Origin of the sequence: Streptomyces daghestanicus (assembly GCF_020521275.1) — a bacterium.
Classification (GTDB): Bacteria; Actinomycetota; Actinomycetes; order Streptomycetales; family Streptomycetaceae; genus Streptomyces; species Streptomyces griseoviridis.
In genome coordinates, this window is record NZ_BNDX01000011.1 from 170,154 (window position 1) to 285,076 (window position 114,923).

Consider the following 114,923-nt stretch of genomic DNA (forward strand, 5'->3'; position numbering starts at 1 on the left):
AGCAGGTGAGCGTGACCAACCCCCACACCCCCGAAGGGGGCCCAGAGAGGGCGTATCCGCAGGTCAGCTAACTAATAGGCTGGTGCCCGAGAGCAAGTTCAAGTCCCCCCTCGGACACCAGCGGAGACCCCAGTCGATCTGGGGCCTTTCTGTTTCTACGGGTGTGACGCGGCCGTCCCCCGCCCCAGCCGCGTCCCGTCACCCATGACGACCCTGCCGCGCGGTTCCGGTGTGCCGCGCCAGGCGAGGACACTCTTCGGCACCACGCACAGGCACAGGCAGGTACCTTCCTCCGCGCGCGGGTCCCCGCCGAACCTGGCGGCGAACGCCTCGGCCGCGGCCGCGGGCACGTCCTCGTCCGGAAAGCATTCCGCCTCACCCTGGAGGAGCACCCCGTCGAAGGTGTCCGGCAGCGCCAGGCGGACGCGCGGCTCCACGCGGACGTTCCGCGCGGTCGCGGAAGCGGCACCGGTGCACATCCACGCCGCCCGTCCGTCCCACCGGAACCACAGCGTCACCTGGTGCGGCCCGTGCCGGGATGCGCCGTCGACACCCACATGTCCTTCTCGGTGACGAGTATTTCCGGAGTGTCACGCCTGCGTTGTGCCGCCCGGCGCCGGACGGTCCCATCGGCCCGCATGGGGGCCGACCACCACCGGCAGCTGCACCGCGCGCATGAGGCGAAGGACCTGCGCGCGGCGGCCGAGGAACTCCCCGGCCTCCGACCCGGGACGGCCGGTCCCCGCATCGTGTTGACCATTCCCGGCGGGCAGTGGTGGAGTCGGCGCGTGGACAGCATCTCCGCCAACCGGCGGCTCTGGAACCGGATCAGCAGCGCCTACCAGCAGGAGCACGACCCGCAGATCGGCGCCGCGCCCCGGCTGTGGGGCATGTACTCCATCCCCGACGCGCACCTGCGCGCCCTGGGCGACGTCGCCGGCGAACGCGTCCTCGAACTCGGCTGCGGGGCGGGACAGTGGTCCAGGGCGCTCGCCGCCGAGGGCGCCGCCGTGGTCGGACTCGACCTGTCCGAGGCCCAGCTCGCCGCGGCGGCCGGCGCGATGGGAGCGGTCCGCTACCCGCTGGTTCAGGGCGCCGCCGAACACCTCCCCTTCGCCGACGGCAGCTTCGACCTGGTCTTCTGCGACTTCGGCGGGCTCAGCTGGGCGCCCCCGCACCTGGCCGTCCCGCAGGCCGCGCGCGTCCTCGGCCGGGGCGGGCGACTGGTGTTCAACGTCGCCAGCCCCTGGTTCGAAGCCTGCTACGACGAAGCCGCCGCCCGCGTGACCACGACGCTGCGGCAGGACTACTTCGGCCACCACACCATCGCCGAAGGCGACGGCGCGACCAGCTACCAGCTCACCTACGGCGACTGGGTGAGGGTCCTGCGCGGCGCGGGTCTCGTCATCGACGACCTCATCGAGCCGCGGCCCGGCCCCGGAACACCCAACGGCTACAACGAGACCGACCCGCCCGACTGGGCGCACCGCTGGCCGGCGGAGCTGCTCTGGGTGACCCACAAACCGTGAGCCCCGCCGCCCGAGTCGCGCGGGCGTCCCCTCGCCGGACACGACCCGGGAAAACAGAAACCCGCCCGGTCCGACGGGGGAACAGACCGGGCGGGAGCTCTCAACTCACCCTGCCGAGCTTACGGCAGGCGGCGGCGGCGCGGGTGCGCCGAGCGGCTTCCGTGGCGAAGTTGTCCGAATCACGATCTTCGAAGCCCGCCGCGCCACGGCTCGGGAAGGCGCCGCCGCGCCCATGGATCAGGGGTACGACACCACCGTGGACGGCACGGTCGAGGTCCCGGACGTCGGTGCCCCGGTGTCGTTGATGACGCGTTCGTACTGCCCGTTGCCGCCGAGGGAGACGACGAGGAGGCCGTGGAAGCGGACGCCGGGGCGGTTCGGGGCGGCGAAGCCGTGGTGCTGGATGATCGTCGGGTCCACGTTGTAGTAGCAGTAGCTGCCCAGTCCCCAGCCCTCGTGCTCGGTGACGGCGTCCCCGACCTTGTAGGCGGCGTACCCCTTGACCGAGCCGTTCTGGATCGCGGCCTGGTTGGGGGCGTCGTAGGCCTTCTCGTTCTGGAAGAAGATCGTCCGGCCGCGCTGGCCGTTCCACTGGACGTCGTACTTGTTGAAGTGCTCGACGAACAGGCCGGTGATCAGGACGTCGGAGCCGTTGACGATCAGCCCGTAGTCGGCGCGGTTGGTCTCCCAGCCGACGCCCTCGCCGTGGTCGGCGCGCCAGATCCAGGTGTGGTCGACGATGGTGTGCCGGCTGTTGATCACCATGCTGGTGGTGGCCTTGCCCGCGCCCGCGCCGCCGATGCGGACGAACACGTCCTGCACGGTGGTGGGGTTGGCGGAGTGGTCGCGGGAGGAGCCCTGCGGGCCGACCTCCAGCAGGACCGGGGAGTTGACCGGCCCGGCGTCGATCAGGAAGCCGGCCAGGCGCACGCCGTCGACGTCGGCGACCCGCAGCGCGGTGACGCCGTTGTCGGGGATGAGGGTGGCGTACCCGAGGCCGAGGACGACGGTATTGGCGCGGCCCACCTGGATCGGCCGGTCCAGGTGGTAGATGCCCGGCGTGAGCAGCAGGTGGAGGCCCTCGGAGAGCGCCTGGTTGAGGGTGGCCGCCGAGACGCCGGGCCGGGCCACGTAGAACTGGGTGAGCGGCAGTGACGTGCCGCGCGGGGTGCCGTTGCCCCAGGAGACCCCGCGGGCGTTGGTGCGCTTCTCCGGCAGGAACACCCGGTAGGCGCCGCCGCCGTCGACGTACAGGAAGGGCTTCTCGCGGGAGACGGGGGTGGTGGCGAGGGTGGTGTACGGCGGGTTCGGGAAGCTCTGCGCGGGGGCGCCCTCGACGCCGGAGAAGACCATGTTCCAGACCGCGTTCAGCCAGCCGCCGACCGCGCTGTCCCGCGTGTACCACTGCTGCTGGGAGTACGGGCCGACCTGGCCGTCGATGCGGCTGTCGGCGATGTAGCCGCCGCTCGCCCAGCCGTAGCCGGCCGGCGCGAGGTTGAGGCCGCCGCGGACGTGCATGCGGCGGAAGGGCGCGGCCTGTGACACGGCCCACCGGTTGGTGCCGTTCACCGGGACCAGGGCGAGGTTCTCCGCCGAACGCCAGAAGTTCTGCGTGGCGTTGCCGCCGAACCAGCCGGCGTCGACCGTCACGTCGCCGTTGATGGTGGTGTCGTCGGGGGAGAGGCCGAGACCGGAGATGGAGGTGTAGAAGCCGATCTGCGCGTTGAGGCCGTGGTACGTGCCCGGCTTGAAGAAGAGCTGGTAGCGGCCGGTGCCGAACTGGGCCGACTCCTGCTGCCGGAAGATCTCGTCCAGCCGGGCCTGGATGCCCGGGGTCGACGGGTCGAAGACGATGACGTTCGGACCGAGGTCGCCGCCGCCGGGCAGGGCCGCCCGGGGCCGGTTCCGGCGGGGCGCCGGCGCGGCGGAGGCGGGGCCCGGGAGCAGCGGCGCGGCGGCAGCGGCGGCGGCCACGGCACCGAGGACGGCTCGGCGGCCGGGCGCCCGGCCGGGGAGGGACGAGGACGAGGACGGGGTGGGGGAAGTCATGGGGCGGCTCTCCTGTCGGGGACGTTCCGGGACGAACGGCGGGGACCCGTGCGGAAAGCGAACGCCGGTGCCCGCGAGGGGAGTCGCGGGCACCGGTCGTCCGGGTCCGTTCAGGAAGTGAACGTGAGGGAACGGGGGAGCGCTCTCTCGGCGAGGAATGCTTCTGCCATCCGAACGCGGGCGTCAAGGGGTGGGACGGAGTTCGACGAGAGCCGCGCAAACCCTTGACGGACCCCTCTCCCAGGGTTTAACTCACGTCCTAAATTAAGTCGTGACCGACAGATCCCCGGCACGCTTCGAAGGGACACCAAGAGCCATGCGCAGCATCCGAGCCGCGGCCGCAGGCGCCGTCACCCTGTCTCTCGCCCTGGCCGCCTCGGCCTGCGGAGGCGGTTCCGCGACGGGCGGCGGGTCCGACGACTCGCCGAAGACCCTGACGTACTGGGCGTCCAACCAGGGCGCCAGCGTCGAGGCCGACAAGAAGGTCCTGAAGCCGGAGCTGGAGAAGTTCGAGAAGGAGACCGGCATCGAGGTGAAGCTGGAGGTCGTGCCCTGGTCCGACCTGCTCAACCGCATCCTCACCGCCGCCACCTCGGGCCAGGGCCCCGACGTCCTCAACATCGGCAACACCTGGAGCGCCTCGCTCCAGGCCACCGGCGCCCTGCTCCCCTGGGACACGAAGACCTTCGACGAGATCGGCGGCAAGGACCGCTTCGTCGACGCCGCGCTCGCCTCCACCGGCAAGCAGGGCGAGGACCCGGCCGCCGTGCCGCTGTACTCGATGGCGTACGCGCTGTACTACAACAAGCAGATGTTCGCCGACGCGGGCATAGCGAAGCCGCCGGCCACCTGGGACGAGCTGGTCGCGGCGGGCAGGAAGCTGGCCCAGGACGGCAAGGGGGCCCTGGGCGCGGAGGGCTCGAACCTCTCCGAGAACGTCCACCACGCCTATGTCTTCGCCCGCCAGCACGGCGTCGACTTCTTCACCGACGACGGCCGTCCGGACTTCACCGACGGGCACGCCGTCGCGGCGGTCAAGCAGTACGTCGATCTGATGGCGAAGGACAAGGTCATCGCGCCCGGCAACGCCGAGTACGCCCAGAACCAGTCCGTCAGCGACTTCGCCAAGGGCCGGAACGCGATGCTGCTCTGGCAGTCCGCCGCCGCCAACCTCACCTCCCAGGGCATGGATCCGGGGGCCTACGGCATCGCGCCCGTGCCCGTGCAGTCGGGCGCGCCCGGCCCCGGCACCCAGGTCAACTCCCTGGTCACCGGCATCAACATCGCCGTCTTCAAGAACACCGACAACCTCTCCGGCGCGAAGAAGTTCGTGAAGTTCATGACCGGCGACGAGGAGCAGAAGATCCTCAACAAGGCGTACAGCTCCATCCCGCCGGTCGAGGCGGCCCAGTCCGACCCTGCCTTCGCCACCCCGGACAACAAGGTCCTCAAGGAGACCCTCGCCAGGAGCGCGGTCGCGGTGCCGCAGGTGCCCGCCGAGTCCCAGTTCGAGACGGCGATCGGTACGGCGGTCAAGGAGCTGTTCGCCGACGCCGCCGCCGGACGCCCGGTCACCACGCAGTCCGTCAGGGCCGCGCTGGAGAAGGCCCAGACGCAGATGCCGGCGGCGTGAGCGCCATGGCCGCCACCGTTGCCCGCGCGACCGGCGGACGGGCCCCGCACGACGGCCCGCCCGCCGGTCCGGCGGCCGGCGCCGCCCGCCGCCCCGGCCGGGTCCGCCGCGTCGGACTGCCGTACCTCCTCCTGCTCCCCGCCCTGCTGCTCGAACTCCTCGTCCACCTGGTGCCGATGGTGATCGGCACGGTGATGAGCTTCAAGGAACTGACCCAGTTCTTCATCCGCGACTGGGGCGCCGCCCCCTGGTCCGGCCTGGACAACTACACGGTCGCCGTCGACTTCGACGGCCCGGTCGGCGCGGACCTCCTGCACTCCTTCCTGATCACCGTCGCCTTCACCGTGCTGTCGGTCGGGCTCTGCTGGGCCCTCGGCACGGCGGCGGCGATCTGCATGCAGGACACCTTCCGGGGCCGGGGCCTGCTGCGCGCCCTGTTCCTCGTGCCGTACGCGCTGCCGGTCTACGCGGCCGTCATCACCTGGGTGTTCATGTTCCAGCACGACAACGGCCTGGTGAACCACGTCCTGCACGACCAGCTCGGCCTCACCGACAAGCCCTCCTTCTGGCTGATCGGCGACAACGCGTTCGTCGCGCTGCTCACCGTCTCCGTGTGGAAAGGCTGGCCGTTCGCCTTCCTGATCGTCATGGCCGGCCTCCAGAACATCCCCCGGGAGCTGTACGAGGCCGCCGCCCTGGACGGCGCCGGCGTGTGGCAGCAGATCCGCCGGATCACCCTGCCGTCGCTGCGGCCGGTCAACCAGGTCCTCGTCCTCGTCCTGTTCCTGTGGACGTTCAACGACTTCAACACGCCGTACGTCCTCTTCGGCAAGAGCGCCCCCGCCTCCGCCGACCTCATCTCCGTCCACATCTACCAGGAGTCCTTCGCCACCTGGAACTTCGGCCGGGGCTCGGCGATGTCGGTCCTGCTGCTGCTCTTCCTGCTCGTCGTGACCGGCGTCTACCTGGCGGTCACCTCCCGCGGACGGAGGGTCCGTACCCGTGCCTAGCCCGCGTTCCCCGATGGCCGCGCCCCGCTCCTTCCAGTGGACCCGGCGGGTCTTCCTCACGCTCCTGACCGCCTTCGTCCTGCTGCCGGTCTACGTCATGGTCTCCAGCTCGCTGAAGCCGCTCGCCGACGTGACCAGCGGCTTCCACTGGCTGCCCAGCGGTCTGACCCTCCGCCCGTACATCGACATCTGGTCCACCGTCCCGCTCGCCAGGTACTTCGTGAACTCCCTGGTCGTCGCGGGTGCGGCGACCGTCTGCTCGGTGGCCATCGCGGTCTTCGCCGCGTACGCCGTCAGCCGGTACGACTTCCGCGGCAAGCGGGTCTTCACGGTCACCGTCCTGTCGACGCAGATGTTCCCCGGCATCCTCTTCCTCCTGCCCCTCTTCCTCCTCTACGTCAACATCGGCAACACCACCGGCATCGCCCTGTTCGGCTCCCGCGGCGGCCTGATCCTCACCTATCTCACCTTCTCCCTGCCCTTCTCCATCTGGATGCTGATCGGCTACTTCGACTCCGTGCCGCGCGACCTGGACGAGGCGGCGCTGGTCGACGGCTGCGGTCCGCTGCGTGCCCTGTTCCGGGTCGTGGTGCCGGCCGCGGTCCCGGGCATCGTCGCGGTCGCCGTCTACGCGTTCATGACCGCGTGGGGCGAAGTGCTGTTCGCGTCGGTGATGACCAACGACACCACCCGCACCCTCGCCGTCGGCCTCCAGGGCTACTCCACCCTCAACGACGTGTACTGGAACCAGATCATGGCCGCCTCGCTCGTGGTGAGCGTCCCCGTGGTCGCCGGCTTCCTGCTCCTCCAGCGCTATCTCGTCGCCGGACTGACGGCCGGAGCCGTCAAGTGACCCGGCCCCTCTCCACCGAAAGGACCCCCGTGACCATCGACCTCGCCGCCCTTCCCGACGACTTCCTGTGGGGCACGGCCACCTCGGCGTACCAGATCGAGGGAGCCGTCGCGGAGGACGGCCGCTCGCCGTCGATCTGGGACACCTTCGCGCACACCCCCGGCACGATCGACGGCGACGACCACGGCGACATCGCCTGCGACCACTACCACCGCTGGCGCGAGGACATCGCCCTGATGCGGCGCCTGGGCACCAACGCCTACCGGCTGTCGGTCGCCTGGCCCCGGGTCCTGCCCGGCGGCGACGGCCCGGTCAACGCGAAGGGGCTGGCCTTCTACGACGAGCTGGTCGACGCCCTCCTCGAAGCGGGCATCACCCCGTCCGTCACCCTCTACCACTGGGACCTCCCGCAGGTCCTCCAGGACCGGGGCGGCTGGCCCGAGCGCGCGACGGCCGAGCACTACGCGGCGTACGCGTCGGTGGTGGCGGAGCGGCTGGGCGACCGCGTCACCCACTGGGCCACCCTCAACGAGCCCCTCTGCTCGGCCTGGATCGGCCACCTGGAGGGCAAGATGGCCCCCGGCTGGACCGATCTGACGGCGGCCGTCCGCGCCTCCTACCATCTGCTGCTCGCCCACGGCCTCGGCATGCAGGCGGTCAAGGCCGCGTCGCCCGGCGCCCGGGTCGGCATAACCAACAACCTGTCCACGATCCACCCCGCCTCCGACCGCGAGGAGGACCTCGCCGCCGCCCGCCGCATGGACGGCCACACCAACCGCTGGTGGCTCGACCCGGTGCACGGCCGCGGCTTCCCCGCCGACATGCGCGAGCTGTACGGCGTCGACCTGCCCGAACGCGCCGGCGACCTGGAGGTGATCGGCGCGGAGCTGGACTGGCTCGGCCTGAACTACTACTTCCCGCAGACGGTCGCCGCCGACCCCGCCGCTCCCGCCCCGTACGTCCGCACCGTCCGCCGCGACGGCGTCCCGCGCACCGGCATGGACTGGGAGATCGACGCGAGCGGCATCGAGGACCTGCTGCTCCGCCTCACCCGCGACTACGGCGCCCGGCGCCTGTACGTCACGGAGAACGGCTCGGCCTTCCCCGACACGGTCCGCCCCGACGGCACGGTCGAGGACCCCGAGCGCACCGACTACCTGGTCTCCCACCTGGCCGCCTGCGCCGCCGCCGCCCGCAAGGGCGCCCCGCTGGCCGGCTACTTCGCCTGGTCCCTGCTGGACAACTTCGAGTGGGCCTACGGCTACGACAAGCGCTTCGGCCTGGTCCACGTGGACTACGAGACGCAGGTGCGCACCATCAAGGGCAGCGGCCGGCGGTACGCGGACATCATCGCGGAGCACGGACGGGGGAGGGGGCGGAAGGCCGCCTGACCGTGGCCCGGTGATCCGGGGGCCGGGGGCGCGGACACGGAAGTCCGCGCCCGGCGGTCTCCCGCAGCTCCCTCTATGTCAGGTGCACGTCAATTGCGTCATCCCGCACTCACCGAAGGAGATCCCGATGGCATCCCGCACTCTCCTGACCGCCCTGGCGGCCCTGACGCTGCTGGCCGCCGGCCCGGCGTTCACCCCGCCGGCCGCCGCGAACCCCGCGGTGGCGGCAGCCTGGGACACGGACCGCGCGGCCGCCGCCTACGCGGCCTCCCCGGCCGCCGTCACGGCGTCCGGCAGCGAGAACGCGGGCACCGCGCCCGGTCTCGCCTTCGACGGCGACGGCGGCACCCGCTGGTCCAGCGACTTCACCGACGGCGCGTGGCTGCGCGTCGACCTCGGCTCGGTCATCCGCGTCGACCGGGTCGTCCTGGACTGGGAGGCGGCCTACGGCAGGAGATACGTCCTGGAGGCGTCGGTGGACGGCACCGCCTGGACCCCGTTCTACACGGAGACCGACGGCACCGGCGGCTCGGTCACCGCGCACACCTACCCGCAGGAGGCGCGGGCCCGCTACGTCCGCCTGCGCGGCGTGGAGCGGGCCACCCCGTACGGCTACTCGCTCTGGTCCTTCAAGGTGTACGGCGGCGAACCGGCCCCCGCCACCGGCACCCGCGCCAACCTCGCCCTCCACCACCCCGCCTACTCCGACGTCTACCAGCACGCGGGCAACTCGCCCGCGTTCGTCACGGACGGCGGCCGGCCCGCCGACCTCAAGGCGGACGTCTCCCGCTGGTCCAGCGACTGGAACGCGGACCGCTGGGTCTCCGTCGACCTCGGCGCCACCTCGGTCATCGACACGGTGGAGCTGTACTGGGAGGCGGCGTACGCCGTCGACTACGAACTCCAGGTCTCCGACGACAACCGCACCTGGCGCACGGTGTACCGGCCCTCGGCCGCCGAGGTCGCCGCCCGCCGCGCCGACGTGAAGTCCCCGGCCGAGGCGACGGGCCGGCGCGACAGCGTCCGCCTGCCCACGCCGGCCACCGGCCGCTACGTCCGCATGCTCGGCAAGGAACGCCGCTCCTTCTACAACCCGGCCCCGGCGACGGCCCAGTTCGGCTACTCCCTCTACGAGTTCGAGGTCTGGGGCACCGGCGGTTCGGCGTCGGCCGCGTACCCGGCGCTCCCCGGCGACCAGGGCGGCACCTACCGGACCGCCTTCTTCGACGACTTCACCACGTCCGTCCTGGACCGCTCCAAGTGGCGGGTGGTGCGCACCGGCACGGAGATGGGCCCGGTCAACGGCGAGTCCCAGGCGTACGTCGACTCCACGGACACCGTCCGCCAGGAGAACGGCGCGCTGGTCCTGGCCGCCCGGTACTGCGACGACTGCACGCGGGCGGGCGGGGTGACGTACGACTTCACCTCCGGCCGCATCGACACCCACACCAAGTTCGACTTCACCTACGGCAGGGTCAGCGCGCGGATGCGGCTGCCCGTCGGTGACGGCTTCTGGCCCGCCTTCTGGCTGCTCGGCAGCAACGTGGACGACCCGGCCGTCTCCTGGCCCGCCTCGGGCGAGACCGACATCATGGAGAACATCGGCTACGGCGACTGGACCAGCAGCGCCCTGCACGGCCCGGGCTATTCGGCGGACGGCAACATCGGCGCCCGGCAGGTGTACCCGGCGGGCGGCCGGGCCGACCAGTGGCACACCTACGCGGTGGAGTGGACGCCCACGGGCATGCGCTTCTACGTCGACGACCGGCTGGTGCAGGAGACGACCCGGAACAAGCTGGAGTCGACCCGGGGCCAGTGGGTCTTCGGCCACGACCAGTACGTGATCCTCAACCTGGCGCTGGGCGGCGCCTACCCCGCCGGGTGGAACAAGGTCACCTCGCCCTACTGGGGGCTGCCGCAGTCGAGCGTGGACCGCGTCGCGGGCGGGGGAGTGCGGGCGGAGGTGGACTGGGTGCGGGTCGAGCAGAAGGGGTGAGGCGCCGGGCGCCGGGCGGGCTCAGGCGCGGTGGGCGGCGATCGCGGCCCGCACGAACGACCGCACCAGCGGGTCGGTCTCCCCGGCCCGCCACGTCACCACCACCCGGCTCGGCGCCATGTCGGTCAGCGGCACCACGGTGAGGCCCTCGCCGGGGTCGTGGCCCACGAGGGTCACGCCGACCGTGCCGTTCCACAGCACGGCCTGCCGGCACTCCTGGACCGCGCGCACCACCGGCCCCCGGCGCGGCCGGCCGCCGTGCCAGTACGACTGCCAGCGCGGATCGGTGCCGTCCGGGAACCGGAACCAGTCGCGTCCCGCCAGGTCGGCCAGTGTCAGCCCGGCGCGGCCGGCCAGCGGGTCGTCCGCGCGCAGCAGCGCCCCCACCGGGTCGGCCCGCACCTCGCGGACCTCCAGGCCCGTCCCGTCGAACGGCGCGCGGGTCAGGGCGGCGTCGACCGGCCCGGCCCGCAGTCCGCAGGTCGGGTCGGACAGGCCGGCCTCGCGGACCCGGACCTCGACGTGCGGGTGCCGGGCGCGGTAGGAGCGGGCCAGCCGCGCCGCGTCCGGGTCGCCGCTGTCGCCCAGGATGCCCACGGTGAGGACGGCACGTCCGGCCGCCGCGGTCATCCGGGTCCCGGCCCGGCCGGCCCGGTCGAGCAGGTCCCGCGCCTCGGCGAGCAGGATCACGCCGACCGGGGTGAGGGCGACCCCGGCGGACGACCGCTCGAAGAGCAGGGCACCGGCCTCGGTCTCCAGCCGCTTGATCGCCCGGCTCAGCGGCGGCTGGCTCATGCGCAGCCGCGCGGCGGCCCGGCCGAAGTGCAGTTCCTCGGCGACCGCCACGAAGTAGCGCAGCGTCCGCAGCTCCAGCTCCATGCTGCGACGATACCCGTGGGGTATGGGGGAGACGGAACAGGTCTTGGACGGCCGCGGGGTGCCGGCGGTGGGATGGGGGCATGACCTTCGCGTACTGGACCGTCGCCGGCCTGCTGGCCCTCTTCTACCTCTACAGCGGCGCGGTGAAGACGGTGTGGAGCCGGGAGCGGCTCCGGCCGATGATGGCCTGGGTGGACAGCATGCCGCTGCCGGCGGTCCGGGCCATCGGCGCCGTCGAGGTGCTGGGCGCCCTCGGCCTGCTCCTCCCGCCCCTGACCGGCATCGCTCCCGGACTCGCCGTCGCCGCCGCCCTCGGCTTCGTCCTGCTCCAGCTCGCCGCGACCGGGGTGCACCTGCGCATGGGGGACCGGCAGGTCGCCCTGAACGTGGTGCTGGTGGTGGCGGCCGGGGCGGTCGCCTGGCTGGCCTGAGCGGTCAGCTCTCCTTCCGGCCCACCCCGCCGTACATCCCGATCAGCGGAGCGTCGGGGCGCGGGGGCTCCTCCGGGCGCCAGTCGGTGACGCGGACCAGGCCCGGCTCGATCAGGGAGAAGTCGCCGAAGAGGTCCAGGACGCGGGCGTGCGGGCGGAGGTTCATCGTGGCGGACGCCTTGTCGTAGACGGCCGCCGCGTCCTCGCGGTGGTCCTCGTGGACGTCGCCCGTCGCGTGCGAGAGGACCAGGTACGAGCCGGCGGGGAGGGCGTCGCGGAGGGTGGCGAGGATGCCGTCCGGGTCCTCGGTGTCGGAGACGAAGTGGACGACGGCCACCAGCAGCAGCGCCAGCGGCTGGTCGAAGTCGATGAGCCGGCGCACCTCCGGGTGGTCGAGGATCGCCCGGGGATCGCGCAGGTCGGCGAGGACGACGGCGGTGTCGGGTTCGTCCAGCAGTGCCATGGAGTGGGTGCTGACGATCGGGTCGTTGTCGACGTAGACGACCCGGGTGTCCGGGGCGACGGCGCGGGCGATCTGGTGCACGTTGGGCTCGGTGGGCAGGCCCGTGCCGATGTCCAGGATCTGCCGGATGCCGCCCTCGGCGACCACGTGCTCGACGGCCCGCCGCATGAACCGCCGGTTGGCGAGGACGCCCTCGCGCACCTCCGGCGCCCGCCGCATGAACTCCTCGGCGGCGGCCTGGTCGACCTCGTAGTGGTCCTTCCCGCCGAGGAAGTAGTCGTACATCCGGGCCGGATGGGGCTTGCTGGTGTCGATCCGGTGGGCGGGGGAGTCGCTCCGGCCGTCGCTGCCGAGGGAGGTCATGGTGCCTGGCTCCGTCCTGAACTCGCGCGCCGCTGTCGCGCGTTGCCCGTGGGGCGTGAGTGTCGTGAGTGCATCTTGGCATGCTTCGGCGGGTCGTACGTCCCTGACCTCGGGGGGCGCCGCCGGGAAGGGCCGGGGTCGTACACCTCCTTCTGTACGGGCTCCCCGGGCGCCGCGCGCGTGTCCGGCTGCCGACCACGGCCGTTGTACTGCCCGAAGGTGTGCGGTCAGCGCGACAAGGGGGTCGTCCATGGCGAACAACGGCACGGTCGAGACGTCCGACAGTCTCAAGGCGTTCGGAGCGGCGCTGAAGGCGTTCCGGGAGCGGGCCGCGCTGACACAGGAGCAACTGGCCGTGCTGATCGACTACTCGGTCGCCACCGTCGCCTCCGTCGAGCAGGGCCGCCGGTTGCCGACGCCCCCGTTCATCGACCGGGTGGAGTCGGTGCTGGACGCGTTCGGCGTGCTGCGGGCGATGGCCCGGCACGTGGGCCGGGAACGGGGGCTGGCGGTCTGGTTCCGGGAGTGGGCGCAACTGGAGGAGACCGCCGTCACCCTGTGCACCTACGAGTGCCGGGTGGTGCCGGGGCTGCTCCAGACGGAGGAGTACACCCGCGCGGTCATGCTGAACGTGCCGCCACCGCCCAGCGAGGAGCAACTGGGGGAGCGGATCGCCGCGCGGCGCGCGCGGCAGGAACTGCTGCGGCGCACACCGCCGATCGCGTTCAGCTTCATCGTCGAGGAGGCGGTACTGCTGCGGCACGTCGGGGGTGAGGAGGTCACCCGCGCGCTGCTCGGCCATCTCCTCGCCTGCGCCGAACTGTGGAACGTCGAGTTGCAGGTGATGCCGTTGCGGCAGCCGTTCCACGCGGGGACCGATGGGCCTATGCGGCTGCTGGAGACTCCTGAACGGCACTGGGTCGGGTATGCGGAGGGCCAGAAGACCGGGCAGCTCATCACCGACCGGGAAGCGGTCAGTGTCATGCAGATGCGCTATGCGAAGATGCGCTCGCAGGCCCTGTCCCCTGCGGACTCGGCCGAGTTGTTGCGGCAGATGCGAGGAGCGCCATGAGCGAGCTGGACTGGTTCAAGAGCAGCTACAGCGGGTCCGAGGGTGATGACTGCGTGGAGGTCGCGCACACGTCCGGTGGTGTGTGGGTCCGCGACTCCAAGGAAGCGGACGGCCCCTGCCTCACGGTCGCCCCTGCCGCGTGGGGCGACTTCCTCGGCTTCGTGGGGGTCTGACCGGCCGCCCGGTCAGACCATCGGCGGGTTCAGGCGGGCGAAGCCTTCCTGGCGTTCGTACGGGAAGTACGGGTACGGCGCCGGGCGGTGGCTCGCCGCGTCGAGCCGGGCCGTCTGCTCCGGGGTGAGGGACCAGCCGACCGCGCCCAGGTTCTGGCGGAGCTGGCGCTCGTCGCGGGCGCCGATGATGACGGAGGAGACGGTCGGGCGGGCGAGCAGCCAGTTCAGGGCGATCTGCGCGACCGTACGGCCGGTCTCCCGGGCGGTCTCGTCCAGCGCATCGACGATGCCGTAGAGGTGTTCGTCGTCGACGGGCGGGCCGAAGTCGGCGGTGCGGTGCAGTCGGCTGTCGGGTGGCGGCGGGGTGCCCCGGCGGATCCTGCCGGTGAGGCGGCCCCAGCCGAGCGGGCTCCAGACGACGGCGCCGAGGCCCTGGTCGCGGGCGAGCGGCATCAGCTCCCACTCGTAGTCCCGGCCGAGCAGGGAGTAGTAGACCTGGTGGGCCGCGTAGCGCGGGAAGCCGTACCTCTCCGCCGTCCCGAGGGACTTCATCACCTGCCAGCCGGAGAAGTTGGAGACGCCGGTGTAGCGGACCTTGCCCGCCCGGACGAGGGCGTCGAGAGCGGAGAGGACCTCCTCGACCGGTGTGCCCGCGTCGAAGGCGTGCAACTGGAACAGGTCGATGTAGTCGGTGCCGAGCCGGCGCAGGGCGTCCTCCACGGCCGTGATCAGGCGGGCGCGCGAGGTGCCCGCGTCGCCGGGGCCGTCGCCCGTGGGCAGGCCGGCCTTGGTGGAGACGATCACCTCGTCCCGGCGGCCTTTGAGCGCCGCGCCCAGGACCTCTTCCGAGGCGCCGGCGGAGTAGACGTCGGCGGTGTCGAACATCGTGATCCCCGCGTCCAGGCAGATGCCGACCAGGCGGCGGGCCTCCTGGACGTCGGTGGTGCCCCAGGCACCGAAGAGCGGGCCGCTGCCGCCGAAGGTGCCGGTGCCGAAGCTCAGCGCGGGGACGAGGAGGCCGGACGCGCCCAGACGTCGGTGTTCCATGACGGATCCCTTCCAGGAATTGCCTCTTTAACGGGACTGTGGTTCCGTTAGCTGGTGAAGTGAAGGTAGCAGGATCTTCGACTTAAGGGAACTGGAGTACCGTTATGGCGGCTGATGGGGGCGAGCCCGGGACCGTGCGGCCCGGCGGGCGGACGGCTCGGGTGCGGGCGGCGGTGCTGCGGGCCGCCGAGGACGCCCTGATCGAGAAGGGGTTCGCGGGGCTCGACCTGGCCGACGTGGCGCGCCGCGCCGAGGCCGGCAAGACCACCGTCTACCGGCGGTGGGGCACGGTGGCGGGGCTGGTGGCCGACCTGCTCCAGGACATGGCCGAGCGGTCGGTCCCGCGCACGGAGACGGGTTCCCTGCGGGGGGACCTGGCCGCCAACGCGCGGCTGGTGCGGGAGACGCTGGCCGATCCCCGGCAGGGGGCGCTGTTCAAGGCGCTGATCGCCGCCGCCGCGGGGGAGGAGCGGACCGCCGCCGCCCTGCACCGCTTCTACGGCGCGCGGATCGCGGAGTGGGCGCCCGTCGTCGAGCGGGCCGTCGAGCGGGGGGAGGCGCCGGCGGGCACGGACGCGGCGGAGGTGATCCGGGCCGTCTCCGCCCCGCTCTACTACCGCTTCCTGGTCGGGGGCGGCCCGCTGGACGAGGAGCTGGCGACCCGCGCCGCCGAGGCGGCGGCGGTGGCGGCGAGAGCGGGGGTCTACGCGCCTGCCGACACCCCCTGATCAGGGCATACGGCATTGATGCATATGATGCGCAAGTGCGCGAACACGACTACAGCATCCGTCCGGCGACCCCGGCCGACCTCGACGCCGCCCGAGTCGTCATGCTCGACACCGTCTACCGCGACTTCGGCACCGGATACGTGCCCCGGTGGCACGGGGACATCATCGACCTGGCCGCGGCCTATCTGACGCCCGCGCGGCACACGCTCGTCGTCGCCGTGGACGGCACGGGGGAGGTGGTCGCTACCGGGGCGCTCGACAGCCGGGGACCCGCGCACCCGCCGAACCCCGCCCACGTCGCCGAGCGCTACCCGTCCGGCGTGACCGCGCAACTGCGGCGGGTCTACGTCCGGCCCGAGCACCGGCGGCGCGGGCTGGCGCGGCGGATCGTCGACGAACTGCTCGCCTTCGCCGCGGCCGACGGCGGGTACCGGGCCGTGTACCTGCACACCGACCCCGCCGTGACCGGCGCCGAGCCCTTCTGGCGGTCGCTCGCCAAGGTCGTGCACGACGAGCGGGAGGACACCGGGGGCGGGCAGAACGTCGTCCACTTCGACGTGCCCATGCCCTGACGTACGTCCCGCCGCCCTGACGTACAGGTGGAAACCATTTCCACGTAGGGTTGCCCCGGCACCGTCGCCGTCCGCCCCGACCCGTCCGCACCCGATCGAACCGAGGACCATGCGTTCCCACCGCCGCCTTCGGCTGCTCGCCCCCTTCCTGCTCGCCCCGCTGACAGCCGGCTGCTTCTCCACCGGCGGCGGCTCCGACTCCGCTTCCGGCGACGGGGACGGGTCCCGGCTGCGCGTCGCCCTCGCCTTCCCGCCCGCCGAGAACCTCTCGCCGTACGGCGCCGACGCCACCCTGCTCAGCCGGCTCGGCGTCACCGAGGGACTGACCTCGCTCGACGCCAACGGCAGCGCCGCGCCCGCGCTCGCCGCGTCCTGGCAGCGGAAGAACGACACCACGTGGACGTTCACGCTGCGGGAGGCCGCCTTCCAGGACGGCAGCGAGGTCACCGCGGACGCCGTCGCCGGCTCCCTCGCGCACGCCGTCGCCGCCGAACCCGCGCCCGCCGCCCTCTCCGGCGTCTCCCTCACCGCCAAGGCCGACGGCGACCACGCGGTCACCGTCACCACCGACGAGCCCGACCCCGTCCTCCCGCTGCGGCTGTCCAGCCCCTCCCTCGCCATCCTCTCCGCCAAGGCGTACAAGGGCGGCAAGGCGGACCCGGTCGGCACCGCCACCGGCCCGTTCGAGATCACCGAGGTCAACGGGACGACCTCCGCCGCCCTCGACCGCTTCGACGACTACTGGGGCGGGCGCGCCCAGGCGTCCGGCGTCGACGCCCGGTTCATAGCCGACGGCACCGCCCGCGCCAACGCCCTGCGCACCGGGGAACTGGACATCGCCGAGGCCGTCCCCGTCTCCCAGGCCGCGAGCCTCGACCAGGCGACCCGGCGCGACACCGCCACCACCCGCACCACCAGCCTCCTCCTCAACGCCTCCACCGGCCCCCTGAAGGACGCCGGACTGCGGGCCACCGCCCGCGCCGCCATCGACACCTCCGTCTTCGCCAAGGACGTCTACGAGGGTCACGGCGACGCCGGCGCCGGCATCTACGGACCCGCCGTCACCTGGGCCGAGGGCAAGCGCGAGAAGCCCGTGGGCCGCGCCGGCGCCGAGCAGGCGACCGGGCAGACCCTCACCCTCGCCACCTACGACAACCGGCCCGAACTGCCGGAGGTCGCCCAGGTGGTGAAGGAACAGCTGGAGAAGGCCGGGTTCACGGTGAAGCTCACCGTGCGCGAGTACTCGCGGCTGGAGAGCGACGCCCTGGACGGGACGTTCGACGCGTTCGTGCTCGCCCGCAACACCCTCCTCGACACCGGCGACCCCGTCTCGATCCTCGCCAGCGACTACACCTGCGACGGCGACTTCAACATCGCCCAGCTCTGCGACCGGGACGTCGACCGGGCGGTCGCCGCCGCCGGGCAGGTCACCGACACCGACGAGCGGCGCGACGCCGCCATGGCCGCCGAGGCCCGCGTCCTCGGCTCGGACGCGGTGGTGCCGCTCGTCCACCAGCGGATCATCACCGGCGTCGCCGACGGTGTGCGGGGTGTCGTCCTCGACCCCTACGAGCGCACCCTGGTCGGCACCGGAACGCGGCGCTGACCCGTGCGCCGGCAGGTGACGGCCGCCCTGTGGCGGGTGCTGCTCGCGGCCGGACTCGTGTGCGGGATCGGGCTGCTGCCCTGGCTCACCCGCACCGACCCGGCGCGGACCGTCCTCAAGGCACGGTCCGCCGACCGCGACCCCACCCCCGAGGTCCTCGACGCGATCCGCGCACAACTCGGCCTGGACGCCGGGCCGGCCCACCTGCTCGGCCGGTGGCTCGGCGGACTGGCGCGCGGCGACGCCGGGCAGTCCTGGATCTCGGGCACCGACGTGCTGCCCGGCGTCCTCCAGGCCCTCGGCGTCTCCCTGCTGCTGATGGCGGTCGCGCTGGCCGTCGCCGTCCTCACCGCCGCCGGCGTCTGCGCCCGCACCCTGCGCCTCGGCGCCCGCCGGCGGCTCGGCGGCCGGCGCTCGCGCGGCACGGCCTCCGCGATGCTCGCCGCGCTCCCCGAGTTCCTGCTCGCCGCCGTGCTCGCCACCGTCGTCGGCGTCCAGCTCGGCTGGCTGCCCGCGCTCGGCTGGTACGGGCCGCAGTACACCCTGCTGCCCGCCCTCGCCCTCGGCCTGCCCGCCGGGGCCGTCCTCGGCCGGCTCCTCGACGACCTGCTGCCCGGCGCCTTCGCCGAACCGTGGGCGCTGGCCGCCGCCGCCCGCGGCCTGCCCGGCCGGCGCATCGCCCGCCAGGCGGTACGCCGCTGCGTTCCCGCCCTGCTGCCCAACGTCGGACTGTTCGTGGTCGGCCTGACCGGCGGGGCCGTCGCCGTCGAGCAGATCTTCGACATCCCCGGCCTCGGCCGCGCCACCCTCCAGGCCGCCCTCGCCCAGGACCTGCCCGTCCTCCAGGCCGGCACCCTCGCCCTCGTCCTGCTCGCCGCCCTCGCCACCGGCGGCGCCCGGCTCGCCGCGCACCTGCTGGCCGGCCCCGCCCTGCGCGACGGCGCCCTGTCCACCCTGCACCGGCCCGCCCCGCCCGCCCGCGGCCTGCTCCCGCTGGGCCTCGCCGCCGTGCTGGCCGCCGTCGTCGCCTGCGGCCTGCCCCGCGACCCGCTCGCCGTCGAGACCGGCGCCCGGCTCGGCCCGCCCTCGCCCGCCCACCCCTTCGGCACCGACTCCCTCGGCCGGGACCTCCTCGCCCGGGTCGGCCACGGCGCCCTCGACACCCTGCTGCTCGCCCTCACCATCAGCGCCGCCGCGCTGATCGCCGGTGTCCTCCTCGGCCTCGTACCCCGGCTCTCCGGACCGCTCGCCGACACCGTCAACGCGGTCCCGCCGGTGCTGCTCGCCCTCCTCGTCACCGCCGTCGCCGGCAGCGGCACCACCACCCCCGCCGTCGCCGTGACCGCCGTCGCCTGGGCCCCGCTGGCCGCGCACACCACCGCCCTGCTCCGGCAGGAACGCGCCACCCTGCACGTCCTCGCCACCCGCGGCCTCGGCGCCAGCCGCTGGTACCTGCTCCGCCGCGAACTGCTGCCCGCCGTGCTGCCGCCCGTGCTCCGGCACGCCCTGATCCGGCTGCCCGGCGTCGCCCTCGCCCTCGCCTCGCTCGGCTTCCTCGGCCTCGGCGCCCAGCCGCCGTCCCCCGAGTGGGGCCTGCTGCTCGCCGAGAACCAGCCCTACGCCGAACGCGCCCCCTGGGCCGTCCTCGCCCCCGCGCTCGTCCTCGCCCTGCTCGGCGCGCTCGCCGTCACCGCCGCCGGCGGCGTCCGCCGCCCGCGCCGCCGCCGTCACCCGCGTACCCCGGCGGCCGCCCCCGTGGTGGAAGAGACTTCCAGGGAACCGGCGGAGGCCCGGTGACCGCGACACCCACCGGGGCCGCGGTCACCGCCCCCGGCCGCACCCGCCTCTCCCCGCTGCTGCGCCTGCTCGTCCTCACCCAGCTCGCCTTCAACGTCGGCTTCTACGCGGTGCTGCCCTTCCTCGCCGAGCACCTCGGGCAGGGCATCGGCATGGCGGGCTGGCTGGTCGGATTCGTACTGGGCCTGCGCACCTTCAGCCAGCAGGGGCTGTTCGTGGTCGGCGGGGCGCTGGCCGACCGGTACGGCATCCGGCCCGTGGTGCTCGCCGGATGCCTGCTGCGGATCGCCGGGTTCGCCTGGCTCGGGTACGCCGACGCCACCTGGTCGGTCGTCGGCGCCGTCCTGCTCATCGGGTTCGCCGCCGCGCTGTTCTCACCCGCCGTCGAGTCCGAGGTGGCCCGGCAGGCGGTGCTGTGGGAGGAGGCCGGCGGCGGCGACCGGACCAGGGTGCTGGCCCTGTTCACCGTCGCCGGGCAGGCGGGCGCCTTCGCCGGACCACTGCTGGGTGCGCTGCTGCTCGCCGTCGACTTCCGCACGGCGTGCCTCGCCGGCGCCGGGATCTTCGTCCTGGTCCTCGCCGGCCACGCCCGGCTGCTGCCGCAGCGCCTCCCCGGCCGGGCCCGCCTCCGCGTCAAGGGCGGCGTCCGGCCGCTGCTGCGCAACCGGCCCTTCCTCGCGCTGTGCTGCGCGTACGGTGCCTACCTGCTCGCCTACAACCAGTTCTACCTGGCGCTGCCCGCCGAGGTGGAGCGGGCGGCCGGCTCGCGGGCGCCGCTGGCCTGGCTGTTCGCCCTCTCCTCGCTGCTGGTCGTGACCGCCCAACTGCCCGTCACCCGCTGGTCGGGCCGGCGGCTCACCCCGCGCCGGTCCATGGCCGCCGGACTGGTCCTGGTCGCGGCCGGGTTCGCGGCGGTGGCGGCGGCCCGCCCGGCCGGCTGGACCGGCGTCCGCGGACTGCTGCCCGCCGCCGTCTTCGTCGTCCTGCTGACCCTCGGCCAGATGCTGGTCGCCCCCGTCGCCCGCGCCTGGGTTCCCGACCTCGCGGAGGACGGGCGGCTCGGCCTGTACACCGGCGCGCTCTCCTCCGTCTCCGGGCTCCTCGTGCTGCTCGGCAGCTCCCTCACCGGGTCGCTCCTGGACAGCGGGCTGCCGGCCGCCGTGCCGTGGCTGGTGCTGGCGGTGCTGCCGCTGACGGCGGCGGCCCTGCTGCCGGGGCGTCAGGGCGCCACCAGGTCGGGCACGACCGCCTGACCCAGCCGCCCGCGTCCGCGCCCCGCCGGTGCACGCACGCCACAGCCACCGCACGTCCCGGCCGACGGACCACACCAGCAGGGCCGGCGCCGACAGCACGGCCGCCTCGGCAGCAGGGTCGACGCCGACAGCACGGCCGCCTCGGCAGCAGGGCCGGCGCCGACAGCACGGCCGCGTCGGCCGGGAGCGGCAGGCAGACCGGTGGCCGCCGCCAGCAGCAGCACCCCTTGCAGCGCGGCCACCGCCGTTTGCAGCGCGGCCACCGCCGTGCGGGCCGTGCTCGGCGGCAGCGGCAGCGGCGCCGACCGCCACGGCGGGCGGGGGGCGGCGGCGGGCGAAGACGTAGCGCGTCGCGCCGATCAGCAGCACCCAGTGGCCTGCCGCCGGGACACGTACCCGCTCAGCACCAGGACGAGGAGGGCGTCCACCTCCATGCCGAAGCGGGTGCCCAGCGGTGTCGCCGTGCCGGTGCGCCGGGCGACCCGCCCGTCGACGCCGTCCGGGGGCAGGGCGACGGTGGTCAGGCCCGCCAGGAGCGGGACGGGGGCGCGGCGCGGAAGGAGCCGACGACCAGCGCCGTGACGGCGCCGGCCAGCAGGGTCCGGGCGAGGGTGACGCGGTCGGCCGGGCCGAACGGGGCGGCCGGGCCCGGCGCAGCGCCCGGGACAGCACCGCCCAGGTGCCGCCCGCGAGACCGAGCCCGGCCGGCCGGCCCGCCGGGCCCCGGCGGTGCGCCGTACCGAGCGGCACCAGCGGCAGCACCTGCGCGACCGCCCCGGCGGCGGCCTCGGCGACGTGCACCGGGCGGCACGGCACGGACGCGGCGCCGGCGTCCTCGCCGACCTGGGCGTCCGCTCGGGCGGCTGATGTCCCACAACCCGCGCGAGCACGAGGCGCTGGTCCGGCACGGCATCCGGGTCACCGAGCGGGTGCCGTTGCTGATACCGCCGGGCGAGGACGACATCGGCTACCTGCGCGCCGAACGCGAACGGCTCGACCACGACCTGCCCCGCCCGGACCGCCCGGCCGTGCCCGACGCCGTGCCGGTCAGCCGATGACCGCCGCGTGCACCAGCCGCTTGAGGTCCGGGAAGACCGTGTGCGACCCCTTCGGCCGGACCTGGGTGAGCAACTGCACGGTCAGCTCCCGGCCCGGGTCCACCCAGAACGTCGTCGTGGCCACCCCGTTCCAGCCGAACGTGCCGGGCCCCGAGGGCACCTGGGTACGGGACGGATCGGTCACCACGGACACCCCGAGCCCGAAGCCGACACCGTCGTTGCCGGGCACGTCGTGCGCCGGGCGGCTGCCGGCGGCACGCAGGTCGGCCCCGCCGGGCAGGTGGTTGCGGGTCATCAGGTCCACGGTGGCGGGGGCGAGCAGGCGGACGCCGTCGAGTTCGCCCCGGCGCCGCAGCAGCTCCGCGAACCGGTGCACGTCGTGCGCGGAGGCCACCAGGCCGCCGCTGCCCGACAGCAGCCTCGGCCGGCCCCGCAGCGGCAGCCCCGGTATCGGCGCGATGCCGCCGCCGTCCTGCTCGCCGTACAACTCGGCCAGCCGGGGCAGCTGTTCGTCGCTCACCTGGAAACCGGCGTCGGTCATGCCGAGCGGGCCGAAGATCCGCTCGGCGAAGAACGCGTCGAGCGGCCGGCCGCTCACCACCTCCACCAGCCGGCCGAGGACGTTGCTGGCGACGGAGTAGTTCCACTCGGTGCCCGGCTCGAACTGCAGCGGCAGGCTCGCGTACAGGTCGACCGTCGCGGCGAGGTCGTCGCCGGGCCGCACCGACGACTCCAGGCCCGCCGCGCGGTACAGCGCGTCGACCGGGTGCGCGTGGTAGAAGCCGAAGGTCAGACCGGCGGTGTGGGTCATCAGATGCCGGACCAGGACCGGGCCCCGGGCCGGGCGGGTGGTGATGTCGGGGGCCGTGCCGCCCGCGTACACCCGCGGCTCGGCGAAGGCGGGGAGGTACCGGGCCACCGGGTCGTCCAGCGACAGCAGGCCCTCCTCCACCAGCATCAGCGCGGCCACGGCGGTGACCGGCTTGGTCATGGAGTAGATCCGGAACAGGGTGTCCGCCTCGACCGGCAGACCGGCCGCGACGTCCCGGTGCCCGTACGTGGTGAGATGGGCGACGCGACCGCGCCGGGCGACGGCCACCAGGAACCCCGGGAGCCGCCCCTCGTCCACCTCCCGGGCGAAGTGCCGGTCGAGCCGGTCCAGCGCCTCGCCGTCCAGCCCGGCCTCGTCCGGTTCGGTCTCCTGCCGCAGCCGCACCATCGTTCGCCTCCGCCTCCTCCATCACGTGTCACCCGACCGGATCATAGAAAACCGGATCATGGAAAAGGGGAACAGGCCGGAGGACCCGCCCGTTCACCGGGACATGACCGATGACGCCACGCAGGACGCCCTGCTGAAGCTGCTCGCCGAAGGCCACGCCGGAGTGCTCGTCACCCTCAGACGCGACGGCCGGCCCCAGTTGTCCAACGTCAGTCACGCCTACTACCCCGCCGAGCGCGTCCTCCGCGTCTCGGTCACCGACGACCGGGCCAAGACCCGCAACCTGCGCCGCGACCCCCGGGCCTCCTACCACGTCACCACCGACGACCGCTGGGCCTACGCCGTCGCCGAGGGCACGGCCGACCTCTCCCCGGTCGCCGCCGACCCCCACGACGACACGGTCGAGGAACTCGTCCGCCTCTACCGCGACGTCCTCGGCGAACACCCCGACTGGGACGACTACCGCGCCGCCATGATCCGCGACCGCCGCCTGGTCGTCCGGCTGCGGGTGGAGCGGGTGTACGGGATCCCGCGCAAGGACTGACACACCGTCACGTCGACGCCGCGACGCCCACCCGGTGCCGGCCGGCGCCCACACGGACCGTCAGGCCCCGCCCGTACAGCTGACGCGGCGTCCCACCCGCCGCGAGCCACGCGTGCAGCGCCGAGGCGTACGCGGCCGGATCGGCGTCCGCGCCCGGACCGGCCGTCAGCCGCAGCGGCTCCCCGCCCCGGGGCCGTACGACACAGGTCCCCGGGGCGGTGACGCGGGCCGCGAGCGCGCAGCGCGGATGCCGGTCCAGGACCTCCGCCGTCCACCGCTCCGCCGCGCCCAGCCGGGGGTCGTCGTCGGCGCCGTAGCGGAACACCACGTCGGCCAGGTCGAGCCGGTCCGTCTCCCGGGTGTCCTCGTGCACGGCGAGATGCGCGTCCCCCGCCGCAGCATTTCTCGCCGTGTCCGGTGGCGTGCCCGCGTACCGGGTCACGGCCATCTCGCCCGAGCCGAGCAGCCGGGTCCGCACCAGCAGCGGCACGCGGGGCTCGCCCGGCTCGTACGGCGGCAGCGGCAGCGGTTCGAGCCGGGCGGGTGCCTCCGGCTCGCGCAGTCCGGCCAGACCGTAGAACAGACGGCGCAGCCGGGCCGCCGACTCGCCCGGTACGGAACTGGTGAACCGGGCCGGACCGGGCGCGGGCCGGAATCCGTCGAGCAGCGCCTCCACCTGCGGGCGCAGCGGGCGCCCGGGCACCAGCCGGGGCGCCTCGCGGACGAAGGCGCGCACCGGCGCGTCCGGCGCGAGACCGGCCGACGGAGCCGGGCCGAGCAGCACCGGAGTGCCGAGCGCGGCGGCGTAGTACGTCACCGATCCGTGGTCGCCGAGCACGGCGTCGGCGGCGATCAGCGCCTGCCGCCAGCCGGTCAGCGGGTCGATCAGCGCCAGCCCGGACCTCCGGGCACGGTCCAGCCAGGCCCGGATCTGGCCGGGGCCGTGCCCGTGCCAGACATTGGGATGCAGCACGGCCGCGAAGCGGTACTCGTCCAGCGGGAACTCGTCGGCCAGCCGGGGCAGCAGGGACGGCAGCACGTCGTCGCCGCCGTCACCGAACAGCGACTCCGGGTTCCAGGTGGAGGAGAGGACGATCAGCCGGCGGTCCCGGCCGGCGCCGAGGGCGCGACGGTAGCGGTCACGGTACGGGCGGGCCGCCAGCATCCGGTCCCAGCAGGGGTCCCCGGCGACGACCGCAGAGGGCGCCGCCTCGGGGCAGACGGCGCGCAGCCGCTCGTACTGTTCCGGATGGGAGAGCACGAGCGCGTCGGCCACCGGCCGCCCGCCCGCGTCGAGCAGCCACTCGGGGGACATCCCGAAGACGGGCGCGGGCGCCCCGCTCGCGGCACCCGGCGGCGCGAGCGTCTTGGAGTACCCGACGCCGTGCGACAGGACGGCCAGCCTTCCCCGTACGTCCCGCAGACGCCCGCCGAAGCTCGCCGACACCGCCAGGGAGACCGGGACCGACACCGCCTGCTCCCACGGCAGCACCGGTATGCCCAGGTCCGCCAGCAGCTCCGCCGTCCCCGCCCGGAACGCCGACGACCCCGGGCACGTCGCGAGGAGCTGGACGCGGAGGTCGTCGTGGAACAGGGGCAGGACGTCCAGCAGCCGGGTCGCGGCGGTGACGTTGTGGACGACGAGGAGCACCCTCGCGGTGCGGCCCCGCGTCGCCCACCGCGCCGCGTCGTCACCGATGGGCACCCGTATCCAGCCGTCGGCCCCCGACACGTCCGCTCGCCTCCCGATCGGGTCGGATCAGATCCGTCACATGATCGGGCAACGATAGTCAATGCCGGAGGCCGGGTTGTCAGGCCGTCACCCTTTCCTGGCGGGCCGGTTCCCCGGGGGTCCGTTCGCCGAGGTGTTCGGTGGGGACCTTGTGGGTCTCCCGGGCGGTCAGCGCGGCGATGACCGGCGGGACGCACAGCGCCGCCGTGAACAGGGCCACCGCCGACCAGTCGGCTCCGTCCGGGCCGGCGATCCGCGCCGCGAACGTCACCGCGAAACCGGCCACCGCGAACCCGATCTGCGTGCCGATCGCCACGCCGGACAGCCGGACCCGGGTCGTGAACATCTCGCCGTAGAAGGCGGGCCAGACACCGTTCGCGGCGCTGTAGACCACGCCGAAGCAGACGATGCCGAGGAGGAAGGTGAGGGCGTAGGAGCCGGTGGAGATCGCCCGCAGGTACAGGAACATCGTCACCGCGCTGCCCACCGCGCCGATCAGGTACACCGGCCGCCGGCCGATCCGGTCGGACAGCGTCGCCCAGAGCGGGATCGCGGCGAGCGCCACCACGTTGGCCAGGGCGCCCACCCACAGCATCGCCGTACGGGACATGCCCACCGAGTCGCTCGTGGCGTACGCCAGCGCCCAGACCGTGAAGATCGTGCTGACCGAGGCGATCAGCGCGCCCCCGATCACCCGCAGCACATCCGCCCAGTGCTCGCGCACCAGCACCACCAGCGGCAGCCTGACGACACCCTCGGAGGCGGCCTGCTGGGCGAAGGCCGGGGTCTCGTCGAGGTTGCGGCGGATGAACCAGCCGACCACCGCGACCGCCACGCTCAGCCAGAACGGGACCCGCCAGCCCCAGGAGAGCAACTGCTCCTCGGGCAGCGCCGCGACGGGGATGAACACCAGGGTGGCGAGGAGCTGCCCGCCCTGCGTGCCGCTGAGGGTGAAGCTGGTGAAGAAGCCCCGCCGTCCCGGCGGCGCGTGCTCCAGCGTCATGGAGTTGGCGCTGGCCTGCTCACCGGCGGCCGAGATCCCCTGGAGGACCCGGCAGAGCACCAGCAGCACCGGGGCGAGCGTGCCGACCTGGTCGCGGGTGGGCAGACAGCCGATCAGGAACGTCGACAGGCCCATCAGCAGCAGGGTGAAGACCATGATCTTCTTGCGGCCCAGGCGGTCCCCGACATGCCCGAGGAAGAACGCGCCGACCGGCCGGGCGGCATAGGCGACGCCGAAGGTGGCCAGCGACAGCAGGGTCGCCGTCGCCGGATCGGACTCGTCGAAGAAGATCTCCGGGAAGATCAGCGCGGCGGCGCTGCCGTAGATGAAGAAGTCGTAGTACTCCAGGGCGCTGCCGATCCACGCGGCGGTCGCGGCCTTCTTGGGCTGCCCCGGTGGGGCGTCGGAGGGGGGGGCGGGGACGGACACGTGCGGCTCCTTCGGCTTCATCGCCTAATTAACCCACTGGATAGTTACTAGGGGGTGGCTAGGGATGCTGCGCCCACGGGTCGCGGCTGTCAAGAGGTGTGTCGGTCGCCGGAACGGTCCGGGGAGCGCTCCGCCGTCAGATAGGCGATCACCATGTCGCCGAGCATCGCCCGGTAGTGGGCGCGCTGTCCCGGGTCGACCAGGTCGCGGCCGAACAGGGCGCCGAAGGTGTGCCGGTTGGCGACCCGGAAGAAGCAGAAGGAGCTGATCATCGCGTGCAGGTCGACCGCGTCCACGTCCGCCGTGAACAGGCCCGACTCCTGACCCGCCGTGAGGATGCGGCGGATCACGTCCAGCGCCGGCGAGCCGATCCTGCCGAGCTTCTCGGAGGCGGCGATGTGCTCGGCGTCGTGGATGTTCTCGATGCTGACCAGGCGGATGAAGTCGGGATGCTGCTCGTGGTGGTCGAAGGTGACCTCGGCCAGGCGCCGGATGGCGGCGACCGGGTCGAGATGGTCGACGTCCAGCTCCTGCTCGGCCTCCCGAATCACGCCGTACGCCCGCTCCAGGACGGCCGTGAACAGCTGCTCCTTGCCGCCGAAGTAGTAGTAGATCATCCGCTTGGTGGTGCGGGTGCGGGCGGCGATCTCGTCGACCCTGGCCCCGTCGTACCCGGCGCGCGCGAACTCCCGGGTGGCCACGTCGAGGATTTCGGCGCGGGTGCGGGCGGCGTCCCGGATGCGCCCGTTGGATCGTGCCGGTTCGTCGACGCTGGTCATCGGGTTCCTTCGGCAGAACGGCAGGTGCGCCGATTGTAGAAGGTCGGGTCTTCCCCTGCGCCGGGCCCTGCTGCTATGACTAACGTACCGGTTCGTACATTAGCGGAGGTCCCCCTGTGCCCAAGGACTCGTATCTCGTCGGCCTGATCGGTTCCGGCATCGGCCCGTCGCTCACCCCGGCCCTGCACGAACGCGAGGCCGACCGGCAGGGGCTGCGGTACCTGTACCGGCTGATCGACCTCGACGTCCTCGGCGCGGCGCCCGAGGCGGTGGGCGAGCTGCTGCGCGCCGCCCGCGACCTGGGCTTCGACGGGCTGAACATCACCCACCCGTGCAAACAGCTCGTCCTCGGCCACCTCGACGCGCTCGCCCCGGGTGCCGAGGCGCTCGGCGCGGTCAACACCGTCGTCTTCGAGGACGACGGCCGGGCGGTCGGCCACAACACCGACGCCACCGGCTTCGCCGCCTCCTTCGCCCGGGGCCTGCCCGACGCACCGCTGGAGCGGATCGTGCAGCTCGGCGCGGGCGGGGCGGGTGCCGCCGTCGCCCACGCCACCCTCACCCTGGGCGCCGGCCGGGTCACCGTCGTCGACGCGCTGCCCGAGCGGGCCGCCGCCCTCGCCGACGCCCTGACCCGGCACTTCGGCCCGGGCCGGGCCGCCCCCGCCGCCCCCGGCGACCTGCCGGGCCTGCTGGCCCGCGCCGACGGCATCGTGCACGCCACCCCCACCGGCATGGCCGCCCACCCGGGCCTGCCGCTGCCCGCCGCGCTGCTCCACCCCGGGCTGTGGGTCGCCGAGGTGGTCTACCGCCCGCTGGAGACCGAGCTGCTGCGCACCGCCCGCGCGCTGGGCTGCGCCACCCTCGACGGCGGCGGCATGGCCGTCTTCCAGGCCGTCGACGCGTTCCGCCTGTTCACCGGCCGGGAACCCGACGGCACGGCCATGCTCGCCGACTTCCACGAGCTGACCGGCGCCGTCACCGCGCCCCGCTGACCCGACCGGAAGAGGTACCGACGTGCGTACGTCCATCGCCACCGTCTCCCTCAGCGGCACCCTCACCGAGAAACTCACCGCCGCCGCCCGGGCCGGCTTCGACGGTGTGGAGATCTTCGAGAACGACCTGCTGGCGAGCCCGCTCACCCCGGAGGAGATCCGCGCCCGCTGCGCCGACCTCGGCCTGACCATCGACCTCTACCAGCCGATGCGGGACATCGAGGCGCTCCCCGAGGAGCGGTTCGCCGACGCCCTGCGGCGCGCCCGGCACAAGTTCGCGCTGATGCGCCGGCTCGGCGCCGACACCGTCCTGGTCTGCTCCAGCGTCGACCCGGACGCGATCGACGACGACGCCCTCGCCGCCGGACAGCTCGCCCGCCTCGCCTCCCTCGCCGCGGAGCACGGCATCCGCGTCGCCTACGAGGCGCTCGCCTGGGGCCGGCACATCAGCACCTACGACCACGCCTGGCGGGTCGTCGAGGCCGCCGGACACCCGGCCCTCGGCACCTGCCTGGACAGCTTCCACATCCTCTCCCGGGGCAGCGACCCCAAGGGAATCGAGGACATCCCCGGCGAGAAGATCTTCTTCCTCCAGCTCGCCGACGCGCCCCGGCTCGCCATGGACGTCCTCCAGTGGAGCCGCCATTACCGCTGCTTCCCCGGCCAGGGCGGTTTCGACATCGCCGGACTCGTCCGCCACGTCCTGCGCACCGGGTACGCCGGGCCGCTCTCCCTGGAAGTCTTCAACGACGTCTTCCGGCAGGCCGAGGCCGCGCCGACCGCCGTCGACGCCCAGCGCTCCCTGCGGCTGCTCCAGGAGGAGACCGGCACGGCCGCGCTCCCGGAGCCCGTCGTCCCCACCGGCGTCGCCTTCGCCGAGCTGGTCACCCCGGACGACCGGCCCGTCACCGCCCTGCTCGGCGCCCTCGGCTTCACCCGGGTCGCCCGCCACCGTGGCAAACCCGTCGACCTCTGGCAGCAGGGCGAGGCCCGCGTCCTGGTCAACACCGGGCCGGCCGAGCGCCGGGACGGCACCCGGCTCGCCGCCGTCGGTCTGACCAGCCCCGACCCGGCCGGTGCCGCCCGGCGCGCGGAGGCGCTGCTCGCCCCGGTGCTGCCGCGCCGCCGCGCTCCCGGGGACGCGGAACTGGAGGCGGTCGCCGCACCCGACGGCACGGAACTGTTCTTCTGCGCCGCGCCCGGCGGCGACGGCCCCGACTGGCGGGCCGACTTCGCGGCCGACACCCCCGCCCCCGAGGGCCCCGAGGCGTGCCGGATCGACCATCTCGCCCTGACCCAGCCCTGGCACCACTTCGACGAGGCGGTCCTCTTCCACCGCGGCGTCCTCGGTCTCAGCCCGCAGGCCGGCGTGGACGTCGCCGATCCCTACGGGCTGCTCCGCAGCCGCGCCGTCGCCGGCGAGGACGGCGGGGTCCGGATCGTCCTGAGCGTCGGCGCGGCCCCCACCGACGACACCGTGCACGCCCAGCACCTCGCCCTCGCCACCGACGACGTGGTAGCGGCGGCCCGCCGCTTCCGCGCGGCCGGCGGCCGGCTGCTGCCGATCCCCGCCAACTACTACGACGACCTCGCCGCCCGCTTCGATCTCCCCGACGGCGAACTGGAGACGTACCGGGAACTGGGCATCCTCTACGACCGCGACGCGCACGGCGCGTTCCGGCACTGCTACACGCTCACCGTCGGCCGGGTCTTCGTCGAACTCCTCCAGCGCGACGGCGGCTACCGCGGCTACGGCGCCCCGAACGCCCCCGTGCGGCTGGCCGCGCAGCACGCCGCCCGGGGACTCACGGGCGGCTGACCGACCGGGTCACGCCCGCGATCACCGTGGAGGCCAGGAGCCAGCCCATGAGGACGAGGGCGTACGAGAGCCACTGGTACGGGCCCTCGGGGGCGAACGCCGTCTCCTGGCCGAAGGAGATGATCGGCAGCAGCAGGTCGAGGGTGTAGAAGACCGGGCTGAAGTCCGGCGCCTCGCCGGGTTTGAGCGCCGGGGGAGGGGCCAGGGCGTAGACGACGGAGCCGGCCGCGAGCAGCGACAGCAGCCAGGCGCCGGCCCGCAGCGGACGGAAGCCGTAGCCCACGGCGGCGTCCTGGAGCCGGCCCCACACCCGGCCGTACCAGGGCAGCGTGCGGCGGTGCCGGCGCAGCTTGGCCAGCTGCACGCGCCGGGCCGCGTCGTCGTCGCCGTTGCGCCGGTAGGCGGCCGTCAACTGCTCGTAGGAGTACGGCACATAACCGTCGCCGTCGCGTTCCAGCATCTGCAGGCGGCGCTCGGCGGGGTGGTGCGGGACCAGCGCCCCGTAGGTGAGGTCGTTGAGGTACACCTCGTCCGGCACGAGGTCCGGGTCGAGGCTGAGGCTGTCGATCCGGGCCCGGCGCAGCCGCAGCGCGCCCTCGATCCGGCCGTCGCCGAACAGCCACAGCTCGCCGATGACACAGCTCGTGGCCCGTAGCGCGATGCCGCCGGGGCAGGACAGGCGGGCGTGGGTGAGTTCGAGGGTGCCGGGGACCCGGGCACCGCGGAAGTCCAGCGTCCCCCGGGCGTCCAGGCAGCCGGCCGTCACACTCGACCCGACGACGAGAGACTGCGCGTCCAGGGCGGTGCGGCCGGGCGCGTCGAGCACGGCGTCCTTCAGATGGACCGTGCCGGTGACCGAGGCGCCGGTCAGCCGGACCGGGCCGCGGGCACGCAGCCCCGGCGCCCACAGGTCGGCGCCCAGGGCGGCCTGGTTCAGCTGGAGCACCGGCCCCTCGGCGTCCGGCGCGTCGATCCGCGCGCCCTCCAGGTAGAGGCTCCCGGTGACCTCCGCCCCGGCCAGCCGGACCAGGCCGGTGAAGCGGGCCCGGGTCATGCGCAGCACGCCGTCGACGCGCACGGCGTGCGCGATCAGCCCCGGCAGCACCGACTCGCTCAGGTTGATCTCCCACAGCCGGGCGGCGTAGAGGCGGGGAACCTCTTCGAACCAGCAGTTCTTCAGCCGCACCGCCAGCTCGACCGTCGCGTACTGGAGGTGCAGGCCGCCGGTGATCCGGGCGCCGGAGAGGTCGAGGGACGGTATCTCGCCACTCGCGCGGGGGCCGTCCAGCAGCAGCGTGCGCAGCACCCGGGCCCGCACGGTCCGCTCCGGCCCCCAGGCGGCGCCGTCGGCGGGGTCGTCGTCGGGGCCGGTGCGGAAGTCGACGTAGTCGCCCCGGGCGAAGGCCCGCCATATCCGCGCCTCGGCCGGCGTCAGTTCGTCGATCTCCATCAGCGGGGACTCTGACGCGGCGGCCGGGGCCTGTCAACCAGGCCCCGGCCGCCGGGCGTTCACGGACGCGTGTTCCACTCCGCGACCACCGGGTGCCCGTGCTCGGTCGACAGGCGGCTCAGCGTGCCGGTGGCGAGCTGGAACAGCCGGCCCTCGGACGGGGGCAGCCCGAGCCGGCGGGCGGTCACCACCCGCAGGAAGTGGCCGTGCGCCACCAGCACCACGTCCCCGTCGGGCAGCGCGGCCTCGACCCGGGACAGCACCCGGTCGGCGCGCCGGCCGGCCTGCTCGGGCGACTCGCCGGGGCTCTCCGCACCGGGCGGCGCCCCGTCGGTCCACAGGTCCCAGCCGGGCCGTACCCGGTGGATGTCGACGCTGGTGACGCCCTCGTAGCCGCCGTAGTCCCATTCCCGCAGGTCGGCGTCGGGCACCGCGCCGACCAGTCCGGCCAGCTCGGCGGTGCGCACGGCCCGGCCGAGCGGGCTGGTGAGCACCAGTGCGAACGGCCGCCCGGACAGCAGCGGGGCCAGGGACTTGGCCTGCTCCTCACCGTGCGGGGTGAGGGGCAGGTCGGTGTGGCTGGTGTGCTGTCCGGACCGGCTCCACTCGGTCTCGCCATGGCGGACCAGCAGCAGATCTCCCACCGCGGACTACTTGGAGGACTCGACGGCGTGGCCGCCGAACTGGTTGCGCAGCGCGGCGATCATCTTCATCTGCGGGGAGTCGTCCTGCCGGGAGGAGAACCGGGCGAAGAGGGACGCGGTGATCGCGGGCAGCGGCACGGCGTTGTCGATGGCGGCCTCCACCGTCCAGCGGCCTTCGCCGGAGTCGGCGGCCCGGCCGCGGAGCTTCTCCAGGTGCGGGTCGTCGTCCAGGGCGTTGACGGCGAGGTCGAGCAGCCAGGAGCGGATGACGGTGCCCTCCTGCCAGGAGCGGAAGACCTCGCGGACGTTGTCGACGGAGTCGACCTTCTCCAGCAGCTCCCAGCCCTCGGCGTAGGCCTGCATCATGGCGTACTCGATGCCGTTGTGGACCATCTTCGCGAAGTGCCCGGCGCCGACCTTGCCGGCGTGGACGTAGCCGTAGGGGCCCTCCGGCTTGAGCGCGTCGAAGACCGGCTGGAGGCGGTCGACGTACTCCTTCTCGCCGCCGACCATCAGCGCGTAGCCGTTCTTCAGGCCCCAGACGCCGCCGGAGACACCGGCGTCGACGAAGCCGATGCCGCGCCTGGCGAGTTCCTCGGCGTGCTTCTCGTCGTCGGTCCAGCGGGAGTTGCCGCCGTCGACGACGATGTCGCGGGGCTGGAGGATGGAGGCGAGCTGGTCGATGACGGCCTGGGTGGGGCCGCCGGCGGGGACCATCACCCAGACCGCGCGCGGTCCTTCGAGGCGGTCCACGAGGCCGGCGAGGCTGTCGACGTCGGACAGTTCGGGGTTGGTGTCGTACCCGACGACGTCATGGCCGGCGTTGCGCAGACGCTCGCGCATGTTGCCGCCCATCTTGCCGAGACCGATGAGGCCGATCTGCATGTCAGTGCACTTCCTTCAGTTCGCGGTAGGCGGCCACCAGCGCGGCCGTGGAGGGGTCGAGGCCGGGGACGTCGGCGCCTTCGGTGAGGGCGGGTTCGACGCGCTTGGCGAGGACCTTGCCGAGTTCGACGCCCCACTGGTCGAAGGAGTCGATGTTCCAGATGGCGCCCTGGACGAAGACCTTGTGTTCGTAGAGGGCGATGAGCTGGCCGAGGACGGAGGGGGTCAGCTCGCGCGCGAGGATGGTCGTCGTGGGGTGGTTGCCCTGGAACGTCTTGTGCGCGACCAGGTCCTCGGGGACGCCTTCGGCGCGGACCTCGTCGGGGGTCTTGCCGAAGGCGAGGGCCTGGGTCTGGGCGAAGAAGTTGGCCATCAGCAGGTCGTGCTGGGCGGCCAGGCGGTCGTCCAGCCCGGCGACGGGGCGGGCGAAGCCGATGAAGTCCGCCGGGATCAGCTTCGTGCCCTGGTGGATGAGCTGGTAGTAGGCGTGCTGGCCGTTGGTGCCGGGGGTGCCCCACACGACCGGGCCGGTCTGCCACCGCACGGGCTGTCCGTCGCGGGTGACGGACTTGCCGTTGGACTCCATGTCGAGCTGCTGGAGATAGGCGGTGAACTTCGACAGGTAGTGGCTGTAGGGCAGGACGGCGTGGGACTGGGCGTCGTGGAAGTTGCCGTACCAGACGCCGAGCAGGCCCAGGATCAGCGGGGCGTTGGCCTCGGCGGGGGCGGTGCGGAAGTGGTCGTCGACGATGCGGAACCCGTCGAGCAGTTCGCGGAAGCGGTCCGGGCCGATGGCGATCATCAGGGACAGGCCGATCGCGGAGTCGAAGGAGTACCGGCCGCCGACCCAGTCCCAGAACCCGAACATGTTGGCCGTGTCGATGCCGAAGTCCGCGACCTTCTCCGCGTTGGTCGACAGGGCCACGAAGTGCCTGGCGACGGCCGCCTCGTCCTTCAGCGCGTCCAGCAGCCAGGCCCGCGCCGAGGTGGCGTTGGTGATCGTCTCGATCGTGGTGAACGTCTTGGAGGCGACGATGAACAGCGTCTCGGCCGGGTCCAGGTCCCGGACGGCCTCGTGCAGGTCGGCGCCGTCCACGTTCGACACGAAGCGGACGGTCAGCTCGCGGTCGGTGAACGCGCGCAGCGCCTCGTAGGCCATCGCGGGACCGAGGTCGGAACCGCCGATACCGATGTTGACGACGTTGCGGATGCGCCGGCCGGTGTGGCCGGTCCACTCCCCGGACCGCACCCGCCCGGCGAAGCCGGCCATCTTGTCCAGGACGGCGTGCACACCGGGCACGACGTTCTCACCGTCGACCTCGACGGCCGCGTCCGCCGGAGCGCGCAGCGCGGTGTGCAGCACCGCCCGGCCCTCGGTGACGTTGATCTTCTCCCCGCGGAACATCGCGTCCCGCAACTCGAAGACGTCCGTGGCGGCGGCCAGCTCCCGCAGCAGCGCCAGCGTCTCGTCGGTGATCAGGTGCTTGGAGTAGTCGATGCGCAGGTCGCCGACGCGTACGACATAGCGTTCCGCGCGCGCCGGGTCGGCGGCGAACAGCTCCCGCAGGTCGGGACGGGCCAGCGCGCCGGCGCGGTGGTCCTCCAGGGCCGTCCACTCGGGGCGGCGGATCAGCTCAGGGGTGTCAGACATGGACAGGCGTCTCCTTGGTGGCCTCACCGGTCAGGGCGATGGCGTACATCTCGTCCGCGTCGAGGCGCCGCAGCTCCTCGGCGATGAGTTCGGCGGTGGAACGCACCTTCAGCGCCAGGGTGCGCGGCGGCTGGCCGGGCAGGGTCAGGGTGGCCACCGGGCCCTCGGGCCGGTCGATGACGATCTCGCCGGCGGCGGTGTTCAGCCGGACGGTGGTGACGGCGGGGCCGTCGCTGACCCGCCGCTCGACGCCGACGCCGAGGCGGGCCTCCAGCCAGCGGGCCAGCAGTTCGGCGGCCGGGTTGTCGGCCTCGGCCTCCACGACCGCCGAGGTGACCTTCATCCGGGCCTGGTCCAGGGCGGCGGCCAGCATCGAGCGCCACAGTGTCAGCCGGGTCCAGGCGAGGTCGGTGTCGCCGGGGGCGTAGCTGCGCACCCGCTTGCCCAGGGTCTCCATCGGGTTCTCGACCGCGTACAGGTCGGTGATCCGGCGCTGGGCGAGCGCGCCGAGCGGGTCCTTGGCGGGGTTGTCCGGGGCGTCCACCGGCCACCACACGACCACCGGCGCGTCGGGCAGCAGCAGCGGCAGCACCACCGAGTCGGCGTGCCGCGAGACCTCGCCGTACATGCGCAGCACGACCGTCTCGCCGGTGCCGGCCTCGGAGCCGACCCGGACCTCCGCGTCCAGGTGCGACTTGGTGCGCTCGCGCGGGTTGCGGGTGTGCCGCTTGATGACGACCAGGGTCCGCGAGGGGTGCTCGTGCGAGGCTTCCTCGGCGGCCTTGATGGCGTCGTAGGCGTTCTCCTCGTCCGTGACGATGACCATCGTCAGGACCATGCCCACGGCCGGGGTGCCGATGGCCCGGCGGCCCTGGACCAGCGCCTTGTTGATCTTGCTTGCCGTGGTGTCGGTCAGGTCGATCCTCATGGCCTGCGCCAGCTCCGTCCGTCTCGTGCGAGCATCTCGTCGGCTTCCTGCGGGCCCCAGCTGCCGGAGGCGTACTGGGCCGGCTTGCCGTGGGTGGCCCAGTACTCCTCGACCGGGTCGAGGATGCGCCAGGACTCCTCCACCTCCTGGTGACGCGGGAAGAGGTTCGCGTCGCCGAGGAGGACGTCCAGGATCAGCCGCTCGTACGCCTCGGGGCTGGACTCGGTGAAGGACTCGCCGTAGGCGAAGTCCATCGACACGTCCCGGATCTCCATCGAGGTGCCCGGCACCTTGGAGCCGAAGCGCACCGTCATCCCCTCGTCCGGCTGGACGCGGATCACGACCGCGTTGGCGCCGAGTTCCTCGGTGGCCGTCTGGTCGAAGGGGGAGTGCGGGGCGCGCTGGAAGACGACCGCGATCTCGGTGACCCGCCGGCCCAGGCGCTTGCCGGTGCGCAGGTAGAAGGGGACGCCCGCCCAGCGGCGGTTGTCGATCGCCAGCCTCATGGCGGCGTAGGTGTCGGTGGTGGAGGCCGGGTCGATGCCGTCCTCCTCCAGATAGCCGCGCACCTGCTCACCGCCCTGCCAGCCGCCCGCGTACTGGCCCCGCACGGTGTGCAGGCCCAGGTCGTCCGGCAGCCGCACCGCCCGGAACACCTTCAGCTTCTCGGTGAGCAGCGACGCCGCGTCGAAGGAGGCGGGCTCCTCCATCGCGGTGAGCGCCATCAGCTGAAGAAGGTGGTTCTGGATGACGTCACGGGCGGAGCCGATGCCGTCGTAGTAGCCGGCCCGGCCGCCGATGCCGATGTCCTCGGCCATGGTGATCTGCACGTGGTCGACGTAGGACCGGTTCCAGATCGGCTCGAACATCGTGTTGGCGAAGCGCAGCGCCAGGATGTTCTGGACGGTCTCCTTGCCCAGGTAGTGGTCGATGCGGAAGACCTGGTCCGGTTCGAACACATCGTGCACGAGCGCGTTCAGCTCCTGCGCGCTCGCCAGGTCGTGTCCGAACGGCTTCTCGATGACCGCGCGGCGCCAGGAGCCCTCCGGGGCGTCCGCCAGACCGTGCTTCTTCAGCTGCTGGACGACCTTCGGGAAGAACTTCGGCGGCACCGAGAGGTAGAAGGCGTAGTTGCCGCTGGTGCCCCGGGAGGCGTCCAGCTCGTCCACGGCCTTGCGCAGCTCCTCGAAGGCGTGGTCGTCGTCGAAGTCGCCGGGGATGAACCGCATGCCCTCGGAGAGCTGCTGCCAGACCTCCTCGCGGAACTCGGTGCGGGCGTGCTCCTTGACGGCCTCGTGCACCACCTGCGCGAAGTCCTGGTCCTCCCAGTCCCGGCGGGCGAAGCCCACCAGGGAGAAGCCCGGGGGCAGCAGGCCGCGGTTGGCCAGGTCGTACACGGCCGGCATCAGCTTCTTGCGGGACAGGTCACCCGTCACGCCGAAGATGACCAGGCCCGACGGGCCCGCGATGCGCGGCAGCCGGCGGTCCTGGGCGTCCCGCAGCGGGTTCTCCCAGTCCTGCACGGGGATCTGCGCGGCGTCCCCGTCCGCGACCGGGCGCCGCGCGGCGCCGCCGCCGGACGCCGGGGCCGCCCCGGGGCCGGCGTCCACGCCACCCGCGGCCTCCTGGGCGTCCCGGACCTCCTCGGCCTCCTTCGTCGCCTTGGTGTCCGAGGCTGCCGCCTCGGCCCCCGGGGCGTCCGGGTCGGGAAGCTTCTTGCTCATTCCCCGTCAACTCCCTTGTCGTCGGCCTTGCTGTCGAGGGACTTCGTCACGGCGTCCAGCAGGTCCTGCCAGGCCGCCTCGAACTTGGCCACGCCCTCGCGTTCCAGCTGCTCCACCACCTCGTCGTACGAGATGCCGAGCCGCTCCACGGCGGCGAGGTCGGCCCTCGCCCGGTCGTAGCCGCCGGTGACCGTGTCTCCCCGGACGTCACCGTGATCGGCGGTGGCGGCCAGCGTGGCCTCCGGCATGGTGTTCACGGTGCCGGGAGCGACCAGTTCCTCCACGTACAGGGTGTCCCGGTACGCCGGATCCTTCACCCCGGTGGACGCCCACAGGGGACGCTGGCGCTGGGCGCCGGTACCCGCCAGGGCGGTGAAACGGTCCCCCGCGAAGACCTCCTCGTACGCCTCGTAGGCCAGCCGGGCGTTGGCCAGCGCCGCCCGGCCCTTCAGGGCGAGGGCCTCGTCGGTGCCCAGCACGGACAGCCGCTTGTCGATCTCGCTGTCGACGCGGGAGACGAAGAAGGAGGCGACCGAGTGGACCGTGGCCAGGTCGTGGCCGGCGGCCCGCGCCTTCTCCAGGCCGGCGAGGTAGGCGTCCATCACCTCGCGGTAGCGCTCCAGGGAGAAGATCAGCGTCACGTTCACGCTGATGCCTGCGCCGATCACCTCGGTGATCGCCGGGAGACCGGCCCTGGTCGCCGGGATCTTGATCATGACGTTGGGGCGGTCCACCAGCCAGAACAGCTGGCGGGCCTCGGCGACGGTCGCCGCCGTGTCATGGGCCAGGCGCGGGTCGACCTCGATGGAGACCCGGCCGTCCCGGCCGCCGGTCGCCTCGTACACCGGGCGCAGCACGTCGGCGGCGGCGCGGACGTCGGCGGTGGTCATCATCCGGACGGCCTCGTCCACGGTGACGCCGCGCACCGCGAGATCGGCGAGCTGCTCCTCGTAGCCCGCGCCGGAGCCGATGGCCGCCTGGAAGATGGAGGGGTTGGTGGTGACGCCGACGACGCCCCCGGTCTCGACGAGCCGGGCCAGGTCGCCCGATTCGATCCGCGTGCGGGACAGGTCGTCCAGCCAGACGGAGACGCCCTCGTCGGCCAGGCGCTCCAGCGCTCCCGGGGTCCCGGTTGCTTCGGTCACAGTGATCATCATCTTCTTTCTGGCGTTGCGATCAACCGCGGGCGGCGGCGACGGATTCCCGGGCCGCGGCGGCGACGTTCTCGGCGGTGAAGCCGTACTCGGCGAACAGGGTCTTGGCGTCGGCGGAGGCGCCGTAGTGCTCCAGCGAGACGATGCGTCCCGCGTCACCGACGTAGCGGTACCAGGTCAGGGCGATCCCGGCCTCGACGGCCACCCGGGCCTTCACGGCCGGCGGCAGGACGCGCTCGCGGTAGGCCCGCGGCTGCTCCTCGAACCACTCGACGGACGGCATCGACACCACCCGGGTGGGTGTCCCCTCCGCCTCCAGCAGCTCGCGCGCGGCGACGGCGACCTGCACCTCGGAGCCGGTGGCGATCAGGATCACCTCGGGGGCACCGGTGGACGCGTCCCGCAGGACGTAGCCGCCCTTGGCCGCGTCCGGGTCCGCCTCGTACACCGGCAGGCCCTGCCGGCTGAGGGCGAGGCCGTGCGGGGCGGGGGAGGTGGAGTGGCGGCGCAGGATCTCGGCCCAGGCCGTCGCGGTCTCGTTGGCGTCGGCCGGGCGGACCACGTTCAGGCCAGGGATGGCGCGCAGCGCGGCCAGGTGTTCGACCGGCTGGTGGGTCGGGCCGTCCTCGCCGAGGCCGATGGAGTCGTGCGTCCAGACGTACGTCACCGGCAGCTGCATCAGCGCCGACATGCGCACGGCGTTGCGCATGTAGTCGGAGAAGGTCAGGAAGGTGCCGCCGTAGACACGGGTGTTGCCGTGCAGCGCGATGCCGTTCATCTCGGCGGCCATCGAGAACTCGCGGATGCCGAAGTGGACCGTACGGCCGTACGGGTCGGCGCCCGGCAGCGGATTGCCCTCGGGGAGGAAGGACGAGCCCTTGTCGATCGTCGTGTTGTTCGAGCCGGCCAGGTCGGCGGAGCCGCCCCACAGCTCGGGCAGGACCGGGCCGAGCGCCTGGAGCACCTTGCCGGACGCGGCCCGGGTGGCGACCGACCGGCCCGGTTCGAACACCGGCAGCGCGTCCTGCCAGCCCTCGGGGAGCCGGCCGGCGACCACGCGGTCGAACAGCTCGGCGCGCTCCGGCCGGGCGTCGCGCCACGCGGCGATCCGCTTGTCCCAGGCGGCGTGCGCCTCGGCGCCCCGGTCCAGGGCCCCGCGGGTGTGGGCGAGGACCTCGTCGGCGACCTCGAAGGACCGCTCCGGGTCGAAGCCGAGCACCCGCTTGGTGGCGGCCACCTCGTCCGCGCCGAGGGCGGAACCGTGCGCGGCCTCGGTGTTCTGCGCGTTCGGGGCGGGCCAGGCGATGATCGTGCGCATGGCGATGATGGAGGGGCGGCCGGTCTCGGCCCTGGCCGCCGTCAGCGCCTCGTACAGGGCGTGCACGTCGACGTCGCCGTTCTCGGCGGGCTCGACGCGCTGGGTGTGCCAGCCGTACGCCTCGTAGCGCCCCAGGACGTCCTCGGAGAAGGCGGTGGCGGTGTCGCCCTCGATGGAGATGTGGTTGTCGTCGTAGAGGAGGACCAGGTTGCCGAGCCTCTGGTGCCCGGCCAGCGAGGACGCCTCGGCGGAGACGCCCTCCTGGAGGTCGCCGTCGGAGACGATCGCCCAGATGGTGTGGTCGAAGGGCGACTCGCCCTCCGGTGCCTCGGGGTCGAACAGGCCGCGCTCGTAGCGGGCGGCCATCGCCATGCCCACCGCGTTGGCGACGCCCTGGCCGAGCGGTCCGGTGGTGGTCTCGACGCCGGCCGTGTGCCCGTACTCGGGGTGGCCGGGGGTCTTCGACCCCTGCGTCCGGAACGCCTTCAGGTCGTCCAGCTCCAGCTCGTACCCGGCGAGGTACAGCTGCGTGTAGAGGGTCAGCGAGGTGTGGCCGGGGGAGAGGACGAAGCGGTCACGTCCGGTCCACTCGGGATCGGCGGGATCGTGACGCATCACCTTCTGAAAGATCGTGTAGGCGGCCGGGGCGAGGGCCATCGCCGTCCCCGGGTGTCCGTTGCCGACCTTCTGCACGGCATCGGCGGCGAGAACACGCGCCGTGTCGACGGCACGCCGGTCGAGTTCGGTCCATGCGAAGCGGTCCGCGGTGTGCGTGCTCATCTTCAAGAGTTCCTCGATGGGAGCGGGGTGGCTGGTCTGACGTGTTCAAACTTAAAAGTCGGACTTTTGGGAGTGAAGGTCGTCGTGTGCCAGCCTGTGGTGAAACTGGGACACGGCTCGGGCACGCGTGTGCGCGAGCGGACGGTACGAGAAGGACATGGCGGACGAACAGTACGAAGGCGCGGGCGGCGACGGGATCAGAACGTTCCCCTTCCCGGTCGATCTCAGCCTCCTCGGCGTCGGTATGCAGGTCGGCCCGATGGGCACGGGCCGCACCTGGCACGCGCAGGCCCCGCTGCACCGGGTGCACCGCATCGACTTCCACGTCGTCATGCTCTTCACGGGTGACCGCCCGGTCCGCCACATGATCGACTTCGCCGAGTACGAGGCGTCCGCCGGCGACCTGCTGTGGATCCGTCCCGGACAGGTCCACCGCTTCTCCCGGCCCGGCGAGTACCGCGGAACCGTGCTGACCATGCAGCCCGGCTTCCTGCCCCGCGCCACCGTCGAGGCCACCGGCCTCTACCGCTACGACCTGCCGCCGCTGCTGCGCCCCGACGCCGCCCGGCTCGCCGCCCTGACCGCCTCCCTCGACCAGCTGAGGCGCGAGTACGAGGACGCCACCACCCTGCCGCTGAGCCTGCACACGGCGGTGCTGCGGCACACCCTGACCGCGTTTCTGCTGCGCCTCGCGCACCAGGCGCACCTGGCGGCCGGCGGCTCGCCCGAGGCGGACCGGTCGAGGCAGGCGGACGCCCAGGGGGACACCACCTTCACCCTGTTCCGGGACGCGGTGGAGCGGGGCTTCGCCACCAACCACAGCGTCAGCGCCTACGCGGACGCGCTCGGCTACTCCCGCCGCACCCTGGTCCGCGCGGTGCGCGCCGCGACCGGCGAGACCCCCAAGGCGTTCATCGACAAGCGGGTGATCCTGGAGGCCAAGCGGCTCCTCGCCCACACCGACCTGCCGATCGGGCGGGTCGGCGCGGCGCTCGGCTTCCCGGACGCGGCGAACTTCTCCAAGTTCTTCCACCAGCACACGGACCAGACGCCCGCCGCCTTCCGGGCGGAACTCAGCCGTTGATCGGCCGCCGGTAAAGGGTTGGCCAACTCACGTTCCGATAACGGAAGATGAACAAAAGGTGACCATTTCGAACGTCGGTGCTAAAGTTCCGCCCGATGGTCGCAGTGGTCGGGGGGGAACACGGCGGGCCGCGTCGATACGACCGCCACCACTGGGAAATCCGCCTCTGCTCCGTCGAGACCCTTCTCCTTCTCCAGCAGAGGCCACCCGCATGAAGCGCGTCCTGATCCAGGCCGGCAGCCACCCCTTCGACACCCCCACGCTCGAAAGCACCCTGGTGCGCAACAGCATCCGGGGCAACGTCGGCAACCTGATGTACACCAACGCGGCGTACAAGCACCTCTCGGTACCGGGCCGCGCCGAGATCCAGGTGGACACCAAGCACTTCATCGATCTCACGCCGGAGGACGCGGACCGGATCAATGACGCGTGCGATGTCTTCGTCATTCCGATGGCCAACGCGTTCAAGCGGAAGTTCGTCCCGCACCTGCACATCCTGGCCGACGTCATCGGCAAGCTGAAGGTGCCGGTGGTGGTGCTCGGCGTCGGCGCGCAGGCGTCCCTGGCCAACGACACCGCCCAGCTCGCCCCCGTCGACGACGCCGTGAAGCGGTTCATCGGCGCGGTCCTGGACCGTTCGGCCTCCATCGGCGTCCGCGGCGAGTTCACCCAGCGCTACCTCGGGGAGCTGGGCTTCGCCGACGTCGACGTCATCGGCTGCCCCTCGGTCTACCTCCGCGGCCCCGGCTTCCGCATGGGGCACGCGGCGGGCGGGGCGCTGCCGGACCGCCCGCGCATCGCCCTCTCCACCGCGCTGCGGCTGGCCAACTCCGGCCTCGCCGCGCGGATCAACGAGGCCATCCTCCGCCGGCACCCCGATCTGACGTACTTCGCCCAGGAGGGCCGGGACCTCCAGACGCTCTACTGGGGCGACACCTCCATCGCCGCCGGGCAGCAGCAGCCGATGCCCAGCCTCACCTCCCACCCGCTGATCCGCAGCGCCGACGTGTGCGTGCCCCTGGAACCGCACAGCTGGATCGACGCGCTCGCCGGCTACGACTTCGCGGTCGGCACGCGCATCCACGGCAACATCGCGGCGCTGGTGGCCGGCACCCCGGCATTCGTCTTCGCGCACGACTCCCGGACGCTGGAACTCTCCCGCTACCACCACATCCCGCACCGGGCCCTCACCGACCTGCGGCCCGACACCGACGTCGCCGAGCTGTACGCGCAGACCGACTACACGGCCTTCGACGAGCACTACGACGAGGGATTCCGCCGCCTGCTCGACTTCATGACGAAGAACGGCCTGGAGAACGCCTACGAGCACGGCGACGGCGGCGAGGCGTACGACAAGAGAATCGCCGCCACCGAATTCACCCCGCCCTTCCGGCGTTCCGAGGCCGAGGGCAAGGACGACCTCCTTTTCCGCATGACCCTGCTCCGGGAGCAGAACAAGGAAACGGCGGCCAGGGCGGCGCGGGCGGAGAAGAAGGCCGCCGCGCAGGCGGACCGCATAAAGAAGCTGGAGACGAAACTCACCACGGTCCAGAGTTCCGCCGCCGCGAAGCAGAAGGCCCTGGAGAAGCGGCTCGCGGCGCTGGAGGCGCAGGCGAAGAAGAAGCCGTCCGGCAAGGCGCGCCGGCTGGTGAAGCGGCTCACCTCCCAGTAGACGCGCACCCGCTTCCGGCGGAGCCGGGACGGCCCCCCGCCGGACCGTCTCCCGGTCCGGCGGGGGGCCGCGTCGCACGCCCGGCGGTTCAGCGTCCGAAGCTGAACCAGTTCACGTTGACGAAGTCGGCCGGCTGGCCGCTGGTGAACGTCAGATACACGTCATGGGTGCCCGTCACGCCGGAGATGTTGGCCGGGATCGTCCGCCACGACTGCCAGCCCCCGGTGCCGCCCACCGCGAAGCTGCCGACCGGCGTGGCGGTACGGCTGTCCAGGCGCACCTCGACCAGCCCGCTGACGCCGGCCGCCGCCCCGCTCGCCACGCGCGCGGTGAACTGCGTCGCCGCGGTCGAACCGAAGTTCACACCCTTGTACTGCGCCCAGTCGCCGTTGGCCAGGGCGCCCAGGTTCTGCCCGCCGCCGGTGTCGGACGTGGTCTCGGCCAGCACGCCCGACTGGGCGTCGTAGGACTCGGCCTGGATGGTGCCGTAGGCGTCCCGGTTCCCGGTCGGGGGCGGGGTGGTGCCGCCGCCCGCCGACAGCACCTGGACGTAGTCGACCAGCATCGGGTGGCCGGGCACGGTGCCGCTGTCCGGGCCGCCGCCGAAGGCGCCCGGGAAGCCGCCGCCCATCGCCACGTTGAGGATGATGAAGAAGCCGTGGTTCGTGGCGTTCGACCAGGTGGCGGCGTCCATCTGGTCGGCGCGCACGGTGTGGAAACCGACGCCGTCGACGTAGAAGCGGATCTGCTCCACGGCGGTCGAGCGGTCCCACTCCATCCGGTAGGTGTGGAAGGCCGACTGGCAGGTGGCACCCGGACAGGCGGTCGAACCGCCGATGCCCGTCGTCTCGTTGCAGGGGCCGCCCGGGTTGGTGCCGCAGTGCATCGTCGACCAGACGGTGTTGAGGCCCTGGACGTTCTCCATGATGTCCAGCTCGCCCACGCCCGGCCAGTTCCAGTAGTTGCCCCGGAACGGCGCGCCCAGCATCCAGAAGGCGGGCCAGTAGCCCTTGGCGGCGGCACCGGTCACGTTCGGCATCTGGATGCGCGCCTCGACGCTCAGTCTGCCGCCGGACGGGGGCTGGAAGTCGGTGCGGTTGGTCTCGATCCGGCCCGAGGTCCACTTGCCGGCACTGTCGCGCAGCGGGGTGATGCGCAGGTTGCCGTTGCCGTCGAGGGAGACGTTGTTCGTGGAGGACGTCATCGTCTCCACTTCGCCGGTGCCCCAGTTGGCGGCACCGCCGGGGTACGACGTGCCCGTCGCGTACTGCCAGTCGGCGGTGTTGACGCCGGAGCCGGCCGCGCCGTTGAAGTCGTCGGCGAAGACCTGGGTCCAGCCGGACGGGGGCGTGGGCGCGGAGGCGTCCGCGGGGGCGGCGAGGGTGGCGCCGGCCACGGCCAGGCCGAGGGCGCCCAGCGCGGCGACGAGCGCGCGCCGCAGGGGCCTTCGTCTGTTGAGGGTGCCGGAGGGTGCGCTCATGGGGTGCCTCTCGGTACGGGGAGTGGGATGCGGGGCACTGCGCACTCTGAGAGCGCTCTCAGAGTGCGGCCAATGTGCTCTCCGGGCCTCCGGCCGTCAAGAGGTGAAGCAGAGAAAGTGCCTCCGCCGCAGGGGAGTTCACGGGGTGAACGCCGGTGCGGACGGGGCGGGGCAGGGGGCGCGAGGCGGCGCGGGCCGGCCCCGTCCGCGCGGGGCGCGGCGGTCAGGCGAGCGCGCTGCCCGCCTTCCACTTCTTCCAGGAGAGGTTCCAGCCGTTGAGCCCGTTGGCCGGGTCGACGGTCTCCTCGCCCGAGTTCTTCACGATCACCACGTCACCGAGGAGGGAACCGTCGTAGAACTCGTACCCCGCGGTCGCCTTGTCCTTCCCGCCCTTGGCGTCGTGCAGGCCGATGCAGCCGTGGGTGCCGTTGCTGTGGCCGAAGGCGGAGGCGGCGGTCCAGTAGTTGCCGTGGATGAAGGTGCCGGAGGTGGTCAGCCGCTGGGCGTGCGGCACGTCCGCGATGTCGTACTCGTCACCGAGGCCGACCGTCGAGGACTGCATCCGGGTCTCCTTCAGCCGCTCGCTGATGACCATGATCCCGGACCAGGTGGTGTGCTCGCCGTCCCCGCCGGTGACGGGGTAGGCGGCGGTCTTCGCGCCGTCCCGGACGACCGTCATCCTCTCGGTCCTCAGGTCGACGGTGCTGATCTGCGACCGCCCGATACGGAAGGTGAGGGACTTCGTCTGCGTGCCGTACAGACCGGCGGCGGCGCGTACGCCGGCCAGCCGGAGGTCCACGGTGACCGTCGTCCCGGGTGCCCAGTACGTCTTCGGCCGGAAGTCCAGCCGGGTGTCGCCGAACCAGTGGCCGGCCACCTCGACTCCCGGGTCGGCGGTGACCGTGATCGCCGACTCCACCGCGGCCCTGTCGGTCACCGCGTGCGAGAAGGTGACCGACACCGGCATGCCGACGCCGTAGGTGCCGCCCGCCTCGGGGGTCACGGTCGCGGTGAGGGCGCGGGTCTTCGCGGCGACGGCCGCCGTGCCGGTACCGTCGGCCGCTCGCGCGGTGCCGCCCGCCGCGCCGGCCAGGGCCGCCGCCACCGGCACGGCACCGAGCGCCGCGAGGACCCCGCGCCGGGACCACCGCCCGGGCTGGATGTCCTGCTGGTCGGATGTGCGGTGGCTGCTCACGGTCGGGCCTTTCGGGTGTTCGGCGTGGATCGGACGCAGTCTGCACCTTATAGCTGGGTCGGTGCTGTGAAGGGCTGTTCGTCACCTGGGGAGGCTGTGAGAAAAGTGGCAGAAGTGAACAGGAGGTAAGGGGACGTGGCGTGGCTCACGCCTCGGCCGGCAGGGGCCCTGCCGCTGTTCGGCCGTGGCGCCGTGAGCACGTGCTGCGCACCGCCGGCGCCGGGGTGCGCGTGCTGTTCACCCTTGGTCCCCGTGAAAGGCGTGCTGCTCAGCTCCGGCCCGAGCGGGGGTGTGCTGCTCAGCCCCGGCCCGCACGGGGGCTCGCTGCGCATGCCCGGCCCCGTACGACGGGACGCGCCGCTCACCCTCCGGGCCGCCAGCCCAGTGCCCGGGAGATCCCGCGTCCCGCCAGCCGTACCGCCGGCCCCAGCACCGGCACCCGGCCGTCGCCGTGCGGCACGACCACGGAGACGGCGGCGGTCACCGTCCCGTCCGGCCCGCGCACCGGGGCCGCCACCGACAGCGCGTCGTCGGTGACCTGCCGGTCACTGACGGCCACCCCGGTCCGCCGGATCTCCGCCAGCCCGCGGCGCAGCACCGCCGGGTCGGTGACCGTGTACGGGGTGAAGGCGGCCAGCGGACCGGCGCAGTACTCCTCCTGGAACCCGCGCGGCCCGTGCGCCAGCAGGGCCAGCCCGACCCCGGTGGCGTGCAGCGGCCAGCGCGCCCCGACCCGGATGTGCACCCCGACCGCCGACCGGCCCGACAGCCACTCGACGTACACCACCTCGCCGCCGTCCCGCACCGCGAGCTGCACGTTCTCGTGCGTCGCCTCGTACAGGTCCTCCAGATACGGCAGTGCCACCTGCCGCAGCGCCAGGCCGCGCGGCGCGAGCGCGGCGACCTCCCACAGCCGCAGCCCCACGTGGTACCGCCCCGCCCCGTCGCGCTCCAGCGCGCCCCACCGGGTCAGGGCGCCCACCAGCCGGTGCGCGGTGGTCAGCGTGAGCCCGGTCCGCCGGCTGATGTCCGTCAGGCACAGCGCGGGGTGCTCGTGGTCGAAGGCGGCGAGCACCGACAGCAGCCGCTCGGGCGCGGTGGGCGGCATGGGGGCTCTTCCGGACGGGGGCAGACGGCGTCCCCGGTGAAAGTAGGCACCGGCCGGACAGCCGTCAATACACCGGTACGACCCGGACCGGGCACCGGCGCCGGCCGTGCCATGATCGGCCCCAGCGCGGCGCCGGCGGCGGGCCGGCCGGTGAGGGAAGGACACGGCCATGAGGCTGACGATTCTGGGCGGCGGCGGATTCCGGGTGCCGCTGGTGTACGGGGCGCTGCTCGGGGACCGCGGCGGGCGCCGGGTGACCGAGGTGGTGCTGCACGACCTCGACGCGGCCCGGCTGGCGGCGGTGACCCGGGTCCTGGCCGAACAGGCCGCCGCCGTGTCCGACGCGCCCCGCGTCACGGCCACCACCGACCTGGACGAGGCGCTCACCGGCGCCGACTTCGTCTTCTCCGCGATCCGCGTCGGCGGTCTTCAGGGCCGCGCCGAGGACGAACGGGTGGCGCTCGCCGAGGGCGTCCTCGGACAGGAGACGGTCGGCGCGGGCGGCATCGCCTACGGGCTGCGGACCGTGCCCGTCGCCGTCGACATCGCCCGCCGGGTGGCCCGCCTCGCCCCCGACGCCTGGGTCATCAACTTCACCAACCCCGCCGGGCTGGTCACCGAGGCGATGTCCCGCCACCTCGGCGACCGGGTCATCGGCATCTGCGACTCGCCGGTCGGCCTCGGCCGCCGGATCGCCCGCGTCCTCGGCGCCGACCCGGCCGAGGCGTTCGTCGACTACGTCGGCCTCAACCACCTCGGCTGGGTGCGCGGCCTGCGCGTCGCCGGCCGCGACGAACTCCCGCGGCTGCTCGCCGACCCCGCCCTGCTCGGCTCCTTCGAGGAGGGCCGCCTCTTCGGCCCCGACTGGCTGCGCTCCCTCGGCGCGATCCCCAACGAGTACCTGCACTACTACTACTTCAACCGGGAGACCGTCCGCGCCTACCAGGAGGCCGGGCGCACCCGCGGCGCCTTCCTCCGCGACCAGCAGTCCGGCTTCTACGCCGAGGCCCGCGACCCCGGCGTCTCCGCGCTGGAGCTGTGGGAACGGACCCGCGCCGAGCGGGAGGCCACCTACATGTCCGAGAACCGGGAGGCGGCCGGCGCGGGCGAGCGCGAGGCCGAGGACCTCGCCGGCGGCTACGAGAAGGTGGCCCTCGCCCTGATGCGGGCCATCGCCCACGGCGAGCGCACCACCCTGATCCTCAACGTCCGCAACGGCACGGCCCTCGCCGCGCTGGACGCCGACGCCGTCATCGAGGTGCCCTGCGTGGTCGACGCCGCCGGGGCCCGGCCGGTCGCGGTGGACCCCCTGCCCGGCCACGCCACCGCCCTGGTCTGCGCGGTCAAGGCCGTCGAACGCGAGGTGCTCGCGGCGGCCGGCTCCGGCTCCCGCGCCCACGCCGTCGCGGCCTTCGCCCTGCACCCGCTGGTCGACTCCGTCACCGTCGCCCGCCGCCTCCTCGACGGCTACACGGCCGTCCACCCCGGCCTCGCGTACCTGCGCTGACCCGGCGGAGTACCTCCCACGGAGAAGCTGACCCGGTGGAGTACCTCCCACGGAGACTGCACGGCGTAGCACGCCCCCGCGCCGTAGCCCGCCGTAGCCCGCCGTAGCCCGCCGTACCCCTCCGGTTCGCCCGCCGCCCCTGGGACGAGGCCAGCACGACGCGAGAGAGGTGGCACGGTGCCGGAGCCGCGACTGTCCGCGATCGGCACGGGACGAGGCGTCGGGGGAGGCTGATGGCGCAGGCCGTCGGCCCGCCGCGCCGTAACCCGGCCGCGGTCCCCGCCCCGCGGCGGAGGACTCCCGCGCCGCCCCGCCCGCGCCGAGGCGCGTGGAGTCCCCGGTGTTCGTCCCGTCCTCGGTGCGCTCCGGGTCGACCCTGCTGCGGGTCCTGCTCAACAGCCACAGCCGCGTCCGCGCCCCGCACGAGACGCACCTGCGCACGGCGCGCGTCCAGCTCTCCCGGCCCTTCACCCCGAAGGCGGTGCGGGCGCTCGCACTGGACCGGGAGGAACTGGAGCACGTCGTGCGGGACCGGGTGCTCCACCTCGAACCGGGCCGCAGCGGCAAGGACCTCATCGTCGACAAGACCCCGGCCGGCGTCCACGTCCGGCCCCGCCTGCGCCGGTGCCGGCCCGGCGCCCGGCCGATCGTCCTGCTGCGCCACCCGGGCGCGGTCGTGGCCTCCCTCACCGCCCGCCGCGCCACCCCGGACACGGACCTGCCGCCCCGGCTGCGGGAACTGGCGCGGGCCCGGGGGTGCCGGGACCGAGCCCGTCCGCGAGGTCCGGGCGTCAGTTCCCGCTCCCTCCCGTGCTCTCGCTCGGACTCCGCTCGATCAGGATCATCGGATCGTTGCCCTTGAGCTGCTGCCAGATGGTCACCAGCGCCACGAGCTGGCCGACGAGGAACGCCATCTGTACCGACGCCGTGCGCCACTGGTACACGGACAGCAGCAGGCCCGTCCTGGTGGGCCAGTAGCGCCGCTCTCCGCGGAAGGTGTCGATGTCCATCGCCAAGCCGGTCAGGGTGAGGACCAGCAGTACGAGACTGAGTTCGAGCGGCCACGTGCCGAGGGGCTGGCCGACGAGCCGGCTCCCGGCCAGTTGCACGAGCACGGGAGACGCGTAGACGAACGCCAGGCCGGCCGCGCGCACCGGGCCCCGCCGCCCGGGGAGCACCCGCCAGAGCACGCCCAGCGTGAAACCGGCTCCCACCCAGAGGAGTTCCAGGGCGACCGCGGCCGTCACCGTGTCGACGAGCCCGAAGCGCTGGACGAACTTGTCCGCCCACCGGATGCCACGGACATGATCGGCCCAGACCAGCAGGACGACCCCGGGCACCGAGAACACGGCGGCGAAGTACGCGGCCCGGCAGCCGTTGCCCCAGGCGGTGGCCCTCGGTCCCCAGGCCAAGGCCAGCTCCACCGGTCCGATGGAGGGCGGCAACCGTATCCACGTGTTCGGCAGGCCAGGTGGCGGGGAGGGATGAGGCAGCCGGTGCAACCGGTCCAGCTCCCCCTCCAGACGGAAGCGGTCCTCCTCCTGCTGCCCCTGCTCCAGCCGGCGCAGCTGGGCGTGCAGCTCACGGTGGCGGCGCGCCGCGTTGAGCAGCCGCTGCCGGTCGGCCCCCCTGGTCACCTCGTGCAGGCGGTGGCCGGTTCGGGGCAGCTCGCGGTTCAGGACCGCGCGGCGGGTGCCGAGGGCGAGCAGTCCGGACAGGACGAGCCACAGCGCCAACAGCGAGAGCAGGGGGAGAGGGACACCCGCGTACCAGCCGACGACCGGTGCGACGCACACGACGAAGAACGCCTTCAGGGTGCGCAGCTCCGCGGCCGAAGGAAGCGCGGTCACCGGGACGGCCGCCGTGTCACGGGCACGCAGCACGGCCAGGATCGCCAGTGACGGGGCCCACCACCAGAAGTAGGTTCCGTGGAACCAGTCCAGCCAGTCCGAGGGGAACCAGCGCAAGTCGGCGAAAAGGGTGGCCATGTGCCACAGGCCGTAGTCCTCGGACGCGTTGCGCCTGCTGAGCCAGCTCTGGTGCTCCCACACGTTCTGCGCGGACCACAGGCTCACCGCGCAGAGCGCCACGGACAGTACGGCCGAGGCGGCCAGCCACGCGTGCGGGAAGCGGCCCGGTGTCCGGCCGGGCGCCGTGGAGCCGGCCGCGCGCCACAGCCGCAGCAGGACGGCGGTGACGCCCACCAGCCAGACGAACACGACACAGGCGCAGGACGCGGTGAACGCCACCAAGCCTCCGCCATCCCGGAAACGTAGTACATCGTCCGGAGCGTTCACCCAGTCCAGCCACAGTCCGGACGGCAGGGCGAACCATTCGGGACGGCAGGCCACGGCCAGCCCGGACCCGGTGGCGGCGACGACCGCTGCGAGAGCGGCCCGCCCCGGCCGGCCGAAGCCGCACAGGCCCAGTCCCGTGAGGAGAGCGAGCCCCATATGGACCGAGATACGGTGCTCGTCCGTCCAGAACGGAGCCGTGCCCTGCCGGGCGAAGTGGCCGAGCAGCGTGTCGTCGAACAGTTGCACCACGGTGATCGCGAACGCCAGTCCGGCGACGATCAGCAGATTGCGGGTGGTACGGGGGACGGCGCCCGCGGACGGTGCCGAGACCGACTCGCGCCGTACCGCGCGGGCAGCCAGCAGGACGAGGACCAGAAGGGCTCCGTGCAACGGCAGCCAGCCCAGCGCGTCCAGCACGTACCAGGGGTGCTCGCTCCACCGCGCCGCTGACGCCTTGGCCGCCGGGGGCTGCAGGGTGACGTCGATCTCGGGTGGCTTGCCGCTCGCCTTCCCCTGGACCCAAGTCAGCTCGGTGGGACCGCCCGTGGTCGGCGGGGAGGAGACCTGCCGGGCGGGGCGTCCGCCGAGATCCACGGTGACCTTCCGCCACCAGGCGCGGCCCAGGGCGGACGGCGGCATCAGTTCCAGACGCCAGAGCCGATCGCCCACGGTCAGGCTCCATGGACCGAAGTGACGGGTCTGCAGCCCGGTCACCCACGTCAGGACGCGTTGGTCGACCGTGACCCACTTCTCCTCGACGGTGACCTCCGGCGCCGCCGTGCGGCCCTCGGTGTCCCGGTACGGGAACGGGTCGTCGGGGAAGCGCAGCAGGCACCGCATGGCTGTGCGGTACCGCTCCGTGTCACCGTTCAGCAGCAGGTCGGGCGCCCGGCTCCAGGACTTGGGCACCTTCACGGTCAGGAGCCCCTCGGCCTTGCTGTAGTCCTCGCCCTCGTGCTTGAACCGCACCGACGCGGTGACACGCGCCGAGGTCAGCTCGCTGACGCGGCACTCGTCGTCCGCCGCCGAGGCGGGCCCGACGGGCAGCAGACCCAGCAGCACCGTGGTGATCACCGTGCGCAGAACGTGCCGCAGCCCCCGCCTCAACGAGCCCCCACCCGTCTTCCGCCGCCCCTGAACTCCACAGGTATACACCCGATGCGCGGGTCCGGTCCGGGGAAGCGCGAGTCCCCGGCGCGACGGCCTGCTCCGGGAACCCTCAGGCCGGGTGCCCCGACACTCCGGTCACCCGCCCCGCCGCCCGAGAGGGCAGCGCCTCCAGCGCCGCGGCCGGCACGGCCGCGGCCGGCCGCGGCGCCGCGGGTTCCGGCCGCTGGTGGGGCAGCGGCACCGGCAGCAGGGGGCGGGGCCCCGACACCACCGTGTAGTCCTGGCCGAGGAACGGCGGCACGATCTCACCCGGGTCGTCGCCGAGCGCGAGCCGCACCGCCGCCCACGGGGCGTTGATCCCGCACAGCGAGAGCTGGTGCAGACCGCCCGCCGGGCGGGTGTTGACGTCCATCAGCACCGGACGCTCGCCGTACATCCGGAACTGGATGTTGGACAGGTGGTGCAGCCCGAAGCCCTCCGCCAGCCGCCGGGCCGGCGCCAGCCAGCGCTCGTCGAGGGTGAACCCGCGTCGCCGGCCGTTCTTGGTGCGGCCCACCGCCAGGCGCACCCGGTTGTCGGTGCCGGTCAGGCAGTCCACCGACACCTCCGGCTCGGCCAGCCTCGGCATCACCAGCCAGTCGACCGGCTCCGCCGCCCCGCGCAGCGCCGCCACGGCCAGGTCCAGCGGCACGTAAGGGGACGGGAAACCGTCCAGGTGGGACAGCGCGAACGGCGTCCGCGTCACCACCCGGAAACCGACCCCGCCCGCACCGGAGGCCGGCTTGAAGCACGCCCGGTGCCCGCCGTCCTCCAACTCCTCCACGGCGGCGACCAGTTCGTCGGCCGTCCGCACCCGCCACCACGGCGGCACCGGCACCCCGATCGCCTGGGCCGCCTCGTAGGCGATCACCTTGTCCTGGAAGACGGCCACCGCCTCGGGCGGCGGGGCGAGCAGCGCCGTGCCGGCCGCCTCGAACTCGGCACGGTGCGCCACGATCGCCGACTGGTGCAGCCGGGGCACGAACACGTCGATGCCGCGTCGCCGGCACTGGTCCAGCGCGTACTCGACGTACGCCGCCGGCGACAGGGCCTCCGGCTCCAGCTCCGCGGTGTCGGCGGCGGCCAGTACGGGGGAGTCGGGGTCGCCGTGGGTCGCGTGGATCTCGACGGCCCGGTCGGCGGGATTTCTCCGCAGCTGGTCCATGAAGAACACGTTCTCCGCGTACGTGCGGTTGAGCCAGACGCGTACGCGAGAGACCATGCAGGCCGCCTTTCACGGTGTGCGGGCAGGGCGCAGCGGGCCGTGCCCGGCCAGGGGAGAAAAGGGACACCGGACCGCTCCGCGTGAAGGGGGAGTCAGGGGCGGTGGTGTTGGGGCGATCATAGGGGGTCCGGGACGGCCCCGTGCAACGCGCGTGTTACGGATGGACGGCGGCGCCCCGGACCCCGCGCCGGGAGCCGCTCTTGTCGCCCCGGCCCGCCGTGTGATCTCGTGGGAGCGGCCCCGCAGCCACGGGGCGGGCGGGGCGCGATGCGCCGGAGCGTGCGGAGGGGGCTGGAGTGACGTCGACGGCCGAGGGCGCCGGACAGCTGTGGGCCGTCAGCGACCTGCACATCGGATACCCGGAGAACCGGGCCCTGGTCGAGGCCATGCGCCCCTCCTCGGACGAGGACTGGCTGCTGGTCGCCGGGGACGTGGCGGAGACCGTCGCCGACATCCGCTGGGCGCTCGGCACGCTGGCCGGCCGTTTCCGCCGGGTCGTCTGGGCCCCCGGCAACCACGAACTGTGGACCCACCCGCGTGACTCCGTCACCCTGCGCGGCACCGCCCGCTACGAGCACCTCGTCGGCGTCTGCCGCGAACTCGGCGTCACGACACCCGAGGACCCCTACCCCGTCTGGGACGGCCCCGGCGGCCCGGCCGTCGTCGCCCCGCTCTTCCTCCTGTACGACTACTCCTTCCTCCCGGCCGGCTGCGCCACCAAGGACGAGGGACTGGCCTACGCGCACGGCACCGGCATCGTCTGCACCGACGAACACCTGCTCCACCCCGACCCCTACCCGACCCGCGAGGACTGGTGCCGCGCCCGGGTCGCGGCGACCGAGGCCCGGCTCGCGGCGCTCCCCGAGGACCTGCCGACCGTCCTCGTCAACCACTATCCGCTGGACCGGCACCCCACCGAGGTCCTGTGGCACCCCGAGTTCGCGATGTGGTGCGGCACCCGGCTGACCGCCGACTGGCACCGCCGCTTCCGCGTCGACACCATGGTCTACGGCCACCTCCACATCCCGCGGACCACCTGGCACGAGGGCGTCCGCTTCGAGGAGGTGTCGGTCGGCTACCCGAGGGAGTGGCGCAGACGGTCGGCACCGCCGGGACGGCTGCGGGCGGTCCTGCCGTACGGGAAGACCGGCGAGGACGTCAGGAAGGGCGGGTTCCGGTGATCGAGGAGGTGCTGCCCGAGACGGTGGCCGCCGAGGAGGCGCACGGCCACGACACCACCGGGCACACGCCGCTCCACCCCGAGGAGGAGCCGCTCGTGGCGCGGGCGGTCGCCAAGCGCCGCCGGGAGTTCACCGTCGTACGCTCCTGCGCCCGCCGGGCCATGGAACGCCTGGGCGTGCCGCCGCAGCCCGTCCTGAACGGCGAGCGCGGCGCGCCCCGCTGGCCGTCCGGCCTGGTCGGCAGCATGACCCACTGCGACGGCTACTGCGCCGCCGCCCTGGTCCGCGCCACCGACCTGGCTTCCCTCGGTATCGACGCCGAGCCTGACGGACCGCTCCCGGAGGGCGTGCTCTCCGCCGTGGCGCTGCCCGCCGAGGAGGCCCGGCTGCGCCGCCTGGCCGCGCAGCGGCCCCAGGTGCACTGGGACCGCCTGCTGTTCAGCGCCAAGGAGTCCGTCTACAAGGCGTGGTTCCCCCTCACCGGCAAGTGGCTGGACTTCTCCGAGGCGGACATCGAGATCACCGAGGAGCCCGGCGCGCCGGGCCGGGGGACCTTCCGCGCCGAACTCCTGGTGCCGGGCCCCGTGGTGGGGGAGCGGCGGCTGAGCGCCTTCGACGGCCGCTGGGCCGCCCGGGACGGACTGCTCGTCACCGCCGTCGCCGTGCCGCCGCCGGTGTCCGGCTGAACCGGCCCCGCCCGGAGGGGCGCCGGCCTCAGGGCTCCGGGCACCAGCTCGCCAGCAGCCGGAAGAACTCCTCCTCGCTCCCGCTCAGCCCCGCGGCCCGAAGCGCCTGGTCCGCCTCCGCGAGCACGGTGGGCGGGACGGCCGGCGGCAGCGGGGCGCCCGGCGGCCCCCCGGGCGTGTCGAAGGCGGCCCGGACGGTGTGCAGCAGACGGAGATAGGCCTGGACGGCGGCGCGTTCGCGATCGGTCAGCACGGCGGTGGTCATCGGTCGGTTCTCCCCACGTCGACGTCGAGCGGTCCGCCCCGTACGGCGGGCCGGTCACCAGCTTGCCGCCCCCCACTGACAATCCCGCCCGTCCCGCCGGACCGCGCGCGGCAGAGCACCTGAGCGGGCGACAGGCGCAAGGCCCCGCGGACCCGTCCCGCCACCCCCCGGCGCTCCCCAGCCCGTACCGCCGCCCGGTACCCGCCGGGTCATCCCAGCGACGCCTCGCCCCGCCCCGCCGGCCCCTCCCGCCCCGCCGGCCCGCGGGGCGGCGACCCCGGCGAACCGGCGGGCCGGCCCCGGCACTTGCCGGCCGGCAGCCCGAAGTCCTCTGCCGCCCGCTCGTCGGCCTCCTCGAACCGGGACCGCGCCGGGACCGCCCGTACGGTGGCCCGCAGGGCGTCCTCGTCCAGGTCACCGCCCGGCGTCCGGGCCGGACTCAGGACTCGGGCCGCTTGACGCTCTCCAGAAGCATGTCCAGCCACTCGGCGACCTTGTCCCGGTGCTGGTCGGTGGGGAGTTGCGCGGCCCGCCAGGCGATCCCGCGCACCCCGTGGTCCTGCAACAGCCGCTCCAGCGGGTCGTCGGCGGCCTCGGCGGCCTGCCGCTCCCGGTCGGCGAGCTGCTGCAACAGCTCCTGCTCGGTGCGCCGCAGCGCGTCGGCCAGCGCCTCGGGGTCCTCCGCGGTGAGGAACCCGGCGTGCACCCGGAAGAAGCGCTGGAGGGCGTCGCAGTGCTCCATGGTCGGCCGGCGGTCCCCGTTGATCAGCGCGCCCGCCTGCTGCCGGGACATCCCGGCGCCGTCGGCGATCTCCTGCTGGGTGTAGCGGCGTCCGTTCGGCTTGAGCCGGGTGCGGCGCAGCAGGTCCAGGCGCTGCACGAACCGCGCCTGCACATCGGGTTCGCCCGCGGGCCGGCCGCTCAGCAGGTCCTTGACCACGGACTCCGGGACGCCGCACGCGGCGGACAGCCGGCCGGTGTCGAAGACCTCGGCGTGCGGCACGCCGAGCCGGTCGGCGAGAGCGGCGACGCGGGAGAGGACGGACGGCAGGGCCGCCGTCCGTGTGGTGCCCGGATTCTCGAAGCCACCCGTCACCGACAGATCTCCTACGTCTCTCACCGGACCCACAGGCTTCTCACCTACACATGCCGTGAACTTCCCGGAGAGTAGCCCTCGTTCGAACTGACATCCAGACGGCGCCACAACTGTGGCCAATTTCAGCCGTCAACCGTCATGAAATGCCACGATAGTTGACATGACTTGCGCCTGGGCAGCAGGATCGGGGCGCCGCGTGAAGGCCGCATAGGCAAGAGGGGTGACCTCCCGATGGCATTTCAGGCAGGCGGACAGCGGTCGGCACCGCGGCCCGCCCCCGTGACTCCCGAGGCCCAGGCGTACCTGGAGGACTACGGCGCGATCCTGGACGCCGTCCCGCACCCCTCGTTCGTCGTCGACCACCGCTGGGACGTGATCCTGGCCAACGGCGCCTTCCGGACACTCTTCCGCGAGGCCGGGCCGCACCCGACCGCCATGCCGGAGGACAACTTCCTGCGCTACGTGCTCTTCCACCCGGACGCGCCCGAGGTCCTCGGCGAGCACGAGTCCCGCTGGTGCCTGCCGATGCTGGCCCACTTCGCGCACACGGTCGAGCGGCACGGCCACGACCACGTGATCCAGGCCATCCGCCGCGAGATCGCCCAGGACCCGCTGATGGAGGCCGCCTACCGCCAGGGCCTGCCGCACTGGGTGCGCGCCGTCGGCGCGCAGGCCGTGGAGCACGACGGCGTCCTGCGGCCCCTGCGCCACCCCGACCCCCGGCGGGGCGCCGGCGAGTGCCGCGTCGTCGTGGAGACGTCCCGCGCGCTGGAGGACCTGGGGTACCGGCGGCTGACCCTGGTGCTCCGCGACCCCCGGCGGACGCCTTCCCGCGCGCGCCGTCCCCGTACCGCCGCCGCCCATCTCAGGGTCGTACCGGCCGCGGACTGACCACCGGGTCTCCGTCCCGTTTACGCAAGGCGCTTTCATTTCTTGCGCTATTCTTGCGGCCATGACGCGACGACTTGCTGAGGTGGCGAAGAAGGTCGGGGTCAGCGAGGCCACGGTCAGCCGGGTGCTCAACGGCAAGCCCGGGGTCTCCGAGGCCACCCGGCAGGCGGTGCTCTCCGCCCTGGACGTGCTCGGCTACGAACGGCCCACGCAGCTGCGCGGCGAGCGCGCCCGGCTGGTCGGCCTGGTCCTGCCCGAGCTGCAGAACCCGATCTTCCCGGCCTTCGGCGAGGTCATCGGCGGTGCCCTCGCCCAGCTCGGCCTCACCCCGGTGCTGTGCACCCAGACCAAGGGCGGCGTCTCCGAGGCCGACTACGTCGACCTCCTCCTCCAGCAGCAGGTCTCCGGCGTGGTCTTCGCCGGCGGGCTGTACGCGCAGGCCGACGCGCCGCACGGCCACTACGAGCGGCTGGCCGACCGCAAGATCCCGGTGGTGCTGGTCAACGCGGCCATCGAGCACCTCGGCTTCCCGGGCGTCTCCTGCGACGACGCCGTCGCCCTGGAGCAGGCGTGGCGGCACCTCGCCTCACTCGGGCACGAGCGCATCGGCCTGGTGCTGGGCCCCGCCGACCACGTCCCCTCGGAGCGCAAGCTGGCCGCCGCGCGGGCGGTCGGCGAGGTGCCGGACGCCTTCGTGGCGCGGGCGATGTTCTCCATCGAGGGCGGTCACGCGGCGGCCTCCCGGCTCATCGACCGGGGCGTCACCGGCTTCATCTGCGCCAGCGACCCGCTCGCCCTCGGCGCCGTGCGGGCCGCCCGGCGCAAGGGCCTGGACGTACCGTCGCGGATCTCCGTCGTGGGCTACGACGACTCGGCGCTGATGAACTGCACCGAGCCCCCGCTGACCACCGTCCGGCAGCCCATCGAGGCGATGGGCCGGGCCGTGGTGGAACTGCTCAACGCGCAGATCAACGGACAGGCCGTGGCCGCCGAGGAGCTGCTGTTCGAACCGGAGCTGGTGGTCCGCGGCTCCACCGCGCAAGCCCCCCGGGCCTGACCGCGCCATAGATCCAACGCTCTGTCGAATAATTACAGATTCTGCGTGACATCTTGCGTCCGACTGTCACCGGTGCTTGAGTGTGCGGCGCCCACCGCTCCTGTCCCTAAGGGGTCACCGATGTCACGCACCGGGTTCCGCCGTACCGTCGCCGCGCTGAGCGTCTGTTCGCTCGCCCTCACCGTCTCCGCCTGCGGGTCGGACGACGAGGACTCCGCGAGCGGCAAGACCCGCATCACGGTCAACTGCATGCCGCCCAAGAGCGCCAAGACCGACCGGCGGTTCTTCGAGGAGGACGTCGCCGCGTTCGAGAAGGCCCACCCGGACATCGACGTCGTCCCGCACGACGCGTTCCCCTGCCAGGACCCGAAGACCTTCGACGCCAAGCTGGCCGGCGGCCAGATGGAGGACGTCTTCTACACGTACTTCACCGACGCCCGGCACGTCGTCGACATCGGCCGGGCCGCCGACCTCACCCCGTACCTCAAGGAACTGAAGGGCTACGACACCATCCAGCGGCAGCTGCGGGACATCTACACGGTGGACGGCAAGGTCTACGGCATCCCCCGCACCGGCTACTCCATGGGCCTGATCTACAACAAGGCGCTGTTCGAGAAGGCCGGCCTCGACCCGGACCGGCCGCCGGCCACCTGGGACGAGGTCCGTTCCGCCGCCGAGAAGATCGCCGCCCTCGGCGACGGCACCGTCGGGTACGCCGACTACAGCGCCCAGAACCAGGGCGGCTGGCACTTCACCGCCGAGGTGTACTCGCGCGGCGGCGACGTGGTCAGCGCCGACGGGAAGAAGGCCGCCGTCGACAGCCCCGCCGGCCGTGCCGTCCTCCAGACGCTGCACGACATGCGCTGGAAGGACGACTCCATGGGCAGCAAGCAGCTCCTCGTCATCAACGACGTCCAGCAGATGATGGGCTCCGGCAAGCTCGGCATGTACCTCGCCGCCCCCGACAACATCCCGATCCTGGTCAAGGAGAAGGGCGGCGACTACGAGGACCTCGCCCTCGCGCCCATGCCCGGCGGCGAAGGCACGCTCATCGGCGGTGACGGCTACATGGTCGACAAGGACGCGAGCCCCGAGCAGATCCGGGCCGGCCTCAAGTGGCTCGACCACATGTTCCTCACCCCCGGCGACGGCTTCCTCGGCGACTACGCCCGCGCCAAGACGGCCGACGCCCCGGTCGGCCTGCCCGAACCCCGCCTGTTCACCGGCGCCGCCGACGCCAGGGACCAGCAGGTCAAGGAGGCCAACGCCAACGTCCCGGTGAAGAACTACCAGTCCTTCCTGGACGGCAACCAGAAGCTCGACATGAAGATCGAGCCGCCGAACGCCCAGCAGATCTACTCCGTCCTCGACGGGGTCGTCTCCGCCGTCCTCACCAAGGAGGACGCCGACATCGACCGCCTGCTGAAGGACGCCTCCGGCAAGATCGACGGCATCCTGGCCCGGAGCTGACCGATGACCAAGACGGTCGAACGGCCCGCCGAGGCCGTCAGGACCCGTCCGGCGCGCACACCGCCCCCGGCACGGAAACCCGCCCGGCGCCGCCTGGCCGCACAGGGCCGCGCCTACGCCTTCCTCCTCGGCGGACTCCTCTGCTTCGCACTGTTCTCCTGGTACCCGGCGATCCGCGCGATCGTGATCGCCTTCCAGAAGTACACGCCGGGCGCGGACGCCGAGTGGGTCGGCACCGACAACTTCACCCGGGTGTTCCGGGACCCCGAGTTCGCCGACGCCTGGCGCAACACCCTCACCTTCACGGCGCTCGCGCTGCTCATCGGCTTCGCGGTCCCCTTCGTCCTCGCCCTGGTCCTCAACGAACTCCGGCACGCGAAGGCGTTCTTCCGGGTCGTGGTCTACCTGCCGGTGATGATCCCGCCGGTGGTCAGCGCCCTGCTGTGGAAGTGGTTCTACGACCCGGGCGCCGGCCTCGCCAACGAGGCCCTGCGCTTCCTGCACCTGCCGACCTCGAACTGGTCCAACGGCGCCGACACCGCCCTGGTCTCCCTGGTCATCGTCGCCACCTGGGCCACCATGGGCGGCACCGTCCTGATCTACCTCGCCGCCCTGCAGTCCGTCCCCGGCGAGCTGTACGAGGCCGCCGAACTGGACGGCGCGAGCCTGCCGCAACGCGTCCGGCACGTCACGATCCCGCAGACCCGGTTCGTGATCCTGATGCTGATGCTGCTCCAGATCATCGCGACCATGCAGGTCTTCACCGAACCGTTCGTCATCACCGGCGGCGGCCCCGAGAACGCCACCGTCACCGTCCTCTACCTCATCTACAAGTACGCCTTCCTCTACAACGACTTCGGCGGCGCCTGCGCGCTGAGCGTCATGCTCCTGCTGCTGCTCGGCCTGTTCTCCGCCGGCTACCTCCGGCTGACCCGCTCCGAAGGGGAGGACGCATGAGCGGCGGCACCCGCACCCTGGTCTCCCCGGCCGTCCTGGCCCGCCCGCGCGGCCGGGCCGTGTACTGGACCGTCTTCACCGGCACCGTCCTGCTGTTCGCGCTCGCCTTCCTCTTCCCCGTCTACTGGATGGTGACCGGCGCGCTGAAGTCCCCCGACGAGGTGGCCCGCACCCCGCCCGCCCTGGTGCCGGAGCACTGGCGGACCACCGGGTACACGGACGCCTGGGACCTGATGCAACTGCCCACCCACCTGGGGAACACGGTGGTGCAGGCGGCCGGCGCCTGGATCTTCCAGCTCGTGCTGTGCACGGCCGCCGCGTACGCCCTGTCCAGGCTGAGGCCCGCCTTCGGCAAGGTGATCCTCGGCGGCATCCTCGCCACCCTGATGGTGCCCACCCAGGCCCTGGTCGTGCCGAAGTACCTGACCGTCGCCGACCTCGGGCTGCTCAACGACCCCCTCGCCATCTGGCTGCCGGCCGTCGCCAACGCCTTCAACCTCTATCTGCTCAAGCGCTTCTTCGACCAGATCCCGCGCGATGTGCTGGAGGCCGCCGAGATCGACGGCGCCGGGCAGCTGCGCGTGCTGTGGTCCGTCGTGCTGCCCATGTCCCGCCCGGTCCTCGGCGTCGTGTCGATCTTCGCGCTGGTCGCCGTGTGGCAGGACTTCCTGTGGCCGCTGATGGTCTTCTCCGACACGGACGAGCAGCCCATCAGCGTGGCCCTGGTCCAGCTCTCGCAGAACATCCCGCTGACCGTGCTCATCGCCGCGATGGTGATCGCCAGCGTTCCCATGGTCGCGCTGTTCCTCGTCTTCCAGCGGCACATCATCGCCGGGATCAGCGCGGGCAGCACCAAGGGCTGACGCCCTCCCTCCCCCTCGTAGAAAGGCACGCACCGTGGGACAGCCCACCCCTGCCCGCAGCACCGCGGACTGGTGGCGCTCCGGCGTCATCTACCAGGTGTACGTCCGCAGCTTCGCGGACGGCGACGGCGACGGCACCGGCGACCTCGCGGGCGTCCGGGCGAAACTGCCCTACCTCGCCGAACTCGGCGTGGACGCCCTGTGGTTCACCCCCTGGTACCTCTCCCCGATGAAGGACGGCGGCTACGACGTCGCCGATTACCGGGTCATCGACCCGGCGTTCGGCACCCTCGCCGAGGCGGAGAAGCTGATCGCGGAAGCCCGTGAGCTGGGCATCCGCACCATCGTCGACATCGTGCCCAACCACGTCTCCGACCGGCACCCCTGGTTCCGGGCGGCGCTGGCAGGCGGCCCCGAGCGCGATCTGTTCCACTTCCGCCCCGGCCGGGGCGAGCACGGCGAACTCCCGCCCAACGACTGGACGTCGGAGTTCGGCGGCCCCGCCTGGACACGGCTGCCCGACGGCGACTGGTACCTCCACCTGTTCGCCCCCGAGCAGCCCGACCTCAACTGGGCGCACCCGGCCGTCCGCCAGGAGCACGAGGACATCCTGCGGTTCTGGTTCGAGCGGGGCGTCGCCGGTGTCCGCATCGACTCCGCCGCCCTGCTGGCCAAGGACCCCGGCCTGCCCGACTTCACCGAGGGCCGCGACCCGCATCCGTACGTCGACCGGGACGAACTCCACGACATCTACCGCTCCTGGCGGGCCGTCGCCGACGAGTACGGCGGGGTCTTCGTCGGCGAGGTGTGGCTCCCCGACACCGAGCGCTTCGCCCGCTACCTCCGCCCCGACGAACTGCACACCGCCTTCAACTTCTCCTTCATGACCTGCCCCTGGGACGCGGACCGGCTGCGGGCCGCCATCGACACGACGCTCGCCGAGCACGCGCCCGTCGGGGCGCCCGCCACCTGGGTGCTGTGCAATCACGACGTCACCCGTACGGTCACCCGGTACGGGCGGGCCGGGGACACCGGGTTCGACTTCGCGTCGAAGTCCTTCGGCGTCCCCAGTGATCTCGTGCTCGGCACCCGGCGGGCGCGGGCCGCCGCGCTGCTGTCGCTGGCGCTGCCGGGCGCGGTCTACGTCTACCAGGGCGAGGAACTGGGCCTGCCCGAAGCCGACATCCCGCTGGACCGCATCGAGGACCCGATGCACGCGCGGTCAGGCGGCGTCGACCCGGGGCGGGACGGCTGCCGGGTGCCGCTGCCGTGGGTGGCGGACGCGGCGCATGCCGGGTTCGGCGGGGAACCCTGGCTGCCGCAGCCGGCCGGGTGGAGCGCGTACGCCGCCGATCGGCAGGCCGCCGACCCCGGCTCCATGCTCGTCCTGTACCGAGAGGCGATCCAGGTCCGCGCGGTGCTCGGGAACGGGGCGTTGAGCTGGTTGCCCGCGGGGGACGGTGTGCTCGCCTTCAGCCGTGGTGACGTCGTCGTCGTGGTGAACCTCTCCGACGCCGCTGTCGGCCTTCCCGCGCATACCCGTGTCCTGCTGCGGAGCGGCTCCCTCGACCCGGACGGGCGGCTGCCCCCGGACACGGCGGTGTGGCTGCGCCGGTAGGGAGTCCGCGGGCTCGTCGTGGCCGGCCGCGCAGTTCCCCGCGCCCCTTCAGGGCGCTTCCCTCCCCCCCCCACTCGAAAGGGAACAGCTCATGTATCTCGCCAGATCCGCCCAGCTGGCCACCGCCGTCGCGCTCGCCGCAGGCACCCTCGTCGTCCTGGCCCCGGGTGCCGCCCAGGCCGCCGCCGGCGCCACGCTCCCCTTCACCTCCGTGGAGGCCGAGGCCGCCACCTCCACCGGCACGAGGATCGGCCCGGACCACACCCAGGGCACCCTCGCCTCCGAGGCGTCCGGACGGCAGGCGGTACGCCTCGCCGCCGGGCAGCGGGTCGAGTTCACCGTGCCCCGCGCCGCCAACGCCGTGAACGTCGCCTACAGCGTCCCCGACGGCCAGAGCGGCTCGGTGAACGTGTACGTCAACGGCCAGAAGCTCGCCAGGACCCTCGCCGTCACGGCCAAGTACTCCCACGTCGACACCCCGTGGATCACCGGCTCCAGGACCCACCACCTGTACGACAACGCCCGGCTGCTGCTCGGGCGGGACGTCAAGGCCGGTGACAAGGTCGCCTTCGAGGCGGCGAACACGCAGGTCACCGTGGACGTGGCCGACTTCGAGCAGGTCGCCGCTGCCGCCGCCCGACCCGCCGGTTCCGTCTCCGTCACTGACCGCGGCGCCGACCCCACCGGGCAGGGCGACTCCACCCAGGCGTTCCGCGACGCGATCGCCGCCGCGCAAGGCGGCACGGTGTGGATACCGCCGGGGGAGTACCGGATCACCTCCTCCCTCAGCGGCGTACAGAACGTCACGATCCAGGGCGCCGGCGCCTGGCACTCCGTCGTCCGCGGCTCCCGCTTCATCGACCAGCAGAGCGGCGCGGGCAACGTCCACATCAAGGACTTCGCCGTCATCGGGGAGGTCACCGAACGCGTCGACTCCGCCCCGGACAACTTCGTCAACGGCTCCCTCGGCCCGAACAGCTCCGTCTCCGGGATGTGGCTCCAGCACCTCAAGGTGGGCCTCTGGCTCACCGGCGTCAACGACAACCTCGTCGTCGAGGACAACCGCATCCTCGACACCACCGCCGACGGCCTCAACCTCAACGGCAACGCCCGGAACGTCACGGTCCGCAACAACTTCCTGCGCAACCAGGGCGACGACGCGCTCGCCATGTGGTCGCTCAACCAGCCCGACGTCGGCAGCAGCTTCACCCACAACACCATCAGCCAGCCCAACCTGGCCAACGGCATCGCGATCTACGGCGGCACCGACATCACCGTCTCGGACAACCTGGTCTCCGACACCAACGCCCTCGGCAGCGGCATCGCGATCTCCAACCAGAAGTTCCTCGACCCCTTCCACCCCCTCTCCGGCACCATCACCGTCTCCGGCAACACCCTCGTGCGCACCGGCGCCATGAACCCCAACTGGAACCACCCGATGGGCGCCCTGCGCGTCGACTCCTACGACAGTGCCATCGAGGCACAGGTCAGGATCACGGACACGACGGTGACCGACAGCCCGTACAGCGCCTTCGAGTTCGTCTCCGGCAGCGGACGCGGCTTCGCCGCCCGGAACACCACCGTCGACGGGGCGACCGTGAACCGGGTCGGCACGGTCGTCGTCCAGGCGGAGACCCCCGGCGCCGTCACCTTCCGCGGCGTCACCGCCACCGGCGTCGGCTCCGCGGGCGTCTACAACTGCCCCTTCCCCGCCGGTTCCGGCACCTTCACGCTCACCGACGGCGGCGGCAACTCCGGCTGGGACACCACCTGGGCCGACTGCTCCACCTGGCCCGTACCCGGCCAGGGCGACCCCGGTCCCGACCCGGCCCGCAACCTCGCCGCCGGGCGCCCCGCCACCGCCACCGGCTCCCAGGACGTCTACACGCCCGGCAAGGCGGTCGACGGCGACGCGAACACCTACTGGGAGTCGGCGAACCACGCCTTCCCGCAGGCCCTCACCGTCGACCTCGGCGCGCGGCAGCCCGTACGCCGCGTGGTGCTGAAGCTGCCGCCGTCCGCGGCGTGGGGCGCCCGCACCCAGACCCTGTCCGTGCAGGGCAGCACCGACGGATCGTCATACACCACCCTGGCCGGCTCGCAGGGGCACCGCTTCGACCCGGCCACCGGCAACACGGTGACCGTGCCGGTGAGCGGTGACGTCCGCTATCTGCGGCTGCACGTCACCGGCAACAGCGGCTGGCCTGCCGCCCAGTTCAGCGAGGTGGAGGCGTATCTTTCGTGACCGCCGACGCCTGACCGGCCGCCGCCCCGCGCTTCGCCGCCTGGATCTGCTCGTCCACAGGGTTCCGCGGCTCGGTGAAACGCGGGGCGGCCCGCGTGCCCGCCTGGTCCCGCTCGGCCGGCAGATCCACCGTGAGCCGCTCCGGTACGACGGTGGGGGAGGCGGAGAGGACGACGACCCGCTCGCCCAGGTACACCGCCTCGTCGATGTCGTGGGTGACGAACAGGATCGTGATCCCCCGCTCCCGCCACAACCGGCGCACCAGGTCCTCCAGGCCGGCGCGGGTCCGCGCGTCCACCACCGCGAACGGCTGGTCCATCAGCAGCACCTCCGGCTCGTACGCCGGTGCCCGCGCGACGGCGACCCGCTGCTGCGTGCCGCCCGACAACGCCCGGTGCCGTACAGGAGGACGGCGAGGGGGGTCAGGACGGCCGAGGGGATCGGGCGGAGGAACCCGACGGTGGAGGCCGTGGCCTCCCGCAGGTACGGCACGACGGAGAGGACCACCCCGGTGACGACGCCGACGCCGACCGCTGTCGCCGAACCCGGCGCCCAACCGGTGAGGGTGTCGCCGAGCGCGGACCAGAACGCGCCGTCGCCGGCCTCGTGACCGGCGCGTCCCCCTGTGGGACCGGAACAGGTACTCCGAGAGGTCGTGCGCGGACAGCACGAACGTGCCGACAGGGAACGCAGGGTCCCGGGGGAGTCATGGTCGGTGCCCCTGCGGACAACGGTTGTCGACAGTGTTGCCGGCAGTCACCGGGGCGATGGTCAGAGGTCGAGCACGAGCCGCTCGCCGCGACAGCGGGAGACGCAGATCAGCATCGTCTCCCCGGCCGCCCGCTCCGCCTCGGTGAGCACCGAGTCCCGGTGGTCGGGCACCCCCTCGACCACGTCCGTCTCACAGGTGCCGCAGGTCCCCTCGGTGCAGGAGTACAGCACCTCGGTGCCGGCCGCCCGCACGGCGTCGAGGACCGAGACGCCCGCCGGCACGGTCACCGTGCGCCCGCTGCGGGCGAGGACGACCTCGAACGAGGTGTCGGCGCCGGCCGGCCCCTCCGCCGGGCGGAACCGCTCCGTCCGCAGTATCCCGGGCGGGCACCGCCGCTCCACCGCGTCGAGCAGCGGACCGGGACCGCAGCAGTAGACGAGGGTGCCGTCCGGGACGTCGTCCAGCACGGACCCGAGGTCCAGCAGCCCGGTCTCGTCCTCGGGGGCCAGGGTGACCCGGTCGCCGTAGCGGGCGAGTTCCCCGGTGAACGCCATGGAGCGCCGGGTCCGGCCGCCGTACAGCAGCGTCCACCCGGCACCGGCCCGGTCGGCGGCGGCCAGCATCGGCAGCAGCGGGGTGATGCCGATGCCGCCGGCCACGAACCGGTAGCGCGGGGCGGGCTCCAGCGGGAATCGGTTGCGCGGCCCGCGCACGCGGACCTCGTCGCCCGCCCGGAGGCGGTCGTGCGCGTACGCGCTGCCGCCCCGCCCCGCCGGCTCGCGCAGCACCGCGATCCGCCAGGTCTCCCGGTCGGCCGGGTCGCCGCAGAGCGAGAACTGCCGCTCCAGTCCCGGCGCGAGCAGGACGTCGAGGTGCGCGCCGGGCTCCCAGGCGGGCAGCGGGCCGCCCTCCGGGCGGCGCAGGGTCAGGACGCGGACGCCGTCGGCGGCGGCACCGGCCCCGGCGACGACGAGCCGGTCTCCGTACAGGGTCATGAGCCGTTTCCTCGCGGGTCGTGGCCGTCCGGGTGGGCGAGCATCCACGCCCACATCGCGACGGGGTCCTCGGCGGTGTGCTCGGCGCCGCAGTGGCAGGTGCCGTGCAGCACATCGGTGCCGGGCAACCAGTCGACGCGGTAGACCTCCCCGGTCCTCGCGGCGGTCACGAGACCGGCTCCACGGGCTTGTCGCCCTCCTCCGCCAGCCGGGCCAGGATGCGGCGGGCGGCCAGGCCACCGGTGTCGATGTTGATGCTCAGCTCCTGGTAGCCGGCGCGCTCGGCACCCAGCGAACGCTGGAGGAGGTTGAGCGCGTCGACGTCCTGCATGACGACCGTGTGGTTGTTCGCCCGCAGGAACTCGGTGACCTCGGCGTCATCGGTCGCCCAGTCGCGGGAGACCGCCCAGAAGTCGTACACCCTGCCGTCGGCGGAGGGCGTGATGGCGTAGGTGATCTCGGTGCGGAACGCCCGGGAGTCGTCGCCGTCCGCGCCGGCCGGGGCGATCCTGCTGTGCAGCAGGTACAGGCAGGGCGCGTGGTACTCGATGTCCTGCCGGCGGCTGATCCGTCCGGCGAGGCCGGTCGACCTGGCGTAGAACGGCGGGCACTCGGCGTCCGCCATGTGCCGGCCGACCCGGACGATCCCGGCGCCCTCGTCGACCTCGGTGGTGATCGGCGTCTCGGCCACCTCCGGGGTGCCGATGTACCCGCCGTGCAGATACGTCTCGTGGGAGAGGTCGAGGAGGTTGTCGACCAGCAGCCCGTAGTCGCAGTCGATGGGCTCCATGCCGCGGACCGTGACCCAGCCGGGGGAGTCCAGGTGCCGGGCGCGCGGCACGGCGTCCGGGTCGGCGAGCGCCGGGTCACCGATCCACACCCACACCAGCGAGTCCCGCTCGGCCACCGGATAGGAGGCGACCCGGGCGGTACGCGGCACCCGCTTCTGCCCCGGCACGTAGACGCAGGTGCCGGTCGTGTCGTACGTGAACCCGTGGTAGCCGCAGACGATCCGGTCGCCGTCGAGCCGGGTCGGGGCCTCGGAGAGCGGGTAGCGGCGGTGCACACAGCGGTCGTGCAGCGCGACCGCGGTGCCGTCCTCCTCGGTCCGGTACAGCACGAGCGGCTCCCCGAGCACGGTGCGTCCGAGCAACTCCCGCCCCACCTCGTGGGCGTGGGCGGCGACGTACCACTGGTTCCTGGCGAAGGCGGTGGTGTGCGGCATGCTGCGGCTCCCGTCGTCGGTTCGTGGCGGCATTGTCGGGAAGGGCTCCGCCGGGCCGCTACGACGCTTCCGCCTCACGGAAGCGGTGGCCGGTGCCGGGGCGAGGCCGGGTGGGCGCCCCGTGCTACCGTGGGACGTTTGCAGCGTCGCCGTGTCGGTGCCCGGTCCGTGGTCCCGGCCGGCGACCGCGTCCCCGCCGCGCCTTCCCCGGTACGGTCCCTTCGGAGGAAGGCTCTCAGTGAGCGAGACAGCACGTGCCGACGCCCGGCGGCCGGACGAGGCACCGGACGCCCTTGCGGGTCCGCCCCGCGCCGCGTCCTTCGCGGGGCTGGGGCTGCCCGCCGCGCTCCTGCGGGCGCTCGACGAGCGCGGGGTCACGGTGCCCTTCCCGATCCAGGCGGCGGCGCTGCCCGACGCGCTCGCGGGACGGGACGTCCTCGGCCGGGGCCGCACCGGCTCCGGCAAGACGCTCGCCTTCGGCCTGGCCCTGCTCGCCCGGACCGCCGGGCGGCGGGCGCGCCCCAAGGAGCCGCTGGCGCTCGTCCTGGTGCCCACCAGGGAACTGGCGCAGCAGGTCGGAGAGGACCTCACGCCGTACGCCGAGGCGCTGGGGCTGCGGCTCGCGACCGTGGTCGGCGGGGTGTCCGTCGGACGGCAGACCGCCGCGCTCCGGGACGGCGCCGAGATCGTCGTCGCCACGCCCGGCCGGCTGCACGACCTCGTCGGCCGCAAGGGGTGCCGCCTGGGCCAGGTGGCCGTCACGGTCCTGGACGAGGCCGACCAGATGTGTGACCTCGGATTCCTGCCCCAGGTCACCGAGGCCCTGGACCAGGTGCGTCCCGGCGGGCAGCGGATGCTGTTCTCCGCGACCCTGGACCGCGACGTCGACCAGCTGGTGCGGGACTACCTGCGCGACCCCGCCGTCCACTCCGTGGACCCCTCGTCCAGCGCGGTGCCCGCCATCGCGCACCACCTCTTCGTCGTGCACGGCCCGGACCGGTACGCCGTCGCCACGGAGATCGCCGCCCGGGACGGCCGGGTCCTGCTGTTCATGGACACCAAGCACAGCGTCGACCTGCTGACCCGGCACCTGCGGGCCGAGGGCGTGGCCGCCGCCGCCCTGCACAGCGGGAAGTCCCAGCCGCAGCGCGGCCGGACCCTGGACCGGTTCAAGGACGGGCAGGTCACCGCCCTGGTCGCGACGAACGTCGCCGCGCGCGGCCTGCACGTCGACGACCTGGACCTCGTGGTCAACGTCGACCCGGCCACTGACCCCAAGGACTATCTGCACCGCGCGGGCCGCACGGCCCGGGCCGGCCGCTCCGGCACCGTCGTGACGCTCGCCCTGCCGGGACAGCGCCGCGAGGCGGGCCAGGTCATCGCGGACGCCGGGGTCGGCCCCGAGGTCGCCAAGGTCCGCTCCGGCGAGGCGGAGCTGAGCCGCATCACCGGCGCCAGGGCACCCTCCGGAGTGCCCCTCGACGGCGGTCCCGCCGCGCCGCGCCCCAAGAACTGCAACGCCCCGTTCCGCGGCCTGGGCAGCACCAAGGACACGAAGAGCGGTTCCGGCGGCAGACCGTCCCGCCGGACCACCGAGGCCCAGAAACTCGCGGAGGCCCGCAAGGCGGCCCGGGTGCGGCGCGGCGGCTGAGCCCCCGGCGGGGGCGCCGGTGCGCGGGCCGGGCGCGCCCGTCAGTGCCCGGCCGGGTGGTCGGGTGTGCCGAGGGTGACCGGGCCCACCGACCCCGCCTGGATCACCGGGCCGTGCTGCACGCCGCCGCTGATCGTGTTGCGGACCTCGGTGACGGGTGGGCCGTCCGGGCCGGGGAGGATCTCGTCCAGCACCGCCCGGAGTTCGGCCGCCGCGGCCGGGTCCGCCAGCAGGGCGCGCCGCAGGCGGGTGCGCCACTCGGCCCGCACGTCGGAGGCCGTCTGCTCGTCGCCGGAGTCCAGCGCCGCCATCAGCTCGCCCCGCGAGGTCTCCAGCTCCCGGGCGACCGCGTCCTCCTGCGCCTCGCCACGGCGCGCGAAGAACGCGACGACGCGGTCACGCGCGCGGGCCCAGGAATCGGTGGCCATCTGCTGCACGACCGCCGTGGCACCTGCTGTGGCGAGCGCCACCAACTCCGCGTCCACCGGGCCCCCTTCACCGTAGGCGTCGTTCCCACGGTACCCGGGGGCCGCCTGCCGCGCCCCTGCCCGTCGGCGGGGGCCGGGAACGCGCCGGTCTCGACGGCGAGGCGGCGCATGCCCTCGCCCGCCGCCGACCCGGTGGCGATCCCGGAGCGCCAGGTCTCATGAGGGGCCGGTTCCCGGATCACCCGGGTCAACTCCACATGACCGCCGGGCAGGTGCTGCGCCGAAAGGGACAGCTCGTAGCCGAGGGAGTGCCAGGTGCGGACACCCTCCCGGCCCCGGAAGTCGTCGGCGAGCGAGGCGAGGAAGGCGTCGGGACCGGCTCCGGCCAGGTCTCCACGGACGTCTCGGCACTCCCCCAGGGGCCGCGGGCACCGGCGGGGAAGCGGAGCGTGGGCTCGCCCGCGAACGGGCGGACCGGCGCAGAGAAGGAGAGACGGGGCCCAGCCGGAGCACCGGCCGGCCGCAGGCGTCGCGGTCGATCACGGGCAAAGGATGAGGACGAACACGGGCAAAGGATGAGGACGATCACGGGCAAAGGATGAGGACGGAGAGTCCGGCCGGACGGCCGGCCAGGTCACCCCGTGCCGGGTGCCGCCCCGCCGTTCCCCCCTGTGCCGGGCGCCGCCCCGCCGTCACTCCGTTCGCAGGGTGCACCACACCGTCCTGCCCGACGGGTGGGGGCGGACGCCCCAGCGGGCGGCCAGTGTCTCGACCAGGAGGAGGCCGCGTCCGCACTCCTCGTGCGGGTCGGCGGGGCGGGGCCGCGGGCGGGGGGTGCCGTGGCCGGTGACCTCCACGCCCAGTTCCCGGGCGCCCCGCCGGACCCGCAGGGTGAGCGGGCCCCGCGCGTGGTGGACCGCGTTGGTCAGCAGCTCCGACGCGAGCAGCAGGGCGGTGTCGGCCTGCGCGGACAGCCGCCACCGGTCGAGGTGCCGGCCGACGAACTCCCGCCCGGCCGGCACCGAGCGGGGCTCGGCCGCCAGCTCCGTCTCCGCGGTGTCCAGCGGTCCGGCCGGGAAGCCGATCAGCAGCAGCGTGACGTCGTCGGCGCAGGTGGTGCTGTCCGGCAGCAGCGCTTCCAGGACCCGGTCGGCGGCGGTCTCCAGATCGGCGCCGGCGGCGAAGGAGGCGCCCAGGGTGGCCGACAGCAGGGCGAGCTGCTCGTCGAGGTCGCTCGCGGCGGTCTCCACCAGCCCGTCGGTGTACAGCACCAGCGTCGAACCGGCCGGCAGCGGCAGCCGGACCTGCCGGTGCGCCGTGCCGGCCACCCCCAGCGGCACGCTGATCGGCACCGGCAGCGGTGCGACCGTCGCGTCCGGGCCGACCAGCAGCACCGGCAGATGGCCCGCCGAGCACGCCGTCACCTCGCCGACGCCCAGATCGGCCTCCAGATAGACGCAGGTGACGAACTGCTCGGGCAGGGTGTGGGTGAACACGTCCAGGGACCTCATCAGTTCGCCCGGCTCCAGCCCCGCCAGAGCCAGCGCACGGGCCGCCGAGCGCATCTGTCCCATCACGACGGCGGCGTCCAGCCCGCGGCCCATGACGTCCCCGACGAACACGCCGACCCGTCCCGCGCCCAGATCGATCACGTCCAGCCAGTCACCGCCCACCCCCTGTCCCAGCAGGGACGGCAGATAGCGGCTGGCGGCCGGTACCCCCGGCACCGGCTCGGAGGTGCCCATCAGGTGCAGCGCCAGGGCGATGTGCCGCTGCTGGGCGATCAGTCCGGCCAGCTCCGCCTCCGCCCGCTTGCGGTCGGTGATGTCCCGGGCGACGGAACACGCCCCGGCGACGGAACCGTCGTCGGCGCGGATCGGCCACAGGGTGACGTCGACGTCGAGGACCCGGCCGTCGCAGGCGGTGCGCTGCGTCTCGTAGTGCTCGATGCGCTCGCCGCGGCCGACGCGCTCCAGCAGTTCGGCCTCCTCGTCCTTCAGGCCGGGCGGGACCAGCATGCCGATGTGCCGGCCGAGGGCCTCCTCGGGGGCGTAGCCGTAGAGCCGCTGCGCGGCGGTGTTCCAGAAGGTGATCTCGCCGTCCAGGGTCTTGATCAGGATGGCGTCCTGGGACGACTCCACGAGCTTGCGGAACAGCCGTTCCCCGTGCGTGTCGGCCTGCACGGCCCCTGCTGACATGGTGCGCCTCATTCGATGTGCTGGGTCGACCGGCGTCGATCGACGGCGCACAGTGCAGCACAACGGACGCCGGGCCGAAGGGGTTCGGCCGTTCTTCGGCGTTTCCGGGAAGGTATTGACCGTCTTCGAAGCGCGTTCTGTCCGACGCGGGGAAGGGGTGTGACGGGCCGGCTCAGCGGGCCAGCTCCCGGTGGGCGGTCTCCGGCAGCCGCAGGTACACCAGCGAGGAGACCAGGCACAGGACGGCGACGTACCACGGGAAGATCCCGGGACGCCCCAGCTCCTCGAAGAGCGTGCCGACGTACGGGGCGGTGCCGCCGAACAGGGCGACGGTGAGCGAGTAGGGGAAGCCGATGCCGGCCGCGCGCACCCGCGGCGGGAAGATCTCCGCGTTGACGGCCGCGCTGATCGAGGTGAAGCCGGTCAGCAGCAGCATGCCCGCGCACTGGACGAGGAGGAGCACGGCGAAGGAGTCGCGCAGCGCGTGCAGCAGCGGCACGCTCAGCAGCGCGGACCCGAGGCCGAAGAAGAGCAGCGGGGGACGGCGTCCGAAGCGGTCGGAGAGCAGCCCGCCGACCGGCTGGAGCAGGGCGAAGAAGGCCAGCGAGACCGTCCCCGCGAGCAGCGCGTCGGACTTGGCGACGCCCGCGGTGAGTTCGGCGTACGTCGGCAGGTACGAGGTCCAGGTGTAGTAGGCGAGGGTGCCGCCCGCCGTGATGCCGCCGATGAGCAGGGACTCGCGCGGATGCCGGCGCAGCGCCTCGAACAGGCCGGGGCGCGGCGCCCGCGCCTGCTCCGCGCTGCGGGTCTCCTCCGCGCCCCGCCGGATCCAGAACCCGGCCAGGCTGAGCACCGCCCCCAGCACGAACGGCACCCGCCAGCCCCAGCTGTCCATCCGGTCCTCGGCGAGGGTGTTCACCAGCAGCGCCGCGACGCCGGAGGCGAGGAGCTGGCCGAGGGTGGTGGAGACGTACTGGAAGCTGGAGAAAAGGCCCCGGCGGCCGGGCCCCGCCGACTCCACCAGGAAGGTCGTCGACGCCGCGAACTCGCCGCCCACCGACAGGCCCTGGAGCAGCCGCGCCAGGACCAGCACCACCGGGGCCAGCAGACCGGCCGCCGCGTACGTCGGGGTCAGCCCGACCAGCAGGCTGCTGCCGCCCATCAGCAGGATGGTGACCGTCAGCGCCGACCGGCGCCCCCGCCGGTCGGCCACCGCGCCCATCAGCAGCCCGCCGACCGGCCGCATGAAGAAGCCCACCGCGAACACCGCGAACGTCGACAGCAGCGGCACCAGCGAACTGTCCGCGCTCTTCGGGAAGATCTGGCCGGCGATGTAGGTGGCCAGGAAGGTGTACGCGTACCAGTCGTACCACTCCACCGCGTTGCCCACGGAGGCGGCGAGGAGCTGGCGCAGCGGCCGGCGGGTCGGCGGGGGGACCGGATGCATGCCTGTCATGATCGCGACCATCCCCGCCGGGCGGGCCCCTCACACCCCCCGTACCGGCGACCTTCACATGAACGCCATCCGCCCCTTCCCGCCCGTTGGGTGCCCCTGGAACACTCCTTGCGCGCGCGGCCCGTCACCACCCGGCCGCCTCACCACCCCCGAGGCGAGAGGCTCACCACCCCCATGCCCGAAGTAAACCGGCGCCGGTTCCTCCAGATCGCGGGCGCCACGTCGGCGTTCAGCGTGCTCTCCGCGAGCATCCAGCGGGCCGCCGCACTGCCGGCCAACCACCGCACCGGATCGATCGAGGACGTCGAGCACATCGTCGTCCTTATGCAGGAGAACCGTTCCTTCGACCACTACTTCGGCAGCCTGCGCGGCGTCCGCGGCTTCGGCGACCCGCACCCGGTCACCCTCGACAGCGGCAAGTCGGTCTGGCACCAGACCAGGGCCGACGGCACCGAGGTGCTGCCCTTCCGCCCGGACGCCGACGACCTCGGCATGCAGTTCCTGGAGGGCCTGCCGCACAGCTGGCCGGACGGCCAGCAGGCGTACCACGGCGGCAAGTACGACCGCTGGGTGCCCGCCAAGGGCACGACCACGATGGCGTACCTGACCCGCGAGGACATCCCCTTCCACTACGCCCTCGCCGACGCCTTCACCGTCTGCGACGCCTACCACTGCTCGTTCATCGGCTCCACCGACCCCAACCGCTACTACATGTGGTCGGGCCACACCGGCAACGACGGCAAGGGCGGCGGCCCGGTCCTCGGCAACGACGAACTCGGCTACGACTGGACGACGTACCCCGAGCGCCTCGAAGCGGCCGGGATCTCCTGGAAGGTCTACCAGGACATCGGCGACGGCCTGGACGCCCAGGGCTCCTGGGGCTGGATCTCCGACGCCTACCGCGGCAACTACGGCGACAACTCCCTGCTGTACTTCAACAAGTACCGCGACGCCAAGCCCGGCGACCCGCTGTACGACAAGGCCCGCACCGGCACCGACGCCAAGAACGGCGACGGCTACTTCGACCGGCTGCGCGCCGACGTCAAGGCCGGCCGGCTCCCGCAGATCTCCTGGATCGCCGCCCCCGAGGCGTTCTCCGAGCACTCCAACTGGCCGTCGAACTACGGCGCCTGGTACATCGCCCAGGTCCTGGACGCGCTCACCGCCAACCCCGAGGTGTGGGCCAGGACCGCGCTGTTCATCACCTACGACGAGAACGACGGTTTCTTCGACCACCTGGTGCCGCCGCTGCCGCCGGAGTCGGACGCGCGGGGCCGCTCCACCGTCGACGTGTCACCGGACGTCTTCCCGGGCAGCACGCGCTACACCGCGGGCCACTACGGCCTCGGCCCGCGCGTCCCGATGCTGGTCGTCTCCCCCTGGAGCAAGGGCGGGTACGTCTGCTCGGAGACCTTCGACCACACCTCGATCCTGCGCTTCATGGAGCGCCGCTTCGGCGTGCGCGAGCCGCAGATCTCCCCGTGGCGGCGGGCCATCTGCGGCGACCTGACCTCGGCGTTCGACTTCTCCCGCACGGACAGCCGCCCCGCCCGGCTGCCCGCCACCGACGGCTACGAGCCGCAGGACCGCGAGCGCCATCCCGACTACCGCCCCACGCCCCCGGCCGAGCCCGGCATGCCCCGACAGGAGCGCGGCGTGCGCCCCGCCCGCCCGCTGCGGTACGCCCCGCTGGTGGACGCCTCGGCGGACCCGGTGGCCGGGACCCTCGCGCTGACCTTCGCCTCGGGCCCCGGGGCCGGCGCCGCCTTCCTGGTCACCTCCGGCAACCGCGCGGACGGCCCCTGGACGTACACCACCGAGGCCGGCAAGCGGATCTCCGACACCTGGAACGCGGCGTACTCCGGCGGTTCCCACGACCTCACCGTGCACGGCCCCAACGGCTTCCTGCGGGTCTTCCGGGGGCGGGCCGGCACCACCGGGCCCGAGGTCACCGCCCGCCACGTCCGCGACGACATCGAGCTGACCCTGACCAACTCGCCAGTCGCCGGCCGAACTTGTAGACGAGGAAGAGCCCTGCCACGCTGAGCCGGCGCGGGCTGCTCGACAAGGTGCGCGACCCGCAGGACGGCCGCCGCTCCCTGCTCCGCCCGACGGAGGAGGGGACGCGCGTCCACCGCAAGCTCACCGTGCGCACGGCCCGGATGAACCAGGTGTTCCTGGCCCCGCTCTCGGCCGAGGAGCAGGGCCTCTTCTTCGACCTCGTCCAACGGGTCGCGGACGCGGCCGAGGGACTGCGCAACCCGGCCGAGCCGGCGGCGCGCTGAAGCCCCTCAGCCGGCCTGCGCGAACACCACCCACACGGGTCCCTCGGCGAACCGCACGGGCGAACCGTCCGCCGCGGTGAACGCCGTACCGTCCGTGGCGGAGCCCCGCTTCCACCCGGCGGCGTACGCCCGCCCGCCGCGCAGCACCTCCGCCCGGCCGGTGCCCACCGTCTCCACGTACGGCGAGTTGCTGCCCCGGAAGTCCCGGAACCGCGACTCCCGTACCTTCACGTACTGCACCACCACGGTCGCCGGGGCCGGCCGCCGCCCACCGGGCTCGACCGCCGGGGTTCCGTCCATGCCGACCAGCCAGCGGCCCCGGGCCCCGGACCAGGTGAAGGTGAAGCGGGCCGCCGGGTACCGGACCGTGCGCGCCTTCTCCGCCCGGCCGCCCGAGGGCGCCGCGCCGTACGTGAAGCCGGTGGTCAGGGCCGCCGCGCCGGGCGCCGCGTCCAGCAGCCGACCGGGGCGCAGGTAGAGGTTGTGCGGTGCGCTCCGCCCGCTCTCCCGGACGAAGGCGCCGGAGGAGCCGTCCGGCTGCTCGGCCCGCAGCGGTGCCGCCTCGATCCTCGGCAGCAGTTTGCGCTGGGCGCCGGAGAAGGCGAGCGTCGGCCGGTCGAACTGGCGCAGGAGTTCCAGATCCGACTCCCGGGCGCTGCGCACCGGCCCGACCTTCTCGGGCAGCCGCGTCGCGTACAGCGCCATCAGCCGGCTGAGCCCGCCCTCGACGGGCTCCACGTAGACGACGTCGGCGGCCTCCAGTCCCGTCTGGGGACGGGCCGCCGGCGCGTTGTCGATCTTGACGGCCAGGGGGGAGCCCGTACGGGCCTGCGGGGTGCCCGTGGTTCCGGGGGAAGGCGTGGTGCCCGTGGTCCCCGTCGTCGCCCCGGTCTCCGAGGCGCCGGACGGGCGGGGCGCGGGACCCGGGCCGCGCGCGTCGTCCGCTCCCGGCCCCGCCGCGCAGCCCGCCGCCAGCACCGCCGCCGCCGCGGCCGCCAGCACCGCCCGTGCCGCACCGCCCCGCGTCCGCGTCCTTCGTCGCATCGTGACCACCGGCCACCCTCTCTATGTCACCGATTGTGCACCTCTTGGCGCCTCAAGTGCCATACCCGACTTTTTCTGACAATGCGCGGTTAATAGGCTGATCGGCCCAGCTCGGTGCGCAGCCTGGCAGCGGGTCCGGTGACCGGTCCGGCGGTTCGGGAGAGGGGCACCGGGTACCCGGGCGCAACCGTACGAGCGACGCAACCGGGTGACGGAGGGAGCGCGGGACGATGAAGGCAGTGACCTGGCAGGGCAAGCGGGACGTCCGGGTCGAGGAGGTGCCGGACCCGAAGATCCAGGAACCCACGGACGCGGTCATCCGCGTCACCTCCAGCGGACTGTGCGGCTCCGACCTGCACCTGTACGAAGTGCTCACCCCGTTCATGACCCCGGGCGACATCCTCGGGCACGAACCGATGGGCATCGTCGAGGAGGTCGGCCCCGAGGTGCCGAACCTCAGGCCGGGGGACCGGGTCGTCGTCCCCTTCCAGATCGCCTGCGGCCACTGCTACATGTGCGGCTCCGGGCTCCAGACGCAGTGCGAGACCACCCAGGTCACCGGCGAGGGCATGGGCGCCGCCCTGTTCGGCTACACCCGGCTCTACGGCGCCGTACCCGGCGGCCAGGCCGAGTACCTGAGGGTCCCGCAGGCCCACTACGGCCCGATCAAGGTGCCCGAGGGCCCGCCCGACGACCGCTTCGTCTACCTCTCCGACGTCCTGCCCACCGCCTGGCAGGCCGTCGCCTACGCCGGTGTCCCGCAGGGCGGTACGGTCGCCGTGCTCGGCCTCGGCCCGATCGGGGACATGGCCTGCCGGGTCGCACAGGTCAAGGGCGCCGGCCGGGTGTTCGGCATCGACCTCGTCCCCGAGCGGCTGCGCCGGGCGCGCGAGCGGGGCGTGGAGACGTACGACCTGCGCTCCTTCGACAGCGAGAAGGAACTCGTCGCCGCCCTCCAGGGCGAGACGGACGGGCGCGGCCCGGACGCGGTCATCGACGCGGTCGGCACCGAGGCCCACGGCAGCGCGATCGCCAAGCTGGTGCAGCAGGGCGCCGCGATCATGCCCCGCAAGCTGAGCGGCCCCATGGCGGAACGCTTCAGCGTCGACCGCCTCGCCGCCCTCTACACCGCCATCGACCTCGTCCGCCGCGGCGGCACCCTCTCCCTCGTCGGCGTCTACGGCGGCATGGCCGACCCGATGCCGATGCTCACCCTGTTCGACAAGCAGATCCAGATGCGGATGGGCCAGGCCAACGTACGGCGCTGGAGCGACGACATCCTCACCTACCTCACCGACGAGGACCCCCTCGGCGTGCAGGACTTCGCCACCCACCACGTGCCGCTGACCGACGCCCCGCACGCCTACGAGATGTTCCAGAAGAAGCAGGACGGCGCGGTGAAGGTACTGATGCGGCCCTAGGGTCCGTCCGTTCGGATCACGCCGCGGACGCGGGGCCTGGTGCGCGCACCTGCCGCGTTGTCGTCACTCGCCGACGCTCCGCGTCGGCTCCCTCCTCCGCCCTTGCGTCCGCACGCACCGGGCCCCGCTCACCGGCGCGAGGAAGACGCAGCCGATTCCCCGCGACCTGATGCGAACGACAGGCCCTGGTCACGGGGCGGCCGTGTCCGGGTCCGGCGGGGCCAGGATCTCCGCCAGGTCGAAGCGGACCGGTTCCTCCAGCTGGGCGAAGGTGCAGCTGTCCGGGGTGCGGTCCGGGCGCCAGCGGCGGAAGCGGGCGGTGTGCCGGAACCGCGCCCCGTTCTCCATGTGGTCGTACGCCACCTCCGCCACCCGCTCGGGGCGCACCGGCACCCAGGACAGGTCCTTCTTGCCCGACCAGCGGCTCGGGGCGCCCGGCAGCCGGGCCGTCCCGTGGGCGGCCTCGTCAGCCCAGGCCGCCCACGGGTGCCCGGAGACGTCGTCGAGGCGCAGCGGCTCCAGTTCCCCGACCAGCTCCGCCCGCCGCCTCATCGTGAAGGCCGCGCACACGCCGACATGCTGGAGGGTGCCCCGGCCGTCGTACAGGCCCAGCAGCAGCGAGCCGACCACCGGGCCGCTCTTGTGGAAGCGGTACCCGGCCACCACCACGTCGGCCGTCCGCTCGTGCTTCACCTTGAACATGGCCCGCTCGTCCGGCCGGTAGCGCAGGTCGAGCGGCTTGGCCACCACCCCGTCCAGGCCCGCCCCCTCGTACTGCTCGAACCACCGCCGCGCCACCCCGATGTCCGTGGTCGCCGGCGCCACGTGCACCGGCGCGGCGACCCCGGCCAGTGCCCGCAGCAGCAGCGCCCGGCGGTCGCTCAGCCCCACGTCCAGCAGGGACTCCCCGTCCAGCGCGAGCAGGTCGAAGGCGACGAAGGAGGCCGGCGTCCGCTCGGCCAGCGTCCGCACCCGGGAGTCCGCCGGGTGGATGCGCTCGGTCAGCGCGTCGAAGTCCAGCCGCCCCTGATGTGCGATGACGATCTCCCCGTCCACCACGCACCGCTCGGGCAGCCGCTCCCGCACCGCCGTCACCAGCTCCGGGAAGTACCTGGTCAGCGGCTTGCCCGTGCGGCTGCCGAACTCGACCTCGGCGCCGTCCCGGAAGACGATCGCCCGGAACCCGTCCCACTTCGCCTCGTACTGCATCCCCGGCGGGATCGCCGCCACGGACTTGGCGAGCATCGGCTTCACGGGCGGCATCACGGGAAGATCCATGGCCCGATTCTGGCCGGTTCCGCCGACTACCGCCTGATATGCGAACCGGGCGTCAGGGGCCTACCGTGGCTCGCATGGGCGAAGCGGTGGAACTGGAGACGGGCGGCCGGACCGTACGGCTGACCAGCCCGGACAAGGTCTTCTTCCCGGAGCGCGGCTACACCAAGCTCGACCTGGCCCGCTACTACCAGGCCGTCGCCCCCGGCATCCTGCGCGCGCTGCGCGAGCGCCCCACCACCCTGGAGCGCTACCCGGACGGCGTCGGCGGCGAGTGGTTCTACCAGAAACGCGCCCCCAAGGGCATGCCCGGCTGGATTCCCACCGCGCACATCTCCTTCCCCAGCGGACGCAGCGCCGACGAGATGTGCCCCACCGAGGAGGCCGCCGTGGTGTGGGCGGCCCAGTACGGCACGCTCACCTTCCACCCCTGGCCGGTCCGCCGTGCCGATGTCGACCACCCCGACGAACTCCGCATCGACCTCGACCCGCAGCCGGGCACCGACTACGACGACGCCGTCCGCGCCGCCCACGAACTGCGCGCCGTGCTCGATGAGTTCGGCGGGCTGCGCGGCTGGCCCAAGACCTCCGGCGGCCGGGGCCTGCACGTCTTCGTGCCGATCGAGCCGCGGTGGACATTCACCCAGGTGCGCCGGGCCGCCATCGCCGCCGGACGCGAGCTGGAGCGGCGGATGCCGGACCGGGTCACCACCAAGTGGTGGAAGGAGGAACGCGGCGAGCGCATCTTCGTCGACTACAACCAGACCGCCCGGGACCGCACCATCGCCTCCGCCTACTCGGTGCGCCCCCGCCCGCACGCCCCCGTCTCCGCGCCCCTGCGCTGGGAGGAGGTCGGACCCGCCCACCCGGCCGACTTCGACCTGGTGACCATGCCGGCCCGGTTCGCCGAACTCGGCGACGTGCACGCCGGCATGGACGACCACGCCCACTCCCTCGACGCCCTGCTGGAACTGGCCGCCAAGGACGAACGCGACCACGGGCTGGGCGATCTGCCGTACCCGCCTGAGTACCCCAAGATGCCGGGGGAGCCCAGCCGGGTACAGCCGAGCCGCGCGAAGAAGCCCGCCCGGCCTACAGATCCATGATCCGCACGTCCCGGTACGACACCACGTCCGTCGTGCCGTGGACCTGGAGCCCGATGTACCCGGCCGCGTACCGCCGGCCGTCCGTGCCCGGGTCGTCCGCGCGCGGCGGGGAGAACTCCTGCCCGCCGGTGTTGTCGAACTCGTTGATGAGCACGCCGTTGCGGTAGACCGAGTAGTGCTGGTCGACCACCCGGATCTCGTAGTCGTTCCAGGTGCCCTTCTGGGTCACCCCGGCCCCGGCGAGCCCGACCCGGTCGAAGCCGTACACCGACCCGGTCTTGTACAGGTCCCCGGCGGGGCCGTCGAACTCCTGGATCTCATGGCCGTACTTGACGGCGACCCACTCCGGGCGCGGCTCCTCCGGGTGGCCGTGCACCCAGGGGAAGCGCACGAGGACACCGGAGTTGGCGTTGTCGGTGCCCGGGGCGTCGTCCCGCCACTGGAGCTTCAGCGAGAAGTCGCCGTAGGCGCGCTCCGGGAACCACAGCATGCCCATGCCGGGGGTGGTGGTCCCGGAGGTGATCGACCCGTCCCCGTTCGCCGTGAACGACCCGCCGCCGACCTGCTCCCACCGGGCCAGCGATCCGGCCGTGCCGTCCATGATCGTGCGGTAGCCCTCCGTCCGACCGGGCGTGCCGATGCCGGATTCGCGGGCGGCGGCGCGGACGGCCTCCAGCTCCCGCCGGTCGATGACGCCCTCGGTCCGCAGCCGGGCCGTCACCTCGCGCACGTGCTTCAGGAACAGGGCGTGCGAGGTCCACTCCCGCTCGTCCTCGATCAGTTCGTTGATCCGGCACCGGTTGTCCGTCACCCGGTTGGGGACGCCGGTGTCCACGGTGCCGACGATCACCGTGAGCCGTTCGTCGTACTCCGGGCAGGGCGGCGCCGGGACCCCGCCGCCCGCGACGACGGTGAAGCCCACGCTCAGCGCGGCGGAGACGTTACCCGCCCGGTCGCTCGCCCGGTAGGCCACCGTGTGGCTGCCGGCCCGGTCGACGAGCACGGGCGCGGCGTAGGCCAGGTACGGGCCGCCGTCGAGCGCGTACTCGATGCCCGCGACGCCCGAGCCGCCCGCGTCGGTGGCGCTGACGGTCACCTTCGCGCCGCCGACGTACGCCCCGTTGGCGTTGCGCGCGCCCTCGACGGTCGCGCCGGTCACCGGCGCGGTGGTGTCCCGGGGCGGGGCGGCGGCCACCGTGAACGCCACCGACTTCTCCGGCGCGACGTTGCCCGCCTTGTCGGTGGCGCGGTAGCGGACGGTGTGGGAGCCCACCTGATGGACCATCACCGGCTGGGTGTACGGCTGCCAGACGCCGTCCCCGACCGCGTACTCCACGCCGTTCACACCGGAACCGGTGTCGGAGGCGGAGACGGTGACGGTCGCCATGTCGAGGTACGCCCCGTCCGCGTTCCGCTCCCCGTCGACGGTCGCCGAGGTCTCGGGCGGGTCGGTGTCGTCGGTCGGCGCGGGCGCCACCGTGAACGCCACGCTCTTCTCGGCGGCGGCGTTGCCCGCCTTGTCGAAGGCGCGGTAGCGGACCGTGTGGTCACCGACCTCGTCGATCACGACCGGCGTGGTGTACGGCTGCCAGGCGCCGTCGGTGCCGAGCGCGTACTCGACCCGGTCGACGCCCGAACCGCCGGTGTCGGTCGCGGTGACCGACACGCTGGCCGAACCGACGTACTGTCCCTGCCCGTTCCGGGTGCCCGCCACCTCGGCCGCGGTCTCGGGGGCCGTGGTGTCGTCCCCGCCGTCGCCCTCGGTGACCACCAGGACGCCCTTCATCTCCCCGTGGCCCGGGATGGTGCAGTGGTACAGGTAGCGGCCGGGGGAGAGGGTGACCTCGGCGGTGTGCCGCCCGCCCTGCGCGTCGAAGGGGTTGGCCAGGACGTTGAGCTGCACATCGCTGTTGTACGCGGGGTCGGTGGTGGTGAACGTCAGCGTGTGGGGCATGCCCGTGGTGTTGCCGGTGGCCTCGCTGTTCTCGAAGACGATCGTCGCCGGACCGGCCACCGCCGTCCCGGGCGCCGAGGTGTACCGCGTGATGTCGTCGCCGGCGGTCCAGGTGAGGGCCTGCTGCTCGGCGGCCGGCGCGGCCGGCCCGTCCCCGCCGGCGGCCGCGGCCGGCAGCCCCAGGACCAGGAGCAGACCGGCCAGCAGGGCGGCCCAGGTTCTCCGTCGTGTCACCGTGTCCCCCTCGCGAGCTGTCCGGCGGCCGGGGTCGGCCCGCCGCCCGTGTAGGTGACCCGCCACAGGGCCGACTTGGTGTCCGAGGTGAAGAAGCCGCGTCCGTAGTCCAGGACGTACAGCGCGCCGTCCGGACCGAACTTCCAGTCCATCAGGTTCTTGATCCCGCTGTCCCCGACCGGGACGATCTTCTTCAGGGACTCCGAGTGCACCGGCAGACCGCCGTCGCCCTGGGTCCTCGGGTCCATCAGCACCGCGTTACGCGGCTGCCCGTCGTCGTAGAAGTCGCCGACGAACCACTTGCCGTCCCAGTACGCCGGCCACTTGACCGCGCTGCCGTTCGCGGCGTCGTAGCGGTAGACCGGGCCGTTCATCGCGGCCTGCCCGCCGCCCGTGAGCCACGGCAGGAGGTAGGTGCCCTCCGCCTGCTCGTACGACGGCACCCCGGCCGCGTCGCGCGGGAAGTCGGGGCCGCCGCCCTGCGGGGAGTACCAGATGTTGTTGCCGGTGACCGGCGGCACGTTCACCAGGCCGTCGTTGTTCGGTGACTCGTTCTTCGGGTGGTCGCAGTCGTACCAGCCCAGCGGCTGTGCGGGGTCGGGCAGGTTGCGGTCCCGGTAGGGCTGCTTGTTGCCCATGCAGTACGGCCAGCCCCGGTTGCTCGCCCTCGTGATCACGGCGAAGGTGTCGTACTTGGCCGGGCCCCAGGTCGGGGAGGGCGCGGAGGCGTCCGGGCCGACCCAGCCCGCGTACAGGGTGTCGGTCGACTTGTCGACGGAGATGCGCGCCGGGTTGCGGACGCCCATGACGTAGATCTCGCCGCGTGTCTTGCCGCCGCCCTCGGCGGTCTCCTCGCCGGTGAAGAGGTTGCCCTCGGGCAGGGTGTACGTGCCGTCCGGCTCGGGGTGGATGCGGAGGATCTTGCCGTTGAGGTTGTTGGTGTTGCCGGCGGTGCGGCGCGCGTCGGCGAAGGAGACGCCCTTGAAGGCCGGCTCCGGGTTGTTGCCGGAGTAACCGCCGCTGAAGCCGCTGGAGTTGTTGTCACCGGTGGCGATGTACAGGTTGTCCTCGGAGTCCCAGGCCATGCCGCCGCCCGCGTGGCAGCAGCTGTGGATCTGCACCGGCCACTTCAGCAGCACCTTCTCGCTGCCGAGGTCCAGCTTGTTCGTCTCCCGGTCCAGGGTGAACCGGGAGACGCGCCGCTCGGCCATGTGGGTCGCGCGGTCGATCTCCGAATGCGGGGTGTAGTGCAGGTACACCCAGCCGTTCTCCTGGAAGCCGGGGTCGAGTTCGATGCCGAGCAGGCCCTCCTCGACCTTGACCAGCTCCTCGCCGCCGCCCTTGTTGCCGAAGACGGTCAGCTCCCCGGCCAGGGTGACCTGCCTCGTCGCGGGGTCGTAGACGTGGATCTGTCCCTGGCCCTTGCCGATGTCCGGGTCGTTCCAGTCGGTGACCACCGGCCGGGAGGCGTCGGCGCCGCCCCGGCCGATGTAGAGGACCCGGCCGTCGGGGGCGGTGACCAGGCCGTGCGGCTCCCCGATCTGGTCGTTCCGCCCCGGCTGATTGGGCCGGGTCAGCCGCTCCGCCGCGTAGTTGCCGGTGATGGTGGCCTTGCAGTCGGCCCGCACCAGCCGGGTCGTCCACAGCAGGGCGCCGCGCAGATGGGTGCGGAAGTCGGTCTCGTCCCAGGCGGAGACCGTGCCGCCCATGCCGGTGTAGAAGGAACGTCCGCCGTCGTAGTCCCGGCACCAGCTCACCGGGTGGTCCGCGCCGTTGGCGTTCTGCCCCGGCCGGTACGTCGACTCCCGCACCCGGGCGACCGTGTGCACCGCGCCGGACGGGTTGGTCTGCCAGTTCAGCCACTTGTCGGGGCGCTTCCACTGCGCCGGCAGGTCCTTGGTCGCCGGGTGCAGCCGGTCGCCGACCTCCACGGTGGCCCGCTGGACGTCCGCGGGACCGCCGGCGGCCGGGCGGGCGCCGATCAGACCGGTGAACCAGTCCGAGTACGGCTCCGCGCGGGCCGCGTCGTGCACGCCGATGAAACCGCCGCCGGCCTCCATGTACGTCTCCAGGCCCGCCTCCTGCTCCGGGTCCAGGACGTCGCCGCCGCCGGTCAGGAACACCACCGCGTTGAACCGGCCGAGCCGCTTCCCGTCGGTGAACACCGAGCCGTCGCCGGTCGCGGTGACGGTGAAGCGCTGGTCGGCGGGGCCGGTGAGCCCGATCCGCTCGATCGCCGCGATACCGGCGTTCACCAGTGGCGACTCCGCGCCGGCGGCGGCCGAGCCGTAGTAGATCAGGACCCGGACGTCGGCGCTGCCCGGCGGCGAGGTGATCGACATCGTTGTCAGCGGTGGCTCCGGCGCGGGGAGCGCGCCGGCCGCCGGTGCCGACAGCAGTCCGGCGGTCAGGAACCCGGCGGTCAGCGCCGCCGCCCTGGCCCGCCGTTTCCTCGCGGTGGCGCTGAATCCTCGTAAGCGCACGGGTCTGTGTGGTGTCGGGAACCGCACGTGGTCACCCACCCCTCCTCGGTCGCGGCAGCAGCGCCAAGGAAGCTAGACCTCTTTGCCCGGTCCGCCAATAGGTATCACCGGGATACGACGAACTTTGTCCTGAGTGTGGATAAACGACGGACTGGCCGGTACCGTCGCACAGGTCCCTCACAGCTACGATCCGTCAATCCCGTTACCCGATGGGGGAGTTCGGCATGGACAGACGCGGCTTCAACCGGCGGGTACTGATGGGCGGCGCGGCCGTCGCCACCTCGTTGGCGGTGGCACCCGAGTCCTCCGGCGCCCCCGCGCTCGCCGCCCCCGCACGGACGGCACCGGCCGGGGGAGCGGTCCGGCACCTCAGGCTCCACATGGAGCGGCTCGCCGACGGGCAGCTCGGCTACGGCCTGGTCAGGGGCGCGGCCACCGTCCCGGGGCCGCTGATCGAACTCAACGAGGGCGACACCCTCCACATCGAGGTCGAGAACACCCTCGACGTCGCGGCCAGCCTGCATGTGCACGGCCTGGACTACGAGATCTCCAGCGACGGCACCGCGCTCAGCAGGAGCGACGTCCCGCCCGGGGGCACCCGCACCTACACCTGGCGCACCCACCGCCCCGGCCGCCGCTCGGACGGCACCTGGCGGGCGGGCAGCGCGGGGTACTGGCACTACCACGACCACGTGGTCGGCACCGAGCACGGCACCGGCGGCATCCGGGCCGGCCTCTACGGCCCGGTGATCGTCCGCCGCGAGGGCGACGTCCTGCCGGACGCCACGCACACCGTCGTCTTCAACGACATGCTCATCAACAACCGGCCCGCGCACTCGGGCCCGGACTTCGAGGCCACGGTCGGCGACCGCGTCGAGTTCGTGAGCATCACGCACGGCGAGTACTACCACACCTTCCACCTGCACGGTCACCGCTGGGCCGACAACCGCACCGGCCTTCTCACCGGCCCCGACGACCCCAGCCGGGTCATCGACAACAAGATCTGCGGCCCCGCCGACTCCTTCGGCTTCCAGGTGATCGCCGGGGAGGGCGTGGGCGCCGGCGCGTGGATGTACCACTGCCATGTGCAGAGCCACTCCGACATGGGGATGGTCGGGCTGTTCCTGGTGAGGAAGGCGGACGGCACCGTTCCCGGCTACGACCCCCACGACCACGGCACCCACGACCACGGAGCCGGCGCCCAGGACTCCGGCGGGCACGACCACGGTCGTGACGGGTAGGACCACGGTTCCGACGGGCAGAACGCGCCCGTCTCCTCCTCGGCCCGCGGCTATCCTGATCCGCAGCCGCCGGGGAGGAGCCCACGTGACCGACACAGCGCCGCGTCCCACGCTGGAGGCGGTGGCCGCCCGCGCCGGGGTCTCCCGGGCCACCGTGTCCCGGGTGGTGAACGGTGCCGCGGGCGTCCGCGAGGCCCTCGCCGCCCGCGTCCGGCGCGCGGTCGAGGAACTCGGCTACGTGCCGAACCAGGCCGCCCGCTCCCTGGTGACCCGGCGCCACGACGCCGTCGCGGTCGTCGTCGCCGAACCCGAGGAACGGGTCTTCGCCGACCCCTTCTTCGCCCGCCAGATGCGCGGCATCGGCAAGGAGCTGACGGCCCACGACAACCAGCTCGTGCTGCTGCTCACCGAGGGACGCGAGGACCACGCCCGGGTCGCGCGCTACCTCGCGGGCGGACATGTCGACGGGGCGCTGGTCTTCTCCCTGCACCTCGACGACCCGCTGCCCGGCCTGGTCCGGCGGGCCGGCGTGCCGACCGTGTTCGGCGGGCGCCCCGGCTGGAGCGACGGCCGGGACGACGTGGTGTACGTGGACAGCGACAACCGCGGCGGCGCCCGGGACGCCGTGCGCCACCTCGCCGCCCTCGGCCGTGCCCGGATCGCGCACATCACCGGCCCGCTGGACCAGACCTCGGCCGCCGACCGGCTCGCCGGGTACCGGGACGTCGTGGGCGACGCCGGCCCCGCGCTGGTCGCCCGGGGCGACTTCACCCCGGGCGGCGGGGAGCGCGCGATGCGGGAACTGCTCGGCCGGTGCCCCCGCCTGGACGCCGTCTTCGCGGGCAACGACCTGACGGCGGCGGGCGCCCTGCGGGTGCTGCGCGCGCACGGGCGCCGGGTCCCCGAGGACGTGGCGGTGGTCGGCTTCGACGACATGCTGTCCGTCGCCGAGCAGACCGAACCGCCGCTGACCACGGTCCGCCAGGACATCGAGGAGATGGGCCGGCTGATGGCCCGGCTGCTGCTCCGCGGCCTCGACCACGAGGCCGCCCGCCCCCGTGACCCCTCCGCCGCCGGCTCCGCTTCGCGTCCGTCGTCCGGCGTGGTCCTGCCGACGACGCTGGTCCGCCGCGCGTCGGCGTGAGCTGCGCGCACCGGCCGGGATCGGCTGTTCGCCGCGCCTGGGGGTGATGTGCGCGCATCCGCCGGAGCCGGCCGGGTCAGCCCGTGCCGTCGGTGTGCGGGTCGGGGCGCAGCACCGCGAAGCGGGCGCCGTGCGGGTCGGCCAGCCGGGCGAGCCGGCCGGCCCCCGGGACGTCCGTGGCGGGCAGCCGCACCTCGCCACCCAGCTCCCGGACCCGGGCGGCCACCGCGTCCACGTCGTCCACCGCGATGTACGGCAGCCAGTGCGGCTCGCTCTCCACCGGGTCGCCGGCGAGCGGGACGAGACCCCCGAACACGCCCGCCTCACCCTCGCCCGCCGGCCCGACGCAGGTGTAGGTGCCGCCGGGGAAGGAGAGGGCGGAGGTCTCCAGACCCAGCACCGCGTGGTAGTGCGCGGCGGCGGCCGCGACGTCCGGCGTGTACAGCTCCGCCCAGCACAGCGCGCCCGTCTCCCCGGCCCGGTCGAGACCGCCGCGCCGCCCCGGCTGCCAGATCCCGTACGCCGCCCCCGCCCGGTCGGCGAGGACGGCGGTGACGCCCTCCTGAAGGACCGGCGTCGGCCCCACCAGGACCCGGCCGCGCGCCTGCTCGGCCGCGCGGACGGTCTCCCTGGCGTCGGGGGAGCGGAAGTAGACCGTCCAGGACGGCGGTCCCTGCTCCGGCGCGGCCCGCCGGCAGCCGGCCACGGTGGCGCCGTCCCGCTCGAAGAAGCCGAGGTCCCCGGCTCCGGCCGGCCGGAACTCCCAGCCGAACAGCGCGCCGTAGAAGGAGACGGCGGGACCGAGGTCGGGCGCGGCGACATCGGTCCAGTTCGGCGCGCCGGTGACGTATCGGGTGGTGAGCATCTTCGCCCTCCTCGCAAGGGGCCGTTGCCTGCTCCGCCGAGTCTCGCACCGGCCACCGGCGATCGCCGGGGCCGTGCCGCGCGCCGCCGTGCCTCCCGACGCCGAACGGGTGACCATCGGGGGCGGGACCCGCCCGCGGCCGGGCGTTGATCCGGCGTTGATCGAACGTTTTGCGCCGTCCGGCACGCTGCTGGCCATGCTCAACGACACCATCACCGCGCCGCCCCACCTCACCTGGCAGGAGGAGGCGTTGTGCGCGCAGACCGGGGGCGACTTCTTCTTCCCCGAGCCCGGCAGCTCCGTACGGGAGGCGAAGCGGATCTGCGGCCTGTGCCCGATCCGCTCGGCCTGCCTGGAGTTCGCCCTCAGCCACGACGAGCGCTTCGGCGTCTGGGGCGGACTGTCGGAGAAGGAACGGCTCGCCCTGCGGCGCACCGCGCCCTGACGCGGGCGGGTCAGCCGGCCGCGCGGGCCGCCATCCGCGCCTTGCGCGCCGCCAGCTTCTCGTCGAACTTCGCGGCCTCGGCGTCCAGCCCGCCCATGTACAGGCCCAGCTCCTCCTGCGCCTTGACGCCCTCCGGGCCCAGCCCGTCGATCTCCAGGACCTTCAGGTGGCGCAGCACGGGCTGGATCACGTCGTCGTGGTGGATGCGCAGGTTGTAGACCTCGCCGATGGCCATCTGCGCCGCCGCCCGCTCGAAGCCGGGCATGCCGTGTCCGGGCATCCGGAAGTTGACCACCACGTCCCGCACCGCCTGCATCGTCAGGTCGGGCGCGAGGTCGAACGCCGCCTTCAGCAGGTTGCGGTAGAAGACCATGTGCAGGTTCTCATCGGTGGCGATGCGGGCCAGCATCCGGTCGCAGACCGGGTCGCCGGACTGGTGGCCGGTGTTGCGGTGCGAGATGCGGGTGGCCAGCTCCTGGAAGGCGACGTAGGCGACCGAGTGCAGCATCGAGTGGCGGTTGTCCGACTCGAAGCCCTCGCTCATGTGGGCCATCCGGAACTGCTCCAGCTGGTCCGGGTCGACGGCGCGCGAGGCGAGCAGGTAGTCCCGCATCACGATGCCGTGCCGGCCCTCCTCCGCCGTCCAGCGGTGCACCCACGTGCCCCAGGCGCCGTCACGGCCGAAGAGCGAGGCGATCTCGTGGTGGTAGCTGGGGAGGTTGTCCTCGGTGAGCAGGTTGACCACCAGGGCGATGCGGCCGATCTCGGTGACCTTCGACTGCCCCTTCTCCCAGGCTTCGCCGTCCTCGAAGAAACCGGGGAAGTTACGGCCGTCGGTCCACGGCACGTACTCGTGCGGCATCCAGTCCTTGGCGACCTTCAGGTGCCGGTTCAGCTCCTGCTCGACCACTTCTTCCAGCGCGTACAGCAGCCGTGCGTCGGTCCAGGCGGAGGGGCTGCCGAGATGTGCGGAAGTGAGCGTCACGAAAACTCCAGGGGGACGGGCGACGGATCTGCGGTCCGGCGAGCGGTGCCGGACCATACCTACGGCATCGTAGGCTACGACACCGTAGGTTACGTTGCCGTAGGTTAAGGGCGCCGTAAAGGCGCTGCTCAGAAAGGTCCGGAGCAGAGAAGAGGCCCCGGGAACGTCCGAGTTCCCAGGGCCGCACGAGGAAAGCCTCCCGGAGCGGCGCCGGTGGCGCGGACCCGGTCAGGCCGGTTCCGCGACCGCCTCCTCCGTCGTCTCCGTCAGCTCCCCCTCCGCCATCAGCAGCCAGCGGGTGATGCCCAGCGACTGGAGGAACGGCAGGTCGTGACCGGCCACGATCAGCGCCCCCTCGTAGGACTCCAGGGCCGTGGTGAGCTGCCGCACGCTCGCCATGTCCAGGTTGTTGGTCGGCTCGTCCAGCAGCAGCAACTGCGGCGCGGGCTCGGCCAGCATCAGCGCGGCCAGCGCCGCGCGGAACCGTTCCCCGCCGGAGAGCGTACCCGCCCGCTGGTCCGCCCGGGCGCCCCGGAACAGGAAGCGGGCGAGCCGGGCCCGGACCCGGTTGCCGGTGGCGTCCGGCGCGAACCGGGCCACGTTCTCGGCGACGGTCAGCTCGTCGTCGAGGACGTCGAGCCGCTGCGGCAGGAACCGCAGCGGCACGTGCGCCGTCGCCTCGCCGGACACCGGCGCCAGCTCCCCGGCGATGGTGCGCAGCAGCGTGGTCTTGCCCGCGCCGTTCCGCCCGACCAGCGCGATGCGCTCCGGTCCGTGCAGATCGAGACCGCCCGTCACCCGGGCGCCGTGGGCCAGTTCGAGATCGCGCAGGGTGAGCACCGACCGGCCCGGCGGGACGGCCGTGTACGGCAGGTCGACCCGGATCTCGTCGTCGTCCCGTACGGCGTCCACCGCGTCGCCGAGCCGTTCCCTGGCCTCCGCGAGCCGCTCCTCGTGCAGGATGCGGTGCTTGCCCGCGGACTCCTGGGCGGCGCGTCTGCGGGCGCCCATCACGATCTTCGGCTCGCGTTTCTGCTCGTACATCTTCTGGCCGTACCGCTTGCGGCGGGCCAGCTTGACCTGGGCGTCGGCCAGTTCGCGCTGCTGCTTGCGCAGATCGGACTCGGCGGTCCGCACCATGCGCTCGGCCGCCTCCTGCTCGACGGCGAGGGCCTCCTCGTAGGCGGAGAAGTTGCCGCCGTACCAGACGATCTCGCCGCCGCCCGCGTCACCCCGTCCGGCGGGGCCGGTGCGGCGCAGGTCGGCGATCTGGTCGACCAGGTCGAGGAGTTCGCGGTCGTGACTGACCACGACGAGCACTCCAGACCAGGCGGCGACGGCCGCGTACAGCCGTCTGCGGGCGTACAGGTCGAGGTTGTTGGTCGGTTCGTCGAGCAGCAGGACGTCGGGCCGGCGCAGCAGCAGCGCGGCCAGCCGCAGCAGCACCGACTCACCGCCCGAGATCTCCCCGACGGTGCGGTCCAGGTCGATGTGGCCGAGGCCCAGCTCACCGAGGGTGGCGCGGGCGCGTTCCTCGACGTCCCAGTCGTCGCCGAGGGTCTCGAAGTGCTCCTCGGCGGCGTCGCCGGCCTCGATGGCGTGCAGCGCGGCCCGGCGCGCGGCGATGCCGAGCACCTCGTCGACGCGGAGCGCGGTGTCGAGGGTGACGTTCTGCGGCAGGTAGCCGGTCTCGCCGGCGACGCGGACGGTGCCGCCGGCAGGGGTGAGCCGGCCGGCGATGATCTTCAGCAGGGTCGACTTGCCCGCCCCGTTGACGCCGACGAGGCCGGTCCGGCCGGGGCCGAAGGCGACGTCGAGGTCCTGGAAGACGGGGGTGCCGTCGGGCCAGGCGAAGGAGAGGGCCGTACAGCTGATGGACAGGGGCATAAGGAGTGCCTTCGCGGTTGCGTGGTGCGGTCAGGGGCAAACGCGTATCGAGACACCTGCGGACGGCGACCGCGACGGAAGGGAGCCGGGAACCACGGAGGGGAGCCGGAAGCCTGGAAGGAGCCCGGAAACGGAAGAAGCCCTGCTGGTCGGGGACGGCTCGGACGCCGAGGTCGCACGCGGCGCACACACCTCATCGGTGTGACGCGGTGTCTCAGGACCTCAGACGAGCAACGTCCTTCTCCGATCGACGACAACAGGACCTGACCACCGTAGGAGAGGCCGGCGAAGCCTGTCAACGGCTTATCGGACGCCGGACCACGCCCCGCCCTGGAGGAGACCCCATGCCCCCGCCCCACGGTCCGCTCTCGCCGCCGGCCCGGCTCTGGCTGCTGGCGCAGGACACCGGCCGGCCCGCCGTCGAGGACGCGGCGCCCGCCCAGCGCCTGGTGCGGGCCGGGGCCCTCGCCGAACTCGTCCGGCTCGGGCTGCTCGTCGACGACGACGGCATCGTCACCCCCGCCGACCTGGACTCCCGTACCGGCGACGCGGTCCTCGACGGGCTGCTGGACCTGGTGCGCGAGTCACTGCCGCACGGCTGGCGGACCTGGGTCCGGCTGCGGGCGCGGCTCACCTCAGACGCCGCGCGGGAGCAGCTGGTCGTACGGGGCTGGCTGCGGGCGGAGCGCAAGCGGGTGTTCGGCGTCTTCCCGTCCGTCGACCACCGCCTGGCGTCACCCGAGCGGGTGGCGGCGCTGCGCGACGGGACCCGGCGGGTGCTGTACGGACCGGTGCCGGCCGAGGAGGTCGGTGAGCGGGACGCGGCCGTCGCGGCGCTGGCCGGCGCGGCCCGGCCGCGCGCCCTGACCGGCGGGGCGCGGCGAGCGCCGTCCGGGGAGCGGATCGACCGGCTGGCCGGACGCGCCGCCGGGCCGCCGGACGCGCCGCGGATCGTACGGGAGCTGTGCGCGGCCCTCGCCCCGGCCGCCACCGGCGCCGCGGCCCGTGTCTGACCGCCCGGCGCGGACGGCTCAGCGGGTGCCGCGCATCAGCTCCGCCAATTCGCGGTCCAGGTCGAGCTGGAGGTGCTCCAGGCCGACCGGCACCAGCTCACTGGTCGCCTGGAGGAAACGGCGCAGCTCGCCCGAGCGGACGTGGATCACCGCGGTGCCCTCGGTCGCGTGGAACTCCAGGACCGTGCGGTCGTAGCCGTACGGCCGCACCCGTACGTCGCCGTGGCCCTCGGCGTCGCGCAGGCCCGCGAGGAGCAGCTCCCGGGAGAAGGTCCAGCACACGTCCACGCCCTCCAGTGTGGCCGGGGCGGGGAAGGTCATGCGGACGGCGAACGGGTCACGGCGGTCGTAGTGGAGCGTCGCGGGAATGCTGGGCATACGGGGTGCGGCGGCGACGAGGCGCGCCTCGACGGGCTGCTCGATGACGATGGACAACGCCTTGCTCCCTCGGGACGGCGGGACGGCTGGCTGCGGGACGGACGGGCGGGCACTGAAGGAGACGTCGGAACGCGCCGCTCCGTGCACCTCTGAGGAGTGACCTCCGTCACCGCCTTCATGCACGGAAGTGATCCCGGGTGACTCGGCTCCCCCGCCGTCACCGAACACCCCCGCGCCCGCCCGCCGTCGCCTCCGTCCCGTGTGCCGCGCACCTGCCCCGGCGGCCCGCCGCCGGCCGGGCGTCGTAGGCTCGGGGCACCATGACGACGACCGTACCGATCCCCGACGGCTGGCCCGGGACCGAGGCGCGGGCCCGCGCGGTGCAGGAGGAGCTGCGGGCCCGGCTGGTGCGCGACGAGACCGGCCCGCCGCCCGGCACCGGGCACGTCACCGGGGTCGACGTCGCCTACGACGACGGACGGGACCTCGTCGCCGCGGCGGCCGTCGTCCTGGACGCGGCGACCCTCGGCGTCGTCGCCGAGGCCACGGCCGTCGGGCGGGTGGCCTTCCCGTACGTCCCCGGCCTGCTCGCCTTCCGCGAACTCCCGGCCGTCCTCGCCGCGCTGGAGGCCCTGCCCGTCCCGCCCGGCCTGGTGGTCTGCGACGGCTACGGACTCGCCCACCCGCGCCGCTTCGGCCTCGCCTGCCACCTGGGCGTCCTCACCGGCCTGCCCACGGTCGGCGTCGCCAAGAACCCCTTCGCCTTCACCTACGACGACCCGGCCGCGCCGCGCGGCAGTACGGCGCCGCTGCGCGCGGACGGCGAGGAGGTCGGGCGGGCCCTGCGCACCCGGGACGGGGTGAAGCCGGTCTTCGTCTCCGCCGGGCACCGCGTCACGCTGGACAACGCCTGCGCGCACGCCCTCGCGCTCACCCCCGCCTACCGCCTGCCGGAGACCACCCGCAGGGCGGACGCCTTGTGCCGGCGGGCCCTGCGGGAAGCGGGCGGGGCGGGCGCGGTCTCCGCGGCCGCCGGCGGCTCGGCGCGCTGACGGGGCCGGGACCGGCTCGGCGCGCTGACGGGGCCGGGACCGGCTCGGCGCGCCGTCGCGGTCAGGGCCCCGGTCGCCGGCTCTCGTCGGACACCACCGTGTTGCGCGGCCGGACCGAGGCGCTCCACCTCCACCTCCACCTCCACCCCCACCCGGTCGCCGGGCCGCGTTCCGTGCGCCGGGGCCGGCTCAGGTGGGCCGCGCGTCCGCCGGGGCGTCCTCCCCGGCGGGGTCCCGCAGCGGCGGGATGAACAGGGAGAGGACCAGTGCGCCGACGGTCACCAGCGCCCCGAACCAGAAGATCCAGGAGTAGCCGGTGTCCTGGTAGAAGGCCGTGCCGTCCACGACGGTGCTGTCCGCGGTGAGGACGGCGTAGGCGCCCGCGGTGAAGACCGCGCCGAACAGGCTGATCAGCATGTTGAGCATGCCGCTCCCCAGCCCCTGCTCCTCCGGGGACACCACGCCGACGACCAGGGCCGGGGCCGCGGCGACGACCACGCCGGCGCCGACGTTGGCGACACAGGAGGTGAGGACGAGTTCGAGTTCGTCGCCGTGGAAGAAGCCCACGAGGGTGTAGCCGGCCGCCATCACGGCCAGCCCCGCCCACCACACCGCGCGGGCGTCGAAGGTGCGCAGCCACCGGCTGATGAGCAGCCCCGTGCCGAACATCACCAGGTTCCAGCTCACGCTGACGACGGCGTTGTGGTGGGCGGTCCATCCCAGCCCCGCCGAGACACCGGGGATGCGCGGGTACAGGGCGAGCAGGACGGCGAGGCCGGGCAGGGTGAAGGCGACCGTCTGCGCCAGCCCTCCGGCGGTCAGCGCCAGCGTCACCGGACGGCGGCTGAGCACCCGCAGGTCGAGGATGGGGTGGGCACTGGCACGCTCCACGAAGAGGAACGCCGTCAGCGCCACCGCCCCTGCGGCCAGCCAGCCCAGGGTCCGCCCGTCCGACCAGCCCCAGCCCTGCCCCTGGCCGACCGCGTAGACCACGGCGGTCAGCCCGCCGCCCAGGACCAGCCCGCCCAGCCAGTCGAAACCGCCCCCGGCGGTGTGCCGGGGCGTCTCCGGGACCAGCAGCGCGACCAGCGCGAACGCCACGGCGGTGGCGGCGGCCAGGAACCACAGGGCACCGCGGTAGCCCCAGTTGTCGATCAGCCAGCCCGCGAGGAACGGCGAGCCGACGGCGACCAGTCCGACGCTGCTGCCCATGACACCGCTGGCCTGCTTGACCAGCCGGGCGGGGAAGAGGTCCCTGACCGCGGCGAACGACAGCGCGCCGAACGGCCCGTAGCACCCGGCGACCGCCCGCCCCGCCAGCACGAGCCAGAACTCCCCGGCCAGGGCCGCCAGCAGCTCGCCGAGCGCGCCCAGGGCCGTCATCGCGAGCATGACGCGCCGCTTGCCGTAGAGGTCGCCCAGCTTGATCACGAACGGGGTGAGCAGCGTGGACACCAGGGTCAGCGTCAGTCCGAACCAGACCACCTGCGTGGTGTGGAAGGTCTGCGCGACGCCCGCGGTGGCGTTGGCGCCGAGGATGCCGCCCGCGGCCAGCAACTGGGTCGGCCAGGCGAGGGCGATCAGCAGCAGGACCAGGCGCGGGGTCCACCGCCCGTCCGCGCCGGAACGGGGTGCGAGGTCGACCGAGGGGCTTGATGACGTCGGTGTCATGCCAGCCCTCCTTTCACGGAGGTGCCGAGGGGATGTGACGGGCGCGGTGGGGGGTGACACGGAGGCACGGAGATGCGTGGCCGGTCCGGCACGTCGCTCACGGGGACGTGGCGGTGCGGCTGTCCGTCGTCGCGTGACGTCGATGATGACCCGAACACCTAGTGCTTGCTAGGTTTCTGGCTGGTGACGCACGTCACATGCCCGGAGCGCGGACGGCCGCCCCGCCGGTACGGTTCTCCCATGGCGACACCCAGGGGGCCGCGCGGCCAGTACACGGCGGGCCGGGCGCGGCGTACGCAGATCCTCGAAGCGGCGCTGCTGCGCTTCGGCCGGGACGGCTACCGCAAGACCTCGCTGGCGCGCGTCGCCCGGGACGCCGAGATCACCGACGCCGGGCTGCTGCACCACTTCCGTGACAAGCAGCAGCTCCTGCTGTCGGTCGTGGAGTACTGGCACGAGCGCATGGACGTGCGCTGGGAGCGGGTCTCGGACTCGGTGCGGGACGCCTTCCGCTGCCATCTGGAGGACACCGCGGAGACGCTCGCCATGCCGGGCATGGTGGAGCTGGCCGTCACCCTCACCGTCGAGGCCGTCGCCCCGGACCATCCGGCCCACGGCCACTTCAGCACCTGGCAGGAGAAGGGTCTGCGGGAGCTGACCGACCGCCTGCGGGCCGGCAGCGCCAGCGGCGAACTCCGCGCCGGCCTGGACCACGAGGGCATCGCCCGCGAGTGCGTCGCCGTCGACCTGGGGCTCCAGCAGCAGTGGCTGGCCGGGGGCCGCTCCTTCGACCTCGTCGCCGTCATGCGCGGCCACCTCGACCGCCTGATGCGGAGCATCTCGGCCGACGGGCGGGGCCTCTAGCGGCCGGCCGGACGCCCTCTCCGAGTGAGGCCGGATGCGTGCTTGTCATGACCATGGCATGCCTCGGGCGTGCGGTGACGCACGCCACACCCATGAACACCTAGCCTTCACTAGGTTTTGACCGCATGATCGTGGCCATGCACCACCACTGGACCGCCCGTGCCGTGGGCCCGCACCCCGCCGCACCCGCCCCCGCCGAGGGCGCCCGCCCCGCCGTGCTGCTGCGCGCCGAGTTCACCGCGCGGGCCCCCGTGCGCTCGGCCCGGCTCCTGGTCACGGCCCTCGGCGTGTACGAACTCGCACTCAACGGCGCGGTGGTGGGCGACCACGTCCTCGCCCCCGGCTGGACGAGTTACCGCCACCGCCACCGCTACCAGACCTTCGACGTCACCGGCCTGGTCCGCGAGGGCCGCAACGCCTGGGGCGCCCATCTGGCCGACGGCTGGTACCGGGGCCTGCTCGGCTTCAACGGCGGCACTCGCGACATCTACGGCGACCGCACCGGACTCCTCGCCGAACTGCGCGTCGAGTACGCCGACGGCTCCGCCGACACCGTCAGCACCGGGGACGACTGGCGCTGGAGCCCCGGCCCCGTCCTCGCCGCCGGCCTGTACGAGGGCGAGGAGTACGACGCCCGCCGAGAGCGGCCCCGGTTCAGCGAACCCGGTTTCGACGACTCGGCGTGGCGGCCGGTGGAGGTGCTGGAGTTCGACACCACCGTGCTCTTCCCGGCGGACAGCCCGCCGGTGCGCCGCGTCGAGACGGTCCCGCCGGTCGCCGTGACCACCTCACCGACCGGCCGCACGATCCTCGACTTCGGGCAGAACCTCGTCGGCCGGCTCCGCATCCGCGTCCGCGGCGAGGCCGGCCGCACGGTCACCCTGCGCCACGCCGAGGTCCTGGAGGACGGCGGCCTGTGTACCCGCCCCCTGCGGCACGCCCACGCCACCGACCGCTACACCCTGCGCGGCGACCCGGCGGGGGAGGAGTGGGAGCCCCGCTTCACCTTCCACGGCTTCCGCTACGCCGACGTCGACGGCTGGCCCGGAGAACTGCGCCCCGCCGACGTCACCGCCGTGGTCCTCCACAGCGACCTGCGCCGCACCGGCTGGTTCGCCTGCTCCGACCCCTCCCTGAACCGGCTGCACGAGAACGTGGTGCGGGGCATGCGCGGCAACTTCGTCGACGTCCCCACCGACTGCCCCCAGCGCGACGAGCGCCTCGGCTGGACCGGCGACGTCCAGGTCTTCGCCCCCACCGCCGCCTTCCTCTACGACGTCCAGGGCTTCCTGCGCTCCTGGCTGCGCGACCTGGCCGCCGACCAGCGCGCCGACGAACGGGGGGTGCCGCCGGTGTTCAGCCCCGACATCCCGGTCGTCACCCCGGTGCCGATCCCGCCCGGCAACCCGCCGATGGCCGGCTGGTGCGACGCGGCCGTCATCGTGCCCTGGGTGCTGTACGAGCGGTACGGCGACACCGGGGTGCTGCGCGAGCAGTACCCGTCGATGCGCGCCTGGGTCGACGCCGTCGACCGTATCGCCGGCCCCGGTCGGGTCTGGGGCGAGGGCTTCCAGTTCGGCGACTGGCTGGACCCGGCCGCCCCGGCGGACGACCCCGGCCGGTCGGCCACCTCCTCCACCCTGGTCGCCACCGCCTACTTCGCGCACTCCGCCCGGCTGCTGGCCCGCACCGCCGAGGTCCTGGGCGACGCGGAGGAGGCCACCCGCCGGCACGCCCTCGCCGACGCGGTCCGCGCCGCCTTCCGCGACCGCTTCCACACCGGCGGCGGCCGCCTCCGCGAGGAGACCCAGACCGCCTACGCCCTCGCGCTGTGCTTCGGGCTGCTGACGGACGACGCCGAACGCGCCGAGGCCGGCCGCCGGCTGGCCGGGCTGGTCGCCGCGGGCGGGCACCGCATCGGCACCGGGTTCCTCGGCACGCCCCTGGTGTGCGACGCGCTGACCGACACCGGGCACGTGGACACCGCGTACCGGCTGCTCACCCAGCGCGCCTGCCCGTCGTGGCTCTACCAGGTCGACATGGGCGCCACCACCGTGTGGGAGCGCTGGGACAGCATGCTGCCCGACGGCCGGGTCAACCCCGGCGAGATGACCTCCTTCAACCACTACGCCCTCGGCGCCGTCGCCGACTGGATGCACCGCACCGTCGCCGGACTGGCCCCGGCCGCGCCCGGCTACCGCACCCTGCTGGTCCGGCCCCGCCCCGGCGGCGGCCTCACCTGGGTCCGCGCCGAACTGGACACCCCGTACGGCCGCGCCGAGACGGGGTGGCGAACGGCGGACGGCCTGCTGCTCGTCGCCCTGCTCGTGCCGCCCGGCACCACCGCGCGGGTCGAACTGCCGGGCAGGCCCGCCGTGGAGGCCGGCCCCGGCCGGCATTCCTTCCAGGTCCCGTTCGACACGGCCCCGCGCTGACACCGCCGGATCACCGGCGACCCGGACCATCCGCACAAGGAGCACCGCATGACCCACCCCCGCCTGCCCGCCGACTTCCTGTGGGGCGTCGCCACCGCCGGGCACCAGAACGAGGGCGACAACACCGCCGGCGACACCTGGTTCCTGGAACACACCACCCCCTCCCTCTTCCGCGAACCCAGCGGCCCGGCCTGCCGGGGCTACGAACACTGGGCGGCCGACCTCGACCTCGTCGCGGGCCTCGGCCTGAACGCGTTCCGCTTCTCCGTCGAGTGGGCCCGCGTCGAACCCGAACGCGGGATCGTCTCCGCCGAGGCGCTCGACCACTACGAGCGGCTGGTCGACGGCTGCCTGGAGCGCGGCCTCGCGCCGGTCGTCACCTTCAGCCACTTCACCGCGCCCCACTGGTTCGCGGCGGCCGGCTCCTGGACCGCCGCCGACGCCCCGGCGCGCTTCGCCGAGCAGTGCGACCGGGTGACGGCCCGCTTCGGTGACCGGATCGCCTGCGCCGTCACCCTCAACGAGCCCAACCTGGAACAGCTGTTGCAGGCCGGCGCGAAACTCCCGCCCGAGGCCGAGCGGCTGAAGGAGGAGATGCTCGCCGCCGCGGCCCGCGCCACCGGGAGCCCCGGTTACGGCAGCGCCAACGTCATCCCCGCCGGCCGGCAGGAGGAGTTCCAGGAGGCGTTCACCCGCGCCCACCGCGCCGCCCGCGAAGCCGTCAAGGCCCGCCGTGCCGACCTGCCGCTCGGGGTGTCCATCGCCCTGGCCGACGAGGTCGCGGTCCCCGGCGGCGAGGAGCGCCGGAACGCCAAACGGGCCGCCGTCTACGACCACTGGCTGCGCGAGGCACGCCACGACGACTTCATCGGCGTGCAGAACTACGAGCGGATCGTGCACGGCCCCGACGGCGAGGTACTGCCCGACGGCGAGCGCAACGGCATGGGCACCGTCATCGAACCCGCCTCCCTGGCCGGCGCGGTGCGCTACGCCCACGAGGTCGCCGGCGTGCCGGTCCTCGTCACCGAGCACGGCATCCAGACCGCCGACGACACCCAGCGCGCCGCCTTCATCCCCGCCGCCGTCGACGCCCTCGCGGCCGAGATCGCCGCCGGGACCCCCGTCCTCGGCTACTGCCACTGGACCCTCATGGACAACTTCGAGTGGATCTTCGGCTACGGCGCCCAGCTCGGCCTGCACGAGGTCGACCGCACCACGTTCCGGCGCCGCCCGAAGCCGAGCGCGGCGGCCTACGCCGACGTGGTGCGCCGCTACCGCGACGGCCTGGCTCAAGGGCCGCGCACCTGAGTAGCCGTACGGATGCGCGGACCGCCGCCGGCCCGGCAGGCTGGCCCGCATGACGAACCGGCGCACCTCCCCGTACCCCGTCCGCCACCCCGCCCGCCCCGGCCACCGCCCGCCCGTCGGCCGGTCCGTGCGGGCGGGGATGCTCCTCGCCGCGCTCGCCGGACTGGCCTGGGCGGGCGGCATGGTCTGGACCGTCGTCGGCTGGACCCGCTGACACCGCCCGCCTCCCGGCGTGCCCGACCGCGCCGCTCCCGGCCCCGCCGGAAGCCCCCTCACCGCCTCCCGGCCACCCGGAACCCGATCCCCGCCGCCCGCAGCCGCGCGGTCAGCGCGTCGCCCATCGCCGTCGCCGTCGTGACCTGCCCGGCCGTCTCCGGCAGGTCGTCCAGGGCCAGGCAGAGCGCCGACTCGGCGAACATCTTCGCCGTCTCGTCGTACCCGGGATCGCCGCCCGACACCTCGGTGAACACCCGCCGGCCCCCGCCCTCGCCCACGAACCGCACCCGGAACCAGCTCCGCGCGCGCCGCTCCTCGCTCGGCCCCTCCCCGGACCGCAGCAGGCCGGCGAGGCGGCGCCGGACGGGCGGGACCTGGGCCGCCGTCACCAGCGCGCCCACCGCCGCGACCCCGCCCAGCGCGACCGGCAGGTGCCGCACGGCCGCGTAGTGCCGGTAGCGGAAGTCCGGGCCGTACCGCTCCAGGGCCGCCGCCGAGCGCCGCACCACGCTCGCGTCGACGGTCGGCAGCGGCAGCGCCCACGCCCCCACCTCCCCGGCGAACCGCGGCGCCCCCAGCGGGGTCACCGCGCGGCGGCCCGCCGGCCGGGGTTCGGCGTTCCGCCGCTCCCGGGCCGCCGCCCACACCTGCCGCCCGCGCCCGAACTGACCCAGCGCGGAGGCGAACGTCCCGCCCGAGAACGCGGCGTCCACGGTCACGAAGCCGTCCACGGCCAGCGGCACGCCCTCGGGGAGCTGGCCGACGGTGAAGTGCGCGCCGAGATCGGCCGGCACCGAGTCGAAACCGCACGCGTGCACCAGCCGGGCGCCGGTCTCCCGCGCGCGCCGGTCGTGCCGGACGTACATCCGGTCCACGAACTCGGGCTCACCGGTCAGGTCGAGGTAGTCCGTGCCGGCCTCCGCGCAGGCGGCGACGAGCGGCTCCCCGTAGGCGACGTAGGGCCCCACCGTCGTGGCCAGCACCCGTGCCGACCGGGCCAGCCGGCGCACCGCGGCCGGATCGGACACGTCGGCCCGCAGCACCCCCGCCCCCGCCGCCCCGGGCAGCCGGTCCACCAGCCGCCGCAGCCGGTCCTCGTCGCGGCCGGCCACCGCCCAGCGCAGCCCGGCCGGCGCCCGCTCCGCCAGGTACCGGGCGGTCAGCCGCCCCACGAAGCCGGTCGCCCCGAAGAGCACGACGTCGTACGGGCGGTCACCGGCCCGGTCCGCGGTGCTCGTGGTGTCGCTGGTGCTCATGGCATCCGTCCGTCCGTCGTCGCGCGTCCTGCCGGGCCCCGGCGGCCGCGCAGGGCGCGCCGCCGCCGGGGCCCGAGGCTAGCGTGGGGAGCACGGACGGGTGAAGCTTGGCCAAGCGCTTGCTCATATCCGGCGCGTCCCGGCCCTTGTGCGGACCGGCCCATCTTCCTAACATCATTGGTGTTACATCGTTGCTGTCACAGACTGGGGAACCGATGACCACGGCGACGACGCCCTCGCACGGCCCGCTCACCGGCGTGCGCGTGGTCGAGCTGGCCGGGATCGGCCCCGGCCCGTTCGCCGCGATGCTCCTCGCCGACCTGGGTGCCGACGTCGTCCGGGTCGACCGCCCCGGCGGCCCCGGCCTCGCCCTCGACCCGGCGTACGACATCACCCACCGCAACAAGCGCGCGGTGACCGTCGACCTCAAGGCGCCCGGCGGACCCGCCCGCGTCCTCGGCCTCGCCGCCCGCGCCGACGTGCTGATCGAGGGCTACCGCCCCGGCGTCGCCGAGCGCCTCGGCATCGGACCCGAGCCCTGCCACGCCCGCAACCCCCGCCTGGTCTACGGCCGGATGACCGGCTGGGGCCAGGACGGCCCCCTCGCGCCGCGCGCCGGGCACGACATCGGGTACATCGCCGTCACCGGCGCGCTCGGCCTGATCGGCGCCCCCGGCACCCCGCCCGCCGTCCCCGCCAACCTCCTCGGCGACTACGCGGGCGGCTCCCTCTACCTGGTCGTCGGCGTCCTGGCCGCCCTGCACCACGCCCGCGCCACCGGCACCGGGCAGGTCGTGGACGCCGCGATCGTCGACGGCACCGCCCACCTCACCGCGATGATCCACGGCATGCTCGCCGCCGGCGCCTGGCAGGACCGGCGCGGCGCGAACCTCCTGGACGGCGGCTGCCCCTTCTACGGCACCTACGAGACCTCCGACGGCCGGTACATGGCCGTCGGCGCCCTGGAGCAGCGCTTCTACGAGGAGTTCATGGCGCTCCTCGGCCTCCCCGACCACGCCCGGGACCGCGACGACCCCGCCCGCTGGGACGACCTGCGCGCCACCGTCGCCGCCCGGTTCCGCACCCGTACCCGGGAGGAGTGGACGGCCGTCTTCGCCGACTCGGACGCCTGCGTCGCCCCCGTCCTCGGCCTGCGCGAGGCCCCGCACCACCCGCACCTCGCCGCCCGCGCTACCTTCACCGACCACGGCGGCCTCACCCAGCCCGCCCCCGCGCCCCGTTTCTCCGCGACCCCGGCCACCGTCCGCACCGCCCCCGCCGGGCCGGACGCCGGCACCGACGCCGAGGCCGTGATCCGTGCGTGGGACACCCCCGGACCGCACCCGACCCACCCTCACCGAAAGGCCGGCCAGTGACCAGCGAAGCGTATGTGTACGACGCGATCCGCACCCCCCGCGGACGCGGCAAGGCCAACGGCGCCCTGCACGGCACCAAGCCCATCGACCTGGTCGTCGGGCTCATCCACGAGATCCGCGCCCGCTTCCCCGGCCTCGACCCGGCCGCCGTCGACGACATCGTGCTCGGCGTGGTCGGCCCGGTCGGCGACCAGGGCTCCGACATCGCCCGCACCGCGGCGATCGCCGCCGGCCTGCCGGACACGGTGGCCGGCGTCCAGGAGAACCGCTTCTGCGCCTCGGGTCTGGAGGCCGTCAACCTGGCCGCCGCCAAGATCCGCTCCGGCTGGGAGGACCTGGTCCTCGCGGGCGGCGTGGAGTCCATGTCCCGGGTGCCGATGGGCTCGGACGGCGGCGCGTGGGCCAACGACCCGATGACCAACTTCGACACCGGCTTCGTACCGCAGGGCATCGGCGCCGACCTGATCGCCACCATCGAGGGCTTCTCCCGGCGGGACGTGGACGAGTACGCCGCCCTCTCCCAGGAGCGGGCCGCCGCGGCCTGGAAGGACGGCCGCTTCGACCGGTCCGTCGTGCCGGTGCGGGACCGCGCCGGCCTCACCGTCCTCGACCGCGACGAGCACCTGAGGCCCGGCACCACCGCCGACTCCCTGGCCCGGCTGAAGCCGTCCTTCGCGGACATCGGGGAACTGGGCGGCTTCGACGCCGTCGCGCTGCAGAAGTACCACTGGGTGGAGAAGATCGACCACGTCCACCACGCCGGCAACTCCTCCGGCATCGTCGACGGCGCCGCCCTGGTCGCCATCGGCTCCCGGGAGACCGGCGAGCGCTTCGGCCTCACCCCGCGCGCCCGGATCGTCTCCGCCGCCGTCTCCGGCTCGGAACCCACCATCATGCTCACCGGCCCGGCGCCGGCCGCCCGCAAGGCGCTCGCCAAGGCCGGCCTGACCATCGAGGACATCGATCTGGTCGAGATCAACGAGGCGTTCGCGGCGGTCGTCCTGCGGTTCGTGAAGGACATGGGTCTGTCGCTGGACAAGGTCAACGTCAACGGCGGCGCCATCGCGCTCGGCCACCCGCTCGGCGCCACCGGCGCCATCATCCTCGGCACCCTCGTGGACGAACTGGAACGCCAGGACAAGCGGTACGGCCTCGCCACCCTCTGTGTGGGCGGCGGCATGGGCATCGCCACCATCGTCGAGCGCGTCTGACCCCCTCCCGACGGATCAACGACGGATCACCTGGAGCACACCTCATGAGCACCGAGTCCACCACCATCCGCTGGGAACAGGACCGCACCGGCGTCGTCACCCTCGTCCTGGACGACCCGAACCAGTCCGCCAACACCATGAACCAGGCGTTCGGCCGGTCCCTCGCCGCCGTCACCGACCGCCTGGAGGCCGAGAAGGACACCGTCCGGGGCGTCATCATCACCTCCGCGAAGAAGACCTTCTTCGCCGGCGGCGACCTGCGCGACCTCATCCGGGTCACCCCCGACACCGCCCAGGACGCCTTCGACGCGGGCCTGGGCATCAAGCGGAACCTGCGCCGCATCGAGACCCTCGGCAAGCCCGTCGTCGCCGCCATCAACGGCGCCGCCCTCGGCGGCGGTTACGAGATCGCCCTCGCCTGCCACCACCGCGTCGCCCTCGACGCCCCCGGTTCCAAGATCGGCCTGCCCGAGGTCACCCTCGGCCTGCTCCCCGGCGGCGGCGGCGTCGTCCGCACCGTCCGCCTGCTCGGCATCACCGACGCGCTGCTGAAGGTCCTGCTCCAGGGCACCCAGTACGCCCCGCGCCGGGCGGCGGAGAACGGACTGGTGCACGAGGTCGCCGAGACCCCCGAGGACCTGCTGGCCAAGGCCCGCGCCTTCATCGACGCGCACCCCGAGTCCGCACAGCCCTGGGACCGGCCCGGCTACCGCATCCCCGGCGGCACCCCCAGCCACCCCAGGTTCGCCGCCAACCTGCCCGCCTTCCCGGCCAACCTGCGCAAGCAGACCAACGGCGCCCCCTACCCGGCGCCGCGCAACATCATGGCCGCCGCCGTCGAGGGCGCCCAGGTCGACTTCGAGACCGCCCAGGTCATCGAGGCCCGCTACTTCGTGGACCTGGCCGTCGGCCAGACCGCCAAGAACATGATCCAGGCGTTCTTCTTCGACCTCCAGGCCGTCAACTCCGGTGCCAACCGCCCGGACGGCATCGAGCCGCGCCAGGTCCGCAAGGTCGCCGTCCTCGGCGCCGGGATGATGGGCGCCGGCATCGCCTACTCCTGCGCCCGCGCGGGCATCGACGTCGTCCTCAAGGACGTCTCCCTGGAGGCCGCGCTCAAGGGCAAGGGCTACTCCGAGAAGCTCTGCGCCAAGGCCGTCGCCAAGGGCCGCACCAGCCAGGAGAAGGCCGACGCGCTGCTCGCCCGGATCACGCCGACCGCCGAGGCCGCCGACCTCGCCGGCTGCGACGCGGTGATCGAGGCCGTCTTCGAGGACACCTCGCTCAAGCACAAGGTCTTCCAGGAGATCGAGCACGTCGTCGCCCCCGACGCGCTGCTCTGCTCCAACACCTCCACCCTGCCCATCACGGTCCTCGCCGAGGGCGTCGAGCGGCAGGCCGACTTCATCGGGCTGCACTTCTTCTCGCCCGTCGACAAGATGCCGCTGGTCGAGATCATCAAGGGCGGGCGGACCGGCGACGAGGCCCTCGCCCGCGCCTTCGACCTGGTCCGGCAGATCAAGAAGACGCCGATCGTCGTCAACGACAGCCGCGGCTTCTTCACCTCCCGGGTGATCGGCCACTTCATCAACGAGGGCGTCGCCATGGTCGGCGAGGGCATCGAGCCCGCGTCGGTGGAGCAGGCCGCCGCCCAGGCCGGCTACCCCGCCAAGGTGCTCTCCCTCATGGACGAGCTGACCCTGACCCTGCCCCGCAAGATCCGCGAGGAGACCAGGCGGGCCGTCGAGGAGGCCGGCGGCACCTGGACCCCGCACCCCGCCGACACGGTCGTCGACCGCATGGTGGACGAGTTCGGACGCCCCGGCCGCAGCGGCGGCGCCGGCTTCTACGAGTACGGCGAGGACGGCCGCCGCGCCGGCCTCTGGCCCGGCCTGCGCGAGCACTTCACCGAGCCCGGGTACGAGATCCCGTTCCGGGACATGCAGGAGCGGATGCTGTTCTCCGAGGCACTGGACACCGTCCGCCTCCTGGAGGAGGGCGTGCTGACCTCCGTCGCCGACGCCAACATCGGCTCGATCTTCGGCATCGGCTTCCCCGGCTGGACCGGCGGCGTCCTCCAGTACATCAACGGCTACGAGGGCGGCCTGCCCGGCTTCACCGCCCGCGCCCGCGAACTGGCCGAGCGCTACGGCGACCGGTTCACGCCGCCCGCGCTGCTGGTGGAGAAGGCCGAAAAGGGCGAGGTCTTCACCGACGCCCGCTGAGCGGCCGACGCGCAGCGCCCGGCCGGCCCGCCCGGCCGGGCCTCAGCCCTGCGCCGCCCCCGTCGTTCCGGCGGTCCCCGTCGCTCCGGCCGTCCCCGTCCCCGCCGCCCCGTCCGCGGACGTCCGGTCGAGCCACACCCCCAGCTCCTCCTTCAGCGACCGCTGGAACGCCGTCAGCAGTGCCTGCACCACCAGCGGCTGCATGTCCGCCGACAGCGACCGCACATCCCGCGCGTCCCGCTGCGCCGTCTCGCCGCGCAGCAGCTCCGACAGCTCACGGGCGGCCTGCCGGGAGTGCCCGAGCAGCACCTCCCGGGCGGCGACGATCGACTCCTGTGACAGCGGCATGTCCAGCAGCCGCACCCCCAGCCGGAACAGGGCGAGATCCACCCGGTGGGCGTCACCGTCACCGGAGCGGATCACTCCCATCGCGGCCAGCCGCTCGATGTCGTCGTCGTCCAGGGCCCGCCCGGCCCGCCGCACCAGCTCCTCCCGGCCGACGGTCTCCACGGCGTCCGGCGCCCAGGTGGAGACCACCGCCCGGTGGACGGCCAGGTCCCGGGCGCTCACGTCCGGCGGCAGCCGCTCCAGGTAGCGTTCGATGGCCGCCAGCGTCATGCCCTGCTGCTGGAGCTCCTCGATCAGCTCCAGCCGCGCCAGGTGCTCCCGGCCGTAGCGCCCCACCCGGCGCGGACCGATCACCGGCGGCGGCAGCAGCCCCCGGGTGCCGTAGAAGCGGACCGTGCGCACCGTGAGCCCGGCCCGCGCGGCCAGTTCGTCGACCGTCAGGGCCGGCTCCCCGGCCCCCTCGTCGCCTGCGGCACGTCCCTGCGGCTGATCGGTGTCGGTCGTCATGTGCAGCAGTATCGCTGTCTCACCACTACTGTGAAACCCGGACAGCACACCCGGCCGCCCGTGTGGACGGCCCGCGTGGATCGTGTGAGAAGTCACGCGCTGTGACACCGGCCACCGCATGGGACGCCTGTGACGTGGGAAGGTGCTGTTCTGGCCTGTACCCCGACCCGGTGGTGCAGGCCGTGTCACGTACGGACGTCCCGGGCGCAGCACGCCCGGGCGCACCAGGAAGTGGTACCACCCGTGAGCAAGGACGCCGTGGACACGGCACAGGCCGCCGACCATCCCCAGGCGGCCGGGACGCCCGCGGACGCGGGCGACGCCGGTTACAGCAAGGACCTCAAGGCCCGCCACATCAACATGATCGCCATCGGCGGGGCCATCGGCACCGGCCTCTTCCTCGGCGCCGGCGGACGCCTGCGCGACGCCGGACCGGCGCTCGCCCTGGCCTACCTGGTCTGCGGGATCTTCGCCTTCTTCGTCGTCCGGGCCCTCGGCGAGCTGGTGCTGCACCGGCCCTCGTCCGGTTCCTTCGTGTCGTACGCGCGCGAGTTCCTCGGCGAGAAGGGCGCGTACGTCGCCGGCTGGATGTACTTCCTGAACTGGTCGACCACCGGGATCGCCGACATCACCGCGATCGCGCTGTACACGCACTACTGGAGCATGTTCACCAGCATCCCGCAGTGGGTGCTGGCGCTGATCGCCCTCGCCGTGGTGCTGGCGGTGAACCTGATCTCGGTGAAGATCTTCGGCGAGCTGGAGTTCTGGTTCGCGATCGTCAAGGTCGCCACCCTCGTCGCCTTCATGCTCATCGGCATCTTCCTGCTGGCCACCCGGCACGAGGTGGGCGGCTACACCCCGGGCACCGGCATGATCACCGACCACGGCGGCTTCCTCCCGCACGGGGTGATGCCGGTCGTGCTCGTCATGCAGGGCGTGATCTTCGCGTACGCCGCGCTGGAACTGGTCGGCGTCGCCGCCGGCGAGACCGCCGAGCCGCACAAGGTCGTCCCGCGCGCGGTGAACTCCATCATGTGGCGCGTCGCCGTCTTCTACGTCGGTTCCGTCGTCCTGCTGGCCCTGCTGCTGCCCGGCTCGCTCTACTCGGGCGCCGAGAGCCCGTTCGTCACCGTGCTGTCCAAGGTCGGCGTCCCGGCCGCGGGCGACGTGATGAACCTGGTCGTCCTCACCGCCGCGATGTCGTCCCTGAACTCCGGCCTGTACTCCACCGGCCGCATCCTGCGCTCGATGGCGACGGCCGGTTCCGCCCCGAAGTTCACCGCCGTGATGAGCCGCACCCAGGTGCCCTACGGCGGCATCCTGCTGACCTGCGGGGTGTGCGTGCTCGGCGTGGGCCTGAACTACCTGGTGCCCGCCGATGCCTTCGAGATCGTGCTGAACGTCGCCTCCCTCGGCATCATCAGCACCTGGGTGATCATCATGCTCTGCCACCTGGTCTTCGTGCGGCGCGCGAAGGACGGCCTGGTCACCCGGCCGCACTTCCGGCTCCCCGGCAGCCCCGTCACGGAGATCGCCACCATCGCCTTCCTGCTGGCCTGCCTCGGCATGATGTGGAACGACGAGGAGGTCGGCCGCAGGACCCTCCTCCTCGTCCCGGTCCTCGCCGTGATGCTCGTCGCCGGCTGGTTCGGCGTCCGCCGCCGCGTCCGCGAGAACGCGGCGCCCTCGGCGAAGTAGGACCGGGCACGGGGCCGGCCGCCCCGCGTCCCCTCAGGCCTCGCGTCCCGCCGAGTCGAGGAGGCGGCCGGCGAGGTCCGTCACCAGGCCGCGCAGGGCCGCCGGGCGTTCGACGACGAAGGGCAGGTCCAGGGAGGCGAGTACGCCGGGCAGCCAGTCGAGCCTTTCCACCCGCAGCGTGACCCGGTGCCAGCGTCCCGCCTCCGCGTCGTCGCCGTCCGCCGGCGGCAGCTCCGTCACCACCGCCACGGACGGCGGCAGCCCGGCGTGGATGCGCTCCGCCGTGCCCCGCACCCGCAGGGACACCTCGTGCCGGTACGGCGCCGTGGCGAGCGAGGTGAGCAGCCGCCGCGCCGGGTCCGGCCCGGCGGGCGGGGTGAACGACCCGGGCAGCACCCGTGCCCGGTCCATCCGGTCCAGCCGGAACACGCGCTCCTCGCCGGTCGCCGGCTCGGTCGCCGTCAGATACAGCCGCCCCGCGTGGGCGACGAGCCCGTGCGGGTGCAGCGTGCGCTCCCCGCTCCGGCCGTCGGCCGCGGTGTACCGCACGGTGACCGGCCGGTGGTGGGCGACCGCGTCGGCGCACGCGAGCAGCACCGCGGCGTCCGGGGCCGGCGTCCCGCCGGGCGGCGCGGTGAAGGCGAGGGAGCCGAGCAGCGCGTCGAGTCGCAGCCGGGTCCGCTCGGGCAGCACCCGCCGGATCTTCGCCGCCGCCGTCTCGCCCGCCGTCGCCGTGACCCCCGCCGGCCCGGCCCGTCGCCCGGCGGCAAGACCGAGCAGCACGGCGAGCGCCTCCTCGTCCGTCAGCATCAGCGGCGGCATCCGGTACCCCGGAGCCAGCCGGTAGCCGCCGTAGCGCCCCCGCACCGACTCCACCGGCACGTCGAGGTCGAGGAGGTGGCCGGCGTAGCGCCGCACGGTGCGTTCGTCGACGCCGAGCCGGCCGGCGAGTTCCGGCACGGTCCGGACGCCACCGGACTGGAGGAGTTCCAGCAGGGCCAGCACACGGGCGAGAGGACGAGGCATGCCGGAAAGTCTCCCGCACATACCGGGCGGGTTCCGCCCGGTATGCGTCCTAGCCTCGGCGGTGCTCGACCAGAACGCCCCGCCGACCAAGGGAGCCCCCCATGAACTTCGTCTCCGTCCGCGTCATCACGGACGACCTCGCCCGCCTCGTCGCCTTCTACGAGAAGGCCACCGGCATCCCCGCCGACCGGGTGACGGAGGACTTCGCCGAGCTGCGCACGCCCACGGCCACCCTCGCCCTCGGCAGCACCCGGACGGTCCCGCTGTTCGCCCCCGGCTCCGCCCGTCCGGCGGACAACCACAGTGTGATCATCGAGTTCCGCGTCGACGACGTGGACCGCGTCCACGAGAACCTCGCCGGCACGGGGACGGAGTTCGTCAGGGAACCCACCACCATGCCCTGGGGCAACCGCGCCCTGCTGCTGCGCGACCCCGACGGGAACCTCGTCAACTTCTTCACCCCCGTCACCCCGGCCGCGCAGGAGCGCCTCGCCCGCTGACCGCCCCGGCCGGCGGGGCGGGCGGTCCGCCAGGTGTGGTGGCGGCGTACGCAGGGAACACCTGTTGCCCCACCCGCACGGCGAAAGGTGCCGCTCGTGACGCGTGACCCCGACGACGACGCCCCGGCCCACGGCACGGACCCCCACCCGAAGGGCGCGCTGCCGGGCTCGGAGGCGGGTCTCGCCGGGCCGGACCGGCCCCGCACCGACCGCGTCGTCTTCGGCGTCACCGCCGTACTCACCCTGGCCTTCGTGGTCTGGGGCGCCGCCGCCACCGACTCCCTGGAGGACGTCTCCAGCGACCTGCTCGGCGGTCTGATGCACCACGGCGGCTGGGCGTTCGTCCTGGCCGCCTCGGGCTTCGTCGTCTTCGCCCTCTGGCTGGCGATCAGCCGCTACGGACGCATCCATCTGGGTGCCGAGGGGGAGAAGCCCGAGTTCCGCACGGTCTCCTGGGTCGCCATGATGTTCAGCGCCGGCATGGGCATCGGCCTGATGTTCTACGGCGTCGGCGAACCGCTGTCGCACTACACGACGGCCCCGCCGGGCACCGACCCGGCCGACCCCGGTGACCGCAGGGCGACGGCCATGGCCACCACCCTCTTCCACTGGACGCTGCACCCGTGGGCGATCTACGCGGTGGTGGGCCTCGGCATCGCCTACAGCACCTTCCGCAGGCGCCGCCGGCAGACCATCAGCGCCGTGTTCACCCCGCTCATCGGGGAGCGGAACGCGAGCGGCGGCGTCGGCCGGTTCATCGACATCCTCGCGATCGTAGCGACCGTCTTCGGCTCCGCCGCGTCCCTCGGCCTCGGCGCCCTCCAGATCGGCTCCGGCGTCCAGGAACTGGACTGGCTGGACGAGGTGAGCACCGGGCTGCTGGTCACGGTCATCGCGGTGCTCACCGTGGCGTTCGTCGCGTCCGCCGTCTCGGGCGTGGAGAAGGGAATCCAGTGGCTGTCCAACATCAACATGGTGCTGGCGCTGCTCCTCGCCCTGTTCGTCTTCGTCGCCGGCCCCACGGTCATCGTGCTGGACCTGCTGCCGACCTCGGTCTTCTCCTACCTGGGCGACCTCCCCGGTCTCGCCGCCCGCACGGAGGCCTCCGGCGGTGCGGGCGTCGCCGACTGGCTGGCGAGCTGGACCGTCTTCTACTGGGCCTGGTGGATCTCGTGGACGCCGTTCGTCGGCATGTTCATCGCCCGGATCAGCCGGGGCCGGACGATCCGGCAGTTCGTCGGCGGGGTCATCCTCGTGCCCAGCGCGGTCAGCCTGGTCTGGTTCGCGATCTTCGGCGGCTCCGCGATGAGGCTCCAGGAGCAGGGCCGGCTGGGGGAGGAGACCACCCCCGAGGGGCAGCTCTTCGGCGTGCTCCAGGAGTTTCCCGCCGCCACCGTCACCAGCCTCCTGGTGATGATCCTGGTCGGCATCTTCTTCGTGTCCGGCGCCGACGCCGCGTCGATCGTGATGGGCACGCTCTCCCAGCGCGGCGCGCTCGAACCGAACCGCCTGGTCGTCATCTTCTGGGGCGTGGTCACCGGCGCCGTCGCCGCCGTCATGCTGCTGGTCGGCAGCGGGCAGGGCGACGCGCTGACCGGTCTGCAGAACCTCACGATCCTCGCGGCGGCCCCGTTCGTCGTCGTGATGATCCTCATGTGCGTCGCCCTCCTGCGCGACCTGCGCCGGGACCCGCTCATCGTGCGCGGTGAGATGGGCTCCGAGGCGGTGGAGATGGCCGTGGTCGAGGGCCACCGCCGCTACGACGGCGAGTTCGAGATCCGCGTCGGCCCCGGCCGGGGCACGGAGACGGAAGGCGACCCCATCGGCCGACACGACTGACCCCGGGCCCGTCACCCCTGCCTGAGCCGGCCAGGCCCCCTTCGCACCCGTCGGCCCCTCACCCGCCAGCCAGCCAGCCGCGCGGCGTCCCGCGCGCACCCCCAGGCCACCGTGACGCCCGCGCCGCCGTGGCCGTAGTTGTGCACCAGCAGCCGCCCGTCCGGCAGGACCTCCCGCTCCAGCCGCACCGTGTCCCGTGCGGGCCGCAGCCCCACCCGGTGCTCCAGGACCCGCGCCCCCGCTATCTCCGGTCGCAGCGCGGCGCACCGCCGCACGATCGCCGCCGCCACCACCGGGTCCGGCTCCACCGACCAGGCGTCCTCCTCCGCCGTGCCGCCCAGCACCAGCCGTCCCGCGTGCGGGAAGACGTACGCCAGCTCCCCGGAGTCCGGATCGGTGGACACCGTCCAGGTCCGGACGCCTGGGTTCGCCACGACCACCAGCTGCCCCCGTACCGGCCGCACCGACGCGTCCGGCACCAGCGTCCGCGCCCCCAGCCCCGCGCAGTTGACCACCACCGGCGCCCGGACCTCCGCGAGCCGGGTCACCGCCCGCGTCTCGACCGTCCCGCCCGCCGCCCGCAACCGCGCGCACAGATACGGCAGATGAACCGACATGTCGATGAGCGGGAGGCGGACCCACAGCCCCGGCCGCGGATGCTCCCGGGCCGTCGCCGCCCGCAGCCCCGGCAGCCGCTCCGCCGCCCACCCGTCGACCTCGTCCCGCCCCGTCTCGCCGAGCACCCCCTCGGCCATCCGCACACCGGCCGGCTCGCCCCGGGCCGCCAGCCCCTCGTACACGTCCAGGGAGCGCAGCGCCCACGCGCGCGCCGCCGCGGCCGGCGCGATCCGGTACGGCCACCACAGCGCCCCCGCCACCGCCGAGGTGGTCCGCTCGACCGGCTCCCGTGTCCACACCCGCACCCGGGCACCGCGTTCGGCCAGGACGACAGCGGTCGTCAGC

Annotated in this window: 92 protein-coding genes and 6 pseudogenes (1 of these 98 only partly in view); 51 read left to right on the forward strand and 47 right to left on the reverse strand. The window is 73.5% G+C overall.

Features of this window, described 5'->3' with window-relative positions; translation table 11 throughout:
• Positions 1 to 155: 155 nt before the first annotated feature.
• A pseudogene (locus Sdagh_RS23110) lies at positions 156 to 640 on the reverse strand (pyridoxamine 5'-phosphate oxidase family protein).
• A gap of 148 nt (positions 641 to 788) precedes the next feature.
• Between Sdagh_RS23110 and Sdagh_RS23115 the strand changes: the two are divergent.
• On the forward strand, positions 789 to 1,529 hold the full coding sequence (locus Sdagh_RS23115; protein ID WP_190077126.1) for a class I SAM-dependent methyltransferase: 741 nt from the start codon (positions 789 to 791) through the stop codon (positions 1,527 to 1,529).
• Positions 1,530 to 1,766: 237 nt separating this feature from the next.
• On the opposite strand, the gene Sdagh_RS23120 is transcribed toward Sdagh_RS23115, so the two are convergent.
• Positions 1,767 to 3,578, reverse strand: a complete 1,812-nt coding sequence (locus Sdagh_RS23120; protein WP_190077125.1) for a pectate lyase-like domain-containing protein — start codon at positions 3,576 to 3,578, stop codon at positions 1,767 to 1,769.
• A 316-nt stretch (positions 3,579 to 3,894) separates the two neighbouring features.
• On the opposite strand from Sdagh_RS23120, the gene Sdagh_RS23125 reads away from it, so the two are divergent.
• From Sdagh_RS23125 to Sdagh_RS23145, 5 genes are all read left to right on the forward strand, one after another.
• A complete protein-coding gene (locus Sdagh_RS23125) occupies positions 3,895 to 5,211 on the forward strand; it encodes an ABC transporter substrate-binding protein (protein ID WP_190077124.1) in 1,317 nt (438 codons plus the stop codon).
• Positions 5,212 to 5,216: 5 nt separating this feature from the next.
• Positions 5,217 to 6,221 (forward strand): carbohydrate ABC transporter permease, encoded by a 1,005-nt coding sequence (locus tag Sdagh_RS23130; protein ID WP_226535594.1) that lies wholly within the window; start codon positions 5,217 to 5,219, stop codon positions 6,219 to 6,221.
• Between the two features lie 13 nt (positions 6,222 to 6,234).
• A complete protein-coding gene (locus Sdagh_RS23135; protein WP_190077196.1) occupies positions 6,235 to 7,074 on the forward strand; it encodes a carbohydrate ABC transporter permease in 840 nt (279 codons plus the stop codon).
• Positions 7,075 to 7,103: 29 nt separating this feature from the next.
• A complete protein-coding gene (locus Sdagh_RS23140) occupies positions 7,104 to 8,465 on the forward strand; it encodes a GH1 family beta-glucosidase (protein WP_189418478.1) in 1,362 nt (453 codons plus the stop codon).
• 127 nt (positions 8,466 to 8,592) lie between these two features.
• Positions 8,593 to 10,461, forward strand: a complete 1,869-nt coding sequence (locus tag Sdagh_RS23145) for a discoidin domain-containing protein (RefSeq protein WP_190077123.1) — start codon at positions 8,593 to 8,595, stop codon at positions 10,459 to 10,461.
• Positions 10,462 to 10,482: 21 nt separating this feature from the next.
• On the opposite strand, the gene Sdagh_RS23150 is transcribed toward Sdagh_RS23145, so the two are convergent.
• A complete protein-coding gene (locus Sdagh_RS23150; protein WP_190077195.1) occupies positions 10,483 to 11,334 on the reverse strand; it encodes a LysR family transcriptional regulator in 852 nt (283 codons plus the stop codon).
• An 86-nt stretch (positions 11,335 to 11,420) separates the two neighbouring features.
• Between Sdagh_RS23150 and Sdagh_RS23155 the strand changes: the two genes are divergently transcribed.
• Complete coding sequence (locus Sdagh_RS23155) at positions 11,421 to 11,771, forward strand: DoxX family protein (RefSeq protein WP_190010464.1); 351 nt, start codon at positions 11,421 to 11,423, stop codon at positions 11,769 to 11,771.
• 4 nt (positions 11,772 to 11,775) lie between these two features.
• Here Sdagh_RS23155 and Sdagh_RS23160 read toward each other — a convergent pair whose 3' ends face one another.
• A complete protein-coding gene (locus tag Sdagh_RS23160; protein ID WP_189418485.1) occupies positions 11,776 to 12,597 on the reverse strand; it encodes an SAM-dependent methyltransferase in 822 nt (273 codons plus the stop codon).
• A 250-nt stretch (positions 12,598 to 12,847) separates the two neighbouring features.
• Between Sdagh_RS23160 and Sdagh_RS23165 the strand changes: the two genes are divergently transcribed.
• Both Sdagh_RS23165 and Sdagh_RS23170 read left to right on the forward strand, forming a co-directional pair.
• Complete coding sequence (locus Sdagh_RS23165) at positions 12,848 to 13,669, forward strand: helix-turn-helix domain-containing protein (protein WP_190077122.1); 822 nt, start codon at positions 12,848 to 12,850, stop codon at positions 13,667 to 13,669.
• Positions 13,666 to 13,842: a DUF397 domain-containing protein gene (locus Sdagh_RS23170; protein WP_189418490.1), complete on the forward strand. Its 177-nt coding sequence runs from the start codon at positions 13,666 to 13,668 to the stop codon at positions 13,840 to 13,842. Before Sdagh_RS23165 ends, Sdagh_RS23170 begins: the two co-directional genes overlap by 4 nt.
• A 12-nt stretch (positions 13,843 to 13,854) precedes the next feature.
• Here the strand turns inward: Sdagh_RS23170 and Sdagh_RS23175 are convergent, their stop codons facing one another.
• Entirely contained in the window at positions 13,855 to 14,889 is a 1,035-nt protein-coding gene (locus tag Sdagh_RS23175; RefSeq protein ID WP_190077121.1) for an aldo/keto reductase, read from the reverse strand.
• A 104-nt stretch (positions 14,890 to 14,993) separates the two neighbouring features.
• On the opposite strand from Sdagh_RS23175, the gene Sdagh_RS23180 reads away from it, so the two are divergent.
• The 5 genes from Sdagh_RS23180 (at position 14,994) to Sdagh_RS23200 (ending at position 20,845) form a co-directional block, all read left to right on the forward strand.
• Positions 14,994 to 15,617, forward strand: coding sequence for a TetR/AcrR family transcriptional regulator (locus tag Sdagh_RS23180; RefSeq protein WP_190077120.1), 624 nt, complete (start codon positions 14,994 to 14,996; stop codon positions 15,615 to 15,617).
• Between the two features lie 35 nt (positions 15,618 to 15,652).
• On the forward strand, positions 15,653 to 16,189 hold the full coding sequence (locus Sdagh_RS23185) for a GNAT family N-acetyltransferase (RefSeq protein WP_190077119.1): 537 nt from the start codon (positions 15,653 to 15,655) through the stop codon (positions 16,187 to 16,189).
• Positions 16,190 to 16,298: 109 nt separating this feature from the next.
• The gene (locus Sdagh_RS23190; RefSeq protein WP_190077118.1) at positions 16,299 to 17,795 is read left to right on the forward strand and encodes an ABC transporter substrate-binding protein; all 1,497 of its coding nucleotides are present in this window, start codon (positions 16,299 to 16,301) and stop codon (positions 17,793 to 17,795) included.
• 3 nt (positions 17,796 to 17,798) lie between these two features.
• Entirely contained in the window at positions 17,799 to 19,592 is a 1,794-nt protein-coding gene (locus Sdagh_RS23195; RefSeq protein WP_190077117.1) for an ABC transporter permease subunit, read from the forward strand.
• Complete coding sequence (locus tag Sdagh_RS23200) at positions 19,589 to 20,845, forward strand: MDR family MFS transporter (RefSeq protein WP_189418503.1); 1,257 nt, start codon at positions 19,589 to 19,591, stop codon at positions 20,843 to 20,845. Before Sdagh_RS23195 ends, Sdagh_RS23200 begins: the two co-directional genes overlap by 4 nt.
• Here the strand turns inward: Sdagh_RS23200 and Sdagh_RS23205 are convergent.
• Positions 20,846 to 21,661: pseudogene (locus Sdagh_RS23205) on the reverse strand (CDP-alcohol phosphatidyltransferase family protein); the annotation flags it as partial.
• A gap of 15 nt (positions 21,662 to 21,676) precedes the next feature.
• On the opposite strand from Sdagh_RS23205, the pseudogene Sdagh_RS23210 reads away from it, so the two are divergent.
• Positions 21,677 to 21,903, forward strand: a pseudogene (locus Sdagh_RS23210) (hypothetical protein); the annotation flags it as partial.
• Here Sdagh_RS23210 and Sdagh_RS23215 read toward each other — a convergent pair.
• The gene (locus Sdagh_RS23215; protein ID WP_189418505.1) at positions 21,893 to 23,122 is read right to left on the reverse strand and encodes a serine hydrolase domain-containing protein; all 1,230 of its coding nucleotides are present in this window, start codon (positions 23,120 to 23,122) and stop codon (positions 21,893 to 21,895) included. The pseudogene Sdagh_RS23210 and the gene Sdagh_RS23215 sit on opposite strands and share 11 nt — an antisense overlap.
• Before the next feature lie 103 nt (positions 23,123 to 23,225).
• On the opposite strand from Sdagh_RS23215, the gene Sdagh_RS23220 reads away from it, so the two are divergent.
• A complete protein-coding gene (locus Sdagh_RS23220; protein ID WP_189418507.1) occupies positions 23,226 to 23,666 on the forward strand; it encodes a PPOX class F420-dependent oxidoreductase in 441 nt (146 codons plus the stop codon).
• A gap of 7 nt (positions 23,667 to 23,673) precedes the next feature.
• Here the strand turns inward: Sdagh_RS23220 and Sdagh_RS23225 are convergent, their stop codons facing one another.
• From Sdagh_RS23225 to Sdagh_RS23235, 3 genes are all read right to left on the reverse strand, one after another.
• A complete protein-coding gene (locus Sdagh_RS23225) occupies positions 23,674 to 25,398 on the reverse strand; it encodes a hypothetical protein (protein ID WP_190077116.1) in 1,725 nt (574 codons plus the stop codon).
• A gap of 79 nt (positions 25,399 to 25,477) precedes the next feature.
• The gene (locus tag Sdagh_RS23230; RefSeq protein WP_190077115.1) at positions 25,478 to 26,830 is read right to left on the reverse strand and encodes an MFS transporter; all 1,353 of its coding nucleotides are present in this window, start codon (positions 26,828 to 26,830) and stop codon (positions 25,478 to 25,480) included.
• 89 nt (positions 26,831 to 26,919) lie between these two features.
• Positions 26,920 to 27,609: a TetR/AcrR family transcriptional regulator gene (locus Sdagh_RS23235; protein WP_189418513.1), complete on the reverse strand. Its 690-nt coding sequence runs from the start codon at positions 27,607 to 27,609 to the stop codon at positions 26,920 to 26,922.
• A gap of 116 nt (positions 27,610 to 27,725) precedes the next feature.
• Between Sdagh_RS23235 and Sdagh_RS23240 the strand changes: the two genes are divergently transcribed.
• Together Sdagh_RS23240 and Sdagh_RS23245 are read left to right on the forward strand one after the other, a co-directional pair.
• Positions 27,726 to 28,604 (forward strand): shikimate dehydrogenase, encoded by an 879-nt coding sequence (locus Sdagh_RS23240; RefSeq protein ID WP_190010454.1) that lies wholly within the window; start codon positions 27,726 to 27,728, stop codon positions 28,602 to 28,604.
• A 22-nt stretch (positions 28,605 to 28,626) separates the two neighbouring features.
• Positions 28,627 to 30,423 carry a sugar phosphate isomerase/epimerase and 4-hydroxyphenylpyruvate domain-containing protein gene (locus Sdagh_RS23245; RefSeq protein ID WP_189418518.1) on the forward strand — a complete coding sequence of 599 codons (1,797 nt, stop codon included), beginning with the start codon at positions 28,627 to 28,629 and terminating at the stop codon, positions 30,421 to 30,423.
• Here Sdagh_RS23245 and Sdagh_RS23250 read toward each other — a convergent pair.
• Genes Sdagh_RS23250 through tkt form a run of 8 tightly spaced genes read right to left on the reverse strand, consistent with a single transcriptional unit; the run spans position 30,410 to position 40,957 of the window.
• Positions 30,410 to 31,873 carry a translocation/assembly module TamB domain-containing protein gene (locus Sdagh_RS23250; RefSeq protein WP_190010453.1) on the reverse strand — a complete coding sequence of 488 codons (1,464 nt, stop codon included), beginning with the start codon at positions 31,871 to 31,873 and terminating at the stop codon, positions 30,410 to 30,412. The genes Sdagh_RS23245 and Sdagh_RS23250 overlap by 14 nt on opposite strands.
• 59 nt (positions 31,874 to 31,932) lie before the next feature.
• Positions 31,933 to 32,517 carry a histidine phosphatase family protein gene (locus Sdagh_RS23255; RefSeq protein ID WP_189418523.1) on the reverse strand — a complete coding sequence of 195 codons (585 nt, stop codon included), beginning with the start codon at positions 32,515 to 32,517 and terminating at the stop codon, positions 31,933 to 31,935.
• Positions 32,518 to 32,523: 6 nt separating this feature from the next.
• Positions 32,524 to 33,402, reverse strand: a complete 879-nt coding sequence (gene gnd / locus Sdagh_RS23260) for a phosphogluconate dehydrogenase (NAD(+)-dependent, decarboxylating) (RefSeq protein ID WP_226535596.1) — start codon at positions 33,400 to 33,402, stop codon at positions 32,524 to 32,526.
• A gap of 1 nt (position 33,403) precedes the next feature.
• Positions 33,404 to 35,053, reverse strand: a complete 1,650-nt coding sequence (gene pgi, locus Sdagh_RS23265) for a glucose-6-phosphate isomerase (protein WP_226535598.1) — start codon at positions 35,051 to 35,053, stop codon at positions 33,404 to 33,406.
• Complete coding sequence (opcA, locus tag Sdagh_RS23270; RefSeq protein WP_226535600.1) at positions 35,046 to 35,981, reverse strand: glucose-6-phosphate dehydrogenase assembly protein OpcA; 936 nt, start codon at positions 35,979 to 35,981, stop codon at positions 35,046 to 35,048. Before opcA ends, pgi begins: the two co-directional genes overlap by 8 nt.
• The gene (zwf, locus tag Sdagh_RS23275; protein ID WP_189415555.1) at positions 35,978 to 37,705 is read right to left on the reverse strand and encodes a glucose-6-phosphate dehydrogenase; all 1,728 of its coding nucleotides are present in this window, start codon (positions 37,703 to 37,705) and stop codon (positions 35,978 to 35,980) included. The genes opcA and zwf overlap by 4 nt, the downstream gene beginning before the upstream one ends.
• On the reverse strand, positions 37,702 to 38,859 hold the full coding sequence (gene tal, locus Sdagh_RS23280) for a transaldolase (RefSeq protein WP_190009596.1): 1,158 nt from the start codon (positions 38,857 to 38,859) through the stop codon (positions 37,702 to 37,704). The genes zwf and tal overlap by 4 nt, the downstream gene beginning before the upstream one ends.
• A 22-nt stretch (positions 38,860 to 38,881) precedes the next feature.
• Positions 38,882 to 40,957, reverse strand: a complete 2,076-nt coding sequence (gene tkt, locus Sdagh_RS23285) for a transketolase (protein WP_189415558.1) — start codon at positions 40,955 to 40,957, stop codon at positions 38,882 to 38,884.
• A 157-nt stretch (positions 40,958 to 41,114) separates the two neighbouring features.
• Between tkt and Sdagh_RS23290 the strand changes: the two genes are divergently transcribed.
• Positions 41,115 to 42,041: a helix-turn-helix transcriptional regulator gene (locus tag Sdagh_RS23290; RefSeq protein WP_190009592.1), complete on the forward strand. Its 927-nt coding sequence runs from the start codon at positions 41,115 to 41,117 to the stop codon at positions 42,039 to 42,041.
• Between the two features lie 211 nt (positions 42,042 to 42,252).
• Positions 42,253 to 43,713, forward strand: coding sequence for a polysaccharide pyruvyl transferase family protein (locus Sdagh_RS23295; RefSeq protein WP_190077105.1), 1,461 nt, complete (start codon positions 42,253 to 42,255; stop codon positions 43,711 to 43,713).
• Between the two features lie 88 nt (positions 43,714 to 43,801).
• On the opposite strand, the gene Sdagh_RS23300 is transcribed toward Sdagh_RS23295, so the two are convergent.
• From Sdagh_RS23300 to Sdagh_RS23310, 3 genes are all read right to left on the reverse strand, one after another.
• Complete coding sequence (locus Sdagh_RS23300; protein WP_189415564.1) at positions 43,802 to 45,193, reverse strand: glycoside hydrolase family 16 protein; 1,392 nt, start codon at positions 45,191 to 45,193, stop codon at positions 43,802 to 43,804.
• A gap of 223 nt (positions 45,194 to 45,416) precedes the next feature.
• Positions 45,417 to 46,439, reverse strand: coding sequence for a L,D-transpeptidase (locus Sdagh_RS23305; protein ID WP_370594980.1), 1,023 nt, complete (start codon positions 46,437 to 46,439; stop codon positions 45,417 to 45,419).
• Between the two features lie 310 nt (positions 46,440 to 46,749).
• Positions 46,750 to 47,496 carry an IclR family transcriptional regulator gene (locus tag Sdagh_RS23310; protein ID WP_190009586.1) on the reverse strand — a complete coding sequence of 249 codons (747 nt, stop codon included), beginning with the start codon at positions 47,494 to 47,496 and terminating at the stop codon, positions 46,750 to 46,752.
• A 169-nt stretch (positions 47,497 to 47,665) separates the two neighbouring features.
• Here Sdagh_RS23310 and Sdagh_RS23315 point away from each other — a divergent pair, with 169 nt between their 5' ends.
• Both Sdagh_RS23315 and Sdagh_RS23320 read left to right on the forward strand, forming a co-directional pair.
• Positions 47,666 to 49,003, forward strand: a complete 1,338-nt coding sequence (locus Sdagh_RS23315) for a 6-phospho-beta-glucosidase (RefSeq protein ID WP_189415571.1) — start codon at positions 47,666 to 47,668, stop codon at positions 49,001 to 49,003.
• Positions 49,004 to 49,343: 340 nt separating this feature from the next.
• Positions 49,344 to 49,865: a sulfotransferase gene (locus tag Sdagh_RS23320; protein ID WP_226535602.1), complete on the forward strand. Its 522-nt coding sequence runs from the start codon at positions 49,344 to 49,346 to the stop codon at positions 49,863 to 49,865.
• Here the strand turns inward: Sdagh_RS23320 and Sdagh_RS23325 are convergent.
• Both Sdagh_RS23325 and Sdagh_RS23330 read right to left on the reverse strand, forming a co-directional pair.
• A complete protein-coding gene (locus Sdagh_RS23325) occupies positions 49,795 to 52,407 on the reverse strand; it encodes a DUF6185 family protein (RefSeq protein ID WP_226535604.1) in 2,613 nt (870 codons plus the stop codon). The genes Sdagh_RS23320 and Sdagh_RS23325 overlap by 71 nt on opposite strands.
• A gap of 112 nt (positions 52,408 to 52,519) precedes the next feature.
• Positions 52,520 to 53,671, reverse strand: a complete 1,152-nt coding sequence (locus tag Sdagh_RS23330; protein WP_190009580.1) for an ATP-grasp domain-containing protein — start codon at positions 53,669 to 53,671, stop codon at positions 52,520 to 52,522.
• Between the two features lie 299 nt (positions 53,672 to 53,970).
• Here Sdagh_RS23330 and Sdagh_RS23335 point away from each other — a divergent pair, with 299 nt between their 5' ends.
• Positions 53,971 to 54,855: a metallophosphoesterase family protein gene (locus tag Sdagh_RS23335; RefSeq protein ID WP_190077103.1), complete on the forward strand. Its 885-nt coding sequence runs from the start codon at positions 53,971 to 53,973 to the stop codon at positions 54,853 to 54,855.
• A complete protein-coding gene (locus tag Sdagh_RS23340; RefSeq protein ID WP_189415581.1) occupies positions 54,852 to 55,541 on the forward strand; it encodes a 4'-phosphopantetheinyl transferase family protein in 690 nt (229 codons plus the stop codon). Before Sdagh_RS23335 ends, Sdagh_RS23340 begins: the two co-directional genes overlap by 4 nt.
• Positions 55,542 to 55,569: 28 nt before the next feature.
• Here the strand turns inward: Sdagh_RS23340 and Sdagh_RS23345 are convergent, their stop codons facing one another.
• Complete coding sequence (locus Sdagh_RS23345; RefSeq protein ID WP_189415583.1) at positions 55,570 to 55,806, reverse strand: hypothetical protein; 237 nt, start codon at positions 55,804 to 55,806, stop codon at positions 55,570 to 55,572.
• Positions 55,807 to 56,245: 439 nt separating this feature from the next.
• Positions 56,246 to 56,902, reverse strand: coding sequence for a helix-turn-helix domain-containing protein (locus Sdagh_RS23350; protein ID WP_190077102.1), 657 nt, complete (start codon positions 56,900 to 56,902; stop codon positions 56,246 to 56,248).
• Positions 56,903 to 57,133: 231 nt separating this feature from the next.
• Here Sdagh_RS23350 and Sdagh_RS23355 point away from each other — a divergent pair, with 231 nt between their 5' ends.
• From Sdagh_RS23355 to Sdagh_RS23385, 7 genes are all read left to right on the forward strand, one after another.
• Positions 57,134 to 57,793: an MmyB family transcriptional regulator gene (locus Sdagh_RS23355; protein ID WP_189415588.1), complete on the forward strand. Its 660-nt coding sequence runs from the start codon at positions 57,134 to 57,136 to the stop codon at positions 57,791 to 57,793.
• 61 nt (positions 57,794 to 57,854) lie between these two features.
• Positions 57,855 to 58,850: a LacI family DNA-binding transcriptional regulator gene (locus tag Sdagh_RS23360; protein ID WP_189415590.1), complete on the forward strand. Its 996-nt coding sequence runs from the start codon at positions 57,855 to 57,857 to the stop codon at positions 58,848 to 58,850.
• A gap of 120 nt (positions 58,851 to 58,970) precedes the next feature.
• Positions 58,971 to 60,320 carry an ABC transporter substrate-binding protein gene (locus tag Sdagh_RS23365; RefSeq protein ID WP_190077101.1) on the forward strand — a complete coding sequence of 450 codons (1,350 nt, stop codon included), beginning with the start codon at positions 58,971 to 58,973 and terminating at the stop codon, positions 60,318 to 60,320.
• A gap of 3 nt (positions 60,321 to 60,323) precedes the next feature.
• Complete coding sequence (locus Sdagh_RS23370; protein ID WP_189415595.1) at positions 60,324 to 61,277, forward strand: carbohydrate ABC transporter permease; 954 nt, start codon at positions 60,324 to 60,326, stop codon at positions 61,275 to 61,277.
• Positions 61,274 to 62,140 carry a carbohydrate ABC transporter permease gene (locus Sdagh_RS23375; RefSeq protein WP_189415597.1) on the forward strand — a complete coding sequence of 289 codons (867 nt, stop codon included), beginning with the start codon at positions 61,274 to 61,276 and terminating at the stop codon, positions 62,138 to 62,140. Before Sdagh_RS23370 ends, Sdagh_RS23375 begins: the two co-directional genes overlap by 4 nt.
• Before the next feature lie 34 nt (positions 62,141 to 62,174).
• Entirely contained in the window at positions 62,175 to 63,758 is a 1,584-nt protein-coding gene (locus tag Sdagh_RS23380; protein ID WP_190077100.1) for a glycoside hydrolase family 13 protein, read from the forward strand.
• Between the two features lie 91 nt (positions 63,759 to 63,849).
• Positions 63,850 to 66,003 (forward strand): discoidin domain-containing protein, encoded by a 2,154-nt coding sequence (locus Sdagh_RS23385; RefSeq protein WP_190077099.1) that lies wholly within the window; start codon positions 63,850 to 63,852, stop codon positions 66,001 to 66,003.
• Here the strand turns inward: Sdagh_RS23385 and Sdagh_RS23390 are convergent.
• The 5 genes and pseudogenes from Sdagh_RS23390 to Sdagh_RS23410 form a co-directional block, all read right to left on the reverse strand.
• A pseudogene (locus Sdagh_RS23390) lies at positions 65,975 to 66,391 on the reverse strand (ABC transporter ATP-binding protein); the annotation flags it as partial. The gene Sdagh_RS23385 and the pseudogene Sdagh_RS23390 sit on opposite strands and share 29 nt — an antisense overlap.
• A 5-nt stretch (positions 66,392 to 66,396) precedes the next feature.
• Positions 66,397 to 66,609: pseudogene (locus Sdagh_RS23395) on the reverse strand (ABC transporter permease); the annotation flags it as partial.
• A gap of 165 nt (positions 66,610 to 66,774) precedes the next feature.
• Positions 66,775 to 67,710: a PDR/VanB family oxidoreductase gene (locus tag Sdagh_RS23400; RefSeq protein WP_190077098.1), complete on the reverse strand. Its 936-nt coding sequence runs from the start codon at positions 67,708 to 67,710 to the stop codon at positions 66,775 to 66,777.
• The gene (locus Sdagh_RS23405; RefSeq protein ID WP_189415605.1) at positions 67,707 to 67,880 is read right to left on the reverse strand and encodes a hypothetical protein; all 174 of its coding nucleotides are present in this window, start codon (positions 67,878 to 67,880) and stop codon (positions 67,707 to 67,709) included. Before Sdagh_RS23405 ends, Sdagh_RS23400 begins: the two co-directional genes overlap by 4 nt.
• Complete coding sequence (locus Sdagh_RS23410) at positions 67,877 to 68,935, reverse strand: Rieske 2Fe-2S domain-containing protein (RefSeq protein WP_190077097.1); 1,059 nt, start codon at positions 68,933 to 68,935, stop codon at positions 67,877 to 67,879. Before Sdagh_RS23410 ends, Sdagh_RS23405 begins: the two co-directional genes overlap by 4 nt.
• A gap of 238 nt (positions 68,936 to 69,173) precedes the next feature.
• On the opposite strand from Sdagh_RS23410, the gene Sdagh_RS23415 reads away from it, so the two are divergent.
• Positions 69,174 to 70,586, forward strand: a complete 1,413-nt coding sequence (locus tag Sdagh_RS23415) for a DEAD/DEAH box helicase (protein WP_190077096.1) — start codon at positions 69,174 to 69,176, stop codon at positions 70,584 to 70,586.
• 41 nt (positions 70,587 to 70,627) lie between these two features.
• Here the strand turns inward: Sdagh_RS23415 and Sdagh_RS23420 are convergent, their stop codons facing one another.
• From Sdagh_RS23420 to Sdagh_RS23435, 4 genes are all read right to left on the reverse strand, one after another.
• Positions 70,628 to 71,014, reverse strand: coding sequence for a hypothetical protein (locus tag Sdagh_RS23420; RefSeq protein WP_226535638.1), 387 nt, complete (start codon positions 71,012 to 71,014; stop codon positions 70,628 to 70,630).
• Complete coding sequence (locus Sdagh_RS23425; RefSeq protein WP_308288761.1) at positions 70,897 to 71,433, reverse strand: DUF6228 family protein; 537 nt, start codon at positions 71,431 to 71,433, stop codon at positions 70,897 to 70,899. The genes Sdagh_RS23420 and Sdagh_RS23425 overlap by 118 nt, the downstream gene beginning before the upstream one ends.
• Positions 71,434 to 71,706: 273 nt before the next feature.
• Entirely contained in the window at positions 71,707 to 73,212 is a 1,506-nt protein-coding gene (locus Sdagh_RS23430; protein WP_190009565.1) for an ATP-binding SpoIIE family protein phosphatase, read from the reverse strand.
• A 172-nt stretch (positions 73,213 to 73,384) separates the two neighbouring features.
• Positions 73,385 to 74,680: an MFS transporter gene (locus Sdagh_RS23435; RefSeq protein WP_190009563.1), complete on the reverse strand. Its 1,296-nt coding sequence runs from the start codon at positions 74,678 to 74,680 to the stop codon at positions 73,385 to 73,387.
• 162 nt (positions 74,681 to 74,842) lie between these two features.
• Between Sdagh_RS23435 and Sdagh_RS23440 the strand changes: the two genes are divergently transcribed.
• Positions 74,843 to 76,714, forward strand: coding sequence for a phosphocholine-specific phospholipase C (locus Sdagh_RS23440; RefSeq protein ID WP_190077094.1), 1,872 nt, complete (start codon positions 74,843 to 74,845; stop codon positions 76,712 to 76,714).
• Positions 76,711 to 76,953, forward strand: a pseudogene (locus Sdagh_RS23445) (MarR family winged helix-turn-helix transcriptional regulator); the annotation flags it as partial. The gene Sdagh_RS23440 and the pseudogene Sdagh_RS23445, both read left to right, overlap by 4 nt.
• A gap of 6 nt (positions 76,954 to 76,959) precedes the next feature.
• Here Sdagh_RS23445 and Sdagh_RS23450 read toward each other — a convergent pair.
• Positions 76,960 to 77,997 (reverse strand): DUF3048 domain-containing protein, encoded by a 1,038-nt coding sequence (locus Sdagh_RS23450; protein WP_190077093.1) that lies wholly within the window; start codon positions 77,995 to 77,997, stop codon positions 76,960 to 76,962.
• A gap of 230 nt (positions 77,998 to 78,227) precedes the next feature.
• On the opposite strand from Sdagh_RS23450, the gene Sdagh_RS23455 reads away from it, so the two are divergent.
• A complete protein-coding gene (locus Sdagh_RS23455) occupies positions 78,228 to 79,418 on the forward strand; it encodes a zinc-dependent alcohol dehydrogenase (protein ID WP_190077092.1) in 1,191 nt (396 codons plus the stop codon).
• Positions 79,419 to 79,607: 189 nt separating this feature from the next.
• On the opposite strand, the gene Sdagh_RS23460 is transcribed toward Sdagh_RS23455, so the two are convergent.
• Positions 79,608 to 80,696, reverse strand: coding sequence for an ATP-dependent DNA ligase (locus Sdagh_RS23460; RefSeq protein WP_190077091.1), 1,089 nt, complete (start codon positions 80,694 to 80,696; stop codon positions 79,608 to 79,610).
• A gap of 74 nt (positions 80,697 to 80,770) precedes the next feature.
• Between Sdagh_RS23460 and ligD the strand changes: the two genes are divergently transcribed.
• The gene (ligD, locus tag Sdagh_RS23465) at positions 80,771 to 81,799 is read left to right on the forward strand and encodes a non-homologous end-joining DNA ligase (RefSeq protein WP_189415644.1); all 1,029 of its coding nucleotides are present in this window, start codon (positions 80,771 to 80,773) and stop codon (positions 81,797 to 81,799) included.
• Here the strand turns inward: ligD and Sdagh_RS23470 are convergent.
• Both Sdagh_RS23470 and Sdagh_RS23475 read right to left on the reverse strand, forming a co-directional pair.
• Positions 81,786 to 83,987 carry an OmpL47-type beta-barrel domain-containing protein gene (locus Sdagh_RS23470; protein ID WP_190077090.1) on the reverse strand — a complete coding sequence of 734 codons (2,202 nt, stop codon included), beginning with the start codon at positions 83,985 to 83,987 and terminating at the stop codon, positions 81,786 to 81,788. The genes ligD and Sdagh_RS23470 overlap by 14 nt on opposite strands.
• Complete coding sequence (locus Sdagh_RS23475) at positions 83,984 to 86,470, reverse strand: ThuA domain-containing protein (RefSeq protein WP_226535606.1); 2,487 nt, start codon at positions 86,468 to 86,470, stop codon at positions 83,984 to 83,986. Before Sdagh_RS23475 ends, Sdagh_RS23470 begins: the two co-directional genes overlap by 4 nt.
• A 224-nt stretch (positions 86,471 to 86,694) precedes the next feature.
• On the opposite strand from Sdagh_RS23475, the gene Sdagh_RS23480 reads away from it, so the two are divergent.
• Positions 86,695 to 87,711 carry a multicopper oxidase domain-containing protein gene (locus Sdagh_RS23480; protein WP_189415648.1) on the forward strand — a complete coding sequence of 339 codons (1,017 nt, stop codon included), beginning with the start codon at positions 86,695 to 86,697 and terminating at the stop codon, positions 87,709 to 87,711.
• An 85-nt stretch (positions 87,712 to 87,796) separates the two neighbouring features.
• Positions 87,797 to 88,855 (forward strand): LacI family DNA-binding transcriptional regulator, encoded by a 1,059-nt coding sequence (locus tag Sdagh_RS23485; protein ID WP_189415650.1) that lies wholly within the window; start codon positions 87,797 to 87,799, stop codon positions 88,853 to 88,855.
• 76 nt (positions 88,856 to 88,931) lie between these two features.
• Here Sdagh_RS23485 and Sdagh_RS23490 read toward each other — a convergent pair whose 3' ends face one another.
• On the reverse strand, positions 88,932 to 89,720 hold the full coding sequence (locus Sdagh_RS23490) for a VOC family protein (RefSeq protein WP_190009541.1): 789 nt from the start codon (positions 89,718 to 89,720) through the stop codon (positions 88,932 to 88,934).
• A gap of 157 nt (positions 89,721 to 89,877) precedes the next feature.
• Here Sdagh_RS23490 and Sdagh_RS23495 point away from each other — a divergent pair, with 157 nt between their 5' ends.
• Positions 89,878 to 90,165 (forward strand): WhiB family transcriptional regulator, encoded by a 288-nt coding sequence (locus tag Sdagh_RS23495; protein ID WP_370594936.1) that lies wholly within the window; start codon positions 89,878 to 89,880, stop codon positions 90,163 to 90,165.
• 10 nt (positions 90,166 to 90,175) lie between these two features.
• Here the strand turns inward: Sdagh_RS23495 and Sdagh_RS23500 are convergent, their stop codons facing one another.
• Both Sdagh_RS23500 and Sdagh_RS23505 read right to left on the reverse strand, forming a co-directional pair.
• Positions 90,176 to 91,150, reverse strand: a complete 975-nt coding sequence (locus Sdagh_RS23500; RefSeq protein ID WP_189415653.1) for an acyl-ACP desaturase — start codon at positions 91,148 to 91,150, stop codon at positions 90,176 to 90,178.
• 228 nt (positions 91,151 to 91,378) lie between these two features.
• Positions 91,379 to 93,037 (reverse strand): ABC-F family ATP-binding cassette domain-containing protein, encoded by a 1,659-nt coding sequence (locus tag Sdagh_RS23505; protein WP_190077089.1) that lies wholly within the window; start codon positions 93,035 to 93,037, stop codon positions 91,379 to 91,381.
• A 344-nt stretch (positions 93,038 to 93,381) separates the two neighbouring features.
• Between Sdagh_RS23505 and Sdagh_RS23510 the strand changes: the two genes are divergently transcribed.
• Positions 93,382 to 94,050 (forward strand): GOLPH3/VPS74 family protein, encoded by a 669-nt coding sequence (locus Sdagh_RS23510; RefSeq protein ID WP_189415657.1) that lies wholly within the window; start codon positions 93,382 to 93,384, stop codon positions 94,048 to 94,050.
• Between the two features lie 18 nt (positions 94,051 to 94,068).
• Here Sdagh_RS23510 and ssgD read toward each other — a convergent pair whose 3' ends face one another.
• Entirely contained in the window at positions 94,069 to 94,485 is a 417-nt protein-coding gene (gene ssgD / locus Sdagh_RS23515) for a spore wall synthesis regulator SsgD (RefSeq protein WP_189415660.1), read from the reverse strand.
• 263 nt (positions 94,486 to 94,748) lie between these two features.
• Here ssgD and Sdagh_RS23520 point away from each other — a divergent pair, with 263 nt between their 5' ends.
• The gene (locus Sdagh_RS23520; protein WP_189415662.1) at positions 94,749 to 95,480 is read left to right on the forward strand and encodes an endonuclease V; all 732 of its coding nucleotides are present in this window, start codon (positions 94,749 to 94,751) and stop codon (positions 95,478 to 95,480) included.
• 189 nt (positions 95,481 to 95,669) lie between these two features.
• Here the strand turns inward: Sdagh_RS23520 and Sdagh_RS23525 are convergent, their stop codons facing one another.
• Positions 95,670 to 97,151, reverse strand: coding sequence for an MFS transporter (locus Sdagh_RS23525; RefSeq protein ID WP_190077088.1), 1,482 nt, complete (start codon positions 97,149 to 97,151; stop codon positions 95,670 to 95,672).
• 240 nt (positions 97,152 to 97,391) lie between these two features.
• Between Sdagh_RS23525 and Sdagh_RS23530 the strand changes: the two genes are divergently transcribed.
• The 4 genes from Sdagh_RS23530 to mmpA all read left to right on the forward strand — a co-directional run bounded on the left by Sdagh_RS23530 (position 97,392) and on the right by mmpA (position 101,972).
• Entirely contained in the window at positions 97,392 to 98,015 is a 624-nt protein-coding gene (locus tag Sdagh_RS23530; protein WP_189415666.1) for a TetR/AcrR family transcriptional regulator, read from the forward strand.
• Between the two features lie 125 nt (positions 98,016 to 98,140).
• On the forward strand, positions 98,141 to 100,450 hold the full coding sequence (locus Sdagh_RS23535) for a family 78 glycoside hydrolase catalytic domain (protein WP_226535608.1): 2,310 nt from the start codon (positions 98,141 to 98,143) through the stop codon (positions 100,448 to 100,450).
• Between the two features lie 48 nt (positions 100,451 to 100,498).
• A complete protein-coding gene (locus Sdagh_RS23540; RefSeq protein ID WP_190077087.1) occupies positions 100,499 to 101,758 on the forward strand; it encodes a family 1 glycosylhydrolase in 1,260 nt (419 codons plus the stop codon).
• 49 nt (positions 101,759 to 101,807) lie between these two features.
• Positions 101,808 to 101,972 carry a morphogenic membrane protein MmpA gene (gene mmpA, locus Sdagh_RS23545; protein ID WP_189415670.1) on the forward strand — a complete coding sequence of 55 codons (165 nt, stop codon included), beginning with the start codon at positions 101,808 to 101,810 and terminating at the stop codon, positions 101,970 to 101,972.
• A gap of 58 nt (positions 101,973 to 102,030) precedes the next feature.
• Here the strand turns inward: mmpA and Sdagh_RS23550 are convergent, their stop codons facing one another.
• Complete coding sequence (locus Sdagh_RS23550) at positions 102,031 to 103,230, reverse strand: saccharopine dehydrogenase family protein (protein ID WP_189415672.1); 1,200 nt, start codon at positions 103,228 to 103,230, stop codon at positions 102,031 to 102,033.
• Between the two features lie 215 nt (positions 103,231 to 103,445).
• Here Sdagh_RS23550 and Sdagh_RS23555 point away from each other — a divergent pair, with 215 nt between their 5' ends.
• Genes Sdagh_RS23555 through Sdagh_RS23565 form a run of 3 tightly spaced genes read left to right on the forward strand, consistent with a single transcriptional unit; the run spans position 103,446 to position 108,042 of the window.
• Complete coding sequence (locus tag Sdagh_RS23555; RefSeq protein ID WP_189415674.1) at positions 103,446 to 104,606, forward strand: CaiB/BaiF CoA transferase family protein; 1,161 nt, start codon at positions 103,446 to 103,448, stop codon at positions 104,604 to 104,606.
• The gene (locus tag Sdagh_RS23560; protein WP_189415677.1) at positions 104,603 to 105,817 is read left to right on the forward strand and encodes an acetyl-CoA C-acetyltransferase; all 1,215 of its coding nucleotides are present in this window, start codon (positions 104,603 to 104,605) and stop codon (positions 105,815 to 105,817) included. Before Sdagh_RS23555 ends, Sdagh_RS23560 begins: the two co-directional genes overlap by 4 nt.
• Positions 105,818 to 105,861: 44 nt before the next feature.
• Complete coding sequence (locus Sdagh_RS23565; RefSeq protein ID WP_189415679.1) at positions 105,862 to 108,042, forward strand: 3-hydroxyacyl-CoA dehydrogenase NAD-binding domain-containing protein; 2,181 nt, start codon at positions 105,862 to 105,864, stop codon at positions 108,040 to 108,042.
• 42 nt (positions 108,043 to 108,084) lie between these two features.
• On the opposite strand, the gene Sdagh_RS23570 is transcribed toward Sdagh_RS23565, so the two are convergent.
• On the reverse strand, positions 108,085 to 108,897 hold the full coding sequence (locus Sdagh_RS23570; RefSeq protein ID WP_190077086.1) for a MerR family transcriptional regulator: 813 nt from the start codon (positions 108,895 to 108,897) through the stop codon (positions 108,085 to 108,087).
• Positions 108,898 to 109,140: 243 nt separating this feature from the next.
• Here Sdagh_RS23570 and Sdagh_RS23575 point away from each other — a divergent pair, with 243 nt between their 5' ends.
• Complete coding sequence (locus Sdagh_RS23575) at positions 109,141 to 110,595, forward strand: amino acid permease (RefSeq protein ID WP_189415683.1); 1,455 nt, start codon at positions 109,141 to 109,143, stop codon at positions 110,593 to 110,595.
• A gap of 33 nt (positions 110,596 to 110,628) precedes the next feature.
• On the opposite strand, the gene Sdagh_RS23580 is transcribed toward Sdagh_RS23575, so the two are convergent.
• A complete protein-coding gene (locus Sdagh_RS23580) occupies positions 110,629 to 111,621 on the reverse strand; it encodes a helix-turn-helix transcriptional regulator (RefSeq protein WP_190077085.1) in 993 nt (330 codons plus the stop codon).
• A gap of 101 nt (positions 111,622 to 111,722) precedes the next feature.
• On the opposite strand from Sdagh_RS23580, the gene Sdagh_RS23585 reads away from it, so the two are divergent.
• Positions 111,723 to 112,121 (forward strand): VOC family protein, encoded by a 399-nt coding sequence (locus Sdagh_RS23585; RefSeq protein WP_190077084.1) that lies wholly within the window; start codon positions 111,723 to 111,725, stop codon positions 112,119 to 112,121.
• Between the two features lie 96 nt (positions 112,122 to 112,217).
• Positions 112,218 to 113,960, forward strand: coding sequence for a BCCT family transporter (locus Sdagh_RS23590; protein ID WP_372478465.1), 1,743 nt, complete (start codon positions 112,218 to 112,220; stop codon positions 113,958 to 113,960).
• A gap of 11 nt (positions 113,961 to 113,971) precedes the next feature.
• On the opposite strand, the gene Sdagh_RS23595 is transcribed toward Sdagh_RS23590, so the two are convergent.
• Positions 113,972 to 114,923, reverse strand: partial view of an FAD-dependent oxidoreductase gene (locus Sdagh_RS23595; protein WP_190077083.1) — the 3' portion only. The gene runs 53 nt beyond the window's last position; the window shows 952 of its 1,005 coding nt (coding positions 54–1,005); its start codon lies beyond the right edge, outside the window — the gene reads right to left on this strand; it ends in the stop codon at positions 113,972 to 113,974.

Coding starts and splice junctions, on each gene's coding strand:
- Sdagh_RS23120 (WP_190077125.1), bottom strand. CDS start 3,578: ATGACTTCCCCCACCCCGTCCTCGTCCTCGTCCCTCCCCGGCCGGGCG.
- Sdagh_RS23125 (WP_190077124.1), top strand. CDS start 3,895: ATGCGCAGCATCCGAGCCGCGGCCGCAGGCGCCGTCACCCTGTCTCTC.
- Sdagh_RS23130 (WP_226535594.1), top strand. CDS start 5,217: ATGGCCGCCACCGTTGCCCGCGCGACCGGCGGACGGGCCCCGCACGAC.
- Sdagh_RS23135 (WP_190077196.1), top strand. CDS start 6,235: ATGGCCGCGCCCCGCTCCTTCCAGTGGACCCGGCGGGTCTTCCTCACG.
- Sdagh_RS23145 (WP_190077123.1), top strand. CDS start 8,593: ATGGCATCCCGCACTCTCCTGACCGCCCTGGCGGCCCTGACGCTGCTG.
- Sdagh_RS23155 (WP_190010464.1), top strand. CDS start 11,421: ATGACCTTCGCGTACTGGACCGTCGCCGGCCTGCTGGCCCTCTTCTAC.
- Sdagh_RS23160 (WP_189418485.1), bottom strand. CDS start 12,597: ATGACCTCCCTCGGCAGCGACGGCCGGAGCGACTCCCCCGCCCACCGG.
- Sdagh_RS23165 (WP_190077122.1), top strand. CDS start 12,848: ATGGCGAACAACGGCACGGTCGAGACGTCCGACAGTCTCAAGGCGTTC.
- Sdagh_RS23170 (WP_189418490.1), top strand. CDS start 13,666: ATGAGCGAGCTGGACTGGTTCAAGAGCAGCTACAGCGGGTCCGAGGGT.
- Sdagh_RS23175 (WP_190077121.1), bottom strand. CDS start 14,889: ATGGAACACCGACGTCTGGGCGCGTCCGGCCTCCTCGTCCCCGCGCTG.
- Sdagh_RS23180 (WP_190077120.1), top strand. CDS start 14,994: ATGGCGGCTGATGGGGGCGAGCCCGGGACCGTGCGGCCCGGCGGGCGG.
- Sdagh_RS23190 (WP_190077118.1), top strand. CDS start 16,299: ATGCGTTCCCACCGCCGCCTTCGGCTGCTCGCCCCCTTCCTGCTCGCC.
- Sdagh_RS23215 (WP_189418505.1), bottom strand. CDS start 23,122: ATGGTGCGGCTGCGGCAGGAGACCGAACCGGACGAGGCCGGGCTGGAC.
- Sdagh_RS23220 (WP_189418507.1), top strand. CDS start 23,226: ATGACCGATGACGCCACGCAGGACGCCCTGCTGAAGCTGCTCGCCGAA.
- Sdagh_RS23235 (WP_189418513.1), bottom strand. CDS start 27,609: ATGACCAGCGTCGACGAACCGGCACGATCCAACGGGCGCATCCGGGAC.
- Sdagh_RS23250 (WP_190010453.1), bottom strand. CDS start 31,873: ATGGAGATCGACGAACTGACGCCGGCCGAGGCGCGGATATGGCGGGCC.
- gnd (WP_226535596.1), bottom strand. CDS start 33,402: ATGCAGATCGGCCTCATCGGTCTCGGCAAGATGGGCGGCAACATGCGC.
- pgi (WP_226535598.1), bottom strand. CDS start 35,053: ATGTCTGACACCCCTGAGCTGATCCGCCGCCCCGAGTGGACGGCCCTG.
- opcA (WP_226535600.1), bottom strand. CDS start 35,981: ATGAGGATCGACCTGACCGACACCACGGCAAGCAAGATCAACAAGGCG.
- zwf (WP_189415555.1), bottom strand. CDS start 37,705: ATGAGCAAGAAGCTTCCCGACCCGGACGCCCCGGGGGCCGAGGCGGCA.
- tal (WP_190009596.1), bottom strand. CDS start 38,859: ATGATCACTGTGACCGAAGCAACCGGGACCCCGGGAGCGCTGGAGCGC.
- tkt (WP_189415558.1), bottom strand. CDS start 40,957: ATGAGCACGCACACCGCGGACCGCTTCGCATGGACCGAACTCGACCGG.
- Sdagh_RS23290 (WP_190009592.1), top strand. CDS start 41,115: ATGGCGGACGAACAGTACGAAGGCGCGGGCGGCGACGGGATCAGAACG.
- Sdagh_RS23295 (WP_190077105.1), top strand. CDS start 42,253: ATGAAGCGCGTCCTGATCCAGGCCGGCAGCCACCCCTTCGACACCCCC.
- Sdagh_RS23300 (WP_189415564.1), bottom strand. CDS start 45,193: ATGAGCGCACCCTCCGGCACCCTCAACAGACGAAGGCCCCTGCGGCGC.
- Sdagh_RS23310 (WP_190009586.1), bottom strand. CDS start 47,496: ATGCCGCCCACCGCGCCCGAGCGGCTGCTGTCGGTGCTCGCCGCCTTC.
- Sdagh_RS23315 (WP_189415571.1), top strand. CDS start 47,666: ATGAGGCTGACGATTCTGGGCGGCGGCGGATTCCGGGTGCCGCTGGTG.
- Sdagh_RS23330 (WP_190009580.1), bottom strand. CDS start 53,671: ATGGTCTCTCGCGTACGCGTCTGGCTCAACCGCACGTACGCGGAGAAC.
- Sdagh_RS23345 (WP_189415583.1), bottom strand. CDS start 55,806: ATGACCACCGCCGTGCTGACCGATCGCGAACGCGCCGCCGTCCAGGCC.
- Sdagh_RS23355 (WP_189415588.1), top strand. CDS start 57,134: ATGGCATTTCAGGCAGGCGGACAGCGGTCGGCACCGCGGCCCGCCCCC.
- Sdagh_RS23360 (WP_189415590.1), top strand. CDS start 57,855: ATGACGCGACGACTTGCTGAGGTGGCGAAGAAGGTCGGGGTCAGCGAG.
- Sdagh_RS23365 (WP_190077101.1), top strand. CDS start 58,971: ATGTCACGCACCGGGTTCCGCCGTACCGTCGCCGCGCTGAGCGTCTGT.
- Sdagh_RS23370 (WP_189415595.1), top strand. CDS start 60,324: ATGACCAAGACGGTCGAACGGCCCGCCGAGGCCGTCAGGACCCGTCCG.
- Sdagh_RS23375 (WP_189415597.1), top strand. CDS start 61,274: ATGAGCGGCGGCACCCGCACCCTGGTCTCCCCGGCCGTCCTGGCCCGC.
- Sdagh_RS23385 (WP_190077099.1), top strand. CDS start 63,850: ATGTATCTCGCCAGATCCGCCCAGCTGGCCACCGCCGTCGCGCTCGCC.
- Sdagh_RS23400 (WP_190077098.1), bottom strand. CDS start 67,710: ATGACCCTGTACGGAGACCGGCTCGTCGTCGCCGGGGCCGGTGCCGCC.
- Sdagh_RS23410 (WP_190077097.1), bottom strand. CDS start 68,935: ATGCCGCACACCACCGCCTTCGCCAGGAACCAGTGGTACGTCGCCGCC.
- Sdagh_RS23420 (WP_226535638.1), bottom strand. CDS start 71,014: ATGGCCACCGATTCCTGGGCCCGCGCGCGTGACCGCGTCGTCGCGTTC.
- Sdagh_RS23430 (WP_190009565.1), bottom strand. CDS start 73,212: ATGTCAGCAGGGGCCGTGCAGGCCGACACGCACGGGGAACGGCTGTTC.
- Sdagh_RS23435 (WP_190009563.1), bottom strand. CDS start 74,680: ATGGTCGCGATCATGACAGGCATGCATCCGGTCCCCCCGCCGACCCGC.
- Sdagh_RS23440 (WP_190077094.1), top strand. CDS start 74,843: ATGCCCGAAGTAAACCGGCGCCGGTTCCTCCAGATCGCGGGCGCCACG.
- Sdagh_RS23450 (WP_190077093.1), bottom strand. CDS start 77,997: ATGCGACGAAGGACGCGGACGCGGGGCGGTGCGGCACGGGCGGTGCTG.
- Sdagh_RS23455 (WP_190077092.1), top strand. CDS start 78,228: ATGAAGGCAGTGACCTGGCAGGGCAAGCGGGACGTCCGGGTCGAGGAG.
- Sdagh_RS23460 (WP_190077091.1), bottom strand. CDS start 80,696: ATGGATCTTCCCGTGATGCCGCCCGTGAAGCCGATGCTCGCCAAGTCC.
- ligD (WP_189415644.1), top strand. CDS start 80,771: ATGGGCGAAGCGGTGGAACTGGAGACGGGCGGCCGGACCGTACGGCTG.
- Sdagh_RS23480 (WP_189415648.1), top strand. CDS start 86,695: ATGGACAGACGCGGCTTCAACCGGCGGGTACTGATGGGCGGCGCGGCC.
- Sdagh_RS23490 (WP_190009541.1), bottom strand. CDS start 89,720: ATGCTCACCACCCGATACGTCACCGGCGCGCCGAACTGGACCGATGTC.
- Sdagh_RS23505 (WP_190077089.1), bottom strand. CDS start 93,037: ATGCCCCTGTCCATCAGCTGTACGGCCCTCTCCTTCGCCTGGCCCGAC.
- Sdagh_RS23510 (WP_189415657.1), top strand. CDS start 93,382: ATGCCCCCGCCCCACGGTCCGCTCTCGCCGCCGGCCCGGCTCTGGCTG.
- Sdagh_RS23520 (WP_189415662.1), top strand. CDS start 94,749: ATGACGACGACCGTACCGATCCCCGACGGCTGGCCCGGGACCGAGGCG.
- Sdagh_RS23525 (WP_190077088.1), bottom strand. CDS start 97,151: ATGACACCGACGTCATCAAGCCCCTCGGTCGACCTCGCACCCCGTTCC.
- Sdagh_RS23530 (WP_189415666.1), top strand. CDS start 97,392: ATGGCGACACCCAGGGGGCCGCGCGGCCAGTACACGGCGGGCCGGGCG.
- Sdagh_RS23535 (WP_226535608.1), top strand. CDS start 98,141: ATGATCGTGGCCATGCACCACCACTGGACCGCCCGTGCCGTGGGCCCG.
- Sdagh_RS23540 (WP_190077087.1), top strand. CDS start 100,499: ATGACCCACCCCCGCCTGCCCGCCGACTTCCTGTGGGGCGTCGCCACC.
- mmpA (WP_189415670.1), top strand. CDS start 101,808: ATGACGAACCGGCGCACCTCCCCGTACCCCGTCCGCCACCCCGCCCGC.
- Sdagh_RS23550 (WP_189415672.1), bottom strand. CDS start 103,230: ATGAGCACCAGCGACACCACGAGCACCGCGGACCGGGCCGGTGACCGC.
- Sdagh_RS23555 (WP_189415674.1), top strand. CDS start 103,446: ATGACCACGGCGACGACGCCCTCGCACGGCCCGCTCACCGGCGTGCGC.
- Sdagh_RS23565 (WP_189415679.1), top strand. CDS start 105,862: ATGAGCACCGAGTCCACCACCATCCGCTGGGAACAGGACCGCACCGGC.
- Sdagh_RS23570 (WP_190077086.1), bottom strand. CDS start 108,897: ATGACGACCGACACCGATCAGCCGCAGGGACGTGCCGCAGGCGACGAG.
- Sdagh_RS23580 (WP_190077085.1), bottom strand. CDS start 111,621: ATGCCTCGTCCTCTCGCCCGTGTGCTGGCCCTGCTGGAACTCCTCCAG.
- Sdagh_RS23585 (WP_190077084.1), top strand. CDS start 111,723: ATGAACTTCGTCTCCGTCCGCGTCATCACGGACGACCTCGCCCGCCTC.